This is a genomic window from Turicibacter sp. T129 (assembly GCF_025594975.1).
Lineage (GTDB): Bacteria > Bacillota_I > Bacilli_A > MOL361 > Turicibacteraceae > Turicibacter > Turicibacter bilis.
Map to the genome: position 1 here is coordinate 1 of NZ_JAMQUU010000018.1, position 115343 is coordinate 115343.

A 115343-nucleotide genomic window follows, 5' to 3' on the forward strand; every position below is an offset into this window, starting at 1 on the left:
AAAAGAAGAGGTCTAGTATCACTACTAGACCACTATCAAACCGTTCATATTTAGAGATAAAATAGAACCGCCGTATACGGAACCGTACGTACGGTGGTGTGAGAGGACGATGATTAAATTAATTAATTATCTCCTACTCGATTATGTTATTGAGATAGTATTTCAGTTCTTAACTTTTGTACGGTTTCCAGTGGTAGTTCAATTTTAGAAGCGATTGTTTCATCATCTAGGATATCCAGAAGAGCTTTAGCATTCTCTATTTTATTTTTTTCAATGCCTTGTTCTAATCCTTCTTGTAGTCCTTGTTCATGCCCCTCTTTAAATTTTTCTTTATCACGTTCGTAAAGTGTCATATATTCCACCTCCAAAGATTTATCTGATTTTAAATAACTTACTTTTTGGTTAATTTCTTTTACAAGTTGACTCTTAGCCTGATTTGCATAATCATCTGTTGAATTTTCAATATAGTTTAGAAATTCAATCATTTCTTCATTAACGTCATTAAGTTCCCCTTTTGTATTTAAGAAGACTTTTGTTGTTTCATCTCCAAGGGTTAGCGTGGAATCTTCATAGCACCTATTTTGGAATGTATAAATATGCCTTCCTTTGTTAAAAGGATCGAAGGTACAAATGAAAATAACGAAACTTTTACGAAGCTTTTCATAGTCTTCTCCTTTTTGAATCATATCTAAATCAATATTACCTTGATAGTATCTACTTCGTTTAGCTAAGTTTTTGTGACTACTCTTTTGCATTTCAACATTGTAAATTGTATTATGTTCATCATTGACATAAATATCTAGTCTTACAGATTTGCTATCGAGCACAAGATCAATTACTTTTTGTTGTTCTGGCATCTTTATTTCTTGGATTTTAATATTTAATATCTCCTCTAAAACTTTCTTGCAGATTACTTTATCACTCATGACTTTAGCAAATAAGAAGTCATCAGCTAAATTGAGATTTTGAATTAGTTTATTCACTTTTATCTCCTTTATTATAGCTTATAAAATAAATTTTTAAAACAGATGGATTTATTGTAAAACGAGGATAGTTTAGGGCCCGGTATATTCCTCGTAGTAATATACGAACAATAGAGCTTTGTTCTTTGTTTTAGTATTTATATTTTTTATTCACTAATTGATCGCTATAATAGCTGTGGATAAGGAGTGGTAATTGTGATTGTTAAAGATGATTATTTATGGATAAAAGCAATTCAGGAAGAGTTAAAGGATACACCAAAGATTCCGTTATCCGAGTGTAGCTCATTGTTACAGGAGTTTGTAACTTGTTGTTTACAGAGTGAGAGTGGGATGTATTTCTTTGAAGTGGACGATTTTTATGAGCGAGTTGAAAGTAAAAAGTTGACGCGTGATATGTGGTTGGACTTTGAGCATGATATGGCTAAGTATGGAGTGTTGATTTTTGGAGCCATTGAGATTCATGCTGATTTTTATGAAGTGGATGATTCGCTAGATTGTGTTGTGACTTGTTATCAATCCTTACCGTATTATTTTGAGTAGAAGTTTGTATAATCACGGTGTTTTTTGCTACAATGAAGGTACTTATATTTAGAGGTGATGTTGTGAAGGCTTATCAAATAAAAATTCAGTTGGAAGGTTTGGATGTTTGGCGTCGTGTCGTGATGCCAGCAGAAGTATCGTTTAATGCGTTGCATCGTGTGATTCAATATAGTATGGGTTGGTATAATTGTCATTTGTATCAGTTTGAGTTAGCGGAAGAGTTGGTATTGGTTGAAACAAGCGAAGAGGTGGAGGAGTATTCGTGGATGAATGAGATGCCAACATATGATGGTCGTCCGCGCCTGCGTAAAACGTACCGTTTAAGTAAAAATGCGAAAGTAGATAAGTACATTGAAGTAGGCCAATCGATTCCTTATGTATACGATATGGGGGATTATTGGGAGCATGTGATTACGTTTGAAAAAGAACTTGAAGATTATCCGAATGTTTATCCTGTTTGTTTAGACGGTGAAGGGGCTTGTCCGCCAGAGGATTGTGGTGGTGTTCCAGGTTATTTAGAATTGTTAGAGATTATTAAAGATTTAAGTCATCCTGAATACGAGAGTGTAATGGAATGGTTAGGAGTTGATGAGTTTAATCCAACCTTCGATCTGGAAGATACAAATTATTGGATGAAGGAAGATTTAAAGTTAAAACGTCCTAAGAAAGTCTAAGAGTGTGTATGAATAAAGAACGCTAGAGACATACTATTTATAATTCTTTTTTATTAAATTTAATTTAAGGTGAGGGAAATGAAGAAGTTATGCCTTTTCGTAATAGGATGTATCTTAGTTATTCTAGTTGGCTGTCATTCGAAGAAAGAAGAAACGGAACAGATAGAGCCATTTCCTATATTGAGTCATTTTCTTAATATGGTAGATGAAATTCAATCATATAACACTAATGAGCGCGAGCAATTTATAAAAGATGCATTATCAATAAAGGAGACAACAACATCTAATCCGTTATTTGAGAATTTAAAAAGTGAGATGGAAAGCGTTCGTTTCAGTGAGACAGGCCCATTTTTAGAGGATACGTCTAATCAACCCTTAAATACTCTGACTATACAGTATGAATTAGTGATACCATCTGAATTAGGAATGCAGTCACTGTCAATTGGTTATCGATTTAGTCCGAAAATCATGTCAGATAATTTTCAAGTCTCGTTAAAAACGCCTCATATCGAGGATAGTATTGAGTTATCCTTAATATTTAGGTTACCTAGTAGCCCTATTGAAAATGTTTTTGAAGAGCAACTTCCTACTTTTGTTACTCAAACACCCATTGAAATGACGAATTTAACAGACCATTTAAAGCAAGAATCCATGTCATTTGAAGAACATGAAGGAGAACAAGGTATCATCTATTCTATTCATGATGATGAAACAGTTTTAAATATTTCCTATGATTCACAGACTCAGTTAATTAATTTACTAACTTATTATGTGAGTGATTTTGAAAAAAGTGCTTATCTTATAGAGGAGCAAGCAACTCTATCTATAACAAATAGTCGTTTAAATCAGTATGTGTTTGAAAGTGATATTTATCAGAAATTAGTTGATTATTTTAAACAGAAATTGTGATAGAAAAAGTTAATCTCGAGTCAGGATTTTTGGCTGCTTTTATTGATGATTAATAAGAGGTAACATTTTAATAGAAAAAGTGACCTAGTTTTAAGTAATTAGGTCACTTTTTTATATAAATCAAAATTATCTACTATGCCAGTGTAAAAGGTTTTGGTACCTCATAGACTATAGTCTGTCTTGTACTAGTTGGGGAAACCTATGATCCCAATCATAGATTGAACCATGTAGCATAGAGAACCTATTATTAAAGAGAATTGCCAACTAAGTCTGCTATAAAATTAGGGTCTGTTAGACGAAAATGTTGTTATTGGTTATTTATTTACTTGAAGTGGATACAATCTTTAAAAACTGGACTTAATGATCGTTGGTATCAAGCGATTCGTTACCAACAAAATTGTCTAACAGAGCTTAAAATTATGAAATACATTTCTGTTTCTATCTATATATAAACAGATAAATATTCTACATCTCAAGTAGCAAATAAAAAAATACTGATATGTTTTACCTATCAAGGCAGCCTATAGTCCAGTTAAAAATTTTCTCTGAAGAAAATTTATCTGGACTTATATAGTAAAAAAAGTAGATAAGAAAAAATATTCATGAAAACTCCCATAAACGTTAGCTTATATTGGGTTATTATGTATTAATATGTTAAAATAGAAAAGATTGTATTAATTTTGTATTACAAGATGTACTTTACCTTAAGCAAAGATAATCAACATATCTTTATTTAATGAAAGTTTAAGTGCAGAAAGGATATTAATTATGCCAAAAAAGGTTTTAATTACCCTATCGCTTATGGGGGCTGCTCTTTGCAATCAAGATTATATGAAGACGGTTTTTGCGGAAGAAAGTCGACCTAGTGCCCTTTTAGAGCGTTCAAGTGTAAAAATAGCAATAACTATGGAAAATCTGAATTTACGAGATAAAGCAAGCACAAGCGGGAGGATTTTAACGACAATTCCGAAAGGAAAGACAGTGACGATTCTTTCAGAAAAAGATGAAAATGGCTGGTATAAAGTAAGCTACGATGGAAAAACGGGATATGTGAGTAGATCTTATTTAACGACAAGTAATTCAACGCCAGCAGTGTCTAAAACAGGAACAGCAACAGAAAACTTAAACTTACGAGATCAACCGGGTACAAGTGGAAAGATTTTAACGACAATTCCGAAAGGAAAGACAGTGACGATTCTTTCAGAAAAAGATGAAAATGGCTGGTATAAAGTAAGCTACGGTGGAAAAACGGGATATGTGAGTGGATCTTATTTAACCACAAGCCCAAGTGGTTCAACGACCATAACGACTAAAACAGGAACGGCAACAGAAAACTTAAACTTGCGAAATCAAGCTAGTTTAAGTGGAAAGATTTTAACGACGATTCCGAAAGGGAAGACAGTGACAATTCTTTCAGAAAAAGATGAAAATGGTTGGTATAAAGTCAGTTATGATGGAAAAACGGGATATGCTATCAGCAATTATATTAAAGAAGATGATAGTAATTCCGAGGCAACAGAGAGTGCACCATCAAAGCCAACAGTATCTAAAACGGGAACAACAACAGAAAACTTAAACTTGCGAAATCAAGCTAGTTTAAGTGGAAAGGTTTTAATGACAATTCCGAAAGGAAAGACAGTAACAATTCTTTCAGAAAAAGATGAAAATGGTTGGTATAAAGTCAGTTATGATGGAAAAACGGGATATGCTATCAGCAATTATATTAAAGAAGGTGATAGTAATTCCGAGTCAACAGAGAGTACACCATCAACACCAGTTCCGATTGAAGGACAGCCAACAGAAAATTTAAACTTAAGAGATCAACCAAGTACAAGTGGAAAGATTTTAACGACGATTCCGAAAGGAAAGACAGTGACGATTCTTTCAGAAAAAAATGCGAATGGTTGGTATAAAGTAAGTTATAATGGCAAAACAGGATATGTGAGCGGTTCATATTTTAAGGTGACTAAATACGAAGAACTAGAAGAAACTGTTATTTGGACTGGAACTGTTAATACCAATGAAAGTATTGTTTACAAAACAGCTGATACTAGTGCAACTACTTTAACAACTTATCATGCTGGACAAAAGGTTGAAGTCGTTAAAGTACAAGGCGATTGGGTTAGAATTAAGTATAATGATACTTATGCATGGATGTTAAAAAAAGTTGTCACTCAAGGTAATTTACCAAATTCAACAATATTATGGGATGGAGAAATTGGTAAAGATACAAAGCTATATGCAACAAAAAGTACAACTAGTACAGTATTAAATTCATTAACTAAAGGAACAGTGGTCTATGTTATTGAAGAAGATGGAGATTGGTTGAAAATTAAGCATCACGATGGATATGGTTATGTTCAACGAGTAACTGTTATAAATCTTAGTATACCAACAATTCCGGAAAATATTCTTTGGACAGGAAAAACAACAGAGAATTTAAATGTTCGTAATTATCCCGATGTAAGTGGAATCCTTCTTGGAACATTAACTAAAGGAACCATTATTGAGGTTGTAAGTGAGGATTCAAAGGGATGGTTAAAGATTAAGTATGAACATGGATATGGATATGTAAATGGAAGTTATGTTCAAAAAGATGATTCCCAAACACCTGAAACACCAGAAACTACAAAGCAAATAGCTTATGTTTATAACTTAGATGGTGGAACACTAAATGTTCGACCACAACCGAATACTAGTCAGTCAGCTATTGGAAAATTATCTGAAGGAGAGGCTGTCACAATCGTAGGTGAATCTGGAAACTGGTATGAAATCGAATATAATAATTCAATAGCATACGTATCAAAAGATTATATTACGTTTACGCCGATAACACCTGAAACGCCAGAAATTACAAAGCAAATAGCTTATGTTTATAACTTAGATGGTGGGACACTAAATGTTCGACCACAACCGAATACTAATCAAGCAGCTATTGGAAAGTTAGCTGAAGGAGAGGCTGTCACAATCGTAGGTGAATCTGGAAATTGGTATGAAATCGAATATAATAATTCAACGGGATATGTATCAAAAGATTATATTACGTTTACGCCGATAACACCTGAAACGCCAGAAATTACAAAGCAAATAGCTTATGTTTATAACTTAGATGGTGGGACACTAAATGTTCGACCACAACCGAATACTAGTCAGTCAGCTATTGGAAAATTAACTGAAGGAGAGGCTGTCACAATTGTAGGTGAATCTGGAAACTGGTACGAAATCGAATATAATAATTCAACGGGATATGTATCAAAAGATTATATTACGTTTAATAAACCAAATCAACATCCAGATGCTAATATTGATTTTGAAACTACACCACGTATAGGTGTGGTTATCGATAGTGTTACAAGTTTAAACATTCGACAAGAAGCTACAACTAACTCAGTTATTTTAGGAACATTAACAGCAAAAGATGAAGTAAGTATTATTGGTCGTTTCAATGATTTCTATAAAATTAGTTATGATGATAGCTATGCCTATGTTCATAAAGATTATGTCGGGGTTAAGGCAACAAGTAATTTAAATGGTCGTGTTAGTTATTTAACAACGGAATATAGCTATTCGTTAACTAAGTTTGCACAAATCCAACAAAGTTACACGTCCGGTACAATACAGTCAATTACAAGTTATTTGAATCCAAACAACCCGGCTAATGTTAACTATCTACTTCAATATTTACGCATTGATCAATTCCGAAGTTTTGATGTTGCTGGATTGAACAAAGAACTTCAAAATAAAGGAGTCCTTCATAATCAAGGTCAGATTTTCTATAATGCATCGAGATACTATAATATTGATCCTATTTTCTTTGTGTCTCAGTCTATTCATGAAACGAATTGGGGAACTAGTAATTTGGCTAAAGGAATTACAATTACAGAAATTGCAGATGAGAATAAACCAATTAAAGATTCTAGTGGAAAGATTATTGACTATGAGCGCATTCAATTAGATAAACCAGTGACGGTTTATAACTTATTTGGAATTGGGGCTAGGGATCATGCTCCCCGTTTATTAGGAACGACTTACGCTTATAAAAAAGGGTGGACAACTCCTGAAAAAGCAATCTTTGGTGCAGCTGAATTTATTTCTTTGAATTATATTAATTCACCAAAATATCAGCAAAATACTCCATTTAAAATTAAATATAATCAATTAAGTGCTAACCAATGGCATCAATATGCGACAACACCATGGTACGCTTATGAAATAGGAAATTATATGCATCGATTTGCTTATTTATATGATGACGATCAAGAGTTTTTATTAGATATTCCGGTTTATAAATAATAAAAATCCCCTAAAGTGTAGGATGTTTACATAACCTACTCTCTAGGGGATTTTTTATATTTTTAAAAATATTTTTTTAGTTTTGGAACAAGATATCTTGCTCTCCTTGATAAGGGAAACTTGTAATTTCTTTTGAGTCTAAATTAGCATTTGATAATTTAACGGCATTGATACGTCGATTGTAATAATCGGTATAATAGTAAGTTCCACTTTCTTGACACATCGCTGATTTATACACGGTATAATTCATTGAGCCATCGGGATCAACTTCAGACCCTTTAATAACTGTTACCCCTGTTAACACGTTGAGGAAAGCAGTAACCCCACTGATTTCATCATTGGCTTCAACAATTGAATCTCTAAAGAAGACGGTTCTAACAAAACGTGCGGCAGGTGAACCATCTCCTGGAATTCCACACATTCCTAAACCATGACCATATGGATGAAGCAGTAAATCTCCCATTTGTTTTGGAGCCGGTGTTGCTTTTTCAAGGGTAACATACTGTCTTAAATTAGTTAAGTGCCAATCAAAAGTTGGGTCATTCGTTAAAACACCAACTGGATTTTCATGAATATGCATACCGTCGGCCATATTTTCAATCACGATACTACGCCCAGATAAATCAGTGAACATCCAGTGAAGACCTGCAACTGGAAGCTGATGCTCAAATGGAATATTAGTCAGTACTAAATTTTCTAACGCTTGACGTAACTCATTTAAATCCGCAAAGTTACTAAGTGCCCAGTATACAAAGTCAGATGCGGAGATATTTATTTTTCCATCGATGGCATTTTCATTAAATTTAGCAAAGTGCGTAAAGTTTAATCCACCACCAGCTAATCCTTTTTCATTGACTGCATCAAAAAGAAGTGGGTGATTATCTACAACGATTCCCATTCCAATACACGCATATTTAGAAGCTAATGTTTCACCATTTACGACATTTAGCCAATTGAAATTTCTTGGAATGATATGAACAGATTGTCCGTATGAAGCGGGAACATCTAAATTTCTACCAAAGAAGTGTTTTCCATCTTTAGTAGTTAAACTTAACCCTGTACACATTTTCGAGTCCTCCTAACTAAGCCACTAGAGTGCTAATTAATTACTGTTTTAAGATTTGCTAAATCTCATTTAATTATTCAAGTTGATGTTAATTTATCAAAAAGACATCAAGGCACATTTAGTACTTGATGTCTTTTCACGAAATAGGGGGATTCTTATAACTCAACAAATTTATTTTTCTTCATTCTCAGGCCATTATGTTAAGATTAAGAAAAAAAGTTTTTAATTTTTGAAGATTTTTTGAGGAGAAGTTCAGATAGATAGATGATACGTGTCCAGGGAGGTTTTGAGATGGAATTGGAGAAGGTGATTCAGGTCGTGTTAACGACCAATAAACAGGCGTATGAACAAATTATAAAGCGTTATTATTCATCCATTTATTATTATGTTTATCAGCAGGTGGGAGATGTTGAGGTGAGTAAGGAGTTATGCCAGGATATTTTCTTTGAGGCATATCGTTCGCTTAAGCGTTATAATTCGAAAAAGGCGTCTTTCCAGACGTGGCTTTATAAGATTGCGAATTATCGTTGTATTGATTATTTGCGAAGCAAGGCGTATCAACAGCGCACGTTTGATGGGGAAGATGAATTAGAGACTTTATCTGAAAGCTCAGATGATGCCTTAACGAGATTAATTAAAGAAGAGAAAGCACAAAAGATTAATCAGCTGATGCGAACTTGTTTAAAACCAAAGCATGAACGGATTATGAGGTATTATTTTTACGCAGATTTAAGTCCACAGGAAATTGCAATATTAGAAAAAACATCAGTTAAAACAATTTACACGATTATTAAGCGGAGTTTAGAGAAATTAAAGATTGCTTTAGGAGGGGATTGTCATGAATAAAGAGATTGAACACATTGATGTGAGTCAAGAAGCTAAGTTGATTATGGATCGAATTGATAGGTATGAAAAGCAAAAAAGGTCAACAGTTCATATGATCAAACCACTGACCGCTATTGCAGCAGTTGCTGTCTTATTTTTACTTCCATTTTTTTTGAATGATGATGGTTCATATGGAGTAACAAGAATTAGCGCCAATGAATACCGTTTAAATGTCTTTGGAGAGGAAATTTATTTTAATATTCATGGCTATGTTGAAAATCCAAATCTTATTCAGCTTACGGATGATATCTATACGTATGAAAATCAAGTAAAGTATTTAGATGTTACATCGCAGATAGAGGTGGATATGATTGAGGTTGAGGATTATTTATTTTTAACTTTATCACAGAATGATAAGATTTTAGACTATTTACTAGTGAATAATATTAGCAAAAAAGGCTTTGTTAGTGAAACAACAATCGGATTAGCCCGTGTTAATCGAGAATTTACCAATTTTAATGAAGAGATGAAAGAGATTATTGAATTAACAAAAAATTATCCATTTGAAGTTAATAAAGACAAAGTATGTACAGAGTTGACGGCCAATGAAAAAGTAAATGAATTAAGTCAAGAAGACTTAGAGGATTATAAATGGTTCTTATCACTTCGAAATGAAGGAGCTTGTATGACTAGTTTAGTTAAGTCTATTGATTATATAGTTTACTTAGATGGAACTGTTAATAATATTGGAGACATTATTCCTCAAGAAAGTGAGATTTATGTGAATTCTAATCCGAAAATAGAGAGTTCGTTCCCCATTAAAATTGAAGATAAAGGAATGATATTTAGTTGGCCTACTATACATAAAAGACAGGGGATTTCTATTAAGTTCTTCGATGATTATTCTTTTGACGATGATATTTCCTTTGAAGGAAATAGTTTGATTGCGGTATTATTAGGTCTAGAGATTGATTTTAATGATTTGAATCCTGATGAATATGAAATCGATGTTTTAGTTGATGGGGCCCCGCTAGATTTTATGCTTGAAAAAGTTAATCAGTCAACGATGTATTTAATATCTGAAGTTTTTACAGAGGAAGCAGAGGGTGATGATGAAATAAAAACTATCAATAAATCAATCGAGATTATTATTACTGATAAGAAGTCTACTAACGAAGTCGTTAGAGTCAAAGATAATCTTAACTGGTCAATTAGTAGATATCATGAACATTAGGATGAAATTTAATATATTCGAAATATTCAATTAAAAAAACCTCTCGTTCGAGAGGTTTTTTAGGTACAAGAAATAATGCATTGATTAAAGGTTTCACAGGTTAGAACAATGGTATCTCCTTGTTGGATAAGTGTATCCCCTTTTGGAGTGATGCTTGTTCCATCCTTACGTTTGATTAAGATAATTAAAGTTTGAGGTGGGAGATCAAGGTCTTTGATTTCTTTACTAAGCCAAGGATGATTTTTATCAATATTAATTTCATTAAGGGTGAGATCGGTTTGTTCGTGAAAACCTGTGCCACTGACAACGAGTTGATCACCAGGTAAAATCATCGTTTGTCCATTCGGGATAATTGTCTGTTCATCGCGTTTAATCATTAAAATTAAGGTGTCGCTGAGGTTTAGTTCACTAATGAGACGATTTGCCCAGTTATGGGTTGGGATGATAAAGATTTGGAGCAAGGGAAGGTGTTCTTCTTCCTGGTAGTCAGTGAACGTTTTGAGGACGTTGTCGTTATCATCAATCATCGCGAGTTTATGGGCAACAGTTGGAAGCAATGTTCCTTGTAAGGCCACTGAGATGAGACAGATGCAAAAACTAATATGGAAAATATCATACGTGGTATCCGATCCTTTTAAAACAACTAAGATAGCAAAGACGATGGAAGAGGCTCCACGAAGACCAGACCAAGATAAGAGGAGTTTTTGGGAAACGGTACTTTTAAAGGGCTTCATTAATAAGAAGGTTGTTAATGGACGAGCGACAAAGGTTAGCCATAAAAAGATAAGGATAGCAGGTAGTAAAATGGTGGGCATTTGGGATGGGAAGGATAGAAGTCCAAGTAGGAAGAAGATTAGAATTTGAGCTAATCCGGTGAGACCATCAAAGAAGTTTACTAAAGTTACTTTATCTGGGATGGCTCCATTTCCAATAATGATTCCGGCTAGATAAGTTGCTAAATATCCATTTCCACCGATAGCTGTTGGAAGAGCATACGTTAAAAGCGCAATGGCCAAGACGAAGATTGTTTCTAAGCCATCCATCATAAAGTTAACTCTTCTTAAGATAATAACGGTAATCATCCCAATGCAAACACCAAATAGTGTCCCAAATCCCAGTTGATTCAGTAAGAGAAGCGGGATTTCACTTAGGTTAGCAGTTTGCTTCATTAAATCAATGAGAAGAATGGTCAGCATGTAAGCCATTGGGTCATTACTTCCGCTTTCAAGCTCTAAAATAGAGGCAGTTCCATCTTTAAGGTTTAATTTTTTCGAACGTAAGATTGAGAAGACGGATGCTGCATCGGTTGAACTGATGATAGCCCCAATGAGTAAACTTTCAATGAGTTCAAGATGAAGAAAGAAGTAACAAAAAAGTCCTGTTATAGCTGCTGTTAAAAGGACACCTAGTGTAGATAAGACTAAAGCCGGTTTCATGACCGGTCTAGCTGTTTTCCAATTGGTTCCGAACCCCCCATAGAAAATAATGAAGATTAAGGCGATGGTACATAATTGTTCGGTAAGATGATAGTCATTGAAGGCCACTTTAAAAAAGCCATCTGATCCAAAGATCATCCCAAGAAGAATGAAAAATAGTAAAGAAGGAAGACCCAATCGGTGAGTCAGCCTGCTAAGTAGAATACAAACCATTAAAATAATGGCACAAACCATTAAAGAAAACTCCATATAAAACCTCCTTTGCGTATATGTCATTTTATGAAATAAGTAGAATTAAATATGAATGATAAAAGAGATGACAGCTTAGTATCATCTCTTTAGAAAATAGGTTTATATTTCGTCTGATTATTCATTAAACTTCTGTTACCTGTTAATCAAAGATTTCTACGTCTCCCTTTTAATAAAGATGATCGATAATTTGCTTATATTAATAAATCATGACAAGTAGATGCCTGATGATAAACTTCCCTGTTTTAATCACTTATACACTAACATGATTTAACGAGCTGATTAATATAATGATAATAAAATAGGGAGGGATAGCGACGTGGGAAAAGCAAAGATTATATCAATTATTAATTATAAGGGCGGCGTCGGAAAAACGGTCAGTGCCTTTAATATCGCAGCGGGACTAAACTTTTTAAATCAAAACTCGGTTTTATTAATTGATTTAGATCCACAGTGTTCACTAAGTACGATTTGTATGAGAGCCTATTCTAAGACTAAAGGGGAACATATTCGCTTTAGTAGTTTAAAAGAAGAAGAAACAATTAATCATATATTTAATAGTTATCTTAATCGTGAGATATTAGATTTTGATGTTCCATTCAATTTAGATAAGTTAATCAAACACAACTTTTATACTGGTGGAAAATATAAATTGCAAAAATTTGATTTTATTCCATCAAGTATGTATAGTAACTCACATCAAGGGATGATGAGAGGATTAGAAGGAATAGAATCTGAGATTAAGCGTAGATTTGGGGATGATGGAAATAGTAGCATTAAACGGTTAAGTATTTTAGCTAAATTTTTAAAAGAAGTCGAGCTAGATCAAAAGTATGATTTTATTATTTTTGATTGTCCACCAAGCAATAACTTTATTGTTCAAAATGCACTGTTTGTATCTGACTATTATGTGGTTCCAACTATTATGGATGAGATGGGAGTACAAGGGATCAATCATTTGAAAAATATAGTGGAGAATGATTCGGTTCAAATCATTTGTAAACAATACAGGTCATTAATTGATTTAGCACCTAGTAATTCATATCTATCTTACCTTAAAAGTGGAAGTCCTAAGATGATTGGAATTATTGAGACTTTACGTAAGGCATCAAGTTCTAAAGGTGGAACTGAGGCAGAGCAATGGCGTAGATTTGTTGAAACTAAGTTACCAGGAATGTTATTTACACCAGTTGTTTATCATCAGGTAGAGGTTCAGAAACTAATTAATGCAGGAGAATGTTGTTTTATTAATTGGAAACGAAATGGGACTCTGCCAGCAAATGAAAGTTATGGACAGATAGTTTTTGATTTGTTAGATCGTATAAATGTTCCAAAGAGTCAGTTTTCAAGGGAAATCACAGATATTTTATAAGTGAGGGATAATAAATGACAAAGGTAAAAGATATCTTAGGGGATTTAAATACGTATCAAAAAATTGTTCAGTTAACGGCCGGTATTATCGATCCCGAAATTGACCGATTTTTGGAGATTTTAAAACCTTACCGTTCGTTAAGTTTAGATGAGTTTGAAAAGAAAATAAGTGGGGATAAAAAGAAAAAATCTAGGTCTTCTCTTCGTGATGATGCGTTACGAATTGGAGAACTATATTATCAAAGGAAAACAATTGGAGGAGTGGCTGAGGAAGAACAGAGTATTATTACGAGTTACTTAAATTCAGCTGACAATAAAATTGTTTTATCAGTATTAGAAATTCCATTTGATGATTCATATGAGAAGATTAATCAATTAACTGATAGCCAATTAACGTCTAATCAACTCTATTTCTTAGGAATGGCCTTATTAAATATTAAATTAAAAGGTAGTTCAAAAGCTATACAGAAGAAAAATTTATTAGATATGCTTTGGAGTGCTATTGAAAATCAAAAAATGAATGAGATTTATGAGAGTGAGTTGTAGGGAAGAGTTTTAGTTAGGTTTAGGGGGATGTTAGGTGAGGGTGGTTTGGAGTATTTTAGTTTGTTTGTGTTTAGTGGGATGTATGAATCCTAAAAATAAGGCGATTGGCGTTTATGATACAAGTCAGTTACCTAGTGATTTTGGTGGTGGAGAAGCTTACGAAATTGGTATGAATCAAGATGGAAAGCCGGTATTTGTTAATCCAGATGCAGCTTTTAAACAAATCGTAACTGATTATAAAGATGGCTTTAAAGCCATCCAAAAAGAGTACTATTTATTTCCTATCACAAAGTTAACGTGGCGACGGTATGGTTATTATGGCTGGCAGTTAACCCATGAGGATGAAGAAATTATTGATCAAGGCTATGAAATATCCCGCTTCTTTGAAATATATAAAAATAGTTTTTAAGGTTCCTATCGTTAGGGACTTTTTTTATTATTTTATCCATCAAACAAAGAGTGTGATTTAAGTTTAGTTCTTCAAATACTCTGATATTAAGATTTTCTATAGAAAATTTCTCATGACTTATCTCATAAAAGGCCATGAAATAAGAGAACTGGTGGCGATAAAAAGGACAATTATTCATTTGAAATAAAGAGCAAGAGTTTTTAAGTAAAGGATTAAATTTTATCAATAGCCGAAGCTACTCCTAATTCTTTATTAAGTAAGTTAATGCCTCAGGGGGAAACAAACCTCTGCAAGGATTAATAAAGTAAAGTGTTCATGATTTCATCGCCATATTGTGAAAAAATAACTAACATTAATAGAAATGTAAAGATAATGATAACATTTAAGAATTGATAAGTCATTGATTTAATGAAACTAGGTTTTTCATCTAAATGAATGGATTTGATAGTTAAATAGATATTATTAAAAAAAGCAAATAGTAGACTTGTCATAATAATGCTTAATACGAGTAACTTTATGTACATGTTATATCTCCCTTTCATCTTTTCTGATAACGATAGTATAGCCTTTATTGTTGGTGAAAGTGAGTGATAGTCGTATAATTTTATTGAATTTAAATTATTACTCTATTATTGAAAAAAACTTAGCTACCTACCATTGAATTTTTTTGGATGGATGTATTATCAGCTATTGATTGGAAATAACAGATGTTAAAAAGGAGTATGGTGAGATGAAGGCAGTTCTATTTGATGTGGATGATACGTTATATGATCAGGTGATTCCTTTTCAAAAGGCGTATGAAGAATTATTTAAAGGGAGTTTTGAACTTTCAATTGAAGAGTTATATAAACGAAGTCGTTATTATAGTGATGAAGTGTTTGAAGCTACTCAGCGTGGAGAAATGTCGATGGAGGCCATGTATATTTATCGTGTACAAAAAGCCTTTGAGAGTTTTGGTATAAGTGTCACAGATGATGAAGCATTAGAGTTTCAACGACTTTATGCAGGTAATCAAAAGAAATTAGAAATTTCTGAAACGATGCGAACAATCATTGAACTCTGTCAAAAACATGAGATTATGATGGGGGTTATTACAAATGGACCTTCACAGCATCAATGGAATAAAGTGAAGGCATTGAAGGTAATGGAGTTTATTCGAGAGGAATATATTTTCGTCTCAGGAGATATTGGAGTTGCTAAACCGCAGATTGGAATCTTTCAGCATGTAGAAAAAATAATGAACCTTAATCCAGAGGAGACATTATTTATTGGAGATACGTTTCAGAGTGATATTATAGGTGCCAAGGGAGCTGGTTGGAAAGCTATTTGGTTAAACCGCCACCATGCAGAGCATCCAGAAGGGAATATTCAAGCGGATTATTGTATCAATAATGAAGCAGAGCTTTATAAATTAGTGTTAAACTTTATAACTAATGAAGCTATCTAATATAGATAGCTTTTTTTGTCGAGTGACTTCTATTCTTTCATTTACTTTCTATAATTGAAAAGAGGATGAGAGGAGGAACGAGATGAAACTTAAAGAGAAGATGGTAGCTGTCCCTATTATTAAACATCCAATGGTTTATTTGTTGCTTGTCTTAGTTTTTCTGGCGATGTTAAGGACGCCAATTTTATCTGTTTTTTCAAGACCAGAAATGATTTTAATGATATACTTAGGGATATTTTTAATTTTTTCAGTGACAGTTGGATTCAAAGAAATTGGACCTTTCTATAATAAGGGAGGCGGAATCATCAATTTAATTGGAATAACAGGGGCTGTTTATGTCTGTGGGATTTTAGCGGAAAGTTTTACAGGATATTTCTTATCAGCAAATGACCCTCAATTATTGAATCAATATACCTTTCATTTATCTGGGCCATATGTCTTGAATCAGTTAGCACGATATTCACTTGTCGGAATTGGAGAGGAAATTTTTAAATTATGTGTGTTTTTTATCCTGTATTGGCTTGGGGTTAAAGTTAGTAAACATAAGCTTGGTTCATGTATCATTTCCGTGATTGTGACGAGTTTTTTCTTTGGGCTTTTACATAGTAATTATAATTATGATCAGTGGTTGAATATTACATTGATTATTGGAGTGGGGGCACTTGTTTATTTTTATTTTCTATTTAAGTATCAGACGATTGTGCCATTAATGATTGCTCATGGATTACAAGATTTTTTGGTCTCACTGGAGCATACGGAAGAGTTAACAGGAATTTATTCATTGTTTTTAGTGGGACTCATTTTAATTTGGTTTATTGCTCGATTTGGATTTGGGATTAAAGTAAAGACGGAAAGATGACTTGGTCATCTTTTTTTGATGGAATTTTTTATACATTTTCATTGTTGTGATTTAAGTTTGATTTAAGGTTGGGAGTTTATAGTAATAACGAAGAGATGAGAAGTTAATACACAAGGAGGAAATAAGAATGTATGTATTGAAAAATGCATTGAAGAGTGTTTCACGCTCCATGGGAAGAAATATTTTAATTGGAATTATTGTTTTAGTCATTTCAATTTCATGTTGTATCGGGCTATCTATTCGCCAAGCTGCGGAAAGTGCAAGAACACAGACGTTAGATTCAATGAGTGTTACTGCTCAAATTTCAGTCGATCGTCAAGCGATGATGCAGCAAATGATGAATAATGGTAATGGTGAAGGTAGATTTGATAAATCAGCATTTACTCAGGTTTCAAGTTTATCAATTGATGAGATGCAAATTTATGCCGAAGCGGATTCGGTTAAATCGTTCTATTATACATCAACGATTTCATTAAATGGAACAGATGAATTTGAAGCTATCTCAACGACAAGTTCAAGTTCTGAATCATCGATAGATTCGATGATGGGGAAAGCTGGTATGGAAATGCCAGGAATGGATAGTGGAAAAGGTGGCGGATTCCAAAAAGGTGGAATGGGTGTACAAGGTGATTTCACGATTATTGGATATAGTTCAGATGAAGCGATGACAGACTTTGTAGCAGGAACTTCAACGTTAATAGATGGAAAAATGTTTGAAGAAGGAACAGAGTTATTAGATTGTGTGATTTCAGATGAATTAGCTATTTATAATGATTTAGCTGTAGGAGATACGATTACAGTAGTCAATCCAAATCATGAAGAGGAAACTTATACGTTAAACGTTGTTGGAATTTATAATAACAGTCAATCAACCACTTCAAGTAGTGAAGTGATGCAAGGATTCTCAGCAGCTAGTGATCCAGCGAATCGTATTTATATGAGTTACAACGCTGTTCAGGCGATTGCTAAAGCTTCAGAAGAAGGGGCAGTTGTTTCAACTGATGAAACAACGGGTATGGAAACAACAACGGCTATTCCATCTCAAGTTTCAGGAACATATGTCTTTGCAAATGTTGATGAATATTATACGTTTGAATCAGAAGTACGCGATTTAGGATTAGATGAAACCTATACCGTTTCATCAACTGATTTAGCAGCTTATGAACAAAGTTTATTACCATTAGAAAACTTAAGTCAAATGGCGGGTTATTTCTTAGCCGTTGTGTTTGGAATTGGCGCAATCATTTTAGTGGTTTTAAATATTTTTAATGTTCGTGAACGTAAGTATGAAATTGGAGTTTTAACTGCCATTGGAATGAAAAAAGGGAAAGTTGCGATGCAATTTTTAGTGGAAAGTTTTGTAGTCACATTAGTAGCGTTAGTGATTGGAGCAGGAATTGGGGCGATGTCATCCGTTCCAGTAACAAATACATTATTAGCTTCTCAAATTGAAGCTCAAAGTAATAATATGATGCAAACTGAGGCTTCATTTGGTCGTCCAACATCAGGAGCGATGGGAGGGATGACTGGAATCATTGGTGGTAAAGGGCAGGCGATGGCAGCTGTTGATTATATTTCAAACGTTACGTCAGCCACTGATTTCACGGTATTAATGCAGTTACTAGGAATCGGTATTGTCTTAACGTTAGTTGCAAGTGTTGTTTCGATTATTTTCATTACACGTTATGAACCGTTAAGAATTTTATCAAATCGTGACTAAGGAGTGAGAAGGATGTCAGTTTTAAAGCTTGAGAATATTAGTTTCACTTATGATAAAAAACCAATTTTTAAAAATCTAAACTTGCAGTTTGAAAAAGGAAAAGTTTATGCCATTGTTGGAAAGTCGGGAACTGGGAAAACAACGCTATTATCAGTGCTTTCAGGTTTAGCCGCTCCCACATCAGGAAACGTTTATTATAAAGGCCAAGATGTGGAGAAAATGAATAAGTATGACTTTCGTAGTAAATATGTTGGTGTTGTTTTTCAAAGCTTCAATCTATTAACAAAATTTACAGCTTTTGAGAATGTCAGTTTATCAATGGATATTGCAAACTTTAATGTGAATGATAAGAAACAATATGTGTATGATTTATTAGAAAGTGTTGGATTAGATAGAGAACAGGCTAATAGTCGTATTTTAAAACTATCTGGAGGGCAGCAACAACGTGTCGCCATTGCACGTGCTTTATCTTATCAACCAGAAGTCATTTTAGCAGATGAACCGACTGGAAACTTAGATGGAGAAACAGAGGCTGAAATTATTAAAATTCTAAGGGATTTAGCAAACCAAGGAAAATGTGTCATCATTGTTACTCATACTCCAGCAGTTGCTAAAGCGGCTGATCATATTTATGACTTGTCAAAATTAAAAAATGCAAAATAATAAAAAGAGACGTCTATCATTGAATGGACGTCTCTTTTTGAGTTTAATTGCCGTTAAAGATAAATGAATGGTGTCGATAAAAAATCAATGAGGGTCAAGTTGTTTGATATGTGAAAAGCTCTTGCTTTTTGAGAACATAAAAAGAGAAGTCATATCTAATTTGTTAGATGACTTCTCTTTAAAAAGTTTTTATTTAGGAAGGGTTATCCCCATACTTCTTCTGCAATTTCTCTTACTAAGTTAATTTTTTTCCATTGTTCTTCTTCAGTTAAAATATTACCTTCTTCCGTTGAAGCAAATCCACATTGAGTACTTAAGCATAATCTTTCTAATGGAACGTATTGTGATGCTTCTTTGATTCGGGCAATAATTGTTGATTTATCTTCAAGTGTTGGATATTTAGAGGTAATCAGACCAAGAACAACGAGTTTTTCTTCTGATACTTCTTTTAATGGTCCGAAATCTCCAGAACGATCATTATCAAATTCTAGGTAATATCCATGTACGTTTTCTTTTCCGAATAATGTTTTAGATACTGGTCCGTATCCTCCGCTACTTGCCCATGTTGAGTGATAGTTTCCTCGACAGACATGCGTTGTTACTACAAGGTCAGCTGGTAAATTGGCAATCGCCTCATTATTTAGTTTTACGTAAAGCTGTTGTAATTGTTCTAAACCACCTGCAGCATCTGCAAAATATTTTGCGAAATTACTATCACAAAGCATTCCCCATGTACAGTCATCTAATTGTAGATGACGGCAGCCTTCATTATATAATGCAAGAATAAAGTCATGGTAAGCTTGTGTTAAATCAGTGTAAAGTTCCTCGCGATTTGGATAAATACGGTTAAGGTGTTCTTCATTATCTGCTCGAACTAATTCGGCAAAAATTTGTGAAGGTGCAGGAATGGTTTGTTTAACAAGTGCGCGGTCACCAACCACTTCTTTTAAAAATTTAAAGTGATCGATGAATGGATGGTGTGTAAATTTAATTTTACCACAAACTCTTGCAGAGTCTGGACGTGTTTCTTCTCCGTGGAAAATATATCCTTGATCCATTACGTTATGCTCAATTCCATCAAATCCCCACATGAAATCAAGGTGCCAATAGCTACGTCGGAACTCTCCGTCTGTTACTGATTTTAATCCCGCTTCAAGTTGTTTTTCCACTAAGTTACGAATACAAGCATCTTCAACTTCTGTAAGTTGTGCTGCACTAATCTCATTTTTTGCAAAAGCTTCACGCGCTGATTTTAACGTTTCTGGACGAAGAAAGCTCCCTACAATATCATATCGAAATGGTGCATGTTTTCTTTGTGTTAATGTATTCCCCATATTTTATCCCCCTTGTGATTTGTTATGAGATTAATTTATCACAAAAGGTTGGTTATGTGTTAATACTAATAAATAATGGTGACATATAGATAAAAACTATACCAAAGATTGATAATGTACAATGTAAAGGCGTAAATGTTCTAAATATCGTTCACTCATTTCACTTAATGGATGATCCGTTGGATGGATATATCCAATCTCCATCATTTCATCGCTTTGAAGTGGAATGGATACAATTTCTGTTCCATTTAAGTCACTACTTAAAATACCCGAAGAAATCGTATAACCATTTAACCCGATTAACAGATTAAATAAAGTGGCTCGATCGGAGACGATGATATTTTTAGGACTTTCTATCGTACTGTGTAGCTCCTCAGAAAAATAGAAGGAGTTATTGATTCCCTGTTCATACGTAAGTCGTGGGAATTCTTTTAAGTCTTCTAACATCACTTTTTTACGCGTTGCAAGAGGGTTGTTTCGACTGACAAATACATGTGGTTTTGCTGTGAAAAGAGGGACAAATTGCATCTCATCGTTTTGTAAAATTCGTTGAATCACTTCACGGTTAAAATGGCTTAAAAAAATAATTCCTAGCTCACTTCTTTTCGTACGGACATCTTCGATAATATCAAAGGTTCGCGATTCACGTAGTGAAAACTCGTATTTATTTTCCCCATATTCTTTGACTAACGCAACGAAAGCATTCACGACAAAGGCGTAGTGTTGTGATGAGATAGCAAATACTCGTCTAGCAGGTGTTTTGAACTTATATTTCTGTTCTAACAATTCCGCCTGCTCAACGACTTGCCTTGCGTAAGATAGAAATTTAATGCCATCTTCTGATAAATATACTCCCCGATTATTTCGATAGAAAATGGTAATTCCCATTTCTTTTTCAAGATCGGCAATTGCTTTTGAAAGGCTAGGTTGTGTAATATATAGCTTTTGTGCGGCCGAGCTAATTGAACCGGATTGCACCACTTGAATAATATATTTTAGCTGTTGTAAAGTCATATCTTTTCTCCCAATTCAAATTATTATTCTATATTTTACCATAAAGCGATTGTGCCGCCAATTCACTGTCAAATGATGAAGTATTCTATAGATGAAAAGACAATACCATATCATAAATGATTTGAGTGGGCTCTTATATAAAAGTTTTTACTGTTAACTAATAGTTGATTTTATCAATGAAAGTCTACGTTTACTCTATTGAGAATATAAGGTAATAGGTTTACAATAAACTTATGAGGTGATCCGATGAAAGAAATTAATATTGCTAAGATGATTACAACGAAGCGAAAAGAAAAGAAGATAACGCAAGATGAATTAGCAAAATATTTAGGTGTTTCTAAAGCGGCAATCTCTAAATGGGAAACCGGTCAGAGTTATCCCGATATTACATTTTTACCGATTTTAGCCTCATATTTTAATGTCAGTATTGATGAGTTAATAGGTTATGATCCTCAAATGATGAAGGAGGAGATTAAATCTTTGTATCAACGACTTTGTCATGATTTTACGACTCGACCATTTAATGACGTCATTGAGGAATGTCAGGATATCATTCGAAAGTATTATTCGTGTTTTCCTTTATTATTTCAAATGGGCGTTTTAATCATTAATCATAGTATGTTAGATGCTAATCAAACACAAAAATTAAATGAGCAAGCTAAATCGTTATTTGAACGGGTGAAGTTAAATAGTGAGGATGTTGATTTGGCGAAGCAGGCGCAAATGGTTGAGGCGTATTGTTGCTTGCTGTTAAATGAACCACAAGAAGCTTTAGTGTTATTAGAAGGAAGCCAAAAACCTCAACTATCAGGGGAAGTGTTACAGGCAACTGCCTATCAAATGCTTGGACAACTAGACGAGGCTAAAGCGGCTTTACAAATTTCTCTGTTTAAAAGTTTAATTTCGATTGTCGAAGCTTTTCCGATGTTATTGTCATTAGGTGGAGCGGATCAATTTGAAGAGACGGTTTCAAGATTTATGAAGTTAGAAGAGACTTTTGAATTGCGGAAGTTAAATCCTTATGTTGTTATACCCATTTTATTAGTGGTGGCACAAGGGTATGTCCAACTTGGAAAAGTGGAAAAGGCACTTGATTACTTAGATGATTATTCAAAGTTATGTACCTATGATTTTTATCCTCTTAAATTTAGAGGCACGCCATTTTTTGATATGATTGAAGATTGGTATGAAACATTTGATCTTGGAAATATCGTGCCACGTGATGAAGTGTTACTCAAAAAAAGCATGAAAGATGCGTTATTACAAAATCCAGTTTTCACGGTATTGCATGAAAATGAACGCTTTATCCATTTAGTAAATCGATTAGGAGAGTGAAGTAGATGTTAATTGTGACAACAGAAAATATCGTAGGAAAAGAAATTTTAGAAGTGAAGGGATTAGTACGTGGAAGTACGGTTCGTTCGAAACATTTAGGAAATGATATTGCAGCAGCTTTTAAAAACTTAGCGGGTGGGGAATTAAATAGCTATAACGATATGCTGACAGAAGCGCGTCAAATTGCGATTGGACGAATGGTTGAAGATGCTGAGGCAAAAGGAGCAAATGCGATTGTTGGGATGCGATTAATGTCATCGTCGGTGATGAGTGGAGCAGCTGAGATGGTCGCTTACGGAACAGCTGTGGTCATTAATGATTAAATTGATTATTGGGTGGTATGTCATTAATCTCATTTTCTTTATTATTTTTTTAAGTATTAAGGTTATCGAACGTAAAAAAGAGAAACGAGAAGAACAGAAGAAAGATTATCGAGAATATTAAAAAGCTGAGTTAAACCCTCAGCTTTTTAATATTGGTTGTATTCAAGAATGTATTTCATGTATTATTCTCCGACATTTTATCAAAGGCTAGGTTATAGGGGACGTAACTGGTGGCGTTTAAATCGAAAGTGGATTGAGTTATTAGCCAGTATAATTGTTGGAATTAGTCTTTATTATTTAGCGATCATTGAATAAAGTCTTTTTATTTTCCCAAAATAAAGTCACTGGAAAGGATGTGATTTTATGAAGGATTTGAATGAGGGGAAAGTTCAACAATGGATGGGCTATATTATGATAGGGTGTTTTTGTTGGATTACTTATTTTAATTTTCAAGTTTTTTTCTTAAAAATTGTAGATATGTTTGCAGCATTGCCTTTTTGGTGGTTTTTAATCGTTCTTCCTTTATTTGCGATGTCGGTTGTTTGGTCGATTAGTTTAGGTGAACAGGAGATTAAAGCGTTAGAAGAACAGGTACAAAAGAATCAACAAATGATGGCACAACGAGAGCGTTGTTTACGTTTAATTCATTATGATGTGCAACAAATTCCACCGCTTCAGTTTGAATATTATTGTGCTGATTTATTACGGTTACTCGGTTATCAGGAAGTAAAGGTGACGAAGTCCAAAAGAATTAGTGCCCTGACATCTGAGGGGAATCGTGTGTATATTGGGTGTAAGCAAAAAAAGTCAGATGATCTAATTGAACAACATATGCTTGAAAACTTTCATTCAGTGATGATTCGTGATGAAGTGAGTGAAGGGATATTTATAACCACTTCTTCTTTCTCACAACAGGCCATAGAATGGGTAAAAGAATGTAAGATTACGTGTATTGATGGGAATACATTGAGTGAACTAATTTTATTTGCAACCCGTGAAAGCCGAGAACAGTTAAAGAAATATAGCTTAAGAGAGTAGTTTGTATCGATTTCGGTAAACCTTTGGTGTGACTCCTGTTACTTTTTTAAAAGTTTTCGTAAAGTAGCTTTGATCAGTAAAGTGAAGAAGACTGGAAATTTCAAGGATTGTATGGTTTGAAAGAATCAGAAGGCGTTTAGCTTCTTCTATTTTTTCCTGCATAATAAACTCACTGATCGTCATATTCATTTCCTTTTTAAATAATCGTGAAAGGTAACTTGGATTGAAATGTAATGCTTCACAAATATCGGTCAAGGAAATATTCTCATAGAGATTTTTAGCAATATAAAAAATAGCATCCGAAACTGGGCGAGAGGTTTCAGTTATATTAATTTGGTTTATTCGCGAAGTTAAGTCAATTAAACAGGTCATTTTTAATTGATTGAGTTGATGGATATCAGTTGTTTTTTGTATTTTGTCTAAATAGTAAGTATTAATTTTATAAGCTAAGGCAGTAGGTAAACCTCCCGTCATCGCAGCACGAGAAGCAAGAATAAGTAAGGTGATTACCATCGTTTTCATGGCTTGAATTGGGTCTTCGTTAAGATGATTGATTGCTGCTTCGGTCGGTGTAAGTTTATCAATAATTTTTATTAACTCCGCTGTATTTCCATGCTTTACGTAAGAAAGTAGTTCGCGTTCGTAATGTAGCGGGACGAAAGGTTCATGAATTTGGTCATCGATTCGAATATGAGTAAAGTCACTTTGAAGTTTATTTTCCATTTGCTCAATTAGCTGTTCATCATAAAAGTTTTCTTTAAGAACTTCTTCAAACGTTAGCGGTTCATGATAAATTAAATTATGAATGAGCATCGCTTGATGAATCAATTGATTGAGTGATATTTTTTTATAGCTAATAGGCCCAACGATGAATGTTCCAATCAGTTCACTTTCCTTTATATAGCTTATAAACATGTAAATTTCATCTAATGAATAAAGTTTAATTTGTGGAGTGGTATATATCTTAGTTAAATCAAGCTGATTAAGAACATAATCATCGATTATAAGATCTGAAAAAAGATTTTCTTGTTTACAATTTAGAATGGAAATTGGTAAGTTAGAGGTTTGTTCAATGAGATTTTTAATGTAAGCGATTCGGTTTAATTCTGTGTCAAAATGAGTCATACTTTAACCTCCTGATGTCAAAATTTTTATAAAAAAGTCATTATAATACTAAAAATGTTTAAGGATACATGATAATATTATTCAGGTTCAAATGCAAGTCATTTGGCTTTTTTTATGACAATTAATCATACTGCTTATTTTTATGAGGAGTATTAAGATAGGGAGGTTATATAGATGATGCAAGATAATGTCTTAGGAACTGAAAAGATTTCTAAGTTATTTATTAAATTCTCGATTCCAGCGATTTTATCATTAACGATTGCTGGGGTTCAAACAATGGTTGATGGGATTTTCTTAGGAAACTTTGTTGGAACGAATGCGATGGCTAGTGTTAATATTGCAGCGCCATTTATGCAGTTAATGATTGGGATGAACTTAATCATTGGAATTGGTGGGGCAAGTTATATTGGGCGTAGTTTAGGTGAAGGTCAAGTTAAGCGCGCGCAAGATATTTTTAAATCTGCCTGCCTGTTCATGATTGGTTTATCAATTGTGATTTTAGTTTTAGGATTTACATTTAGTCATCAATTAGCATCATTTTTAGGTGCAAATGATGTGTTGCTTGCTGATTCATCAACGTATATTAAGATTTTAGCGTTATTTGCTCCATTTATCGGACTTTCGTTTATTTTAGGGGTATTTGTTCGTTGTATTGGAAAGCCGAATGTTTATTTAATCAGTTCAGTTGCAAGTCTATTTGCAAATATTATCTTAAATTATGTGTTGATTAAGCAGTTAAAGTTAGGGATTGTTGGGGCACCGATTGCAACAGGATTATCGTTCACAACATCATTCTTAATTGCGGCTATTCCATTTATTAAGAAGAGTGCTGTGTTAAATTTCTTTACAGGGAAATTCAACTGGAAGTTAACAGGACAGTTATTATATAATGGATCATCAGAAGGTGTATCATCATTAGCAACGGCTATTTCAACCTTTGTGTTTAATATGGCGTTTATGAGAATTGCTGGAGAAGTTGGAGTTTCGGCGTTTACAGCGATTGGTTACATTTCATTATTCGCGTCATTAATTGTGTGTGGAGTTTCAGCAGGAATTGGTCCAGTTATTTCTTATAACTACGGTGCGCAGCTACATGATCGTGTGAAGCAAATGATGAATATTTCTTGTAAGATGGCTATGATCATGGGGACATCTTTAGTCGTATTAATCTTCTTATTCGGGAAGTATTTAATTATGATGTTCGTGAGTGATAATGAAGCTGTATTAGATTTAGCATTACACGGTTCGAAAATTTATGCCTTTACGTTCTTCTTTAATGGATTGAACATTTTATTCTCAGGGTATTTTACGTCAATTGGTGATGCGTTATCGTCTATTATTGTGGCTGTTTGTCGCGGTATGATTTTCATTTTATTAGGAATTAGCATCTTACCACAATTCATAGGAATTAGTGGGGTATGGATGACGGTTCCAGTTGCAGAAGTCTTAACATTATTAGTCGTTATCTTCTTATTTAAAAAAGGAAATCTAAAAAAAGCTCCTGAGTTAGTAGAAGCTTAGTAATCAAAAACCTCGTAGATTTTAGTCTACGAGGTTTTTTTGTTGTTCATTTCGATATTGTGAAGGACTCATCCCTTTATGTTTGCGAAAAATCTTTGAAAAGGCAAAGGGATCATTATAGCCCACTCCTTTAGCAACATTAGTAATTGATAAGTTTTTTCTTTTAAATTTATGTAGTCAAAATGACAAGTTTAATTGTATGTCTTTTTTAAAAGTGAGAAAGGATTTAAATTTTCGATAAAGTTTAAGCTCATGTTATTAATATTCAGATGATTAAGATTAGTTTTTATTGCTTATTGTGGTTAAGATTTTAATTATTGAAGTAAAATGGGATTTCTTGTCTTTATATGAGATGTTCTCTCAAGCTCCTACTATCACTAAAAATTTACTAAAAAATGATTGAATAAAGAAGAGGGCTATATTATAATCAATTTAGAAAACGTTATCTAAAAGAGGGAGTAACGTTGAGAGGAGAAAAAGTATGGGATTTTTAATTGATGAAAAACGATTAGTTTTTGGTGTAGAAACTGCTAAAACAACATATGCATTCGCAGTAGATAACTTAGGTTTATTACGCCATTTATACTGGGGGCCAAAGTTAAATGGTTTAGAAGATTTTGAAGTGCCTGAATTATCAGAATTATCAAGTAATGATCCAATTCTTGATTTAACAGATGAGGAGTATCCAGTTTTCGGTGGAATGCGTTATAAAGAAAACTGTTTAAAAGTAATTTTTGCTGATGGAACTCGTGATATTGAATATAAGTATGTAGGCTACACACAAACTGAAGAGGAGTTAATCATCCATTTAAAGGATGTGTACTATGACTTTGAATTCAATTTACATTATAAAACGTATGAGGAACAAGATTTAATTGAGCGTACTGTGTCTGTTAAAAATAATACACAAGCCGTTGTAGAGATTGAAAAAATTCATAGTGCTCAAATTCATATTCCTTATCAAGATTTAACACTAACATCTTCTCATGGACGTTGGTTAGCGGAGTTTCAAGAGTTTAAGCAACCATTAGGACAAGGGAAAATTATTTTAGAAAACCGTCGTGGTATTTCAACGCATAATCATAATCCGTTCTTCATTTTAGATCGTCACGCGACTGAAACTGAAGGTGAAGTGTACTTTGGGATTTTAAAATTAAGTGGGAATTTCTCAACTATTATTGAGCCACGTCCTTATGGGGGAACCTTAGTTCAAATGGGAATTAATCCTCATGATTGCTTAGTTACGTTACAACCAGGTGAAGAGTTTGTTGCGCCAGCGATGTTGTTTGGTTATACAAATGAAGGGTTTGAGGCGATGAGTCATCACATGCATGATTATGCTAAACAAAATGTGCTTCGTGAAGGTGTTCGTCCGGTTCTTTATAACTCATGGGAAGCAACTGAGTTTGACGTGCATTGTGATGAGCAAATTGCCTTAGCTAAAAAGGCGAAAGAAATGGGTGTTGAGTTATTTGTTATCGATGATGGTTGGTTTGGTGAGCGCCATAGTGATGCAGATGGTTTAGGTGACTGGTATGTGAACGAAGATAAATTCCCAGAAGGATTAAATCCGTTAATTCATGCGGTTAAGGACATGGGAATGATGTTTGGTATTTGGATTGAGCCAGAGATGGTGAACCCGCCAACACAATTATTAAAAGATCATCCAGATTGGATTTATCATTTCAAAAATCGTGTGAACGATACATCACGTAATCAGATGGTTTTAAATGTGACATTACCAGAAGTACAAGAGTTCATTTTCAATATGATTGATGACTTATTATCTAAATATGAGATTGATTATATTAAATGGGATGCTAACCGTCCGATTTCACAAACAGGGGTTTCACGTGATATGTGGATTCGTCATATTGAGGCTGTATATGACATTGCACGCCGTGTCAAAGCAAAATATCCTCATTTATTATTAGAAGCCTGTGCCTCAGGTGGTGGCCGTGTCGACTATGGAATGTTAGAGTCATCATTTGATGATTTTTGGACAAGTGATAACACGGATGCCTATGATCGCTTAACAATTCAAAATACATATTCATATGTTTATCCAATTAAAGCGATGCGTGCATGGGTAACAGACGCTAATAATCGTTCAACGATCCCATTAACATTCAAATTCCATAGTGCCATGATGGGGACATTAGGAATGGGGTGTAATATTTTAAAGTTCACTGATGAAGATATGAAGTTATCAGCAGAGTTAATTGAACAATATAAACAAATTCGTGAAGTCGTGCAAAACGGGGACTTCTATCGTTTACAACATACGTCTAGCAACAACTATTATTGCTATGAGTATGCGAATGAAACAGAAGCTGCATTATTCGTATTCTTACCACAAACACAAATCTCTCGTACTGGAGTGCGCGTGAAATTACGTGGATTAGATGCTAATGCACAATATACCTTTACATTAGCTGGAACTGAAATGAAAAAATCAGGATCATATTTAATGAACCATGGAATTGATGTGAAATTAAGCGGGGACTACGCAAGTATTATCATTAAATTTAAAAAAGCTTAATAAAATTCAAAAGAGTGTTGTTTGATGCAACACTCTTTTTTCATTAAATGAGACGGAGATGTTAATAGAATCTCGGAATAATCTGCTTAAGCAAAAGATCATTCGAATACTAGACTAAATACAATTTGAACGATTATTTTAGTATAATACTTTTTATTTATATCAATGTAAAAGGATAAAATAAGATAAAACATGGCGTAGATTGTTTTTGAATATGACCTGTTAACGTTTTAAAAATACTTTACGTAAATTAAAGTAAAGTTAATCTATTTTTTTATTAGTAAAAAAAATACTTTTTTTAGTACAATAGGTGTTGTAAAACGATTTCAAATATAGTATATTATTAGCATGAGAGGTTTGGAAACGATTGCAACTCAAGAGAGGGACGGGTTGTAAAAGTTAAAAAAGGAGAGGTTAAAATGCAACTAACTGCAAAGGCAAAGTACTCTTATGGAATAGGGGCACTAGGTAAAGACTTAGTTTACGGTATTGTTGGTACTTACTTAATGATTTATTTTACTGATACGATTGGTCTAGCACCTGCATTCGTCGGGACACTTTTCTTAATCGCACGTATTTGGGATACGGTCAATGACCCGATGATGGGGATGGTCGTTGATAATACGAGAACAAAATGGGGGAAATTTAGACCATGGATTTTAATAGGTACGATTATTAATGCTATCGTATTATTCTTCTTATTCAAAAAACCAGATTTAGATGGATTACCATTATATGCATATTTCTCAGTGATGTATATTTTATGGGGAATGACTTACACAATTATGGATATTCCTTATTGGTCAATGATTCCATCTTTAACACAAGATAAAGCTGAACGTGAAAAAGTGGCGGTAATTCCTCGTATTTTCGCTAGTATTGGTGGATTAACAATCGGGACATTCGGTTTAACTTTCGTTGCTAAATTAGGGCAAGGGAATGATGTAAAAGGATATGAATCATTAGCATTTATTATCGCTGTTATCTTCATCGTTTCTTCTTTAATAACATGTATTAATGTCAAAGAGCCTTCAACAAAAACAGCAGATAAAACAACAAAAAAAGCTGAGCGTGTGACATTAAAACAAACATTTAAAATTATTGGTCAAAATGATCAATTAAAAGTGTTCATCGGTGTTGTTTTATGTATGAACTTAATGTTACAGCTTTTAGGTGGGATGGCGCTTTACTACTTCAAGTATGCAACAGGTAATGAAGGAATGTTTAAAATTTACAACGGATTTGCCGGGTTTGCAGAAATTGGTGGATTATTATTATTCCCAATCTTAGCTCAAAAAATTGGACGTCAAAAGTTATTCAAAGTAGGATGTTTCGTTCCTGTGATTGGATTAATTGGATTATTAGTTTCTGGAATTTGGGCTCCCGATAATGCATTATTAGTTATCTTATCTGCATTATTAGTACGTGGTGGAGGCGGATTCGTCTTAGCTTCTACAACAGTTATGTTAGCTGATGTTGTTGACTATGGTGAATATAAACTTGGAACACGTAATGAAAGTATTATTTTCTCTTGTCAAACATTATTAGTAAAATCAGCATCTGCTTTCAGTGGATGGGCAATTGGTGTTGGATTACAAATGATGGGATATGTAGCGAACCAAGAGCAATCTGCTGGAACTATTATGGGAATGCGCAGTTTAATGACGATTGCACCAATTATCTTTATTGTTTTATGCTTCGCTATTTATAAAAAATACTATAAATTAAATGGTGACTTCCATGAAGAAGTTCTTAATGAATTAGAAGCTCGTAATAACTTAAAAGAATTAGAAGCTCGTCATCATTCAGGTGTTGAATTAAAGGGAGCTGCAGTGCAAGCATAGTAAATGAAATCAGCGGATTCTTATCCGCTGATTTTTTTGATTCAAGTTGTATTTCCTTATTGTATATAAGCCCCGATAAGTTTTTCATATGACAAAAAACTTTTATCTGGACTATAGGGAGCTTTCGTCTTAAATCGGTTAAGCAACTAAGAATAATTCAAAATTATAAAATACATTTCGGGCTCTATATAGATTGAGGATAGCAGCGGTGAAATTATAAAAATTACCACTGCGTATATAGTTGTTAAAGAAAAATGTGAAAATGATGGAATCGGCTCAGTTTTATTAGCAGGAAGGCTACTTCTCTCTTTGATGGGGCAACATATTGTTCCTTGGCTTTAGTTAAAAGTATTTGAGCTTTGGAATTGATAGGGAGTGTCGAAGTAATCAATGAATTCCAAATTAATAAAGTAAAATTTTATGCAAGATTCCTAGAAATTATGTATGGATTCACAACTGTTTTTCCGACATTTGAAGGAGAATTTGAGGTGAAGTGTGTCAAAAAGTTGTGATATCGATGTTGTAAACGGTTAACTATTGCGTCATTTGAATGGTTTTACAAGAAGTTAGATTTTCAAACAAGAGTGTAAATGCTAAAATGTTGTTATATGTTAAATCTTGTTTAACAGGGGGGATATACGATGAGAGTATACGAATTTGCTAGAAATTATGGGATGACAAGCAAGGAGCTTGTAGCCATTTGTCATGAAATCGGAATTGAAGTTAAAGCTCAGTCTAAATTAGATGAAACACAGTTAGCAACATTAAGCCGTCATATTTGTCGTGGAAAAGATACGAATGAAACTATTGAAACAACACCTAAAGTAGTGAAGAAGTCAAGGGAGGCTAAGACTATTGCTTATGTCGTGACTGAATGTGAACCATTTACTTCGTTAGGAGAATTGGGAAAAACAGCTGCCGCTTTTGCAACTCAAACAATTAAAGACGGTCGCTCATTAATCATTGCTTTACCTAAGTATAAAGAAATTACGGAAGTTTACGGAACGACTATGGAATGGTTAATGGACTTACCAATTAAAGTAGGATCGACAGAAGCTCGAGCTTCTCTTTTTAAATTAGTTCAAGACTCAGTGACTTATTTATTTATCGGAAATGATGGATATTTTACGCGTGAAGAAATTTATGGGTATGAAGATGATGCTGAGCGCTTCGCCTTTTTCAATCGTGCAGTGCTTGAAGCTCTTCCATATCTAGGAACAAAAATTTCAGAAATTTATGTGAATGATTGGCATACAAGTATGATTCCGCTAATTTTAAATGTCGATTATAAATATCATTCATTCTATCAAAAGGTAAAAACGACGTTAAACATTCATAACTTAGAATATCAAGGATGGTATAGCGCCGATATTTTACCAAATGTACTTGGAATTAGTCGTCAATATTATGACAATGGATTAACGCGCATGGGAGATTCAGTGAACTTACTAAAGAGTGGAATTGAAACAGCAACTCGAATTCAATTAAATGAGATAAGTACAGAACAACTAAAACTACCTCAAATGCATGAGAGTGGAATTGCTGCTGTTATTGAAGGGAAATTAAATCATAAAGCATCTTAATGTTGAATCGTTAGACTGGGGGGATGGATGAATTGTCATTCATGAACCACAGTCTTTTTGTTTTAAAAGTAACTATATTCATACAGAAATATTCTCTATATTTATTATGGTAAACTAGATGTTTAACATTTATGAGGTTCAAGGCATACTATAGACCAGACGTTACCTAGTGATTTCTGTAAGAAATCTAATCTACAATTACTAGGGCTTAACAAGTTTTTAGCGTTCAAAAACTTATCTGGACTTATATATCTTTAGAACATCGTGCTTAAAGATAGGATTTTTTCCATAATAGTAGTATAGTAATAAATGAAAGTTATTTTATAAGCGAAAAGGTGATACTTATGAAAATAGGACGTAATGATAAATGTTGGTGTGGAAGTGGAAAGAAATTTAAACAATGCCATTTGCCAATTGAAGAGAAAATCGCTAAACATTATCATCAAGGTGATGAAGTTCCAACACGTGAGCTTTTAAAAACAAAAGAGCAAATTGAAGGAATTCGTCATGCGGGTAAAATCAATACGATGGTACTCGATAAAATTGCAGAAGTTATTAAAGAAGGTATGAGTACGGAAGAATTAAATAAAATTGCTCACGAGTATACAATCCAATTAGGCGGAACGCCAGCCCCATTAAATTATCATGGATTTCCAAAAAGTATTTGTACTTCAATTAATGAAGTTGTTTGTCACGGAATTCCAAGTGATGATGAAGTCTTAAAATCAGGAGATATCGTAAATGTTGATGTGACAACGATTGTTAATGGATATTATGCGGATGCGTCACGTATGTTCATGATTGGTGAAGTTGATGAAGAAAAACAAAAATTAGTCCGTATTGCTAAAGAATGTTTAGATCTTGGACTTGCTGAAGCGAAGCCTTGGGGATATATCGGTGATATTGGAGCAGCTATTTCTGAGTATGCTGCTAAAAATGGCTATACAGTTGTTCAAAACATTGGTGGACATGGGGTTGGTGTTGAATTCCATGAAGAGCCATACGTTAGTCATGTTGGAGTTCGTGGAACAGATTGCTTAATTGTCCCTGGGATGACATTTACGATTGAACCAATGATTAATATGGGCGTAGCTGAAATTGAAGAACATGAATCAGATGGATGGACGATCTATACAGCTGACCGTAAACCATCAGCACAATGGGAGTATACGATTTTAATTACAGAAGATGGAGCTGAAATTTTAGCTTATTAATAAAAATAAAACACCTCAAAGCAGAAGAACCTGTGATGAGGTGTTTTTTTGATGTTAAAGATGTCACCCTCTACTGATAAGAAGTATTAGTATTTTTTAGGTGAAAAAATACAAAAACATTAGAAATCGTTTACACCAAGTTGGATGTGTGATAATATCTATTTGTAAAAGTGATAAAATTTTACTAAAAAAGGGGAAGTAAGAATGAAAACACCGCAAGATATTCAAGCACTATTAACGAATCCTGAAATTTTTGAAATTAATCGTTTAAAAGCTCATAGTGACCATCGTTATTATCAAACGTTAGAAGAGGCGATGAATAAATCAGAGATGTCATGGCGTCAATATTTAAATGGGGAATGGTTATTTAAGTATAGTGAAAATGTTACGACACGTCCAGAGGGGTTTGAGGCGTTAGAAGCAGATTGTTCAGATTTTGAAAAAATTTTAGTACCGGGGCATATTCAATTACAAGGATATGATAAACCACACTACGTCAATACACAGTACGCATGGGATGGGCATGAAGAATTAAAGCCGCCTTATATCCCTGTTAAATATAATCCAACAGCTTCATATGTGACTTATTTTGAAGTACCGGATGAGTGGAATGGACAAAGAGTTTGTATCTCATTCCAAGGAGTGGAGACGGCGTTCAATGTTTGGTGTAATGGGGAATACGTTGGATATAGTGAGGATAGTTTCACACCGAGTGAGTTTGATTTAACAGAGTATATTAACCGTGAAGGTCAAAATAAATTAGCCGTACAAGTTTATAAATGGTCAACTGGAAGTTGGTTAGAAGATCAAGATTTCTGGCGTTTATCAGGAATCTTCCGTGACGTTTATTTGTTTACTACTCCAACAACTCATATTGAAGATTTATTTGTAAAAACTCATTTAAAAAATAATTATCAAGACGCAACTGTTGAAGTGGAGTTTAATGTAACGGGAGAAGAATCAACCATCGTTGCTAATTTAGTCGATGCACAAGGGCGTAGAGTATCTGCTGGAACGTGTGATGTCATCGATGGAACGGCCACTTTATCGTTAGAAGTTGAACATGCGAATTTATGGAGTGCCGAATATCCTTATTTATATGAGTTACAATTAGAACTAAAAGTGAATGGAGAAGTCGTAGAGGCTGTTTGCCAACGTGTCGGAATTCGTGAGTTTAAAATGATTGATAAAGTGATGTGCATCAATGGAAAACGCATTGTTTTCCGTGGGGTCAATCGTCATGAATTTAGTGCAACATATGGGCGTTCTGTTACAAAGGAAGAGATGGAGTGGGATGTTAAATTCTTAAAAGAGCATAACTTCAACTCCGTTCGTACGTCACATTATCCAAATGCATCGTATTTCTATGAATTATGTGATGAATATGGATTATACATGATTGATGAAACAAATTTAGAAACACACGGAACATGGCAACGTATGGGGGCAGTTGAAGAGAAGGATGTCACTATTCCAAATGGCCGTCCAGAGTTTTTAGAAATCATTTTAGACCGTGCCAAGTCAATGCTTGAGCGAGATAAAAATCATCCAAGTATCGTGATTTGGTCATGTGGGAATGAAAGTTATGGTGGAGAGAACTTATACAAAATGTCACAGTACTTTAGAGACCGAGATAACACACGTTTAGTCCACTATGAAGGAGTGTTCTGGGATCGTCGTTTTAATGATACATCAGATATGGAAAGCCGTATGTATGCAAAAGTGCCAGAAATCCGTGAATTCTTAGATAATAATCCAGAAAAACCATTCATTTTATGTGAGTATACACATGCTATGGGGAACTCAAATGGTGGAATGGATCGTTATATTGAATTAGAAGATGAATATGAAATGTATCAAGGTGGTTTCATTTGGGATTACATCGATCAAGCCTTATGGTCGAAAGATCGTTATGGCAACCCATACTTAGCATTCGGTGGAGATTTTGGTGATCAACCAACGGATTATAACTTCTGTGTGAATGGAATCATTTATGCAAATCGTGAGGTTTCACCAAAAATCCAAGCGATTAAGGGAGCTTATCAACCATTTGCAATTGAAGTAAAAGATACAGGAGCAGACATCTATAATAAACATTGCTTCACTGATTTAAGTGAGTATGTCATTAAGTGGCAAGTTGAAGAAGGTGACCAAGTGATTGCTAGTGGAGAAACAGTTGAAAAATTAGCTCCATTAAGCAAAGCATTTATTGATTTAGGAATTAATCTAACTTCATCTTCACTTGAACAAGTGGTTACTGTATCAGTTTGTTTAAAAGAAGCGACAGCTTATGCTGAGGCTGGACATGAAATCGCATTTGGACAACGTGTGATTGAAGCGGTGAAAGAAGAAGTAAAACGTGAAGTTAAAGAGTTTAACATCGCTGAGGGGGATGTTAATGTTGGAATTAATGGAGATGGGTTTGAAGTTATCTTTGCAAAAAACTTAGGCCGTATCGTTTCATTAAAATACGATGGAGTTGAATATATTCATCAACCAAACTTATCGTTAATGCCAAGTTTCTGGCGTGCATCAACGGATAACGATCGCGGAAATCAAGCACCAGTTCGTATGGCACAATGGAAATTAGCAAGCTTATATGCCTTTCATGAAAACATGGAAATTAACCGTCGTGTTGATGGATTAGAAGTTATCTTTACTTACAATTTAAATACAATGCCTGTTTCACACGTAGTTGTTAAATACTTCATTAACTCTTATGGACAAATTCATGTCACAATGAGTTACAATGGGGTTGAAGGATTACCCAACATGTTCAAGTTTGGGATGGATTTAGCAATCCCAGCTGATTTTGATACGTTAACTTGGCGTGGATTTGGACCAGATGAAACATATGCAGACCGTGAATTTGGAGCACGCCTTGGAACATTCACTAATAAAGTGGTTGATAATGTAGCGGGATATGTTATTCCACAAGCATGTGGTAATCATACAGGAGTACGCTTTGCTACTGTAACAAATGAAGAAGGAAAAGGATTACGCATCAGTGGAGAAACACCATTAAGCTTCAGTGCGCTTCCGTATTCAGCCCATGAATTAGAAGCTGCTTACCATCACTATGAATTACCACCAGTACACAAAACAGTATTATCTATCAACTTAAAAGAAATGGGAGTTGGAGGCGATGATTCTTGGGGGGCTCGTCCAGAAGAATGCTTCGAAATTCCAGCAAACCAAAACTATGAATTTAGCTTTGTCATTGAAGCGGCAAAATAATTTTAAATATCACATACTTAAAACATACAAAAAATGTGCGATCTCATTTTTAGATTGCACATTTTTTCTTTATACAGTTATTCACACACTCAATTGATTTGTACATGAAAATATGATTGAGGATTGTTATATATCAAGAATTGGGATGGTCGCAGAAGTTTGCGATACGTTTTCTTTGAACGAGTCGTTATTATAAGGAATATGATTTTATTAGAAGATGGCAGTTATGTGTCAGAAAGGATTGTGATTTTGATGAGAATGTATCAGGTTCAATTTCATTCGATTGAAGATGTTAAAGCGTTTGTTAATATTGCGAACCACTATGGCTATGAAATTCAATTGCAACGAGATGCATATCAAGTAGATGCTAAATCGATTTTAGGGGTATTAAGTTTAGGTATTGGAGTACCTATGACTGTTCGTGCACATACGTTGAATGCTTCGGTATTAAAGGGTGAGTTAACACCTTACTTAATTTAAGATGTTACTGTTAATAGACATTTTTAGACAAATGAAGTGCTCATTAAAAGGGACATGTGTAAAACATGTCTTTTTTATTTTAGTAAGATGGGATTTTGTAAGATTGTTTTAAATGAAAGGATAAAAGAGTCTATATTATTATTTTTTTTCGTAAATATCAAACACAACGTTGGTAAAATGCGTTAAAATGTAATCGTTACCAAGAAGTGTGAGAGAAATGATCACGGAAGGTAAAATGATAGGATAGATAGCAATTGATTAAGCACTATTTTCTGATAAGTGTAAAAAATCAATGCCATTGTCTATCATGAGAAAAAGTTAAACATTAGTAGTAAAGTTAACTATGCAGTGAAGATTATCTAAATCGTGAGGGGGAATTATTAAATGAAAAAGGTAATGTCAATCTTATTAGCAACGGGTTTATCTGTAGCGGGATTAGTAGGGTGCAGTAATGATGCACCAAAAGATGAAAATAAGGTACAGTCAACAGATGATGGAAAAACAGTCGTTAAATTATGGTTAGATTATGATGAATATGCAGAGGCTTTAGAAGAGGCAGTTGAAGCAAAATACCCACAGTATGATATTCAGTGGGAGCATGTGGAGTCGACAGATACTCGTACAAAATTAGAGTTAGATGGTCCAGCGGGGGTAGGGCCAGATATCTTCATTCAGCCACACGATGGAATGGCTCAATCAATTCAATCACAAATCTTATTACCCTTAGGTGAGAAGTTAACAAGCCAAGTTCAGGAGCGTTTCATCGAGGGATCAGTACAAACAGTTGAGTTTGACGGAACGTATTATGGGGTTCCACTATCAACTGAATCAGTTGCATTTTTCTATAATAAAACATTATTAGATAAATATGGATTTGAAGTAGCGGAAACTTGGGATGAGATTAAAGCTCAAGGGGACGAATTTAATAATACAGCAGAAAATAAATTTATCATTCGAATGGAAACAGGAAATTCATATACGATGCACTTTTTCTTAACTGCATTTGGATATCAATTATTTGGACCAGATCATAATGATCCAGAAAAAATTAACTTTAATACTCAAGAAGTAATTGATGGGTTAACTTATTATCAATTGATGAGAAAATATTTAGATGTCCCTTACGCTGACTTAACAACAGATACTGTTGAAGTTGAATTTGCTAAAGGAACAGTTCCTTATATTATTGTTGGACCATGGGCGATTTCTGAAATTCAAAAAAATGCTGATTTTGAATGGGGAATTACAACTATTCCAACAATTAATGGTAATCAGCCTGTTACATTCTCAGGAAATATTATTGCGTGTATGAGCTCTTATACAAAAAATGCTGAAGCAGCTCGTGAAGTGTTAGAATTTATGGTTTCTGATGAAGGATTAGAAATTCTTTATAAAGTTCGTGGATCTATTCCGGCTTTAAAAGATCCAAGTGTTATCGATGGCCTTTCTGATGATCAGTATGTAATGGGGATCTTAGAACAAGCTCAGTTCTCTGAGGCAATGCCAAGTATTCCTGAAATGGCAAGCTTTTGGACACCAGCGGAAACATTATATCGTTCAGTTTGGGAAGGTTTAGCAACTCCTGAAGAAGCAGCAGCTAAAGCGTTAGAAGATTTTAATGCAGCATTAGAATTAACAAAATAATGAATAAGAGGGCAACCGTCCTCTTTTTTCATGACTAAAAAACTGAGACTCTTACCATCGAGTCTCAGTTTTTCTCTATTTTAAAATTTTTATCCAATGATAGGGATCTTCAACTCGCCCCCATTGAATGCCAGTTAATGTATCATATAATTTTTTAGTTAATTTTCCAGTTTTGAAATTATTGATTATTACTGTTTCATCTTTGTAATGAATCTCTCCGATAGGTGAAATAACGGCTGCTGTTCCCGTTCCAAAAGCTTCTTTTAAAGCGCCAGTTCGTCCTGCTTCCATGAGTTCATCAATACTTAAATGACGTTCTTCAACAGTTACTCCCAAATCTTTTAAAAGAGTAATGATTGAATCACGAGTGATACCAGGTAAAATAGAACCTTCTAGTGGGGTCGTTACAACGGTGTCATTAATTAAAAACATAACATTCATTGTTCCAACTTCTTCAACGTATTTTCGATGAACACCATCTAACCAAAGCACTTGGGTATAACCATTTTGTTCAGCTTTGACTTGAGCTGCGATACTTGCTGCATAGTTACCTCCGCATTTAGCAAAACCAGTTCCTCCTTTGACAGCTCGTACATATTCATCTTCAACCCAAATTTTTACTGGATTGACTCCTTCAGGATAGTAGTCACCGACAGGTGAAAGGATAACGACAAATTTATATTTTTTCGAAGGATGTAATCCAACTCCTGATTCTGTTGCAAAGCAGAATGGGCGAATATAAAGTGATGTTCTTGGTTCTTTTGGTACCCAGTCTTGTTCGTATTTGACGAGTTCTTCAATTCCCTTTAAAAATAAATCAACTGGAACAGGAGGCATACAAAGACGCTCATTTGATTTAATTAAGCGTTGTGCATTAATTTCTGGACGGAATAGGGCAATGCTCCCATCAGTATGTCGATAAGCCTTTAACCCTTCGAATGTTTCTTGGGCATAGTGTAAGACCATGCAAGCAGGATCCATTTCAATCGGTCCGTACGGTATGATTCGTCCATCGTGCCAACCGATTCCTTCCGTATAATCAATGACTAACATATGGTCAGAAAAATGACGACCAAATCCTAATTTTGTCTCAACTGGTTTTTCTTTTAATTGTTTTGCGCGTTCGATTTTAAATTCCATGCACATTTCTCCCTTCTATTAGTTAGGGTGTTATACCTTTTTTAGAGGAGGATGACAAGATTAAAATTCATTTAGTCTGCAATATTTTCAACACCCTTGTACATAAAATAGATTTCATGATCATGGAATTTATTTTTATGATAGAAATCAGCGACAATCAGATTATTTGTCATTAAAGTTAACCCAGCCAATTTTTGTTCTTTTGAATATTTAGTCATATATTTGAGTAACTTTGAACCGTATCCCCGTTGTTGTGAGTCTGGATCAATAAAGAATTCATCAATAAAGAGCTCATCTTTATACCACCATGTTCGTTCATGGCAAAGTGCAGCCCCAATTAGTTCTTCCTCATCATTTAAAAGAAGAAATCCAACAAAGCGTGGAATCTGACTTAATTCTGCAATATATTTTTTTGATTTTATTTCTGACCAATGACATCCCCATTGCTCATTGTTATAAACCTTTTGTAAAAGTTCTGCGCATTCCTCTAAATACTCGGCCTCATAATAAGCAATTCGCATTTATAGTCCCTCCCTTCTTCTGTCTATTGCTAACATATGAGATAAAGAGATGAATTATTAACTATATAGAAGTAGAAATGTACTTTACAATTCTATATCAGTCTTAGTTGGTTATTCCCTTTGATACGTAGGCATTCTGTAGTCCAGAGGCTCCTGGCATTTTCGAAGAAAATGTTTCTTCAACTGGTAGGGCTTGGGTCACCTAGTGATTTCTGAAAGAAATCTAATCCTCAACTGCTAGGGCTTTAGTTTTTAAGATGTAAAAAACTTATCTGGACTTATATATTTCCTAGATGAAACAGTCAACATGTAAGATTAAGTGGACTTTGATGAATGGAGTAAAAAGTGCATAGTAAAAGGGCTGTCTCATGTTGAGACAGCCCTTTTGGGTTATTTTGTGAAGGTGAATGTTGTGCTTTGTGAGTAAGCTTCACCTGGTTTTAAGAGTTGTGATTCAAAATCAAATGGAACTAAGTGTGTTTCAAAACAAGCGCCTAAATGGGGTTCTCCGCGACGGCCGTTTTCAAAGACTAAATCTTCAGTTAAGAAGTTACCAGCGTAAAATTGCATAGAAGGCGATGTTGTTGAAATTTTTAACGTACGATTTGATGTTAAATCTTTAAATGTTACGACTTCTTTCGTATCCGATAAAATGTATAGGTGATCGTATCCCGATGCTTTTTCGAATACTGGTAATACTTCTTTTGTTTCCGGATTGATGATAGTCGGTGTATTGAAATCGAATAGTGTATTAGAAACAGGGATTAACTTTTTAGTAAATGATAAGTTATCATCAATTTCAGCGATATAATCTGCTTTAATTTGAAGTTCGTGATTATAAATGTTCGTGCTTAGATTACCAGATAGGTTAAAGTAAGCATGCTGCGTTAAGTTTACAATGGTGTCTTGATCCGTTGTTGCCTGGTAAGACACAATGAAATTGTTCTGTTCTAATGTATAGCGAACTTTGACATTTAAGTTTCCGGGGAAGCCTTCTGTTTGATGTGGAAGAACCGTTGTTAACTCGTATCCTGAATCAACTTCAGTAACTTCAAAATCAGCATAAGTTAAGCACTGTGCCCCACCGTGTAAGTTATTTGGTCCATTGTTTAAATCTAATTGATAAGTTTGCCCATTAATCGTAAATTGCCCATTTTTAATTCGATTTGAAGTGCGTCCAATAATGGCATTTAAGTAGCATCCATTATTAAAGTAGCTTTCGATATGATCGTAGTTTAAGACTAAGTTTTGTTCATATTGGTCCTCAGCCATTGCAATTTTAGTGAGCACTCCACCGATGTTTAAAAATCGAACTTCTAATGCTTCATTTTTCATGCTGTATTCAATGACATTAACACCATTGAATGTCCCTTTTTCTAATTTTTTGTAAGTAACCATTTAAAATTTCCCCCTCATCTGATGGTTATAAACTACTTGCTCGCTTAATTAATCGTGTTGGAATGGTAACCTTTTTAGCAATTTCACGATCGTTATTAATACGTTCTACAAGTAAATCTAGTGCAGTTTCACCCATGTGTTTTGTATTCATATCAATTGTTGTTAATGATGGAATGGTATATTGTGATAATGAGATATTATCGTAACTAATGATTGAAACAACATCAGGCACTTTAATATTATTTTCGTTTAATGCTTTTAAGCAGCCAATAGCCATGGCATCTGAAGCGACGATATAAGCATCTAATAATTTTCCTTGTTTAATAATCTCCGACATAATTTCATATCCTGAATCTGCCGTGAAAGCCCCCAAATAAACATTGTTCTGATTGAATGATTTAAGCTTAGACATTTGATTAATGTAAGTTGTTAAACGAATATCTAATAATTCTTGTCCATCTAATGTTTTTTCAATTCCACAGATGAAACCAATTTTTTTCAGTTCTAAATCAAGTAAATAAGAAATGATATCTTTCGTGGCCTCTTTTAAATCGGCCATTACGACATCAATGTTGTAATGTTTAGAGTAACAATCCACTAAAACAAGGTGTTGGTTTAGTGTGTGAAGCGTTTGAATTTCCTCTTCACTGTACTTTCCTAATGCGATTAATCCATCTAAATTCATCGCTGAGATATCATCAAATGATTTCATAGGTAAGTAGATTTTTTGTAAGTTGATATTATGTAATTGGCAATGATTTTCGATAGCTAAACGAATGGACATGTAGTAAGGGTCAGTAATTTCCTCAGCCACTGAGTACCAATAAACAAGTCCAATTGTTAAGGTTATATTTTTTTTGCTTGATTTATTACGTTTGCTTAATGGAACGTAATTTAATTTCTCAGCTGTTGCCATAATTTTTAATCTTGTTTCATCCGATACGTTGAAATTTTTATCTTGGTTTAATACACGTGAAACTGTTGTAATTGAAAAACCAGTTAAATCGGCAATATCTTTAATTTTAGCCATTTGTGATAGCCTCCCTTCGTAAAAAAATGAATGCGTTCATCATTGTTTCGTTTATTATTTTATCATTAAGTTTCATAAAATAAAACAGCATCAACTCAACAAATTCTGAAAAATGTAAGGGTTTTAAGAAAGTTCTATTGATTTTTTTACTAAAAAAGTATAGAATTTTAGTATAGCGATCAGATGAGAGTCAATCAGAGAATGAATAAACATAGAGAGGAAGATTAAAGAATGAATATTGAAAATTTAAAATCAGCATTTGAAAAGGTATTTGGGGAAAATGAAAATACAAAATTATTTTTCTCACCGGGACGTGTTAACTTAATTGGGGAACATATTGATTATAACGGGGGATGTGTTTTCCCATCTGCGATTACTTACGGAACATATGCCGTTGTTGCACCTCGTGAAGATCAAAAAGTACGCTTATACTCAGGGAACTTTGAGGACCGAGGAATCATCGAGTTCGATTTAACTGATTTATCACATGCAGATGATGAGCACTGGAGTGTTTATGTCAAAGGTGTGATGGTGCAATTTAAAGAAGTAGGATTTGAAATTCCAACTGGATTTGATGCATATGTTTACGGAACCATTCCAAACGGTTCAGGACTATCATCATCAGCTTCGCTCGAATTACTAGTTTCTCAAATTTTAAAAGAATTACATGGATATGACATTTCAATGATCGATATGGTGAAATTATCTCAAAAAGCTGAGAACGTTTATGTTGGGGTGAACTGTGGAATCATGGATCAGTTTGCTATCGGAATGGGGAAAAAAGATTACGCGATTAAGTTAAATACCAATGATTTAAGCTATGAGTATGCGAAAGCAAACCTAGGAGATAATTCCATTTTAATTATGAATACTAATAAAAAACGTGAATTAGCAGATTCAAAATACAATGAACGTCGTCAAGAATGTGACGCCGCATTAGAGTTATTAAAAACAGTAGTAGATATTAACTTCTTATGTGATTTAACAGTTGCTGAATTTGATCGTGTATCAAATGTGATAAATAAAGATGTTTTATATCGCCGTGCTAAACATGCTGTTACTGAAAATGAACGTGTAAAATTAGCGATTGAAGTATTAGCAAGTGGAGATTTACATCGATTTGGAAAATTATTAAATGAATCACATAAATCATTACGTGATGATTATGAGGTTACAGGTAAAGAGTTAGATACAATTGTTGAATTAGCGTGGGCGCAAGAGGGTGTATTAGGAGCACGTATGACGGGTGCTGGATTTGGTGGATGTGCCATTGCGTTAGTTCGAAATGATGCAGTAGAAGCGGTTAAAGAAGCAATCGCTAAAGGATATAAAGAAGCAATCGGTTATGATGCTGAGTTATATGTAGCAACGATTGGAGACGGAACAAAAACATTAGCTTAGTTGACATAAGGGGAGAGTAGAGCATGAATATCAATTATGAAATTAATCGTTTAATCAGTTTTGGATTACAGCATCACATGATTGAAGAGGCAGATTTATTATACGCTGCCAATAAAATCATTGATATTTTAAGAGTTCCATCGTTTGAATATGAAGCGGTGGAACTACCATCAATGGAAAACCCAAGTGAAATTTTAGGGGCTATCTTAGATTATGCAGCATCAAATGGAGTGCTTGAGTGTGACAGCGTGGATCATCGTGATTTATTAGATACTAAAATCATGGATTGTTTAATGCCACGTCCATCTGAAGTGATTAAAACATTTAACAATCTTCATGCTCAAAATCCAGAAGAAGCAACAAAGTATTATTATGATTTAAGCAAAGCTTCAAACTATATTCGCGTCAGCCGTGTAGCTAAAAACTTAAGCTGGAAAACAACAACCCTATACGGGGATTTAGATATTACGATTAACTTGTCAAAGCCTGAAAAAGATCCAAAAGCCATCGCTTTGGCAAAAAGCTTACCAAGTTCAAACTATCCAAACTGTTTATTGTGTAAAGAAAACGTTGGTTATGCTGGAACATTAAATCATCCAGCTCGCCAAAACCATCGTATTATTCCATTAGAATTAACGAATGAAGAATGGTTCTTACAATACTCACCATATGTTTACTACAATGAACATTGCATCGTTTTAAAAGGTGCTCATGAACCAATGAAAATTTCTCGTTTAACATTTGAGCGTTTATTACAATTTGTTGATCAATTTAAACACTACTTCCTAGGTTCAAATGCGGATTTACCGATTGTTGGAGGATCGATTTTAACACATGATCACTTCCAAGGGGGAGCTTATCAGTTCGCAATGGAAACAGCACCGATTTTAAAAACATTAAATGTTTTAAACTTTAAAGATGTTGAAGTTGGATTTGTTAATTGGCCATTAAGTGTCTTACGTTTAAAAGGTGAAAATCGTGAGCGGCTTGTTGAACTAGGAGAAATCATTCTAAACACATGGCGTCAGTACAGTGATGAGGCATTAGGTATTTTTGCCCACACAGATGGGGTGCCTCATAATACGATTACACCAATCGCACGTTTTAAAAACGGAAAATACGAGTTAGATTTAGTGTTACGAAATAACCGTACATCAGACGAGCATCCAGATGGAATTTATCATCCACATGCTCACTTACATCATTTAAAGAAAGAGAACATTGGTTTAATTGAGGTCATGGGATTAGCCGTCTTACCAGGTCGTCTTAAAGATGAGTTAGAAGTAGTGAAACAAGCGCTAGTTGCTCGTGATGCGAATATGTTAGAGGAAGCAGGACTTGAAAAACATCTTCCTTGGTTAAATGAAATGCTAACACGCTACGAATCAGTGGCAGCTGATGAAGCTATGTCTGTTATTGAAACTGAAGTTGGAAAAAAATTTGTTGAAATTTTAGAGTGTTGTGGTGTATATAAATTAACAGATGAAGGATTAGAAGGTATTCAACGTTTTATTAATACTATCAATCGTTCATTATAAGGAGGAAGAGAAATGAAAGTTTTAGTAACAGGTGGAGCAGGGTATATTGGATCTCATGCTGTATATGCGTTAATTGAACAAGGACATGAAGTTGTTGTCGTTGATAATTTAGTCACAGGACATCGTCAAGATGTTCATAAAGATGCAACTTTCTATCATGGAAGTATTGCAGATTATCGTTTTATGACAGAAGTGTTACGTAAAGAAAAGGTAGATGGAGTCATTCATTTTGCGGCTTATTCATTAGTTGGGGAAAGTATGACAAATCCGTATAAATATTATGATAATAATATGAGCGGAACTAATGTTTTATTAAAAGCGATGGTTGACTGTGGCGTTAATAACATCGTCTTCTCATCAACAGCGGCAACATATGGAGAGGCACAAAATATTCCAATTTTAGAAACGGATCCAACAAATCCAACAAACGTTTATGGAGAAACAAAATTAGCGATGGAGCGTATGATTAACTGGTATCATAAAGCTCACGGGGCAAACTATGTGTCATTACGTTATTTTAACGTAGCGGGAGCTCATCCATCGGGGGTAATCGGTGAGAAACATGATCCAGAAACTCACTTAATTCCAATCATTTTACAAGTTGCATCAGGACGACGCGAAGCAATTAATGTCTTCGGAGATGATTATGACACAGCAGATGGAACTTGTATTCGTGACTACATCCACGTTTGTGATTTAGCAGAGGCACATATTTTAGCGATGCAATATTTAGTCAACGGTGGAGATAGTACCATTTGTAACTTAGGAAATGGAGAAGGATTCAGTGTTCTTGAAATGATTGAAGCGGCACGTGAAGTAACGAATCATCCAATTCCGGCAATTATCTCACCACGTCGTGCAGGTGACCCAGCTAAATTAATCGCATCTAGTGTAAAAGCACAAGAAATTTTAGGATGGACACCAAAACATCCAGCCGTTAAAGATATGATTGCCAGTGCTTGGGCAGTCGAAAAACAAAAAATGAATCAATAGAAAAGTCATTCGATAGCATCCATTATTGGGTGCTATTTTTATTTAGGTAAAATTTTAGTTTCATCAAGCGGTTATGAATAATGTCATTAAAAAATAGAATCAGCAGTTAAAGGTTTGAGAGGTAATAATCAGTACTATTTATTTTGAAATAATAAATTTAAAAGTGAACTAGCATTAAGTTGAGCTGCTTAGCTTGTGTTTAGTTTACTTTTTTTATTGTTTTCTATTAAAGATAACCATCTAATATAAATACCTAAATTCTGTGTAATTTTGTATATTTTATACAAAAAATGTGATAAATGTCATATAATTTATATAAATGGACAATGTATGTCCAGGTAAAATGATATAATGTTGAGGAAATGGTATAATAATGTATAAAGAGAAAGATCACAGAGTTCATCGGATTTTATCTATTTATGAGCGTTTAGTAAAGGGAAAGGTATTAAATAAAGAACAATTAGCTTTTGAGTTTGGTGTAAATAATAAGTCAATCCAACGAGATATTGAGCAAATCAAATTCTATTTAGCAAATCAGCCTGAATATGCAAGTTTAGAGTTAAAATATAGCCGTAAATATCGTGGTTATCAGCTACTAGGAAGCGAGAATCAAAACTTGAAACGAGAAGGTTTGTTAGCGATGGTAAAGATTTTATTAGCGAGTCGAGCTTTTAACGAGAAAGAAATGAATTATTTAATTAATACATTACTGAATCAGCTAGAGTTATCGGATCGTAAATTGATTAAAGAGCTCATTGGAAACGAATTATTTAATTATGTTCCATTAAAACATAATCGCGATGTATTAGATAAAGTTTGGGAGTTAAGTGAGATTATTCATAATCGACAGATTATAGAAGTCTCATATATTCGAGGAGACCATAAACGATTACGTCGGCACTTAAAACCAGTAAGTATCATGTTTTCAGATTTTTACTTTTATTTAATTGGCTATATGGAAGAAACGAAATATGATTCATATAGTAGTGAAACACTAAATAATAATTATTTGCGAGTCTTTCGAGTTGATCGATTTGAAAATTATCGTGTAATAAATCGTCAATTTTACTTGCCTTATTCTAACCGATTTGAAGAAGGAGAGTTTAGAAAAAGAATACAGTTTATGTTTCTTGGCGAGTTAATTAAATTAAAGTTTGAATTTTATGGTCCAAAAATTGAACCTGTACTTGATCGTTTACCAACGGCTACCATTTTAGAACAAGACTTTGATAAATATGTAATTGAGGCTGAAGTATATGGTAAAGGGATTGTCATGTGGTTATTCAGTCAATCAAGCAGTATCAAAGTATTATCTCCACCTAGCTTAGTGGAAGAAATGAAAGATGAACTTAGACGTTTATCAAACATGTATAACCTTTAGGGGATCATGTTATTTGGGGTTTTATATCGGCGTGGGAACCGATATAAAATAAATTATGGGTAATGTTTTGATTCAATTGTTTCGTTTTTTAGTGTTGATGGGTTATAAATTTGGGAGATTTATAATCAATGTCAATACAAAATGGGTATTTATTTAGGGTAAATTATTAAGATTAGAGTGATGCGAGAGAGTTTAATTAGCGGGGAAAGTATAAAGTAATAAGGGGTTATTACTTTAATAATGGAAAAATAATTTTTAAATTTTTATTATTTACTTTATGATAGTTTATAAGTTTGAAATGAAGTTTTATATCGGGAAAGCTTCATTAAGCGATTGCTTCTAATTGGGAGGAAGTAGTCGCTTTTTTATTTAGGTATTGTGTTAGCATTATTTGATGAAATTGAATGATATTCTTTTTACTTGGAGAGGATTTCAATCGAATACCATCAAAAAGACACATCTTTTATGTTGAAACCGCATTCAGCATATGGTAAATTAATCTTTGTGACTCACAAGCTCTAATGATAGAGTTATCGTTTCATTCTGAGGGGGATGAAGCAATTGTGATTACACGAAAGGAATGTATTAACTTTTTTTGAAAAATAGGTGATTAATCACTACTTTGTCACCATCACTTGCTTTTGGCGGCAACTTTATTATTAAAAACTTCAATGTGTTGGAGATCTAAAATGTAAAACCACCCATGAAAAAATGGGTGGTTTTATTTATGTGAGAAGATAATCTTTTTTTGATTCAGTGATGACTTCTGAATCTGAAAAGCTATAACCTTGCAACAAATTCATGTGAGAAAATAATTGGAATAGATAAAGGTCACTCATGAGTTCTGTTTTGGAATGTTTTCCATTCATTTCGATGAGTTGAATAGTAGCTGTTGGGTCTTCATCATAATTGGTCTCAACATGAGCAATAAGTTCAATGGAAGGAGCTGGGTGTTTGCTCATGTATCGAATCATACGTTCAATTTCTGCAATGGTTTGATGAAGGTTTAATTGTTTCAAGGTTACTAAAACATTTGGGTCTAGAATATCTTCATACTCAAGTTCATAGATCAGACGCCCTAATTCATGAATGACAAAGAAGAGGTAATAAATGTCGACTCCATTTCCACTAAAGTCAATAGAGCCTTCATGACGCTTATAAGTAATATAATACTCTTTAGTCATAGAAAAATCCCCCTTTTATTTCTTGTCTTACCTATAGTTTATTCAACAAGAAGGGAGAATTTGACGAAATTGTATCATTATTGACTAAAAGATTCGAAGAAATAAGAAGAGATATTTTCATGATTTTTATTATAAAATGAACAATAAATGGTATCTGGAAATTCTCCATTTAAAGGATAAACCTTTATAAAATAAAGCTCTTGTGATAAATCTTCAATAAAGGTTTCATTGTTTAATGATATTTTTAACGTACTTGCTCGTAAGTCTTCATTGATTCCCCAAACGAGGAAATAATCTGATGTTTGATAGGTCTGACATCGGTTCACATAGGCTCCACTTGAAGTGGTGTGCCCCCCAGAAAAGTTATATCGCCAAAATAAAAGAGCATTGGGTTCATACCAGGCGATATCTAATTGATCTGTTGCTAAGTCATGATAGAGGATAAATTCCATTTCATTCACACGAATTTGATCCACTATCTCAATCTTGTGAGTTAAGCGGGATTGTAAATGTTTTGGAATCGATGAAGGATGAGTTGTCGTCAGATAAATCGCCAATAAATCGGCGATAAGAAAAAGCACTAAGGCAAGCATGAGCTGACGCTTCAGTTTTTTAAACATAAATCCTCCAATAAATTACGTCGTCTATAAACTGTATGCACATAGCAGAGGCTTTATCATTTATATGATTGGTAAAATTAAAACGTGGTATAATAAGTAAAACGGTTTCTTTTATTAAAGGAGAGGGTGAAATGGACTTAATACTAGCAATTGATCAAGGGACGACAAGTACAAGGGCGATTGTCTTTAATAAACAAGGTCAGGTTATTGAACAGTCACAACGTGAGATTACTTGTTTATATCCAACATCGGGATGGGTGGAGCAAGATGCGAATGAGATTTGGATTTCTACATTATCTGTTTTAAATAGCGTCTTATTATCCCCTAAAATTGATGTTCAGGATATTAAAGGAATTGGGATTACAAATCAACGTGAAACAACAATTTTATGGGATAAAAAAACAGGGCGCCCACTTTATCATGCAATTGTCTGGCAATCGAGACAGACAGAATCCATTTGTGAAAACTGGAAAGCTCAAGGGCTAGAAGCTATCGTTAAAGAAAAGACAGGGCTTTTAATTGATCCTTACTTTTCTGCGTCAAAAATTCGCTTTTTACTAGATCATGTTCCAGGAATTCAAGAGAAAGTGGCGAAAGGTGAGGTGTTATTTGGGACGGTGGATAGTTACTTAGTTTGGAAGCTATCAGGGGGAAAAACACATATTACAGATGTGACGAATGCTTCACGTACATTACTATTTAATATTCATACAGGAACATGGGATGAGGAATTACTAGAGCTATTCAGTATTCCAAAGAGTATCTTACCTGAAGTGAGACAAACTTCAGAAGTCTATACGTATACGATGGATTATATGACAGGGATTCCGCTACCCATTGCTGCAGTTTGTGGTGACCAACAGGCAGCTTTATTTGGTCAGAATTGCTTTTATAAAGGTGATGTTAAAAACACATATGGAACGGGATGTTTCGTCTTAATGAATACAGGAACTGAGCCAGTCCTTTCAAGCCACGGTTTACTAACAACGATTGCTTGGAAAATTAATAATGAAATACATTATGCCTTAGAAGGGAGCGTGTTTATTGGTGGGAGCGCCATTCAATGGTTGCGCGATGGACTTCGCATAATTAAACATGCTAAAGATTCGGAAGACTATGCAAATCGTGTGACAGATTGCGGTGGTGTATATGTTGTCCCAGCCTTTGTTGGGCTAGGAACGCCCTATTGGGATAGTGATGTTCGTGGTGGTGTGTTTGGTTTAAGCCGAGGAACGAGCAAAGAACATTTTATTCGTGCGACGCTTGAAGCGATTGCATATCAAAGTAAAGATGTAATCACCGCGATGGAAGAAGATTTAGGGCATTCGATGAATGTTTTAAAAGTAGACGGTGGTGCTGCTAAAAATAGCTTTTTAATGCAATTTCAAAGTGATATTTTAGGAGTTGATGTATCTGTTCCGATGACAACAGAAACAACCGCCTTAGGTGTCGCCTATTTAGCAGGGCTTGCAACGGGTGTTTATAAGAGTATGGATGAGATTGCTTCTTATTGGCAATCGAATCAACAATATAAGGCCAGAATTACAGAAGAACAACGAGAAACACTGTATGGAGGATGGAAAAAAGCCATTGCAGCGGTACGTCTTTTCAAATCATAAGAGAACTGAATTAATACGTTGAATGATTAAAAAGGATTGCTTCTTATATCGTCATATAAAAGTAAAAGAGTAGTTATTAGTTATAGTAAAATTTATTTAGCTTTATCGTACGGAATAAGAAGGGAGCGAAAGTGATGATTGGTCAAAAAGTTACTGTGATGATGGATCGTCCACTCGGATCAAAACATCCGAAACATGGGTTCATTTATCCGTTGAATTATGGCTATATTCCAGATACTGTAGCGGGTGATGGCGAAGAAGTAGATGCTTATGTTATCGGAGAGTTTGAACCATTAGATAGATTTGAAGGTTATGTCGTGGCGATTATTCATCGACAAGATGATGTGGAAGATAAGTTAGTTGTTTGTCGCGATCGGTATCGATATAATGAATCACAGATTAAGGCTTTAGTTGAATTTCAAGAAAGATTTTTTCAATCGACAATTGAAATGAGTGATTAGATGGAAGTGACAATTAGACGAGTTGAATTTTATGAAATTAACCAAGTTGTTAGCTTTTTAATTGAGCAGTTTAAGGATATATTTTTAACTTTAAAAATAGAGGAAGAGGTATTAATTCAGTTATTTAGTACTGCGATGAGGTGTGAACAATGCTTTATTGCATTGTATAAAGAACAACTGGTAGGTGTATTGACTTATTCAACGAGGAAACATGCTTCATTTGAAGTGAGTCTAAAAGATGTTAGAAAGATGACAGGGTGGTCTAAATTTCTACGATTTTATTACAAGGTTATGAGAGACGCAGTTGTTGTGAATGATAATCAAATATATTTAAATTCATTAGTTATACATCCAAGCTTTCGTCGCCAAGGCATTGCGACACAATTAATAGAATATATTTTGGATGAAATAAAAGTAAGTGAATATCTTCTTGATGTGATGAAGACAAATCAGGAAGCATTAGCTTTATATAAGAAGTTAGGGTTTAAAGTTATTAAAAAACGATTTAACACACTAATCTTGAAATTAATGTAGAAATTTGAAGGGGATATTTTACAATAAATGACAAATGAAGCTTAATAAGTGTATTATAATAAAAGAGCAATAGGGGTGTGATTAGCAGTGAAAAAACTAGATTGATTGTGGTTGAGGTGATTCAGTGGCAATTGATTTAGTTTTTTTCTTTTTCTTAGAGTGTAGTTATTGGGTACATAGCTGTGAATCTTTTTTTAATTTCTTTACTGTTATTTTTTGAAAGATTTATGTATAATTTCTTCATGACAAAAGAAAGGGGGCGTCATAGTGTTAGGGACAGTTGTGAATGCAGGGGCGATTATTTTAGGGGGGAGTATCGGACTTGTATTAAAAAAAGGATTGCCTAAGCGATTTGGAAATCAAGTCATGAATGGGTTAGCACTATGTGTACTATATATTGGTATCAGTGGAACGCTACAAGCAAAAAATGTATTAATGCTTATTTTATCAATGGTAATTGGAACGTTAATTGGTGAGTTATTAGATTTAGATGAACGTGTGACTCAATTAGGAAATTGGCTAGAGAATAAGTTTAAAAGTAAGGATGAATATGTTTCAATTTCTGAAGGATTTGTGAGTGCAAGTTTATTGTTTTGTGTTGGAGCCATGGCGATTGTTGGCGCTTTACAAGATGGACTAAAAGGTGATACCTCGATGCTTTATACGAAAGCAATGTTAGATGGAATATCAGCGTTAATTTTTTCAACGAGTTTAGGAGTGGGAGTTATCTTATCAAGTGTTTTGGTTTTGATCTATCAAGGTGGAATCACCTTTCTTGCGAGTTTGATGGCTCCTTTTTTAACTGATATGGTGATTGCTGAAATGACGGGGGTTGGATCATTATTAATTATTGGACTTGCCTTGAATATGCTTCGAATGACGAATTTAAAATTAATGAACTTTGTTCCTGCAATTTTTATTCCCATTCTTTTATCTTTAATCATGTAGGGGTTAGTGACTTTTTGCACTTATCAATCAAAATGGTCAAAAAGTGACAAATGTTGTATATTGAACTCGTTATAATCGAAAGTGAAAATAAGTGGATGTTTCGTGATTAGGGATATTACCGAATGTATTTTTGTTGATCACGAGTTAGAGACAGAGCATATTATCTTTATTCTACGGTCTTGTTTTCAAGCAGCTAAATGATGATCGAAAGAAGATGCTAACGATCTTCTTGCGGGGAAATATAGTGTACTTGCAGATGACCTTAGTCTACCTGATGAGGTGATCAAATAATATCCTCATCCATATGAGACAGAGTAGGTGTTTATGTGAGATGTTTTAATTCAAAAAGGTATATAAATGCCATCAAGTGACGGATTAACTAGGAGTTGAGGTAGAAAAAGCCATTTTTTGTATACAAGTATTTCATACAAGACGTTGCTTGATGTATTTTCAATGGGCATATCCGAAAGCTAAAATTATGATTTGTCTGATTGAAATCCAACGAATTAATAAAGAGAGTTGGTTTAAAAATTCGACTGATATTAAACGTGTAATGGGGAATTGATGCAATTCCTGGTTATTATTTAAAAATAAGCGGTGAGATTTAATTAAAGATTGGAAGTGTACGAAATGGTTGATGATGTTTTTGGTGAAAAGCTATCTGGTCAAACGTATGTTGATCGAGAAGGGGTTTATGCCATTATTTTAAATGATAAAAATGAAGTGGCTACTATTCGTCTACCTCATGGTTATTTTTTACCAGGTGGTGGACTAGAAGGCACTGAAAGTAAAGAAGCTTGTTTACGTCGTGAATGCTTAGAAGAGCTTGGCTGGGAGATTGAAATTAATCAATTTGTTTGTAAGGCATCTAATTACTACTATTCGATGTATCGTGATCTTTATTTACATGCAATAGGACACTTTTATTTAGCGACGTATCTTGAACAAGTGGCACAGCCGATTGAACATGACCATGAATTAGTCTGGATGAGTTTAGAGGATTGTTTAAGTCAATTACATCTTGATCATCAAGCATGGGCAATTAAGCAAGTGACTCACTTATTGTAGGATGAGGTGACAAGTGTCTCGTCATAGAAGAAGACATTCTGTAACTCAGGATGTCTTTTTCTATGATTAAATTCGACTTTTTCGTCTAAAATAGGAGATGAATAAAATTCTTACAAAAAAACAATAATTGAATGAATTAATATATGCTATAATAGTAGCAATATTTTGAAAAGGAGTGAGCTTTTATGTTAGACACTTTAAAATTTAGACGTCAAAAATTAGGGGCCAATATTAAAGATAACTCGTTATTAATTTTGTTTTCAGGAGATGCACCCGTGCGTTCAGGTGATCAATTTTATGAATATACACCACATCGTAACTTCTATTACTTAACGAACTTAGATCGTCCAAAAATGGCGTATGTCTTACGTAAATTTAATGGAGTTATGGAAGATTATTTATTCATTGAGACAGTTTCAGAAGTAGAAGAAAAATGGACTGGAAAACGAATGAGTAAAGAAGAAGCAACAGAAATTTCAGGAATTAAAAATGTCTTCCCTGAAAGTGAGTTACGCAACATGTTAGGTCGTTGGTTATTAAACGAAGGATTTGAAAATGCGTACTTTGACTTTGAACGTGGATCATATCATCATTCAGATACGATTCAAACTTTATTTGCCAAAGAATTAAAACGTCAATATCCATTTTTGCACGTACAAAATATTTATCACGATATTACCGCTTTACGTTTAATTAAATCAGAAGATGAGATTGCAAATATGCGTACAGCAATTGAAAAAACACGTTTAGGAATTGAGAGTTTAATGAGAAACTCAAAACCAGGAATGTATGAGTATCAATTAGAAGCATATTATAATTTCACGATTAAAACAGAAGGGGTTAAAAAGACATCGTTCCATACGATTGCAGCTTCTGGAGCTAATGCCACAGTTTTACATTATGATAAAAATGATTCAATCTGTCGCGATGGAGATTTAATTTTATTTGACTTAGGATGTGAGTGGAACTATTATTGTTCTGATATTTCACGTACATTCCCAATTAACGGGAAGTTTACAGATCGTCAGCGTGATGTTTATCAGGCTGTTTTAGATGCGCAGTTAGCAACTATTGAAATCATTAAGCCTGGAGTTCCTCTACAAGATGTTAATGAATTTGCTCGTAGAAAGTTAGCTGAAGGATGTAAGAAACTTGGGTTAATTGAAAAAGATGAAGAATTATCAAAATACTATTACCATGGAATCGGACACTATTTAGGATTAGATACACATGATGTTGGTGGACGTGGTGGTGTCTTACAACCAGGTATGGTTATTACAATTGAACCAGGATTATATATTGCTGAAGAAGGAATCGGAATCCGTATCGAAGATGATATATTAGTGACAAAAGATGGACACGAAAACTTATCAAAAGACATCATCAAATCGGTAGAAGACATTGAGAACTTCATGGGTTCTCAGCGCTAAGGGGTTCCCTGGCATTTTCGAAGAAAATGTATCCTCAATTGCTAGGGATTGAAACAATCTTCGATTGTCAGCTTAGCTATGGAGTCCTTGTCTTTTTCGAAAGAAAAGTATCCTCCACTAATGAGGTATCTCTGCTGGTAGGGTGATAGCTTATTACTAAAAAAGACATTAAAAGTAAACAAAAGGGAGACTCTTAAATGAGTGCTCCCTTTTTCTATCGAAAATGTCGGTAGGTGGATTGTTTTTTCTCATGAAAGACCATTTCAGCAAATTTAACGAATAGTTTGCTAAATGGTAGGAATAAGAATACAGTCGATAAATTGAAGAAAAGTTGTGCATTCGCAATTTGTCGTTCAGGTGTTGGACTAAAGGTTGCAGTGAAATCTATTAGATTGTCGATGAATGGTAAGAAGAGTAGTGTTCCCAGAAAATTAAAGGTAAAGTGAATGAGTGCTGCCTGCTTTCCGGCTGTATTACCACTTAAGCTAGATAGTATAGCTGTCATACATGTTCCAATTTCATGGCCAAAAAGAATAGGAATGGCTGTATAAAGAGTGATTGCTCTGGTAGAAGCGAGTGAGATGAGAATGGCTGTTGAAGCTGAGGAACTTTGAATTAAGAAGGTAATGGACATTCCCAGAAGAATACACAGAAGAGGTTTACCTTGAACATTAAAAATGAGTCGTTGGAAAAGGCCAGAAGAGACGATAGGGCTCATTGATGATTTAACGATTCCAAGCCCGAGAAATAACATCCCAAAACTAAATAAAAAATGCCCGATATGATGAATGTTTTTCTTGGTAGAAAAGAGCATTAGGGTAGCTCCTAAAAAAATAAAGTAAGGAATAAAATCCGTTAAATTAAGTGTAATCAATTGCGTAGTTACCGTTGTTCCAATGTTAGCTCCCATAATGACTCCGGTTGCTTGTAATAAAGTCATTAATCCTGTATCCACTAGCCCAACGACTAACACAGTAATTGCTGAACTGCTTTGAACGAGTGCGGTAAAGATGCAACCAATAAATGCTCCTATATAAGGAGAAGTAATGGTGGTAGAAACTGTTTCTTTTAATTTATTGCCAGCTAATGATTTCAAGGCATTGCTCATTTGTCGCATTCCATATAAAAAGAGAGCAAGACCGCAAAATAAGCTAAGGATGATCGGTAGTACAGTCATTATTTTCACTCCTATTGATGTTAGTATCTCTAGATTGTACGTTCCCTCTTTAAAATTTAGTCCATAAATTCTTCGATGGAAATGAATAAACTGTCCATTTTAAAGCCATAATAAGTCAGTTTATTTGATAGAAAGGGATGTGGCGAAGATGAATCATATTTTATTCAAAGTTGTAGAGATAGAGGAAAGATTAAGAACGACTCTAGAAATAGGAGGCCCAATTGATCGAATAGTTAGTGAGGCTCAACTAAAAACGTTAGACTTTTTTAAATACCATCCTATTCGTAATCAAGAAGAGGCAAATGAATTATTACGATTAATGGACTTAGTATTTGGTCTTAAATAAAAATAAAAAAACAAGTTAGGACATTCATCCTAACTTGTTTTTTTGTGGATAATATAAATTATTTTTTCATATTATTATCTAAACTTAAAACATATTCAGCGATATTGATTGAATGATCACCAATACGTTCAAAGTTTGAAATAGCATCTAAGAATACAGCACCACTATGAGCATTACATTTGTTTTGGCTTAAGCGTTGGATGTGTTTATCACGTAATAACTCTTCTAAGCGATCGATATTTTCTTCAAAAATCATTGTGTCATTTGCTTTTTGACGATTATTATTTTTGTAGCTTGCATAAGATGAATTAATCGATTCGATTGTATAGTTATACATTAATCTTAACTCTTCTAATGCATCACTTGTAAATGTTAATTTACTTGTTGAAACTTCTTCGGCTAATTCAGCGATATTTTTACTATGATCTCCAATACGCTCAATATCACTTATGATTTTAATCATTGATGCGATACGATTAGTATCAACTTCTGTAATATCATGAGAAGAAATTGACACTAAGAATGTAGATAATTCACGTTCTAAGCGATTAATCTCTGATTCATTTTTAAAGATTTTTTTGAGATTTGTTACTTTACCATCAATTAAAGCATTTGTTGAAAGTGTTAAGTTTTCTTTTGCTAAATCATACATTGTTAAACTTTCTTGGAATGCTTGCTCGAATGCAATCGCAGGTGTTTCAAGGAAACGACGATCTAAACGATTAATCGTTGGTTTTTCACCTTCTTTATCTTTAAGAGCTAAGTTAGCTAATTTAACAAACACACCAGCAAATGGTAATAAAATAATTGCATTGACAATATTAAAGATTGTATGTGCATTGGCAATTTGTTTGTCAATATCTCCACCCATATACATCACAACTTGCGATAGGATATTAATCAATGGTAAGAAGATTAATGTTCCGATTAAGTTAAATGATAAATGGATGAATGCAGCTTTCTTAGCCACTTTATTGGCATTTAAACTTGATAATAGGGCAGTTACACATGTTCCGATATTATTACCGAATAGGATAGGAATCGCTACTTGTAAGCTAATTGCACCTGTTGCAGCTAGGGATAAAAGAATTGCTGTTGATGCAGAAGAACTTTGTACGACTGCAGTCATAGCTGCCCCGACTAAAATTCCTAAGAACATGTTTCCTTCAAGAGTTAAGATTAAGTCTTGGAAGAATGTTGTTTGGGCAATTGGGCTCATTGCATCTTTCATTTGAGATAATCCCATGAATAAAAGACCGAACCCAAAGACGATTTTACCGATTTCTTTACGCTTTTCTTGTTTCATGAATAAGATAAGCGCCGCCCCGATAATGATGAATAATGGAATGTAATCATCAATTTTGAATGTGATTAATTGACCAGTAATCGTTGTCCCGATGTTAGCCCCCATGATGACTCCTACTGCTTGGTATAAGCTCATAAGACCTGCGTTAACGAAACCAACGACCATTACGGTTGTAGCACTACTACTTTGTATAATTGCTGTGACAATTGTTCCTACTAAAGCCCCTTTAAGTGGATTTGTAATGGCTTTATCGAAGAATGATTTTAATCGTGAACCGGCTGCGTTTTCAAGTCCATCTCCCATAAATTCCATACCGAATAAAAATAGGGCAAGTCCACTAAATAGACCTAGTAAGATATTAATGTATTCCATACAGTTACCTCCAAATTTTATCCTGTTCCATAATACTACAAAATCCTCTAAATGAAAATAATATGTTAATAGATTAACCTATATTTAAGATAAAAAACGATAGTATTTTAAAAAAATAAAAAGTAATCGTTATTTACGGTGGCATTTTATAATTTTAGTGTAACTACATTTTTTTATGAAATTCTGTTATTTTTTATTTCTTTTACACTTTCTATATATTTATTCTGCAACAGGCATAAAGATTTAAAGAAATCTATAAAAAAATATGTATGTAATAAACTTGCGTATCTAAAAATAACAAAGATTGGATGCTTTACTACAATAAAAATATCGATTTGTAAAGAAGATTACTATATTATTTGGTTTTAAGATGTGAATTTAGTATAATAAAATTACTTTGAAAAAATGTAAATCACTTGAATGGAGGAAATAAAACATGCAAAAACCTGTTTTAACGATATCAGAATTACGTGCAAACGTTGAAGATAAAGAAATTTTAAAAGGCGTAAACTTAGAAATTAAAGGCGGAGAAGTTCATGCGATCATGGGACCTAACGGAACTGGAAAATCGACATTATCTTCTACAATTATGGGACACCCTAAATATCATGTAACAAGTGGAAATGTGACATTAAATAATGAAGATGTATTAGCTATGTCAGTTGATGAGCGTGCTCGTGCTGGATTATTCTTAGCAATGCAATATCCTGCAGAAGTACCAGGTGTTACAAACTCAGACTTTTTACGTACAGCTATGCAAACACGTATGGAAGAAGGAAAAGATGTTCCTTTATTTAAGTTTATTCGTGAATTAGATAAGAGTGTGGCAAAATTAGAAATGCGTGAAGATTTACCACATCGTTACTTAAATGAAGGATTCTCAGGTGGAGAGAAAAAACGTAATGAAATTTTACAAATGTTAATGTTAAAACCAAATATTGCAATTTTAGATGAAATTGACTCAGGATTAGATGTTGATGCATTACGTATTGTTGGAGAAGCAGTAAACTCAATGCGTGGTGAAAACTTTGGATGCTTATTAATTACTCACTACCAACGTTTATTAGACCATATCAAACCAGACTTCGTTCATATCATGATGAAAGGGCGTATCGTTAAATCTGGTGGACCAGAATTAATTGAACGTATTGATCGTGAAGGATACGATTGGATTAAACAAGAATTAGGAATCGAAGATGAACGAGTAATCGTTGAAGATGAAAAACGTAAAGTCGTATCAATCGGAACATGTGCTACAAAAGAAATGTTAGACCTATAATCTAAACACTGTTTATATAATAAATGTACTGATAAGATTTAAAAGTTATAGATGAAAGGGGTCAGATTGATGACGCAATTACCAACTTGGGTTAATGAAATGCAATCGAAAGCTTTAGCTGCGATGCCTTCATTAAAATTACCAAAAGCAGATCGTACAAATATTAAAAACTGGGCCTTCGATGTCATTGAAGCACAAGCTCCAGTTTCATATAAAGAGAATGAAATCCCAGCAGCAGTTTCGCACTTAGTGAATGCTGATGAACAAAATGTTGTCATCGTATGTGACGGCGTTGTTGTTTACAAGAAATTAAGTGATGCCTTTAATGGAGTTGTATTAGCCAACTTAACAGAGGCTTTAACGGTTCATGAAGATTTATTTAAGTCTCATTTCATGACAGTAACACCAGTAGAAATGAATAAATTAGTGGCAATGCATGTTGCTCATTTAAATAGTGGTTTATTTATCTATGTTCCAAAAAATAAAGTGATTAATGATGTCTTAAATGTTGTATATGTACAAGAAAATGGATCATTAATGAATCACACATTAATCGTGGCAGAACAAAGTTCACAATTCAAATATATCGAAAACTATCATAATACTTCAAAAGCAAACATCAATGCGATTTCAGAAGTTGTTGTTGGTGAAAATGCACATGTTGAATATGCAGCGATGGATCGTTTACACCAAGATTCAACAGTTTACCAATGTCGTAAAGCAAATGTTCAAGCAAATGGAAGTTTCTTATTATCATTAGGAGCTTTAAATGACGGAAATACAGTTTCTGAGAACTTAGTTGCTTTAGTCGGGCAAGGTGCAACTGCTGAAGTGAAAACAGTGGCGATTGCTGAAGGCAAACAAAAACAAAATATCACAGTCAATATTGAACACTTGGCTCCTTATACAGAAGGACATATTGTCAGCCATGGGGTTTCAAAAGATAGTGCTCAATTAACATTCAATGGAATCGGAAAAATTAATAAAGGAATGAATGGATCGAATGCACAACAAGAAAGCCGTGCCATGATTTTATCTGAAACAGCACGTGCCGATGCTAATCCAATTCTTTTAATTGACGAGTATGATGTTAAAGCTGGACATGCGGCTGGTGTTGGTAAAATTGACGAAGAGCAATTATACTATTTAATGAGTCGTGGATTAACGCGTCGTGCAGCTGAAATTTTAATTATTTACGGATTCTTAATGCCATTCATTGATGATATTCGTAGCGAGGTAATCAAATCAGAATTCGTGAAGGTTATTGAACGTAAAATTAATGCTTAAAGAGGTGGAGACAATGTCAATCGATGTCAATCGTATCCGTGAAGATTTCCCTATTTTAAAGGAAACGATGAACGGACATCCATTAGTATATTTAGATAGTGGTGCTACAACGTTAAAGCCTCAAGTGGTTATTGACGCCGTAAATCATTACAATACGAAGAAAACATCTAATGTTCATCGCGGTGTATACCAATTAAGTAACGATGCAACGGAATTATATGAAGGAGCACGTGAAAAGGTTAAACAATTAATTAATGCTAAAAAGGTAGAAGAAATTGTTTTTACTAAAGGGGCAACGCACGCCCTAAACTTAGTTGCTCAAAGTTATGGTTTATATAATTTAAAAGCCGGGGATGAAATCATTGTTTCTGAGCTAGAACATCATAGTAGCTTCTTACCATGGCAACATGTGGCTCGTGTGACAGGTGCTGTCTTAAAATTCATCCCACTTGATGAAACAGGTCATATTACAGTAGAAAATTTTAAAAAAGTTTTAAGTGATAAGACAAAAGTTGTTGCGATTAACTATGTTTCTAACGTGATGGGATATGTGTCCCCAATTAAAGAAATCACAGCTTTAGCTCATGAAGTAGGAGCAATCATTTCAGTTGATGCAGCTCAAGCAGCTCCACATATGAAAATTGATGTTCAAGATTTAGATTGTGATTTCTTATCTTTCAGTGGACATAAAATGTGTGGACCAACAGGTGTTGGTGTTTTATATGGTAAATATGAATTATTAAACGCATTAGAGCCAATGGAATTTGGTGGTGAAATGATTGATATCGTTGGTGAAGTAACATCAACATGGAAAGATGCTCCTTATCGTTTTGAAGCAGGGACACCAGTTATTGCTGGAGCAATTGGACTTGGAGCAGCTATCGATTATTTAGAGGCAATTGGATTTGATAATATTGCAGCACATGAATTAGAGTTACGAAACTATGCGGTTGAAAAACTTGAAGAATTAGGTGGGGTAACGATTTTTAATCGTGATGCTGAAACTGGAATCATTTCATTTAATATTGATGGGGTTCATCCACACGATGCAGCCACTATTTATGATGCCGAAGGGGTCTGTGTACGTGCTGGACATCATTGTGCACAGCCATTAATGGGATGGTTATGTCAACCAGCCACTTTACGTGCAAGTTTCTATTTATATAATACAAAAGAAGAAGTGGATGCATTTATTGAAGCCACTCGTAAAGGAAAGGAGTTTTTCGACGGTGTCTTTTTCTAATTTAGAGCAATTATATCGCCAAGTTATTATGGATCATTATAAAAATCCTCGTAATAAAGGATTATTACAAGAAGATGGGTATCATGAAGTTCACTTAAAAAACCCAACATGTGGAGATGATATTACGGTTCAAGTTAAAGTAGAGGACGGTAAAATCATTGACTTACGTCATGAAGGAACTGGATGTTCAATTTGTTGTTCATCAGCTTCGGTTATGTCTCAAACATTAAAAGAAAAAACATTAGACGAAGCTCAGCATATTACAAACAATTTTTATGAGTTAGTTAAAGGTAATGAATTCGATGAAGATTTAGATATGGGAGATGCACCAGTTTATCAAGGTGTGTCTAAATTCCCAGCACGTGTTAAATGTGCAACTATTTCATGGAAAGCTGCTGAGCAAGCAATTAACGAAATAAAAAAATAACATAAAAAAATCATACCAAACCGAAATGGAGGGTTACTGGGTGAGTACTGAAGTACAAGAGAAAAAACACGAACTTGAAGGCATTGTAACGGATTATAAATATGGCTTCAAAACAGAATATAAAAATTTAAAAGATACAGGAAAAGGAATTTCAGAAGACGTTGTTCGAGAAATCTCAGCCATCAAAGGTGAACCTGAATGGATGTTAGAGTATCGCTTAAAAGCTTATGCGCATTTTGCGAAAACGCCAATGCCAGAATGGGGACCAGATTTATCAGAAATTAATTTCGATGATTATACGTATTATATTAAACCGTCTGAAAAGACAGAAAATAGTTGGGAAGACGTTCCAGATGAAATTAAAGATACGTTTGATAAATTAGGGATTCCAGAAGCAGAAGCTAAGTTCTTATCTGGGGTTTCAACACAATATGAATCAGAGGTTGTTTACCATAATAACCAAAAAGAACTTGAAGAAGCAGGAGTTATCTTCATGGATACAGATTCAGCATTACGTGAATATCCAGATTTATTTAAAGAATACTTTGGAAAAGTTATTCCTTATGCAGATAATAAATTTGCCGCATTAAATAGTGCCGTTTGGTCAGGTGGATCATTCATTTATGTTCCAAAAGGCGTAAAAATTGAGAAACCATTACAATCTTATTTCCGTATTAATACTGAAAGTATGGGACAATTTGAACGTACATTAATCATTGTTGATGAAGGGGCAGATATTCATTACGTTGAAGGATGTACGGCACCAACTTACTCAGCTGATTCATTACACTCTGCAGTTGTTGAAATTTATATTCGTAAGGGTGGACGTTGTCGTTACTCAACGATTCAAAACTGGTCAAATAATATCTTAAACTTAGTAACGAAACGTGCAGTATGTGAAGATTATGCTCATATGGAATGGATTGATGGAAATATCGGTTCAAAAATTACGATGAAGTATCCTGCGTGTGTCTTAAAAGGTGAAGGTGCAAAAGGAACAACAATTTCAATTGCATTTGCTGGAGAAGGACAAATTCAAGATGCGGGTGCCAAAATGATTCACTTAGCACCAAATACATCTTCAACAATTATTTCAAAATCATTATCACGTGGTGGAGGAAATGTAACATATCGTGGAATTGTAGAACATGGCAAAAAGGCTAAAGGTGCCAAGTCTCATGTTGAATGCGATACAATTATCTTAGATGATATTTCAAAATCAGATACAATTCCATATAACATTGTTAAAAATGATGATGTAACGATTCAACATGAAGCAACAGTTTCAAAAGTTTCAGAAGAGCAATTATTCTATTTAATGAGCCGTGGATTAACTGAAGAACAAGCAACAGAAATGATTGTTATGGGATTCATTGAACCGTTCGCAAAAGAGTTACCAATGGAATATGCGGTTGAGTTAAACCAATTATTAAAACTTGAAATGAATGGATCAATCGGCTAATCAACGATTAGCTGTTTAAATTTTAATTAAATTATTATGTAAAAAGACTAAGTCTTAATATGGACTTAGTCTTTTTACTTTATTTGTTAGTTGAATAAAATGAATTAAAATGTCGAAAAATGAGACACTATTAACGAAAGGAGTGATTCACATGTGTGTAAAAAACGTTGGACGCATGGACGCTTATGTTCGAATTAGTGCCGGATTAATGATGGTTAGTTTAGGAATTATGAAGCATAAAGGATGGATGGCTGCACTTGGTAGTATGAAAGTTGCAGAGGGAATCACCCGTTATTGCCCCGTTTTAGATGCGCTTAATCTATCAACACTAAGTGATGAGGAATTATTAGACGAAGCACTTGGTAGTTGTGTAATTGACATCGAAGAAGATGATGACGATGAATTTGAAGAACTAGAACATCAATGCGGTTGTAATCATGAAGATTAAAATAAATAATGGGTGCATATATTAATTATATTTAAATACTAAAAGTCACTATAAAATTTTATAGTGACTTTTTTAATTAACTTATAACAAGTGATTAGTTTTTTATTTCATTCAAGAGAGGGGCTGTTTAAGTATTCATCTTATATTAATGGTTTGAAGAAATAATAAAATGTTAATTGTATTGAAGGACGATTAAAAACGTGAAATATTTAATCATTGAAGGTGGCGTCAAAAATCCATCAGCCATGAATGAAATTATTTTTGAAGAATATATTTAATATGTTCAAAAGGGAATGAGTCTAGACTTAATCTTAATGTCTACATTAAAAGCAGATATGAATGGCTAATTATTCATTATGATTGAAATGGTAGAAAAATATTTAACTACCGAATCATTTAAAGTTGCGGGGATACAAGCGTATAGAGGAATTGAGTTTGCATCCCCACATTATTTTAATCAATCATTGATGGAATGATTTAATTATTAATTTTGAAGAAAGTTTCTATTATTGAGTTAAAGATATTAATAAAAAACTGAGAAAGGAGAACTGCTTTGTCGTCGCTTACTCAGTTTTTTAGTTTGATTAGAATAGCTTCTATTATCGGTACACGTTTTATAATGGAAAATCATCAACTTCTAAGTCGCGATTTGGGTTAGTATTCGGTTCAGAGATTTCTTTTAAAGCAATTTCAGCGCGTCCATCAGTTAGTTGATGAACTGCTAAATCACCAAGTGAAATCATTCCAACTAATTTATGATTATTGTCGACAACTGGTAGGCGACGAACTTGTTTATTGGCCATTAAAGAGATTGCTTCCCCAACTTCAGCTGTTTCTATAATTGTATGAACAGGATGGGTCATTATATCTTCCACTTTTGTATTCATAGGGAGAATGTCTGCAAATACACGAACAACAATGTCACGATCAGTTACAATCCCAATAACTTGTGATGATTCATCAATGACCGGAAGTGATCCAATATCATATTTTTTCATTAACCTTGAAGCATTTAAAACCGTTTCATTAGGTGCTAGTGCTTCGATGCCATCTGTCATAAATTGTTTTACTTTCATAAACAGCACTCCTTGTATACAAATTTCATTTCTAGTTTGTACAATCGATAGATCCTTATGCTTGAAATTGTTTAAAATATCAAAGAACGCTATTTATTAACATTTTTTATCACTTACTCTAGGCTTTTTGCATAGGTTATAGAGAGGTGATAAGTTGTGTTACATGTAAATAAAATTAATATTGAAGGTTACGATTTCTTAACTTATGAGGTAGAATTACCTAAAACGACATTATTTATTGTGTCTTATGAAAAAGTAGGATACATTATGTGTGCAGCACTAGATATTGATTTCTTTAATAACTCTGAAAAATTACGAGCTCGAAAAATTATTGCAGGACGTGCAGAGGGAGTTCGTAGTATTGAACAGCTTTTAGAAGCTCCATTAGCTAAAGTAACAGTGGCATGTGATAGGCTAGGAATTAAACCAGGTATGATAGGAAAAGATGCCTTAGTATTGATGGCAAAAAGTTTAGAAAAGTAAGGATATTAAAAGATTATCTCTTTTAGGAGATAATCTTTTTTTATGAAATTAATAAAAGTAAGAAAAAGTATAGATATGTCTGTTATCTTTCAAAATTAGACAAATGAATCATCCATTCTTCGTTATAATAACAATAAAGTGATTGGGCTATGAGTTGAAAAAGTGTAATGCTTTACAGTAACAACAGTTCTTTTCAATCAGATAATGTAGATTATAATTAAAAGGACTAGGTCTAGACTATCACTGTTGTTTACTAAGGGGGAAATGTGAATGTTTGAATTTGAATTAGCACAAGAGAATCGCCAATTATTTAAGAATGAGATTAAAAAGAATTTAGTAAAAAAAGTGAAGCCGTATTGTCAATTTACTGAGATTGATCGATATCTTTTTAGTGAAGGAACACATAAACAACTTTATAAGAAATTTGGTGCTCATGTCGTTCAGAATGAGAATGGAGATTTAGGAACTTATTTTTGTGTGTATGCACCACATGCAAAAGCTGTATCCGTTGTTGGTGATTTTAATAATTGGAATGGAACTCATCATGAAATGATTGGAGATCATGGAATCTGGTCGCTATATATTCCAAAATTAAAATCTGGTGAAACATATAAATATGAAATTACAACTTCATGGGGGGCAAAAATCCTTAAAGCTGATCCATATGCTTTCTATGCTGAGCATCGTCCACATACTGCATCAGTCGTTTATGATATTGAAGATTTTGAATGGACAGATGAGGTTTGGGTGGAATCACGTAAACAATCTAATATCTTTGAACAGCCACTTAACATTTATGAATTACATTTAGGATCATGGCGCCGAGGTGAAGATTTAGTTGAGGCGGAAAACTTCCATAGTTATGCAGAAATTGTTGACGATTTAATTGAGTATGTACTTGAACATAGTTATACGCATATTGAGGTAATGCCACTTTATGAGCATCCATTCGATGGATCATGGGGATATCAAGCAACTGGTTATTATGCAGCAAGTAGCCGTTATGGTGAACCGAAAGATTTAATGATGTTTATTAACCGTTGTCATGAAGCAGGAATTGGTGTAATTATGGATTGGGTTCCAGGTCATTTTTGTCGTGATGCACATGGATTATATCAATTTGACGGTGAACCTGTTTATGAATATCCATTTGCAGATGCCGCAATTTCTGAATGGGGAACAGCAAATTTTGATTTAGCAAAAGGTGAAGTCCGAAGCTTTTTAATTTCAAATGCATTATTTTGGATGAAATATTATCATGTCGATGGTTTTCGTGTCGATGCTGTTGCTAACATGATTTATTGGGGCGGAAATAAAGATCGAGGTGAGAATCATGGAGCCATCGAGTTTTTAAAACGATTAAATACAGCACTCTTTGCTGAAGATGATAAATTATTAATGATTGCTGAAGATTCAACAAGTTATCCATTAGTAACAGCTCCGGTATCAGTGGGAGGATTAGGATTTAGTTATAAATGGAACATGGGATGGATGAATGACACACTAGATTACATTGAGTTAGATAATATATATCGTCCATATCATCATAATTACATCACCTTTGCGATGGCCTATGCTTATAGTGAGAACTTCATTTTACCATTTTCACATGATGAAGTTGTACACGGTAAAAAGTCATTAGTAGATAAAGCACCAGGAGACTATTGGCAAAAGATGGCTCAGTTTAGATTATTGTGCACGTATCAAATGACCTTACCTGGGAAAAAACTTAATTTTATGGCCAATGAGATTGCGCAGTTCCATGAGTGGAAAGATAAAGAACAAGTTGATTGGCATTTATTAAAATATCCTGCGCATGATGCATCGAATCGTTACATTAAAGATTTAAATAAAACATATTTAAATGATGCAGCATTCTGGGAATTAGATCACTCATTTGAAGGATTTGAGTGGATTGATGTTAATAATAATGAGCAAAGTATGTTCTCATATATTCGTAAAGCAAAAAATCCAGATGATTTTGTAGTCGTTGTATTAAACTTTAAACCTGTGGCATATCATCAATATCGAGTAGGTGTTCCAATGGAAGGGGAATATGTAGAGATTTTAAATAGTGATCGTGATTATTATCATGGATCAAATCAATATAATGGTTTACCTTTAAGCTCACAAGAAGGAGTCACTCATGGAAAGCCTTATTTTGTTGAAATGACTATTCCACCTTTTGGAGCGGTTATCTTAAAATATCAAGCCAAACCTTTAAAAGAAGACGTTTTATTAGATGAAAAAGAAGACGTTTTATTAGATGAAAAAGAGGATGTTGAAATTGTATTAGAGGAAGATGTTATAAACATTAACATCGATTAGTTTGAAGAATTAGAGGGGGATGAAGGGATGGCCGTTAACGTTGTTGCTATGATATTAGCGGGAGGAAAAGGAACTCGCTTAAAAGAATTAACCATTCATCGTCCCAAACCTGCTGTTTCATTTGCAGGAAAGTATCGCTTAATTGATTTTGTATTAAGTAATTGTACGAATTCAGGGATTGATCAAGTAGGGGTTTTAACACAGTATGAACCATTAGAGTTAAATAGTTATATTGGAGAAGGTAGTTCATGGGACTTAGATGTACATGGGGCCTCTGTCACAGTGATGGGGCCTTATACCTCTCGTGATTACGGCTTTTTATGGCAAGGTGGAACAGCAGAAGCTGTGATTTTAAATATGCCATTTGTTGAGCAGCATAATCCAGACTATTTATTAGTTTTATCTGCTGATCATATTTATAAGATGGATTATCAAAAATTAATCGATTATCATATTGAGAAAAAATCTGAATTAACGATTTCAACCATTCGTGTGCTAGAAGAAGATACGAATCGATTTGGAATGTTAAAGGTTGATGATCAAAACCGTGTGGTTGAGTTTGAAGAAAAGCCAAAGCAAACGGATAGTCGCTTAGCTTCTATGGGGGTGTATGTGTTCAGTTGGCAAAAGTTTAAGGAGGATATTGCTCATAAATACTATAAGCATCTTTATGATGGGGTTGATTTTGCTCAAGATGTGATTCCTCATTTTATTGATGTTGATTGTGCGGTATATGCCTATGAGTACGAGGGTTATTGGCGCGATGTCGGGACAGTTGAGGGCTACTGGAAAGCACATATGGATTTATTAGATCCTGAAAATGATTTGAATTTACACGATTATAGTTGGCCAATCTTCTCAAAAACTCCTAACTTACCTCCACATCATATTCTAAAAGGTGCAAAAGTTCATAATGCTTGGCTAAATGAAGGAAGTATGATTTTTGGTGAGGTACATAACTCGATTATCGGGCATCGTTGCGTCGTTCAGGAACGTTCGATTGTAGAAAAGAGTGTCATTTTAACGAACGCTTATATTGAACATGATTGTCATATTAGTTATGCCATTATTGGCGATGAAGTTATTATTCCAGCTCATACTGATATTCAAGGGGATGAAAATCATATTATACTAGTGACTAATGATAATTTGGAAGAAATTCTTGAGAATCAAGGTAGGGGGGATGAATAATGAAGAATAAGGCTTTATGTGTGATTGATGGAACGAATACGTCACAATCACTACAAAACTTATTAAATCAACGCTGTGTCGCAGCTTTACCCTTCGCCGGTCGTTATCGTTTAGTTGATTTTGCACTATCGAATGCTGTGCATTCTGGAATTACAAATGTCTCTATTTTCCCAGATGGTGATTATCACTCATTAAGTGATCATATTCGTTCGGGCAAGTTTTGGGGGCTTGATCGTAAGGTCGATGGTCTTTTCTTGTTACCGCCTAAAAAAGAGGTGAGTGCGATTGCGAATACATTGACTTTTGCGAGGATGAGAGAATATATTGAATATTTTCTACGTTCAAGGCAGACGTATGTTGTTATGTATCATGCTAATATTATTACGACCATTCGATTTGAAGAGCTTGTTAAATCTCATATTGAATCGGGAGCCGATGTGACGCAAGTATACTATCGTAATAAGCCTGTGAGTATCTTTGTTTTATCACGTGAGTATTTGATTGAGTTAATTTTAAGGTATGAAATTTCACCATATCAAACAGTAATGGATTTAGTTGAGATGAATGATGGAATTAAAATCAATCGATATGAACATACGTTATATACGCGTACAATAGATTCCATTTTATCTTACTATCGTGCGAATTTAGATATGTTACACTATGAGTACGGCTTTCAAATCTTCTTACTGGAACGTCCTGTTTTAACGAAAACGAAGGATGAATCCCCAACGTTTTATACGAAACAGGCTGATGTCAGTAATTCAATGATCGCAAATGGCTGTCATATTGAGGGGAAGGTTGAAAACTGTATTCTATTTCGTGATGTAACGATTAAGCGCGGGGCAATTGTAAGGAATTCGGTTATTTTACCGAGAACGGTGATTGGTGAAAACAGTATTGTTGAACAAGTTATTACAGATAAGCATGTTTATATTAGTGATGGCGCAAGGTTAAGCGGACAAGAGTATACACCTGTTGTGATTGGAAAAGGACAGCGTGTTATCGGAAATAAAGGGATTAATGTCGTTCAAATTTCAACGGAATGCGTTCCTTTCTATAAAACAGGAGGCTTGGCTGACGTAACATCCGAATTAACGCAGGAGTTAATTAATCAAGGATTAAATGTTGATGTGATTCTCCCGCTGCTTAATTCCTTAGCTGAACGTTATCAAGAAAATTTAAGTCATGAATTCCGTTCTGTTGCGGTGATTAATCAGTTAGAAGTGCCATATGATGTGTACCGCTATTCAAAGGATGGGATTAATTATTACTTCATCTCCTGTGGAGAGTTAACGCGTGAGAAGCTATATGGCTATAGTGATGATTGTCGACGCTATGAATTATATTGTTATTTAACCCTCGATTTTATTGAAAAATGTGGATTGAAATATGACGTGGTTCATTGTCATGATTGGTTGACGGGATTAGTTCCTTATTTTATGAAGTATGTGTTTATGAAGCGAAGCAATTATTTTATGTTTACGAAAACCGTCTTTACGATTCATAACATTCATTATCAAGGAATTTGTGATGTATCAGATTTAGCAATTATCTCGCAGTTTGATTCAATTCCAAATGAAGTGATGTTGTTTGAAAAGGTTAACTTCATGAAGACAGCAATTGTCATCAGTGATGAAGTTACAACAGTTTCTAAAACATACTGTAATGAAATCTGTTATCCATACTTTGCTGAAGGTTTGGATCGCTTTATTGTCGCACGTAAAGATCATCTTCATGGCATTTTAAATGGAGTTAATTATAATTATAATAATCCAGCAACGGATTTGAGTATTTATAAACGTTACTCGGCCAAAAATGTAGAGGTCAAAAAAGAAAATAAATGTCAAATGCAACGCGAGCTTGGACTCCAAGTCGATCCGAATGTACCAGTCATTGGAATGGTTTCGCGTTTAGTTGAACAAAAAGGGTTTGATTTAATTTTAAAAGTTTTTGAAGAGCTCATGTGTGAAAATGTTCAATTTGTATTGTTAGGTGATGGTGATTATAAGTACACTAGCTTCTTTAAAGCAATGGCACAAAAATATCCGACTAAAGTTTCTGTGAATATTGGTTTTTATTCTTATAATTCACAGATGATTTATGCAGGAAGTGATCTGTTTTTAATGCCATCGAGATTTGAACCATGTGGAATTAGTCAGATGATTGCCTTGAAGTATGGAACGATACCAGTTGTTCGTGAAACAGGTGGCTTAAAAGACACGATTATCCCATATAATGAATTTATTCAGTATGGAAATGGATTTGGATTTGCTCATTATAATGCGCATGATATGTTATTTACACTAAAGCGCGCGATTAATTTCTATCATATGCCAGAACATTGGAATAAGCTTGTTCAAAGCGCTATGGCACAAGATTTAAGTTGGAAAAGTTCAACAGAACAGTATATTAACCTCTATCGAAATTTAATAAACGAAGAATAAAGAACCAAAATTTCATTGGTTCTTTTTTTATAGTCTTTAATCATAAATGAGATAAAAAGTTTGGCTCTGTTTTAGATAAATGTTGATGCTTAAAAACATTGATATTAACTACTGTATCTTGAAGTTATCGAACGACGATTTAAGTAAATTAGTATGTTTTAAATAAATATCAACACTCTTTTAAAACAGAGCCAAAAGTTTATTAAACAATAAGAGATTATAGGAAGGAATCATCTCATGGATCTTATTTACTCAATCTATACTTTTTTGAATAGGGCGCAATCTGTATTTGCTTATTGAAAGAGTTAACAGAGGCTCAATAGGGATAACGTTAGATGCTATTTCTATACATAAATCGATCAACTATTTACATGAATTCCGCGTAAGTTGAATTTTTAAAATTTTAGCGATTATTATATAGAAGTAATAGAATTTTTTGCAATTTAAAAAAGTTATAAATTTTTATAGCTCTCTAATTTTCACAACACGAATTCCATCACAAGAAAAAAATACAAGATGGAATGTGAATCTTGTATTTTTTAGTGCTTTATAAAGTTTAATTCAACTGAGTTTAAATTGGGTTAATTTAATTGTTGAAATTTCTTCACCGAACTCTGATTCAACTAATTTTAGGCAGGCGATTAAACAGAGTTCTTTTGACATAAACCTATTTTTTTAGCAAGTGTTCTGTTAAAGATGATGATATTTTATATTTCTAAAGAAGTTATATTAAATTATCGGTTCACTATTTCATAGAGCAAGTCTTTTTAAATCCTTGTGAAGGTGACAAAAAAACAGAAGATTGAGAAGCTAGTGGTTAAATCCAGAGAAAAAAAATGTAAAAAATCCATTGTTTTTATCTACAAAAGGAACGCGTTACATGGGAAACAATGGTTTAATATCGATGATTATCTGCTATAATAAGTTTATGAAATGGAAAAATGTGTAACGTCAGAGGGGTGTTACATATATGGAAGGGAGATATCTTCTTATGGCTAATGTATTTGCTAATAAAGATGTATTCAAAGAAGCGTTTCAAACACGTGTGGAACAAATTTATGGGGTTAAATTCGAAGAAAGTACACCACATCAACGTTATTTCACGCTTGGGACACTTGTTCGTGAGTATATTTCATCAAATTGGATTGAGACAAATGAGGCAATTGCAGAGGGGAAACACAAACAAGTCTATTATTTCTCAATGGAATTTTTGATGGGACGTTTATTAACTAATAATATTATGAACTTAGGCATTCGCTCAGTGATTGAAGCTGGGATGAATGAATTAAATATTGAATTAAATGAATTAGAACGTATTGAGGCTGATGCGGGTCTTGGTAATGGAGGACTTGGACGTTTAGCAGCGTGCTTTATGGATTCGATTGCTTCATTAGGATATCCTGGGCATGGAAATGGGCTTCGCTATCGATATGGTTTCTTTGAACAAAAAATTATTGATGGTTATCAAGTAGAGGTTCCAGATAAATGGTTACAACGTGGCTATGTTTGGGAAGTTCGTAAATCAAATGAATCAGTTGAAGTTCCATTCTATGGACAGGTGACAGTTGAGCACGTTGATGGAAAAGACGTATATAAACATGTTCCAACTGAGTATGTTCGTGCCGTACCTTACGATGTTCCTCTTGTAGGTGACATTTCAAATGGAAATAAGACGGTGAATACGTTACGTTTATGGTCATCAGAACCAACAGAAAATCAATATCCAGATCATCTTTCAGCCGTTGAATACGAAAAAGGTGTTCGTAATATCTCAGAGTTCTTATATCCAGATGATTCAACAACGGAAGGAAAAATTTTGCGTTTAAAACAACAATATTTCTTTGTTGCTGCAGGGGTACGTTGGGCAGTTCGTCAACACAAAGAAACTTATGGGACGCTTGATAATTTCCATGAAAAAAACGTGTTACATATCAACGATACACACCCAGCGTTAATCGTTCCTGAATTAATGCGTATTTTAATTGATGAAGAAGGTTATGGTTGGGATGAAGCATGGGAGATTACGCAACATTCATGTGCTTACACGAACCACACAATTTTAGCTGAAGCGCTTGAAAAATGGCCAGTTCGTTTATTCCAACCGTTATTACCACGCATCTATATGATTACAGAAGAAATTAATCGTCGCTACTGTTTACAATTATTAGAGCTTTATCCAAATCAACCACAAAAGGTTGCAGAGTTAGCGATTATCGGTTATGATCAAGTTCGTATGGCTCACTTAGCAATTGTTGGGTCATTTAGTATCAATGGAGTAGCACAATTACATACAGATATCTTGACACATATTGAAATGAAAGATTTCTATGATATGTATCCAGACCGATTCAATAATAAAACAAACGGAATTACACATCGTCGCTGGTTATTACATTGTAATCCGGAATTAACAACTATTTTAGATCAGGAAATTGGAACAGGATATCATACAAATACATTTGAACTAGCGAAGTTAGAGGAAAAAGTTAAAGATAAAGCAGTTCAAGAAGCTATTACGAAAATGAAATATGCACGTAAAAAAGCATTAGCAGAACGTATTGAACGTGAACAAGGAGTTAAATTAGATCCAAATTCTATTTTTGACATTCAAGTAAAGCGTCTTCATGCGTATAAGCGTCAGCTATTAAATGCGATGCATATCATGTATTTATATAATCGTTTAAAAGAAGATGAAGTATTTAAAGCGAACTTCCATCCTCAATCATTTATTTTTGGTGCAAAAGCAGCTTCAGGGTATTATTTTGCAAAGAAAGTTATTAAGTTAATTAATTCAATTGCCGAAAAAGTAAATAATGATCCAGATACATGTGACTTATTAAAAGTAGTCTTTGTAGAAAACTATAATGTGACATATGCAGAGTTAATTATGCCAGCTGCCGATTTATCGGAACAAATCTCAACGGCTTCAAAAGAGGCTTCTGGAACAGGAAATATGAAATTTATGATGAATGGAGCTCTTACAATCGGAACAATGGATGGAGCGAACGTCGAAATTCATGAATTAGTTGGAGATGACAATAGCTTTATCTTTGGTTTAACTGCAGATGAAGTAAATGACTATTATCAAAATGGTGGCTATAATCCATGGGATCTTTATAACTCAGACTCACGCATTCGTCGTGTGCTAGATCAATTAGTAAATGGATTCTTAACACCAGATACAGAAGAGTTCCGTGATATCTTTAATGCAGTCACACATAACGGAGATGAATACTTCGTATTAAAAGATTTCGATGCTTATGTTCGTGCTCAAGAAGCTGCAAATCAAACATATAAAAATCGTAAAAAATGGATTGAAATGTCAATGATTAATATTGCACGTTCTGGTAAATTCTCATCAGATCGTACAATTGAAGAATATGCAGACCAAATTTGGCATTTAGAAAAATTAAAGTTTTAATAAATATCAATAGAAGCAACTCTTTTTAGGGTTGCTTTTTTGATGTGCTAGTATCTTTTTAAGGAACTAAAAAAGATACCCTCAAACGAGAGTATCTCTAAATAGATTTAGCCAATAATTGATTCGTATAAGTTTGATTTGGCTGCAAAGTATTTTGTTGAGGCATCAGCATAAGCTTTGTATGTTTCCTCAAGTGTTGAGAAGTCATTGTTTAATCCGTTGAAGTATTGTATAGCCTCACTCGGTTTTTTTGTGTAAAACATCTCTTCTGTTTTAGATAGCTTTGAGTTTAATGCTTCAATTTGTTTATGTAAAAGTGATAATTCATTTAGACGAGTTGTTTCTAATTCAATAGCTTCATCTGCTAATTTTTTTTGCTCAGCTGATAATTTGGAAGTAGTATTTTCTAACTTATTAGTTAAATCCATATTTATTAAGTCTGTTAGCTGTGACTGTAATAGTTGAGTATTTTGATAAGCTATATTGAATTGTTCAAAGGTAGTTGTTACATCTGTTTCTTCTGTGTAAGTTTCTCCAATTGTAATTAAGTTCTGCACAGATGATTGTAATTCATTTAAATTTTGTGCCATTGATTGAGTATTTACTTCAATATTTTGTTCAATTTTTGTATCAATATTACTTAAGGCTGTATAGGTTCTTGTTTCAGGAACCTGATATGAAAAGGCAGCCATTAATCCAATCACTAAAATAGCAAGTAAAATAACGATTGATAATGCTTTTTTCATGATGGGTACCTCCTAAATTTCATCACTATGGAAGAAGTTTCGAGTAAAGTGTTGCTCTGGATTATAAGGTAAGAATTCATACCCTAAACTTTGATAATATTCAATAACACGTGGTAAAACTTCTAATGTTGAATTTTTTTCATGGAATAAGACAACTAAGTTGGTTGCATCTTTTCTTAGCTCTGTATAGTGTTGAACATTTTCAAAGACTTGGTTGGCATCAGTATATTTCCAATCAAGAGAATCAACGTCCCAATCCCAACATTTAAATCCTGCTTCATTTAAATCTTTAATATGTTCAGGTTTGAAAGTGCCTCCTCCAGTTCCATAAGGTGCACGACATAATTCACTTTTGAATCCACCAGTTATTTCTTCAATTAAAGCTTGCTCTTCTTTTAATTCAGCAACAAAGTTAGCAGGTCCATTCTCACCATATAAGTGATTGTAGTTATGAGTCATTGTATGCATTCCAATGTAATGACCTGAGTCCTTCATACGTTGTAATAATTCTTTTGAGTTAGCGTTATTACTTATAGAGGTTCCTAACACAAAGAATGTTCCTTTAACATTATACTGGTCTAAAAGATCCATTATTTTTGAAGCGTTATTAGATGGCCCATCATCAAATGTTAAATAGACAAATTTAGCTTCTTGATTGTGCCAGCGTTTAATTGGTGTTGTTTTTTCAAATGTTAATTGTTCAACAGGCTGTTCATTGTAAGTTAAATGTCTGCGTTGTTGCGAGAGGTTGGCAAAAAGTCCTCCTACAATGATCGCAACGATTACCAAACTAAATACGATATAAAATAATGGTGATGGTTGCTTTTTAGTTGAGTAGTAGCTTCGATTATAGTTTCCCATAAATAATCTCCTTTTCATTTAATGTATGTCTAATTGTTCATTATTTTCTAATATAATTAGATCTTCCTTCACTGGAAGGCATTTTTTAAGATAATGAATAAGCTCTTGTTTGGTTTTAAATTTAATTAATTGATATGGATAAATTGGGGCATATTTTTCTAAATAGTATAAATCAGTAGCTGTATAAAATAAAAGTCCTGATTGTTCAATATAAACTTGGTTATGACTTTTATCATATATGAAAAGATTGATTAACGATAATTGTTCAGGTGGATGAAAAGATAGTGTTCGGCTTTTCCAAGTCTTTTTAATTTCATTAATCATTTGTTGTTGATCACTGTCAGAGACTTCAATAGGAGCATAAAGGGCTGTAAAGAGTTTGAATTGATCTGAAGATAAAGTAGCATATGGATTAGTTTCTATCAGATCTAAATCAAAACTAGAGATGTTAAATATTGAATCTGATTGAAGTTTTAAATAATGATTAAATAGGCGAAAGGACAAAAGTTTAGAATCCAAATCATAATAAGGTAAGTTGTTTTCATACCAGGTATCCATCAACTCTTTAGCTGGATACTCAATTTTAGAAGTACTCATCTTTGTTTTAATGAGTTGATCTTTCTTCATCATATTATTGTAATCAGAAATAGTATTCCAAAATAGTGTTAAATCCTTTTGAGGAATCGTTTTGGGAATGAGAGTTTCTAATAGTTGTTTTGATTGTTGATCGTCAAGATTAGAGTAGGTATAGGTGTCTTTTTTTACAAGGTAACCCCCTATGAGAATAAGAGTTAATAGCCAAAAGATTATTAGTTTACGTTTCATTTAAGTTCATCTCCATCGGTAGATTGATGATGAATTCAGGATAGCCCATATATCCTGGGGCGATTTCATAACGATCAAAAGAAATAACAACTTGTCCTTGTTCATTAATATAAAATTTTTCTTCATTTTCAAGAACTTCAAAAATATTAATCTCATCAAAGAAGAGCATATTTCCATCTTCTTTCTTTTTAGATTCAATTTGTTTATAGATTTCAGTTCCTACTTTTGTTAAATAATCAGGACCAAATAATGTCCGAAGTGTGATGTGACCTCCAGTTTGTAAATCAACGTTGTAGTAGTATTGTTCTTTATCAACTGTAGAGTAAGGAATATTCTCATACTTTTTAATGATAAATGATAGATATCGATCATTATAGAACGTTGTTTGATAGTCAACCTCAACTAATAATGGTTCGATTTGAGACGGCTTGTATCCTGCTTGAATGTAAGTATCATAAAGTTCTTTAGCTAACTGTTCTGATTTAGAGACGCTGAAATCAATTTGTTTTTTTATTTCATAATTGATTCGATCTTCGAGTTCATTATTTCCTGTATTTTCAAGAACAGGGATCCTAACATAAATATTTTTCATCTCATCCATTGTTTGATAGTTTCTAAAGGTTAAGACTTTAACGATCTGAGTTAAGAGTGGAATATCTGATAAGTTGCTAGCTAACACAGGGGAGGTGTTTAAAAGAATCACAAAGACAGTAGTCATTGCAAGGGTTAGAGGAACAAGAAGTTTAAAGAAATGTCTTGTTGATCGAGGTGGAGAAGTTTCATTAACGGTTTGTTGGATGATTTCACTTAAGTTATCAGGAACTTCAATCTGGTCATATATTTTTTTCGTATTTTTAAGCTTATTCATAAGGGTCAATCTCCTTATAATTGAGTTTTAATAGTTTTAATGCTTGGTAAAGTCTTGATTTAACCGTACTTAAGTTAGTATTTGTAATAGTTGAGATTTCTTCAAGAGTCATTTCTTCATAAAACCTTAAAATGATAATTGTTTTTAGTTTATCGGGTAATTTATTGACTTCTTGGTATAAATTTAATTCATCCAAGTTGTATAAATCAGAGTGTGGAATCTGTTCAATTTCTGATGAAAAAGTGAGTAGTTGCTTATTCGTTCGAAGATAAGTCAGACTTTCATTAACGAGAATGCGATAAAACCATGTTTTAAGAAATTGAATATCTCTTAAAGATTGATATTTAGTTAAAGCTTTATAGATAGCATTTTGAACAGCATCAAGCGCTGCTTGTTCTTCACGCGTATAACTATATGCAAATCGATAAAAGTGCTCTTGATTTGTTGTTACAAACGTAACAAGCTGTTCATAAATATCTTCCTTGTTATTTATTTTGAACACAACTGTGAATCTCCTTCCAACCTCATCCTGTTAATTTAGTTATCTTTAACAGTCCTCCATTTATTAGACGTATATTTGTCTAAAAAAGTTTAAATAAAATAAAAAAAATGTTCTTTTTTAGCTTATTTTATGTAATTAAAGCAAAAATAATAGTTAAAGGAGCGGTATTAATGGAAAAACGCTGTGAATTATGCGAACGTAGTGATATCAAATTAACCAAACATCATTTAATTCCAAGAGAAGAAGGTGGAACAGAAAAAGATATTGTCATGATTTGTTCAGATTGTCATCGGCAAATCCATGCTTCGTACTCAAATCAAGAGTTAGCACTTCGATTATTTTCTATTGAAGCGTTAAAAAGCGACGAAAAATTAAAAAAGTTTATTCGATTTATAAAGAAGCAACCTGCATCAAAACGGATATCTATTGCCAAGTCTAGAGATAGAAAGTGTAAATAATTGATAATTGATTTATTAAGGGCATAAGATAGTATTTATAAGCCATTAAAAGAGGGAAGATTAAAAAGTTGAATTTCATATTTCAGTTTGTAGTTTGATGGTGTTGTAAAAAGAAGAGTTTGTTTCAAGGTTAGTATTGCAAAGTATGAACTATATGTTAGGGGGATGTATCGTGGAAGTATAAATCTCATTCATTTTTTTCTAGAGTGCGGTCATTCAGTTTATAAAAGTTCTAATAGGTGAAGCAATGAAGGAGGTAGCAGTTTAGGAGCCAAGTGAGTATGGAATGTTAAGGATAAAATCTTAATTTAGATAGTTTCATTTTAAATTGTGCTCCTAGACGAGTACATACTGGTGAGGAATAGATAGATTTGAACGAGTGTATAATCACTTAACAGAGGTGTTAACAGCATCAGCTATATAAAAAAAGACTGCGAGTCTTTGCAGTCTTTAGTATGATAGTTGATAAATTAAGAAGCGTTCTCGGTGATCACGTTTGTAGTTAGGTAAAGTGATTTCTTGTTTCAGTGTAAATGCGGTACGATGTTCAAGGAAGTATTGATATTCATCTGAAGCATAATAAAGAATTAGTTCAACTTCTCGAGGCGTATTTTCTAGTGAGATTAAAATATTTTCCACGATCTTTCTAAAAATTTGAATGGAGAATGGATTAAAGAAATAGAATTTGTTATCTGTTGGTTGAATGAGGTAGTCTTCAGCTAAACAGCAATAAAAATCAATGCAATCTTTTGGGCGACGATGTTTTTTTAGATAGTTATCTTTATTTCGCATTGCATCCTCATAAAAGGTTTCGTTTAATTCTATTCCTATGACATGCGCATGAAAATAATGTTGGATATAGAAGTTTAAACGTCCTTTTCCACACCCGTAATCAACGACATGGTCGGTTGATTTGAGCTGATATTGTTCAAATAAATAATTTAGCATCTCATAAGGGGTTGGTTCATATCTGTGATAAAGATGAGAGGTATGATATTTATCAACACCACTTGTTTCAATATTTAATAATGTTTCATAATCTTTTTCATTCATTTCATTTATCCTCATTTATTGTGATGATTTAATTGTATGAGTTTATCCAAAAAGTTTCAAGAGAATATGTGTGGATAACTCATAAAAAGGAGAGATTTAATTGAATAAGTCTAATAATAGAGTTCAGATTAAAAGCTCTAGCTTTGAGGAGTTAGGCTATGTCAAAAAGCTTTGAGCAGACGAAGAGACGATGCGTGATGTTGGTGGAATCATTGAATTTGTACCCGAGCGTCATCAAAGTTGGTATGAACGTATGGTGAAAACTAGGTGATGGCTGTAATGTCTATTGTTTGGTTTATAACGAAAATCAGAGGCCCGTTGGTGAGATTAGTTTTCATTGTTATGATGAAAATGAAAAAAGTGCCTCGTTTAATATTAAGATACAAGCTCGTTATCGAGGGAAAGGATATGCTAAAGCCACAATGGATTTAATGCTTGGTTATTATTTTAATGAGTTTGGTGGCGAAGTCATGATCGATGAGGTCATAAATGAACGTGGGATTCGCGTCCTTATGAGTTATGGTTTTGAGAAGGTAGATAAAACTGAAGTTGGAATATTGTTAAGATTAACAAAAGACAAGTTTAATCAAATTCAAAAGAGTGACTAAATGTTACTCTTTTTTATGATGACATTGACGTTTGATGAATATCTTTTATATAATAGAAAGCTGTATGTAATTTTTATAAAAGTGAGGTTATCGATGAAAAATTTAAGGCAAGAGTGGTTAGGGAATACAAAAGGTGATATTTTAGCAGGAATTGTTGTGTTTATGGCGTTAATCCCAGAAGTGATGGGCTTTATGATTGTAGCAGGTGTTGACCCGATGGTTGGGGTCTATGCAACGTTTTGCATGACGATGATTACGGCTATTTTTGGAGGTCGTCCAGGGTTAATCTCAGCTGCAGCGGGAGCTATGGCATTAGTTTTAGCAAATTTAGTTCGTGATTATGGGATTGAATATATGTTTGCAGCAACTATTTTAACGGGGATTTTACAAGTTATTTTTGGATATTTAAAAATCGGGAATTTACTAAAGTTTATTCCTAAACCAGTGATGCATGGATTTGTGAATTCACTTGGAATTATGATGTTTATTTCGCAGTTAGAACATTTCCAAGGAAATTCTATCTTATTGCTACTAGGTGCAATTGGAATTGCGATTATTTATCTGTTCCCTAAAGTAACAAAGAAAATTCCATCTCCAATTGTGGCGATTACAGTTGTTACAACAATTGTGCTTACATTTAAAATAGATATTAAAACGTTAGGAGATATGGGGCGATTAACACGTGAATTACCAAAGTTCATGATTCCTAATGTTCCATTTAATTTAGAGACGTTATCAATTATTTTTCCCTATGCGATTTCGTTATCCATTGTAGGGATTGTAGAGTCATTATTAACAGCGCAGTTAATTGATGAAATCACTGAAACGTCAAGTCATAAAAATAAAGAAACAGTGGCACAAGGACTTGCTAATGTAGTGTCAGGATTCTTTGGTGGGATTGCTGGTTGTGGTATGATTGGTCAATCAATGGTGAACTTGAATTATGGTGGACGCGGGCGTTTAGCGAGTGCAGTCGCAGGATCATTAATGTTAGGCTCAATGATCTTATTTAGTCGATTTGTGATTAAAGTTCCTGTTGTTTCATTAGCGGCAGTGATGGTGGTTGTTTCATTGACCACGATTAATTGGCAATCGTTCAAGCGAATGCATAAAGTTCCATTAACCGACAATGTAGTGATGTTAACAACAGTAGGGATTGTGGTAATAACACATAACTTAGCTTATGGAGTTGTGGCAGGAACGTTATTAAGTGCTATTTTCTTAGGAATCAAAAGTTCAAAAGTACAAGTAATTAAAGTGGATCATACTTATATGGTTAGTGGACAATTATCATTTGCCTCTGCTTCCGACTTTATCGCTGCTTTTGATTATCAAGATGAAGACAAGACAATAACGATTGATTTTACAAATGCTCGTCTTTGGGATGAGTCAGCAGTTGATGCTATTGATAAGGTTATGCTTCGCTTAGACAAAAATGGTATTGAAGCAACATTAAGCGGATTAAGTCCAAGTTGTAAAACATTAGTGGATAAATGTGCACTTCATAATAAAACAGATGAATTAAAAACAGTCTCAGGCCATTAAAAAGAGCGGTAAAACGCTCTTTTAATTTGTCAAAAAACATGATAATTCGATATAATAAAGCTAAGTTTAGATGAAGGATGAGGCAATATGATAGGTGCAGGAGAAATTCGGGTGAAACTAAAGCGTAACCCAAAACAGTTATATGAACATCAAGTAGAGGCATTAGAGGTATTAAAACAGATAGATCAGCACGAGTCATTTAAATCAGTCTTAGTGATTCCAACAGGTGGAGGAAAAACATTAACTGCTTGTTGGTGGTTATTAAATGGTGCACTGAATAATAAGAAGAAAGTTTTATGGTTAGCACATCGACAACTTTTATTAGAACAGGCGGCTAAGACTTTTGAGCTAAATGCTTATGCAGATGTGATGACTAATCGATGGGGATTTAACTATCGAATTATTTCTGGTACTCATCAGTCAACTCAAATGATTGAACGTACCGATAATTTATTAATTGTCAGTAAGGATAGCTTAGCTAAGCGTGTGAAGAGTTTAGATTGTTGGTTAAAAGGTGAAAAAGAATTATATATCATTGTAGATGAAGCTCATCATGCGAGTGCGCCAACTTATGAGAAGATTTTAAATCATCTTCAGACTAAAGTTCCAAATATAAAATTACTTGGGTTAACGGCAACCCCTTTCCGAAGTGATGCTCGTCATCTAAGTGAAGTGTTTCCAGATGATATTGCCTATAAAATTGATTTAACAGATTTAATTAAACGAGGGATTTTATCGCTTCCTCATTTTGAAGAATGTCAAACAGATTTAGTTTTAGAATTAACGAAAGAAGAACAAAAAAAGTTAGAGCTTGAAGATTGGATTCCATCTGATATTGCTATTAAAATGGCGAAGCATAAACTGAGAAATGCTATGATTGTGAGGAAATACGATTATAAAAAATATGGACAAACCATTGTTTTTGCTATTAATCGAGTCCATGCCTTAGTTTTAAAGTCATTATTTGAAAAATCAGGTGTGAAATGTGGGGTTATTATTTCCCGGGAAACTGATGATATTTTGGAAATGAAACAATTTGGTGCAGAAAATGAGGCTGTTATTACGGCTTACCAATGTGGGGAAATCAATATATTAATTAATGTCAATATTTTAACGGAAGGGGTAGACCTTCCTCAAACTCGTTCTGTTTTTTTAACCCGCCCAACGACTTCAGCAACATTAATGACCCAAATGATTGGTCGGGCTTTACGCGGAAGTAAAGCAGGTGGAACTAATGAAGCCTATATTGTCAGCTTTATTGATGATTGGCAAGATAAGATTACTTGGGTGAATGCAAAGACATTGATGAATGAACAGAAAGAGTTACGAGAAGGAGAGTTGAGTGATCGGGTCGAAAAGATTTATGAGCAGATCTCATTTGCTAAATTAGAGGAATATATTCATTTATTAGATGCAAGTATTGATACAACTCAATTCGAGTCGATTCCGTTCATTAAACGAATCCCATTAGGAATGTATGCTTTTACGTTTGTTGATCGAGGGATTGAACGGAGTCATCAAATTTTAATATACGATAGTACGAAGCGTCGCTACGATCATTTGATTGAACAGTTACCACAGTTTTTTAATTATCATCAAATTAAAGGTGAGATTACTTCACCTCATTTATTACAAAAGTTAAGTGATATTTGTGCACGACGTTGCTTTTTAGGTGAGTTCATTCCCGCCTATGATGAACGTGATGTTAAAGCCTTGCTTCAATATTTTAGTGTTCATCAAGAAGCGCCACCATTTATTCCATTTGAACAATTAGATCGTGAGCGTGTGGATTTATCGAAGGTGGCTCAAACTATTATTGACGAGCATTTGACGCGTTCAGAGCAACGTGCTTATATCGATCAGTTGTGGAATAGCCCAGAGTCTTTATTCTCTATTTATTTTCATAAAAAAGTATTTTTTATGCGACAACTAAATATTGAATTGAGAAAATTAGTGGAGGGAGAGACACGTGGAGTTAGTTAATGTCTATGATATTGCAACATTTTTATCTGTTATTGACGTTTCATATATAAGAGAACGACAAATCATTAGTGAATTATATCGGGATTTACAATATGAAGGATCTTTGAATGAGTTTATGTTAAACGTTGATGAGCAATTAGAACAATTAGACGTTCAAGTGATGAAAGAGATTGATGAATTACAATCACAAATGAAAAAAAATCTAATTAGTTGTCACTTTGAAAAAGATATGGCGCACTATTTGAAAGTTATGAAACTTAGGATGCAATATACTGAGGCTGACTATGTGAAAATCAAGCTACGCACTCTTTTAAAGCAATTAGGTTATAAGCGCCGTAGTGATAAATTAGTAGCGGAACTAAATAAGATGTTTCAACAATTAGGTTTAATGGTTTATAAAAAAGGGGGGATTTTAGGTGATTTATCTGAATTAGCATTAGATGAATTTATGACTATTCGATTAAGGAGTGAATAAGATGATTAAAAAGCAGATTCAATCATATGTTCCGATGAATGAGCAAGAAGTACAGGATCAAAAAGTGATATTAAATTATATCAAATTATTTGAGCATAATATTTTAACAAGAGAAAATGAATTTGCACATCTGACAAGTTCAGGATTTATTTTAAATGAGGCAAGAGATAAAGTTTTAATGATTTATCATAATTTATATAATAGTTGGGCTTGGACAGGTGGGCATGCTGATGGTGAGGCAGATTTATTAGCAGTGGCAATAAAAGAAGCTAAAGAGGAAACAGGGGTTACAAATATTCGTCCATTAAGTACAGAAATCATGTCATTAGATATTTTACCGGTTTGGGGTCATATGAAGAAAGGGAAGTATGTAAGTTCTCATCAACATTTAAATGTTTCTTATTTATTAGTTGGAAGTGAGGAAGATGTATTACGTATTAAAGAAGATGAGAATAGTAATGTCGGTTGGATTCCAGTTAATGAAATTGAAACATACTGTCAGGAACCACAAATGATCCCTATTTATCAAAAGTTACTACAACGTGCAACAGTTCTATAAAAAGTTGATAAAAGAAAAGTCTTAGAAAGTATTTTTTCTGAGACTTTTTTATTTATGTAAAGGGGCAGTTTTATTTTCAAAAATGTTCTTTTTGTGTTCTATGTAAAAATAGTGGTGAAAATGTTGATTTTTGTATAGAATTTGGATATAATGCTTTCGTAAGTAAAAAGTACTAAAATTATCCAAATTTAAGGATGAGATTTTAGCGAAAAAATTCAATGGCCATATTGAATAGGAGGGCATGAAAGTGAAAAAATTAGCAGCATCATGTGCAGTATTATTTGGACTATCATCAATGGTAGCTTGTTCAAATCCAAATGAAAATCAAAACGAACAAGAAAACAAAGATTTATTGACTTCAATTGAAAATCCAGTTGAAATCGAATTCTGGCATGCTATGTCAGGACCAAACGAAGCAGCAGTTAATCAATTAGTTGAAGATTTTAATGCGACAGTTGGTCAAGAAAAAGGAATCACAGTTAAGCCTATCTATCAAGGGGCTTATAATGACTTAAAATCAAAGGTAACAGCGGCAATTAAAGCAAAAACAGCACCAGCTATTTCTCAAGCATATCCTGACTGGGTAGCAGAGTATTTACAATCTGGAGCGGTTGTTGAATTAGATAATTATATTTTCCATGAAGAAGTAGGGATTGAAAACTTTGATGATATCGCTGAAGCATATCGTAAAGAAAATAGCCAATACGAAGGGAACAAATTTTACTCTTTACCATTTAATAAATCAACAGAAGTTTTATACTACAATAAAACATTCTTCGAAGAGCACAATTTAACAGTGCCAACAACTTGGGCAGAAATGGAAGAAGTTTCTAAACAAATCACAGAAATTACTGGAAAGCCTTCATTCGGATTCGATTCAGCAGAAAATGCCTTCATTACATTAGTTAAACAGTTTGGTGGAGAATATACAACATCTAAAGGTGAAGTATTATTCGGTGAATCTGATGCAGCTGTTGAAATGTTAGAAATGATTAAACGTAATACTGATGCTGGATACTGGCGTTTACCAGGTGAAGATAAATACATGTCTGGGCCATTCACAAGTGGTTTAGTTCAAATGTTTGTTGGATCAACTTCAGGGGCTTCACATGTAATCAACGGATTATCAGGGGCTGAGAATGCATTTGAGTGGTCAGCTGCTCCAATTCCACAACAAAGTGAAGATACTAAAGCAGTTATCCAACAAGGAACAAACGTTGTTGTTATGAAACAAGGGAATACAACAGATGAGCAAGTATATGCTGCTTATGAATTTGCAAAATTCTTAGGAACATACGATGCTAACCTTTACTGGACAATGAATACAGGATATTTACCGATTCGTCAAACAGTTGTTGACTCAGAAGAATATCAAAACTACATTGTTGAGTCAGGAGATATGACAAAAGAAGCTGGACCTGCACAATCAGACTACTACTTCTATGATGTTGTTTTCACAAATGATGACTTCACATCATACAATGTGCGTACAGCTGCTGGGGTTGCAGTTGAAAATGTTGTATTAAATGGTATGGAACCAGCAAAAGCAGTAGAAGAGGCTTTAAGATCATTAAATTTAAAATAATCTTTTAATTGGGATAGTCTTGATGACTATCTCTTTTTTATTTTGATTAATACCATTTTGTTTTTTGTCGAACTTTGTTATAATATTAAAAAGTAAATAGATGAGGAGTTAGATGTTATGTTAGTGGATTTACATATGCATTCTTATTATTCAGATGGATCATTTTCTCCATGTGAAGTGGTTGAATTAGCGAAGCAAAAAGGATTGGGATTTATTTCGATTACAGATCACAATACGATTGAAGCACACGAAGAGTTTGAGTTAGCTTGTCAACAACTTGGCATGAAATATGTACTTGGTGTTGAGTTAGATTGTGTATTTGGGGAACGATCAGTACATTTATTAGCCTATGATTTTAAAGTAAATGAAGAATTTGCTGCTATTATTAAAAAATCACGTCATCAATTAGATCAAATGGGTGTTGATTTGATTAAGATTATGGAAAAAGAATATGATCATATTTCATTAGCTGATTATGAAGGTTATACATATGATCGCCGTTTAGGGGGATTTAAAGGTATTCATTATTTACATGATCGTGGATTTACTGAAAATGTGATGGATGGATTAAAAATTTATCGTGATTATGAAGTTTTTTATAGTAACTATGACTTCCCAACGGTAGAAGAAGCGATTAAACACATTCATATATGTGGAGGAAAAGCAGTTCTAGCACATCCAGGTAAGTATTATCGTAATAGTACGATGGAAGAGGTTATTACTGATTTTGAGAAGTTATTAGCAAGTGAGATTGATGGGATTGAATGTTACTATCCGATTCATAGTGAGGAATTAACGGCTTGTTGTGTGAATTTCTGTGAAGAGCATGATTTGATGATTACGGTTGGGTGTGACTGTCATGGAGAGATGAGTAAAAAAGAAAACGAGTATATCATGGGATGCATTAAAAAAGATGAAACAGAATTAAAACTTAAATTTTAATTCTAAAAAAGCGAAGTTGAACTTCGCTTTTTTAGAATGTAACCGGTATCTCAACATGTGTAACCGTTAACAGTGTATATTACATGTATTGAATGTATGCGCTTTAGGTGGTATATTACCTAATGTGAACAGCTAATAAAATATGGGGGGCATAGAAATGAAAAAATTATTATCAATCGGATTAGTTGCGTCATTATCATTAACAGGTCTTGTAGCATGTGGAAATGATGGGAATACAAATACACCATCGTCAACATCTGATGCTGGAGAACAGGGTGGACAAACAGGAAGCTCAGAATCAACAGCAAATGGAGACAAAGTTGAAATTAAATTATGGTTAGATGATGATGATTTTGCAGCAGCTATTGAGCCAGCAATCGAAGAAGCACTGCCTAACATTGATATTATTTATGAAAAAGTTGGGTCTGTAGATGCTCGTAAAAAGCTTGCGTTAGATGGTCCAGCTGGATTTGGGGCAGATCTATTTATTCAGCCACATGATGGAATGAGTGATTCTATTCAATCACAAATTTTATTACCATTAGGATCTGAGATTGGAGCAAATATTGAAGAGCGCTTTTTAGAAGGATCAGTTGGAACAGTTAAATCAGGAGATAATTATTATGGTATTCCACTAGCAACTGAATCAATTGCATTATTCTATAATAAAACATTATTAGAGGAAAACGGATTTGAAGTCGCTACGACATTTGAAGAGTTAATTGAACAAGCTAAACAATATAATGATGCCGCAGCAAATAAATTCTTATTCCGTTTTGATGCTGGTAACTCATATACAATGCATCCATTTTTAACGTCTGCAGGATTTGAACTATATGGACCAAATCATGACGATGCTTCACAAGTAAACTTAAACACACCAGAAGTAGTGAAAGGATTAACATTCTATCAATCATTAAAAGAAATTTTACCTGTCCCATATGCCGATTTAAATTGGGATTCAATTGAAGTTGAATTTGCTAAAGGTAATGTTCCTTATATTATTACTGGACCTTGGTCAATTGCTGAAGTTCGTAACCAAAATACAGGATTTGAATGGGGAGTTACAACAATTCCAACTATCAATGGTGTACAACCTGAAACATTCTCTGGAAACATCATTGCTTGTATTAGTGCCTATACACAACACGTAGCTGAATCTAAACAAGTTCTTGAATTCTTAGCATCAGAAGAAGGATTAAAAATTCTTTATGATGTAAAAGGAAGTATTCCAGCATTAAAAGATAATTCAGTTATTGAAGGTGTTTTAGAAGATCCATATGTTTCAGGAATTTTAGCACAAGCAGAATTCTCTCAACCAATGCCAATCTTACCAGAAATGTCAAGTTACTGGGGACCAGTTGAAACAATGTATCGTTCAGTATGGGAAGGATTAGCAACTCCAGAACAAGCAGCAGAAAAAGCATTAGCAGATTATAATGCTGCATTAGAATTAGCACAATAACACACACATTAAAAGGGTTATCTCATTATAAATTGAGATAGCCTTTTTTTATAAGTTTACGTCATCTTCTGTGAGTTCGTATGTTTTTTCATTGATTGGTGGTAATGCTTCAATGAGACTTTCTTTCTCAAAGCGAGACAAAAGTTTGTAAAGTATTTCTGCACCAACTATCAGTTAACTCTTAAATATCCCCCATAATTGTGTAACCATGACGAGTCGAAAATATAGTATATTCATTCAGTTAGTATCCTTAAAGATGGTCTAGCTACCTATTTTCTCTTTATATCGAATATTTATATATCTAATATCAACACAAAATGATTGGTTATAATGGCAAATAAAAAGTGTCGATATTAGGAAGAAATCATATGATTATAAAGAGTATAGATTTTATGAAAAGAGGTTTTAAGATGGATGGATTTATTTCTGAAGAAACCAAAGCAAAGCTAAAAGGGAGTAAGACAGAACAAAATTTAAAAGATGCTTTTGCTGGACAATCGATGGCACAGACTAAATATCGAATGTTTTCAGATGTGGCTAAAGAAGAAGGGTATGAACAAATCTCTGAAATCTTTATGAAGACAGCAGGAAATGAAAAGGAACATGCAGAAGTATGGTATAAAATTTTGCATGATGGCTTAGGTGATACATTAGCTAATTTAAAAGATGCTGTCAGTGGAGAAACTCATGAACATACGAGTATGTACCCTGATTATGCAAAGATTGCTAAAGAAGAAGGATTTGATGACATAGCAAAATTATTCGAACAAGCTGCTAAAATTGAGAGAAGTCATCAAATGAGATATGGAGAATTAGAAAAAAACATAGAGGAAGACAGAGTATTTAAAAAAGATCAGCCAGTCGTTTGGGAGTGTCGTAATTGTGGGAATCGAGTATATGTGAAAGAAGCGCCTGAACGTTGTCCATTCTGTGGCTATCCGCAAGGATTTTTCGAGTTGCCTTGTCATAATTATTAAGAAGCAGATAAGATACCTTATCTGTTTTTTTATCAAATATTTGGATTTATTTCCAATAAACAGGAATATTTTGGTATAATGTTTGATGGATGAAAGAGGTGGAGAGAGTGAAGAAAATTGGATATGTAATTGATGAGGCAATTGGCTATTTCACACCAGATATTTCCCGAATTAATCATCTTTTTAAGGTATATAGTTATGCCAAAACGATTGGGGAAATGGAAAATCTAGATGAAAAAATGCAAGAGATATTAGAAGTAACAGCTGTTCTTCATGATATTGGAATCAAGGTAAGTGAAGAGAAGTATCAATCTAGCGCAGGCTGTTATCAGGAAATTGAAGGGCCAGGGATTGCAAGAAAAATACTAGAACAATTAGGATATGATGAAGTTTTTATTGAACGTGTTTGCTACATAATTGCACATCATCATACATATCATGAGATTGATGGATTAGATTTTCAAATCTTAGTTGAAGCGGATTTTTTAGTTAATATTGATGAAGATCAAATGAGTAAGGAAGCAATTCAATCAATTAAAGAGAAAATTTTTAAAACCCGCACAGGAATTAATTATATAAATTATTTATATTTATGAAGTAGTAAAAGTATAATTTTAGGATTATCTCAGACTGACAGCTTTATAATAGAGACATTTAGGGTGAATAATCCTTATAATAAATAACTAAATAATTTCACAAAAATTTGGTATGTAAATATTTATGCTTTAGCCACTCAACTTAAGAACAAGCATGCTCACTTATAGATGAAAACTTCTTGATATGTGAGCACCAGGAATGATAGAGGAAATTAGGTGCTTCATATGTAGAGGATGATATTTATTTAATCGTGTACTTTAAATAAAAAGCGTAGAACAATATAGTTTTACGCTTTTTTAGATGAGATGAAAAAAGACGCCCATCAAATAATGGTGTCTAATGATTTCTTATTTTATTTCTTGAAAGTATGCTTCTTCATTTAAACAGTTTTCTGATTTAGCAACCACAACAGCTGTTGCAGAGTCTCCAACCACGTTTAATGCTGTTACTAACATTTCTACTGGGCGGTTGATCGCTAAAATTAACGAGTAAGCTAATAGTGCTGCATCATTTTGATATCCCATTCCAGATAAGACTGTAAATAAGATAACAGCTCCGGCACCTGGTGCAGCTGGTGTTCCGATTGAAGCGATTAATGCTAAGATAGCAATTAATGAAATACTTCCGAATGTTACGTCATAGCCTGCACTTGAAGCGATGAAGATGGCAGCAATGACTTGCATGATTGCTGTTCCGTTCATGTTGATTGTCATTCCTAGTGGTAAGATAAATGAGGCAACTTCTTCATTTACTCCTAATTCTTCAGTTGTTGTTTTTGTGTTTAACGGTAATGTAGCAGCTGAAGATGAAGTTGAGAACCCAAACATTGCAACTTTTCCAATCTTTTTAACGAATGGCATTGGATTTAAACGAGTTGTAATTAAGATGAATAAGGCATAACCAACTGTTAAGAATACTAATAAAGTAACAATGACTGTGATGACATAGGCTAAGGCAGGTTTTAAATGTTCAACACCATAAATGGCAAAGGTGCGAGTTAATAATACAAAGATAGCGAATGGTCCGAATTTTGTAATTAAGAATGTTAAGAAGACGGTGATAATTTTATTGACATCTTCTAATAATTTTTTAAGAACTGAGATTTGATCGCCTAAATGATTGATTGATAAACCTGTGATGACTGCTAAGAAGACGATGGATAAAATGCTTCCGTTTGTTGCAAAAACTGAAGTGATGTTGTTAGGGATAGCTTTAACAAGGATTAATAATGGATTTGATCCGGTTGTTCCAGTTTGAGTTGTAATATTATCAATGCTAACGTTAAATACTCCAAGTTTATTTGCGAATAATCCAACGACACCTGCTAAAATTAGAGCGAAAAATGAAGTAGTTAAAAATCCAGTGATTGTTTTGTATGATAAGCGTCCTAATGTTTTTGTATCAGAGATACGGCACATTGCTAATGCAATTGATGTAAATACCATAGGTACAATAACTAATTGCATTGAATTTAAGAATAATTGACCTAGGATATAGAAGATTCCAACAGCATCTGTTGCACCTTCAACACTAATATCTTGGAATAAGATTTTATTGATAGTGGCCCAAAGATCAGCATTTCCTCCCGCTAATAAGTTTTCACGTAACATTAAGAATAATGATCCTGTTACTAAACCACAGACAAGGGCAATGGCCATATGAATGGCTAAACGATTTTTATTTTGTTTTTTAGTCATTGAATAAGTCTCTCCTCTATTATAGATGTTAGGACCCAATCATCTTATTAGATTAAACAGGGTTATTGTCTATAAGATGAATAAAAAAAGCCTTAAGTTCCATTAGATATCACGAACTTAAGGCATAAATGAATACAGCAATATAACTAAAAGATAGACCAATACTATCATTTAGTATAAAATAACGACTATATTTTTCCTTAATTACTTCTCGTGAGTAATCTTAAAGGGTTCCTACTTGAAAATAAATATACTGATTTCTAGTCGTAGAGTCAAGCTTTTTTTGAAATAATAGTATAAAAAAGTCGTAACTCGTCGATTTAATTCATATTTTTTCTTAGTTATCTTATTTTGGTAGACCTGTATACAAATGTTAGAGCATACTATCATTTGATAAAATAGACAATAAGTCACTAGATACTCTGAGATAAGATTGTGTTACAATAAAGGTGAACGCAGGAGTTACCGTAAGACATACTCAACAAATAGGAGAGATACTTATGAATAAGAAACTTGTTGCGATTATGACTTTTGTTCTTGTTGCTTTAGGAGCAACAATGACGATTACAAGTCACAAAATAGAAGCAGAAAATCCGAATGAAATAGCGATGGTATCTTCATTACGACTGCCACAGTTTAAAGAAAAAGGTACGATATCATCTATGGAAATAAAACAACCTGTAAAGCAAGAAGAACAGCCTTTCTTACTATCAAATGAAACTAAAACAGATGATGTATTTATGGCAAAAGAAGAGAAGTTTGAAGAAAAATCTTTATTACAGCCATTAACAACAGAGCCAACAGGTGGAACAGTAGCAGAATCCGTTGATGGATTTATGCCGTATGTTGAGCAGCTGATTTTTGAAAAGGTCAATCAAGAACGTGAAAAAGTTGGATTATCACCTCTTGAGAACAATCAGATCATGGGTCAATATGCTCGAACAAAATCACAAGATATGGGTGATCGAAATTATTTTGCTCATGAAAATCCTGAAGGCGATTTAATGAGTGCCTTCATGCAACAGGATGGAGTTATTTATCAAGCATGGGGTGAAAATATTGCCTATATTGGTCGCGATATGAATGAAAGTCTAGAGGCGTTAGCACAACAATTTATGTCTAATTGGATGAATTCGAGTGGACATCGAGCTAATATTTTATCTACTAATTTTTCTAGTATTGGAATTGGTGTTTATCGATGTGGAGATAAAGTTTATGCCACTCAAGAGTTTTATCGTTAATTATATTTTTAGGCTATGTTAGACAATTATGTGATAAATAAATTAATATTATTCCTCATAATTTATGACTTTTTCTAAATTCGAGGGATGGCGATTTTCTCGGTAATATAAGCACTTTTTGAGAATTGTTCCATTTTGAATCCCAAACAGAAATAACCTCAGGGTGTTTTGAGCTTATTTTCAGGCACGAAAAAAGCAGGACCAAAGTCCTACTCTGTTCGGCATATTGGAATTTATTCCATCTTCCATGCTCCGCCTTTGCTCTCGTAATAGTCTTGCAATGCATGGACTACCTCTGGAATAGTTTTTAAGGAATGAATATCTATTTCCTCATAAACTGTTTCATCACCCTCAATTTCTAATATTTTACCGTCATCCCTCATTTTTATGTAAAACACCTCAGTTTCACCGCCTAATTCGCAAGTGATAGTAGATTCCATTGTAATACTCTGAGAAGTCGTTGGGAACAGTATGAAGCCGATTAACGCAACAACGATTAAGACAAACACAAATATCCCTTTCTTATCTACTTTCTTAAATAGCACCACGAACATAATGAGAAGAAATATAATACCCAAAATGCTGTTTGCTAAATTTGTATGCGAATAGTAGAACTTCATGCAGTTGTTAATCGTATCAACTAACATACCCGCAACAGGAAGTGCATACAACACACTACCCCAAACTGTCTTTTTGTTCCAATAGAACAAGACATAAGCTACAAGTCCGCAAAGAACAGCTATACCAATCCAGTGGAATAGATGATTCCATTGGAGAAACTTATCAACTGTTACATTTGGGGTAAAAAAATCAATGATACTTTGTAACAAATAATAACTGATACACATACTCGATAAATATGAGAAGGTATTTATCATTGCATTTTTATTAGAAGAACTAAAGTAAATCACAAACGTTGTTGAGAATATCCAAAATCCAAAAGAGCCTGCAATAGAACTCCAACCCCACAAATCATCATTAGGATAAAAATTCAATAACTCAGTAATCAGACCAATAATTGCACCAAAACATATTACCTGTATATATGATTTTTTCTCATATTTAGATTTCATGCCTTCCTCCCTTTCAAATTTATATAACAATTGCGAACTATCTTATATTACTTGTATTATATAACTTGTTAAATAATATTTCAATCAATAAACCGTCTTATTAAGGGTTTCTTAGCTTTAAGCTAATTCAATATATCTATTCCTAATAGTATTTATAGTTATACAAGTTTCTTTAGTTGCTACATTAACCAACATATCCTTGATTCTATCATTCTTTTTGTTCTTCTTGCTTAATTGTAAGAATTTAAACCAAGCCAAGTAATTAGAAATATATTTAGTAGAAACGCCATTAAAGGGCATTAACCATCTCTTAAAGCTACTATGAAGAGAATTTACATGTTGTAGATGGTAAACACTATCTAGCATAGATTTACCTCTAGGAACTCGTTTTAATTCAACATTTAGGTCTTTATTTATACTAAAATAAGATTTGTGGCTATCAACTACGAAAGTAACATCTTCTCCTATTTTTCCATCAAAAAATCTAACGATATCATTAGTTGTAATTCTACCATTACAAACTGCTCCCATTACTATATTTCCTTTACGGTCAATACCAGTTTCAATGCAAATTTGGTCATTAGAAATACCTCTTTTTTTCTTATCTTTTTTTCCTTTACCTCTTTTTCTAGGTTCTCTAGGCATCTTAAAAGTAGTACTCTTTGAATGATTACCTTTATATGATTCTCGAATAAAAACTTCGTCTACTTCTACAATACCTTCAACCATATCATTTTTTAATGATAGATTAATAACATCTAAAATCCTATGTCTCATATAAAAAGATGTTTTAACTCCAACTCCAATTTCAGTTGCACATTGTCTTATAGAAAGTCCTAATATCATTAATTCGCAGTATTTAAGCCATTTATCTAATCCTAAGTTAGTGCTAGAGAAAGGAGACATAGTAAACTCATCAAAAGAACAACGACATCTTTTACAAATATATCTTTGTCTACCTCTAGTCTTTCCATTTTTATTAACATCCTTACATTGACATTTAGGACATTCATATCCCTTAGAAAATCTACTTTCCTTAATATTATCCTTGATTTCATCAGAGCTAAATAAAGCACTTAAAACTCCTTGTGCTACAGAAATTAAATCTCTAAGTTCTTCTTTATTCAAATTTTTAACTATGGCTTTTATATCTACTTTTTGCATAATATAAGTAATCCTTTCTATATAATATGGTGAAGTATAGTTAATACCTATATTATAACCTATTTTCTGTATATTAATCACACAATTGTATAACATAGCCTATTTTTAAAGAAATTACATGTCTTTCGGTTTTGGAGTGGAATTTTCAAAATGACATGACTAATTACATAAAAAAACTGCGACTATTTTATAGTCGCAGTTTTTTTGTTGTATCAATGATTATTAGGATTATCTTTGAAAATATATTAAGTTTTACAATAGCTTTTGAAAGAGTCGAAACTCCGTTATAAATTTATGATTGTTTATTTTATTCAGTGAAAATAATGACATTTTTTATAGAAAAAAGTGATGTAAATTTACTTTTTCAACCCTAAAACTGAACCTGTTGGTATTGATTAGGATTACCTTTTTATTAGTAAAGCTATCAATTATTAAAATTATTTATTTCTTTAACATTTTTTTCTATAATAAAAGAGTAGTTAGTGAAGAAATATGAACGTTAATAATAGTACAAAAAGGAGGATGGCCATGGAGTCACGTATTAGTGGAACAACTCAATTAATAGGGATAATTGCAACACCTATTCGTCATAGTATTTCACCTAAAATGCATAATGCAGCTTTTTCTAAGTTAGGACTGGATTATACTTATTTAGCATTTGATATTGAACAGTCTCAATTAGAGGATAGTGTGAAAGGTTTAAAGGCAATGGGAGCTAGAGGGTTTAATGTATCCATGCCATATAAAACAGCAATCATTGAGTATTTAGATGAATTATCGCCTGCGGCAAAATTATGTCAAGCAGTCAATACAGTTGTGAATGAAAATGGTAAATTGGTTGGACATATGACGGATGGAAGTGGATTAATTCGTTCACTACAAGATGAAGGTTATGATATTCGAGGGAAAAAAGTAACGGTGATTGGTTGTGGTGGAGCTGGAAAAGCGATTCAAATTCAAGCAGCGCTAGATGGAGTATCGGAACTCTCTATTTTTAACCGTTCAGCTGAGCGAGGACAACAAGTCGTTGACTTAATTAACAAACATACAAATTGTAAAGCAACCTTTTATCACTTAAATGATGAATTAGCATTAAAAGAACAGTTAGCAGATAGCTATCTTCTTATTAATGCGACGAGTATTGGGATGGCTGAATTAGAAGGCCAGTCTTTTATTAGCGATTCTAGTGTTTTACATCCTGGCTTAATCGTCTGTGACATTATTTATAATCCAAGAAAGACGAAGTTGCTACAACAGGCGGAAGAAGCGGGATGCAAGGTTATGAATGGAGTTGGGATGATTATTTATCAAGGAGCAGAAGCCTTTAAGTTATGGACAGGTGAGGAGATGCCGATTGATTATATTAAAGATGTTTTAGATCTTAAATAAGATAGGAGAGGTATTGATGAAAATCTTAGTCTTAAATGGTCCAAATTTAAACATGGTTGGAATTCGTGAGCAAGGTATCTATGGAAATCGTAGCTATGGAGATATCGTAGCCTATATCAAGGAAGAAGGAACAAAACGTGGACATGAAATTGAGGTTCTTCAAAGTAACTATGAAGGACAAATGATTGATTGGTTCCAAAAAGCATACTTTGAAAACTATGATGGGATTATTATTAATCCAGGAGCATATACTCATTACAGCTATGCCATTCATGATGCAATTAAATCAGTCGTCACGATTCCAACGGTTGAAGTCCATCTTTCAAATGTTCATGCCCGTGAGGGATTCCGTCATAAATCAGTGACAGCTCCAGCTTGTATTGGACAATTATGCGGATTTGGTGAGTTTGGATATATTCTAGCCATTCAAGCGTTAGAAGATTATAAAGCAAAACAAAAGGCTTAATTGAAGTTAATTTGAATCACAAAAAGACTTTCTAACTTTTCTTAGGAAGTTTTTTTTCATGGTAACAAAACAGTCAGTTATTTTTTAGTTGAAGATGAGATAATAAAAATAAGTTCTTTTATAATAGTTTGAGGGGAAATGGCATATAATTTAGTAGATTGTTAAATTTTAATGAATATTCTTTATAAAGGAAGTGCACGGGATGAAAAGACGATGGATGTTAATCATGACGATGGTGGTTTTATGTGGATACCTTTTTTCATGTTCAGCAAAAGAGGATCAAACGGGAAGTCAACCACCACAATCGCAAGAATCTCATCAACGTGAGCCGTGGAGTTTGATTTATTGAGTAGTATTTTTTAAAAGATTAACCATAAGATTGAGTTGAATGAAAAGAAATAGCCTTATCGGGAAAATGATAAGGCCTTTTTATTTGGTTAATATAGGATTTTTAGTTTATAATATTAAATAAAAGGGGTGATTTCGTTGTATCAAACACGAGGGCGTATTCGATTTAGTGAAATAGGTGAAGATGGACGGTTAACACTGCATCATTTAATTAATTACTTTCAAGATTGTAGTACTTTTCAATTAGAGGATATTGGGCTTGGCACAGATTATTTTATGCAACAAGACTTAGCTTTTTATATATTATCGTGGCAAATCGAAATCAATCGGTTACCTAGACTTGGTGAAGAGATTAAAGTTGGAACGTTAATCTATGATTGTAGAGGGATGTTTGGCTATCGTAATTATGTTCTGTTTGGTGCAAATGATGAAGTTTTAGCGTATGCTAATGTGTGTGGGTGCTTCTTAAGTGTAAAAACCGGATCTTTTGTTAAATTAACGATAGATGAAATTGAAAAATATCCAATTGAACCGAAGTGGGAGATGACCTATTTACCACGAAAAATCAAAGCACCTAAGGCTGAGAAATATATGGATGCGATTCGTGTTAGTCAATTTCAAATCGATACAAATGGCCATATGAATAATAGTCAATATGTGGCAATTGCTTCGGAATACTTACCTGCACAAATTCAGGTTAAGCAAGTTCGAGTCGAGTATAAAAAGGCAGCAAAGTTAGGAGATTGTTTAGTCCCAACTATTGCAAGGCAAGAGGATATTTATTATGTCACCTTATGTGATCAAGAATTGAATCCTTATGCCATTGTTGCGTTTCAGGTTGAATAAAAATTTTACTCCTTTTATCACTGATTTGTGTTTAGGAGGTTTTAAGCCTGTCACTTTGATGAATTTTATGTAAGTTATATATCTGTTTTGTTAAAGAACCGTGAATGAATGGTTCTTTTTTTGTTATAATGTGTCATTTTTTTAATTTAGGCTCATACATTATATTAATAAGATCTATTTGTAGATTTTTATGTTCAGTGAGAAGTGAAGGAGAACAATGGAATAGGTGTGGGGGGGATGAGAGGATGACAGTCGTAGAAGATGGATTCATGAGCGATGAACGAGCAACCTCAATCATTCAGGCAGCCAATGATATGCTTGATTATTGTGAGCTTTGCGAAAGTAAAGTGAATGATTTTATAAAAATCGCCAATTGTATTTTAACTCGTCAAGAATATTATGATTTCTTAGCATTATATAAACGATTTGATAATAATTTCGGAATTTTAGAAAGTTTAGTCTCACAATTAACTTATCCAACAACTATTTTGCAAGCCGTATCTATTTCAGCTGTCATTAAAGAAATCCAACGAAATATGGATGAGTTAGTTGACATGATGGAAACCTCAAATGTACGAATTGAAGCTCAACAAATTAATGTCAATATGGCTAAGCTTATTGAAGAATTAATTAACTTCATGGATTTTGATGCGATTGATTATGATGATTTAGATGAGGCGATGACACGCACGTTTATTATTTTAAAAGTAGTAGATGTATTTGATAAAGAGTATAAGCAAGCCTATTACCCAATGAATGTTTTACATATTATTTCATTTGATACGAAAGTCGAAGCCTATACGTATGCACTTGAACATGGAATTAGTAAAGATTTTATTTTAAATAGATATGGGCACCTCTTATGAAATCATAAGTGGTGCTTTTTTTAAAAATATGTCTACTGAGTGCTTAATCTGGATCAAGAGTCAATAAGAAAAGGATTGAAGTGAGATGACATCAATCCTTTAGTTTTTTTATTTTATTGATTTGAGTAGCCGCATCCTGATAACCAAGTTCATATAATTCTTTTAATTTATTAATGTCTTTTTCAAAACGACTGATTTTTATCGGATGAGAAGGTGCAATGACGGTTGCTTTTCCTTCTTGTTCAAGTTGTTTAATGAATTCAAGGGTTTCGTTATACATGAGGTGGCGGTTATCAAGTGTCTTAATCATATTAGGATATTTTTTTAAAGCTCTTGAATAGATAAATCGGAAGCTTTCTGGTTCTTTAATAAAACTACGATCTCGAGTTAGCACAACAATGACATGATCACACCCGTCTTTTAACGCCTGTTTGACAGGAATAGAGTCTGATGTTCCCCCATCTAAATATTCTCCCTCTTGGTAAGGTACAATAGGTGAAAAGACGGGAATAGAAGAAGACGCTTTAATAATCGTTGAATCATAATTTAAATGAGTTTTATCGAAATAAACGGGTTGACCAGTTAAGGCATCCGTGACCCCTACCTTGAATTCACACGAAGAAGCCAAAAAGGTATCATAATCAAATAAATCAAGTTGATGAGGAATCTGATTAAAAATAAAATCCATTCCAAATAAAGATTTTGTTTTAATAAAATTATTTAAGCTTAGATAACGTTTATCATTTAAATAACCTGTATTGACACGAAAGTTACGTCCTCTCTGTTTGGAAACATAGGAAACCCCATTACAAGCTCCCGCAGAAACACCGATCACGTAATCAGCCATAATATCTTGATCTAATAAATAATCTAAGACACCACTCGTATACAATCCGCGCATACCGCCACCTTCTAAAACGATTCCTACTTTCATGTGAACACTCCTTTAATGATTATGTTAGTATTTGTATTCTAACGAACTTAATTTTAAAAAAATGACGAATTTTGTCGATGGTTTTTCACTTTCTAGACACTTCGCTTTGTCGTTAAACGAACATTTATGCTAAAATAATTTTTAGGTGAAAAATTACCTGTGTTTACAATGTATTATTGGATAAAGTGGGAGGTTTTAGACATGCCTCGATTTAAGAAGATTTATATTGAAATTACAAATCGTTGCAATTTAAAGTGTGACTTCTGTCCGAGTGCGACACTTGGTCGAAAGGGGCGTGTGATGACAGAGTCAGATTTTATACATATATTAAATGAAGTGAAGCCGTATACGAATTATTTATATTTTCACTTATTAGGAGAGCCGTTTTTAAATCCACGTATTGGACGCTTTTTAGAACTGAGTCATGAAGCAGGAATGCAGGTTAATTTAACAACGAATGGGACATTGATTAAGAAGGTTGAAGATATTTTAATTCAAGCACCCGCCCTCAGACAAATTAATTTCTCAATTCATTCATTTGAAGCGAATGAACAAAATGGAACACTCGAAGATTATTTATTAAGTATTGCTGATTTTATTGACCGGATTCAAGCGGTGAAGCCTATATATTGTAATCTTCGTTTATGGAATATGGATGCAGAAGAATTAAAGGCGAAAAATTCATTGAATCAAGAGATTTTAACGTTAATTGAAAAGTCTTTTAAATTAGATGTTAATTTAAGTGAGAAATTACAAGAAACGCATAATATTAAGATTAAAGATCGCGTGTTTATTAATATGGCCGAAAAGTTTGAATGGCCAACACTTGAGCGTGACGTGATTAGTGAGAAAATGTTCTGTTATGGGCTGCGTGATCATATTGCGATTCAAGCCGATGGAACAGTCGTACCTTGCTGTTTAGACAGTGAAGGAAAAATTCCACTAGGAAATGTTCATGAAACACCATTAAATGAAATTTTAGAAAGTGAGCGTGCTAAAAATATGTATGACGGATTCTCACGCCGTTGTGCTGTTGAAGAGCTTTGTAAACGTTGTGGCTATGCCAAAAGATATTAAAGGAGTGTTGGAATAAAGATGATTAGACCCATTATGAAGGATGAAGTCTTTTTAGCGCAAAAATCAGTACCAGCTACAAAAGCAGATTTACCAGTCGTTGAAGATTTAATCGATACATTAAGAGCCAATCTTGATGGTTGCGTAGGAATGGCAGCTAACATGATTGGAGTGAAAAAACGCATTATCGTCTTTGCGATAGGAGAAATAATTGTTCCGATGATTAATCCAATAATCGTGAAAAAAGAAAAAAGTTATGTGACTGAGGAAAGCTGTTTATCTTTAACAGGTGTTAGACAAACAACACGATATGAAAGTATCGTTGTCGAATACTTAGATAAAGACTTCAAAAAACAAAAAGGAACATTTACAGGATTTGTCGCTCAAATTATTCAACATGAAATTGATCACTGTAATGGGATTATTATTTAGGAAAGAATATAGTGTATGATGTGAGTTAATGATAAAAGAAGTGTGGTAGGATAGAATAGTTTAAAGCTAATTAGAGTAAAATTTGATTAGCTCTTTTTTAATAGCTAGGTATAGATTATTATGATGGGGACTAAAATGAGAAAGAATATGTGTTTATTCAGTCAATAAGTCGTAGTACCATTAAATAAAAAGCTCTCTAAAAAGTGAGAGCTTAGTGATTATGACTAGTATTTGAAATTAAAAAGCCGATGGTTGTTGAAATTAAATGATCAACTTGAGTAATGCCATCACTATAATTATTCTGCTTGGTTAAAGCAATAACCATTAATGTGATGAGACAGATAAGGCAAACGCCTGCCGCAAATAGTACTCGAATACTCGTTCCTTTCAAAAGTGGAACTTCAGTTTGTAAGACAGGGTCTTTTTCCGTTTCTAAATCAGGTTCGGTCACTCCCCTTGTAAGAAGACTGTCATTGTCTATCTCTTGATTTTTTATTTGAGGTTCCATGTCTTGATTGAATATTTCACGAGTTATATTTTGGACTGATGTTTCAGGATTTGATTCAGGTGTTTCAGTATTTGAATCTTTTTTTTGTCCGTTAGAGTTATTGTTTTGGTGTGGAATATTCATTCCTAAAATATACCCGAATATACTTGAAAGGCTCGTTTGAAAAATCGCATTAATAGTAGGTTGCGAATGGAAAGCTGGCACAAATATCGCGCAAATTAATTGAACTAAGAGAAAAACACCAATAATTAAGACCGTCTTACAAGCGATATCAAGTTCTTTCCATTCGTGTTTTAGTAGTTTGTTTAATGGAACGTTGTTTTTATTCATAGGTATCACCGTTGAGTAAGGATTAAATTTAAATCATGATATCTTATGTTTTTTATAAAATATTGAAAAGGATATCTATCCAAGTTCTATAGGTATGATAAAATAAAACATCATAGTGTTAAGCAGTAGTTATTTTTTACATCGAATGATTAGAGATGACCTTTGTTTAGCATAAGTCAATCTGTTAACTTATATATATAGAAATGGAAGTGAATTAATGAAGGAAACAATGAAAAAAATTTTAGAGTTTCGAGATGAACGTGGTTGGAAACCATACCATACACCTGAAAATTTAGCGAAGTCAATTTCGATTGAAGCGGCAGAATTACTTGAATGTTTTCAATGGAACCATGAGTTTGATCCGATTCATGTTAATGAAGAATTGGCTGATGTTTTAATTTATTGTTTACAAATGGTAGATGTGTTAGGTGTCGATGCAAAGCAGATTATTTTTGAAAAATTAGAAAAGAATGCAGTTAAATATCCCGTTCAAAAATAAAAAGCCGTTTCAAATGAACGGCTTTTATCACGGATGAAAGGCATAAACCATCACAGTATAAGTCTCATATACAAAATAAAGGACCATACTGACTAAAAGGGCGGAATTAACAAATCGTTCGCCTTTAGCTCCTGTTTTAAAGTTCGCTAGTTTAATTTTTATTTTACACGGATAAAAAAGACACACGCCTTGATGCGTAAATAAATCGAGAACAATATGAGAAATATGACCGACCATTAATCCACACGTTAGAATGATATAAAAATCTTGTCCTACATTAAGTAGTGGTGCAAACGACATGAGAATAAAGAAAAAAGCAATGGACAAAAGACTGTGAGTTAGTGTTCGATGTTTAAAATGAGTTGAGATAAACTTTGAAATAAAGGGAAGAAGTTTTCCCATTTGTGAACTTTTCATATCAATATCAGGCAGTAAAGAACCGACAGTTGTAGCTACACAATAGAGGGTAATAATGAAAAGTTTAGAAAAGGTATTAGCTTCGGCATAAATCGGTGCGATAAATAATTGATGAGTGATTAGTCCACAAAGTAAGCCTCCGCGTTGGTGAGTAGCGGCTGTCATGATTAAAGTCCTCCTATGATTCTATAGATGTCGAAAAGTGTCTTATATTCCAATATTATACCCTAAACTATCGAATATTTGTTTGGATTTTATCAGTAAAATTATGGAAAGGAGTGGGTCTGAAATGGGGTTAAAGGAAGAGTTACAGAAATTGAATGAGGCTCAACGAGCGGTAGTAGAAAATTTAAATCAGCCTCTTTTAGTTATGGCACCTGCTGGAACTGGAAAAACCAATGTCATCTCCTTACGAACAGCTCATTTTATTCAGTCAGGCATGAGTCCGAATCAAATATTGTGTTTAACTTTTACGAATAAGGCCTGTCATGAACTTAAAAATCGCGTCATGAAAACAATTGGAGCGGATGGGAAAGCAGTCTGCGTCAAGACGTTTCATAGTCTTTGTTATCAATTAATTAAAGAAGAATCAAAATCGCTTGGAAAATTATCTAATGATTTTATGATTATTGATGAAGAAGATGCGAAGTTTGTGATTAAGCAGTTGATTGGAAATGTAGGAATTTTAAGTGATAAAGCCTACGAATACATCCAAGCCCTCAAACTTTATCAAATTGGACGTGGTGAGGTGGACCAAGACTTAATTCATACATTTCACCAGTCTGAGTCAGCCTTGCGACTTTATTACACCTTGAAAAACTCTAATCAGGGGAGTGAAACATTAGCTTATTTATCGAATTATGGTTGGTGGCTTTATGAAGAGTATCAACGCCATTTGAAAGAGCATCACCTGCTAGACTTTAATGATTTATTACTCTATGCTACGGATTGTTTAGCTCAAGAGGAAATTTTGAAGAGGTGGCAATCTAAGTTTCAAGTCATCGTGGTTGATGAGGTGCAAGATACAAGTATCGTAGAGTATGAGTTAATTCAAAAGTTAGCTTTACATTCAAACTTCAGTGCCTTTGGTGATTTTAATCAGACGATTTATGAATGGAGAGATTCAAATCCTGTTTTAATTCGTGCCAAAATTATGGAAGATTTTAATCCAATCTGTTTAGAATTATCATTAAATTATCGAGCGACAAAACGTCTCGTTCAAATGAGTGCGAATTATTTAGAGAATGGAAAGCGTGCACGCTTAATTAATCCTAGTTTATCACCAAAGTTAATTGAAGCAGCCAGTGACGTACTGGGGACTCGTCCTGTCTTTTATGAAGCGGGAACAAAACAAGAAGAAATGAATTTTATTATTGATCACTTAAAACATCATCGACAGGAAGATCTTGCGAAAACAGTTATCTTAACACGAAGTAATCGTCAAAATAGTGAAGTTGCTAACTTTTTAAAAGCAGATGGAATTCCGTGTTATCTAGTTGATCAATTATCTTTATTTAAACGCAAAAGTATTAAAGATTTACTTGCTATCGTTCGATTTTATTTGAATCCATCGGACGAAGTTTCTCTTCAACGATTTATTCCTTTGTTATTTAAGTCGGTTGATTTAATACAAATGATTCAGCCTCAATATTTAAAACGTTATAAACAATACGAGATGCGCCTTGTCGACTTATTTTCAAAACAAGCTTATGATTATGAGGAACCTTACGGCTTATTGAAGCAACATTATGAAAAAGGACGAATTATCATTTTTGATGTGGAATCAACTGGGCTTGATGTCACTAAAGATGAAGTCATTCAAATCGCTGCTATTGAGTTAAAAGAAGGAATAGTTGTTCAATCTTTTGAACGTTTTATTAAGCCGTCGAATTTGGTTGGAGATTCTGCGTTAGTTCATGGATTTAGTGATGAGTTTTTAGAAACGCATGGACAATCAGCTTCTGATGTTTTTCAAGAGTTTTTACAGTTTATTGATGGTGCTCTTTTAATTGGTCATAATGTTCAGTATGACTTGAAGATTGTTCGTTCACATATGAATCGAGTTGGTTTATCATGTGACACAATCGTAGGTTATTGTGATACGCTAGATATTGTGAGGCGATTATATCCTAATCTCAAAAACCATAAGCTAGATACGGTGAGTGATTTTATTGGTGTGGAACACGAACCAACGCATAATGCGATGGATGATATTTTGGCCACAAAAGATGTGTTAGTTAAAAGTATGGAACGCTTAATGCAATGTCATGAACAGCGTAAGAAGGTCATGAGTTATTATCAGGCATCATTAATTCCTATCGTTAATCAGTTGGAACAAATAAATGCTTGGATTAATCAAGAACTTCCTTCACAGTTTTTATTAAAATTAATTGATGAGTTTAAAATCTGGGAGACAGCCCCATGGGTTGAAGATGAAGTGGAACAAATGAAGCATCATGAACTATTAGCTTGCTTAAGAGAAATTGAGGAGCAACATTTAACCGATTGTCCTCATCTTCCAATGTGGGAGTTATGGACACGAATTTTAGCCCAAACTTCGTTATCGGCTAGTGAACTGGATCGAGTTATGAAAGACCAAAATAAATTAGCGGTGATTACAGTACATCAATCGAAGGGATTGGAATTTGATCATGTGATTATTCCATTTTTAAATCAAGGGATGTTCCCGCTTGATTTTAATGGTACAAACCAAGAAGAGGAATGTCGTCTTTTTTATGTTGCCATGACCCGTGCGAAACAAACCCTTTTATTAACGCGTCATCTTAAGGATTATAGTTATTCTAAAAAAGAAAAGGAAAGAAGTCGGTTTATTGATTTCTTATACACACAAATAGGTGATTAAATGAATAAAATTTTTGAAGTAGAATATAATGCACAGCTCCCACAGTTAACAAAACAAGGCTTAACTTTAGTGGATTTTTATGCCACATGGTGTGGGCCATGTAAAATGTTAGCGCCTATCTTTGAAGAATTATCAGAGACTTATCAAAATGACGTTCAATTTGTTAAAGTGAATGTGGATGAAGTTCCTGTTTTAGCGCATGAATATCAAGTCATGACGGTGCCAACATTAATGTTGTTTAAGGATGGAAAACCGATTGAATCAGCAAAAGGATTTCATCCATTAAACGAACTAAAAGGATGGTTAGATTATCATCTTAAATAATAAAAAGGCTATGTTCATCTTTTTTGAACATAGCCTTTTTATTATTTAAGAAAACTAGTCTATTTATGGGGATAGGTAATCCCCCCCCCGTACCCCACCAAAGGACAATGTAAGTCGTGTAGGGGTCCCGTTTAAGATGTTTTCATAGACTAAATAGTCCTTGAGTGATTCCGATATTTATTTTTATCTCTTGATCGCAAATTTTAACTATTTTGAGATAGCTTCTTTATAATTATAATTTTTTATCAATGATAATGTATGGTTGTAGTTGGTATGGTTTAGGAGCCACTTTGCGATCTTGCCACATGTAGAAGAATTTTTCTAATGGGAAGATTGAATACCCGTCTTGCCAATGATCAGAAGTATCGTATGGGTCAGCAAAAATTAAAGTGTCATCTCCAATTGAAGGTGTCCCATTGTTATCATAACCAATAATAGCGACCCAATGTCCATCCCAATCGCCCCATTCAACCATAATTGGACGTCCAGCTTCTAAGTGACTAGTCAACCATTTTACAAAGTATGAATCTTTAGCATCATCTACCCAGGCAGAAGTTTCATCACTATTTTCAGAAGCGTATAGTGAGGATGATGAGAATGTTGGATATAAGTTTCCGATATTAGATGGTGTAACCCCATCCTCTTCTTTTACTAAATCTTCTTCTGTGTAGTTGGTTTTATAGCTAGTTTCAATTACTTCAAATCCTTCTAAGTTTGAGAAGAAGTTATACATTTCTTCAACATTTGTCCCGTATTCATAGAAATTATTAGCTGTTCCAGGTAACGCATTTTCCTCATCCTCATCAACTGATGATCCCATTGCCACGGCGATATCCCATTCTGATAAATCAGTTTTTCCCATATGTGTGAGTGTCATTAATGCAACAGCATTTCCACAAGACCATTCTGTTGTTTGTTGCATTGTTTTAAAAGATGGGATAATTGTTAAGATTTCATCAGAAGTTAAGTGATAAAAATCAGGATTTACATAAAATCGTGACGTAGGATTATCACCAGCGAAAGCATAAGCATCTGCTCCACCATATTCATCAAAATCTTCACCTTAAATGAAATCAGGTTTTGTTTTTTCTATTGTTACAGCATGATTTGAACCATCAGTGGTTGGATTATTTTGACAAGCTGTTACAACTCCTAATGCCATTAGAAGTGAGGTGAATATTAGTTTTTTCATTTCGTTGCATCTCTCCAATCTATTTTTTTGCTATAAGTTTAGTAATTATAAACTTTGTGTAAAAAAACTAAAAAAAATTACTCTCATAAAAAAAATAGTTAAATCTATTTTTTAAGTTTTATTTACGTCATGAAATGTATCATATACCATTTTAAAGCATAAATCAATAAAAAGTTCCGAAAAAAGTTTAAAAATATTAAACTGAAAGATAAGTAAAAATAAGAAAAGAAGAGGTATCATTAAACTTTACTCTCAATAGCTAGATTTCATGTGTGTGTTAGTGTATGATAAGTGAAGTATAGTTTTATCGTTAATATTGAAACAGTAAGGAAGATGAGGTATGAATGAGAATTTTCAAACGTTTTATTGGAGTAAATTAGATAATGTAGCGAAGTTATATGCCCTTGTTTCTAGTTCGAAGGCAACGAATGTATTTCGTTTATCTGTCAAGATGAAAGATATGATTCAAGTTGACCTTTTATCAGAAGCGGTGAGGGCAGCGTTAATTGAGATGCCTTCCTTTAGTGTACGTTTACGTAATGGATTTTTTTGGTATTACTTTGATATGAACTTACAAAAGCCTCGTATCCGAAAAGAATATACATATCCTTGTTCTAAAATGACGAAATTTACAAATAATAATTATTTATTTAGCATTACTTATTATGAGAAAATGATTCATTTAGAAGTCTTTCATGCGCTGGCAGATGGTGCAGGAGCCACTCAGTTTTTAAAGGTTATCATTTATCATTATCTCAAACGTTTATATCCAGAATTAGCGACGGAATCCATTGTGATAGGTGGAGATCATTCATCTTTACCTGCGATGGATGAAGACAGTTTTTTAAAGGTAAAAAGTGAAGCTCAATCAAAAGTCATACCGAAAACAACTGTAGCATATAAAATAACAGGTATTAAAAAACGTCCTCAAGAATTAAAGGTCATTCATGGGATTATGTCTGCTAAACAGGTCGTTCGTATCGCAAAGCAATATGAAGTGACCGTATCCAGCTTGCTATGTTCAATTTTGATTTATGCGATCTATGAACAAAATTATAAATTTAATCAGGATCTTCATCCTATTATTGTCACGGTTCCTATTGATTTAAGAGGGAGATTTGGTTCACATACGTTAAGAAATTTCTTTTCAAATGTTAATGTGACGATTACACCAGGTCCTGACTTAAGCTTTGATGACTTATTAAAAGACGTTTCAAACCAATTGAATGAGGGAAAAAAGCCAGAAGTTGTTAATCGAAAAATTAATGATAATGTCAGTGCTCAAAAAAACATGATGATTCGTTTCGTGCCACTAGGAATTAAGAACATGGTGATGCGTCATATTTATCATGAAGCGGACAAAGGAGTTACAACAACGTTATCAAATTTAGGGCGTGTCGTCTTACCTGAATCATTAGCTCCATATGTTGAGGAAATGCGAATGATGATTCCTGTGACACCTCATCAACCGATTCGTTGTGGTGTTATTTCTTGTAATGATCAATTCGTTTTAACATTTACTTCTTCTTTAGAGGAAACAGATATTCAAAGATACTTTTTCAGATTTTTAAAAAAATACGGGATTGATATAACAATCTCTTGTAATGAGGAATTTAATCATGAAATATTGTTCTAAATGTCAGATGAAAGTACAAAATCAATTGAATAACTGTCCACTTTGTGGGCAATCACTGGAGTCGGTTGAATTTGAAATTGAACGAGATTATCCAGAGCAATTTGCAAAAAAACGCCGTTTTTCTATTCGAAAATCCATTATTTTTTTAGCGATGATGATTATCTCCTTCTCATTTATCAGTGGGATTTTTCAAGATTTTCAATGGAATTGGGTATTCATTATTACAGCTGCAACACTTTACTTAACTATTAGTGCTATTTTAGGATCACGTGTGAAAAGAAATATTGGTCCAAATATTTTAACACAGGTTATTGGAATATCGGCTTTATCAATCATTATTGATTATTTTTTGGGATATAGTGGGTGGTCTTTAGAGATTATTTTCCCGCTGGGGTTAATGGCTGGAACAACTATAATTACTGTCATGATTCTTCTTAATTCAAAGCGATTTACGGATTTAGTTATTTATCAATTGATGTTTGGATTGATGGGAATTGTGATTTTGGCGATGATTTATTTCCAAGTCATTCTGTTTCGTCAAATTGCTATTATTGGAAGTTATTATACGATCATTACTTGTGTCGGTTTATTCTTCTTTGCAGATCGTCAGATGATTCATGAGTTGAAGAAAAAATTTCATTATTAATTAATATTTTTGATAAAAAATACAAATTATGTAAGAAATGATTTACAAATAGAAAAATAGATGTTATAGTATCCATAAGTTAAATAATTCCAATTGAATCGTGATTCCTTATAAAGAGAAGTGGAGGGACAGGCCCGATGAAGCTTCAGCAACCAGTACAGATGTACAGTGGTGCTAAATCCGACAGAACTATTCTGAGAGATGAGGAGAACAGGTTAGTATGCTGATTTTAAACTAAGGTGTTCTTCTGATTTCTCAGAAGGAATCCTTAGTTTTTTTAATTAAATAATAATCCTTATCGAGAGAAGTGGAGGGACAGGCCCGATGAAGCTTCAGCAACCAGTACAATGTACAAAGGTGCTAAATCCGACAGAGCTATTCTGAAAGATGAGGGAGTGAGTGAGAATTTATTTAGATTTGAACGGACTTCTTTCATCAGCATAAGGAGTCCGTTTTTATTTTGGAAACAGCAAGAAAGGAGAGTCAATATGATTGAACTGAAGAATGTGAGTAAAACTTTTTCGCTAAAGGGGAAGATTGTTGAAGCGGTTAAAGAGGTTAATTTGACAGTAGAAGCTGGTGAAATTTTTGGGATTATTGGATATAGTGGTGCAGGCAAGAGTACTTTAATTCGATGTTTAAATTTTTTAGAAGTTCCAACTGAAGGTGAAGTGATTGTTAATCGTCAAGTGCTAAATCAATTATCGCCCAAAGAATTAAGATTAGCTCGTCACAAAATTGGGATGATTTTTCAGCACTTCAATTTATTAAAGACACGAACTGTTTTTGATAACGTTGCTTATCCGTTAAAAGGTCAAAAAATTAGTAAAGAAGAAAAGAAGGAAAAAGTACTACGTCTTTTGAATTTAGTGGGTCTAGAGGATAAAGCAGATGTGTATCCTTCCCAATTAAGTGGGGGACAAAAGCAACGTGTGGCCATTGCACGAGCATTGGCTAATGATCCTCAAGTTCTATTATGCGACGAGGCAACATCTGCACTTGATCCACAGACGACAAAGTCGATTTTAAAACTTCTTAAAGAAATTAATAAAGAGTTAGGATTAACGATTGTGTTAATTACGCATCAAATGGAAGTGGTTAAAGAGATTTGTCATAAAGTTGCGGTCATGGAGAAGGGCCGTATTATTGAACAAGGAAATATTGTTAGTGTCTTTTCAAATCCACAATCAGAGATTACAAAAGATTTTGTGTCCTCATTATTCCAAGATGAGAAAATCTTTGAGTTATTAGCAGAAAGAGCACCACTAGAAGAACTGAGTCACTTAGAGAAGCTAGTTAAAATCTCATTTGTTGGTCAGCAAACAGGACATGCCTTTATTTCGAAGTTATCAAAGCAATTTAATGTAGAGGCAAGTATTTTATTTGGAAGCATTGAGATTATTCAAAAGACCCCGATTGGTCATTTGATTGTTAGCTTCCATGGTAACAAAGAAGAAATCTTTAGTGCGATTAACTATTTAGAAAACTCAGATATTCAGGTGGAGGTGTTAAAGAATGAATCAGTTGCTTAATCAAATTTGTCCGAATGTCGTAGCGTATTTTCCAGAGTTAATTCAAGCGCTATGGGATACATTATTGATGGTGGTCATCTCGGGATTGTTTGCTGTGTTAATTGGTTTACCCATTGGAGTTGTTTTAGTCGTGACAAGACCGGGACATTTGTTAGAACAAAAAGCAGTTAATCTGATAGTGGGGAAGTTCATTAATGTTTTTCGCTCGATTCCATTTATTATTTTATTAGCATTTATTATGCCATTAACTCGAGCAATTGTCGGAACATCGATTGGATTAAAAGGGGCAATCGTTCCTTTAGTGGTAGGAACTGCGCCATTTGTTGCTAGACAAGTAGAATCAGCCTTATTAAATGTGGATCCTGGTGTGATTGAAGCTGCAAAGGCAATGGGATCAACGCCATTTGAAATTATTTATCGTGTCCTACTTCGAGAAGGGCTAGGTGGAATTATTTATGGACTAACGATTACGACGGTTAGCTTAATTGGATTTTCGGCCATTGCTGGAAATGTCGGTGGTGGAGGTTTAGGAGACTTCGCTATTCGTTATGGGTATCAGTACTATAAGGGAGATATTATGGTAGTAACGGTCATTATTATTATCATTTTAGTTTCAATCGTTCAAAGTGTTGGGGAAGCACTTGAACGAAAGTTCAGTCATTAATGAACAAAGAAAAAAATCAAAGGGAGAGATAGAAATGAAAAAGAAATTATTAAGTATTGTAACAACGATTTGTTTAGGAATTTTATTAGTAGCATGTGGTGGGCAACCTGAAGATGCTGACAATGTCATTAAATTA

At 33.7% G+C, this 115343-nt stretch carries 105 protein-coding genes, 1 pseudogene and 2 riboswitches (1 of these 108 running past the window's edge); of the genes and pseudogenes, 75 read left to right on the top strand and 31 right to left on the bottom strand.

Annotation, left to right across the window (positions count from 1 at the left end):
- Positions 1–146 precede the first annotated feature (146 nt).
- Positions 147–983, bottom strand: coding sequence for an Rpn family recombination-promoting nuclease/putative transposase (locus NEH75_RS03340; RefSeq protein WP_055277545.1), 837 nt, complete (start codon positions 981–983; stop codon positions 147–149).
- A gap of 195 nt (positions 984–1178) precedes the next feature.
- Here NEH75_RS03340 and NEH75_RS03345 point away from each other — a divergent pair, with 195 nt between their 5' ends.
- From NEH75_RS03345 to NEH75_RS03360, 4 genes are all read left to right on the top strand, one after another.
- Positions 1179–1523 (top strand): hypothetical protein, encoded by a 345-nt coding sequence (locus NEH75_RS03345; protein ID WP_055304967.1) that lies wholly within the window; start codon positions 1179–1181, stop codon positions 1521–1523.
- Positions 1524–1585: 62 nt separating this feature from the next.
- Positions 1586–2197 (top strand): plasmid pRiA4b ORF-3 family protein, encoded by a 612-nt coding sequence (locus NEH75_RS03350; RefSeq protein ID WP_055304965.1) that lies wholly within the window; start codon positions 1586–1588, stop codon positions 2195–2197.
- Positions 2198–2275: 78 nt separating this feature from the next.
- Positions 2276–3106, top strand: a complete 831-nt coding sequence (locus NEH75_RS03355; protein ID WP_055304963.1) for a hypothetical protein — start codon at positions 2276–2278, stop codon at positions 3104–3106.
- Positions 3107–3874: 768 nt separating this feature from the next.
- Positions 3875–7399, top strand: a complete 3525-nt coding sequence (locus tag NEH75_RS03360) for an SH3 domain-containing protein (protein ID WP_055304961.1) — start codon at positions 3875–3877, stop codon at positions 7397–7399.
- A 76-nt stretch (positions 7400–7475) separates the two neighbouring features.
- On the opposite strand, the gene bsh is transcribed toward NEH75_RS03360, so the two are convergent.
- On the bottom strand, positions 7476–8465 hold the full coding sequence (gene bsh, locus NEH75_RS03365) for a choloylglycine hydrolase (RefSeq protein WP_055244290.1): 990 nt from the start codon (positions 8463–8465) through the stop codon (positions 7476–7478).
- A gap of 291 nt (positions 8466–8756) precedes the next feature.
- Here bsh and NEH75_RS03370 point away from each other — a divergent pair, with 291 nt between their 5' ends.
- Together NEH75_RS03370 and NEH75_RS03375 are read left to right on the top strand one after the other, a co-directional pair.
- The gene (locus tag NEH75_RS03370; RefSeq protein WP_055304959.1) at positions 8757–9311 is read left to right on the top strand and encodes an RNA polymerase sigma factor; all 555 of its coding nucleotides are present in this window, start codon (positions 8757–8759) and stop codon (positions 9309–9311) included.
- Entirely contained in the window at positions 9304–10524 is a 1221-nt protein-coding gene (locus NEH75_RS03375; RefSeq protein WP_055304957.1) for a hypothetical protein, read from the top strand. The genes NEH75_RS03370 and NEH75_RS03375 overlap by 8 nt, the downstream gene beginning before the upstream one ends.
- A gap of 59 nt (positions 10525–10583) precedes the next feature.
- On the opposite strand, the gene NEH75_RS03380 is transcribed toward NEH75_RS03375, so the two are convergent.
- Positions 10584–12209, bottom strand: a complete 1626-nt coding sequence (locus tag NEH75_RS03380) for a potassium/proton antiporter (RefSeq protein WP_055304955.1) — start codon at positions 12207–12209, stop codon at positions 10584–10586.
- A 319-nt stretch (positions 12210–12528) separates the two neighbouring features.
- Between NEH75_RS03380 and NEH75_RS03385 the strand changes: the two genes are divergently transcribed.
- Genes NEH75_RS03385 through NEH75_RS03395 form a run of 3 tightly spaced genes read left to right on the top strand, consistent with a single transcriptional unit; the run spans position 12529 to position 14535 of the window.
- Complete coding sequence (locus NEH75_RS03385) at positions 12529–13581, top strand: ParA family protein (RefSeq protein ID WP_055304953.1); 1053 nt, start codon at positions 12529–12531, stop codon at positions 13579–13581.
- Between the two features lie 14 nt (positions 13582–13595).
- Positions 13596–14126, top strand: coding sequence for a hypothetical protein (locus NEH75_RS03390; protein ID WP_055304951.1), 531 nt, complete (start codon positions 13596–13598; stop codon positions 14124–14126).
- Between the two features lie 34 nt (positions 14127–14160).
- On the top strand, positions 14161–14535 hold the full coding sequence (locus NEH75_RS03395) for a hypothetical protein (RefSeq protein ID WP_055244276.1): 375 nt from the start codon (positions 14161–14163) through the stop codon (positions 14533–14535).
- Positions 14536–14831: 296 nt separating this feature from the next.
- On the opposite strand, the gene NEH75_RS03400 is transcribed toward NEH75_RS03395, so the two are convergent.
- Positions 14832–15059 (bottom strand): hypothetical protein, encoded by a 228-nt coding sequence (locus NEH75_RS03400; RefSeq protein WP_055304949.1) that lies wholly within the window; start codon positions 15057–15059, stop codon positions 14832–14834.
- Positions 15060–15265: 206 nt separating this feature from the next.
- Between NEH75_RS03400 and NEH75_RS03405 the strand changes: the two genes are divergently transcribed.
- The 4 genes from NEH75_RS03405 to NEH75_RS03420 all read left to right on the top strand — a co-directional run bounded on the left by NEH75_RS03405 (position 15266) and on the right by NEH75_RS03420 (position 19224).
- On the top strand, positions 15266–15982 hold the full coding sequence (locus NEH75_RS03405; protein WP_055276920.1) for an HAD family hydrolase: 717 nt from the start codon (positions 15266–15268) through the stop codon (positions 15980–15982).
- An 82-nt stretch (positions 15983–16064) separates the two neighbouring features.
- Positions 16065–16841 (top strand): CPBP family intramembrane glutamic endopeptidase, encoded by a 777-nt coding sequence (locus NEH75_RS03410; protein WP_055276922.1) that lies wholly within the window; start codon positions 16065–16067, stop codon positions 16839–16841.
- 127 nt (positions 16842–16968) lie between these two features.
- Positions 16969–18561, top strand: coding sequence for an ABC transporter permease (locus NEH75_RS03415; RefSeq protein WP_070099777.1), 1593 nt, complete (start codon positions 16969–16971; stop codon positions 18559–18561).
- A gap of 12 nt (positions 18562–18573) precedes the next feature.
- Positions 18574–19224, top strand: a complete 651-nt coding sequence (locus NEH75_RS03420) for an ABC transporter ATP-binding protein (protein WP_055244269.1) — start codon at positions 18574–18576, stop codon at positions 19222–19224.
- 203 nt (positions 19225–19427) lie between these two features.
- Here NEH75_RS03420 and NEH75_RS03425 read toward each other — a convergent pair whose 3' ends face one another.
- Complete coding sequence (locus NEH75_RS03425) at positions 19428–20558, bottom strand: 5-methyltetrahydropteroyltriglutamate--homocysteine S-methyltransferase (protein ID WP_055304948.1); 1131 nt, start codon at positions 20556–20558, stop codon at positions 19428–19430.
- Positions 20559–20654: 96 nt separating this feature from the next.
- Complete coding sequence (locus NEH75_RS03430; protein ID WP_055304945.1) at positions 20655–21572, bottom strand: LysR family transcriptional regulator; 918 nt, start codon at positions 21570–21572, stop codon at positions 20655–20657.
- A 246-nt stretch (positions 21573–21818) separates the two neighbouring features.
- On the opposite strand from NEH75_RS03430, the gene NEH75_RS03435 reads away from it, so the two are divergent.
- The 4 genes from NEH75_RS03435 to NEH75_RS03450 all read left to right on the top strand — a co-directional run bounded on the left by NEH75_RS03435 (position 21819) and on the right by NEH75_RS03450 (position 24268).
- Positions 21819–22907, top strand: a complete 1089-nt coding sequence (locus tag NEH75_RS03435) for a helix-turn-helix domain-containing protein (protein ID WP_055304943.1) — start codon at positions 21819–21821, stop codon at positions 22905–22907.
- Between the two features lie 5 nt (positions 22908–22912).
- Positions 22913–23230: a heavy metal-binding domain-containing protein gene (locus NEH75_RS03440; RefSeq protein ID WP_055276929.1), complete on the top strand. Its 318-nt coding sequence runs from the start codon at positions 22913–22915 to the stop codon at positions 23228–23230.
- Complete coding sequence (locus NEH75_RS03445; RefSeq protein WP_262941245.1) at positions 23223–23351, top strand: hypothetical protein; 129 nt, start codon at positions 23223–23225, stop codon at positions 23349–23351. Before NEH75_RS03440 ends, NEH75_RS03445 begins: the two co-directional genes overlap by 8 nt.
- Positions 23352–23593: 242 nt before the next feature.
- The gene (locus NEH75_RS03450) at positions 23594–24268 is read left to right on the top strand and encodes a restriction endonuclease (RefSeq protein ID WP_262948542.1); all 675 of its coding nucleotides are present in this window, start codon (positions 23594–23596) and stop codon (positions 24266–24268) included.
- On the opposite strand, the gene NEH75_RS03455 is transcribed toward NEH75_RS03450, so the two are convergent.
- A complete protein-coding gene (locus NEH75_RS03455) occupies positions 24257–25393 on the bottom strand; it encodes an AraC family transcriptional regulator (protein WP_262948543.1) in 1137 nt (378 codons plus the stop codon). The genes NEH75_RS03450 and NEH75_RS03455 overlap by 12 nt on opposite strands.
- Before the next feature lie 174 nt (positions 25394–25567).
- Between NEH75_RS03455 and NEH75_RS03460 the strand changes: the two genes are divergently transcribed.
- Positions 25568–26914 (top strand): MATE family efflux transporter, encoded by a 1347-nt coding sequence (locus NEH75_RS03460; RefSeq protein WP_262948545.1) that lies wholly within the window; start codon positions 25568–25570, stop codon positions 26912–26914.
- A 21-nt stretch (positions 26915–26935) separates the two neighbouring features.
- On the opposite strand, the pseudogene NEH75_RS03465 reads toward NEH75_RS03460, so the two are convergent.
- Positions 26936–27064 (bottom strand): annotated as a pseudogene (locus NEH75_RS03465) (helix-turn-helix domain-containing protein); the annotation flags it as partial.
- A gap of 331 nt (positions 27065–27395) precedes the next feature.
- Here NEH75_RS03465 and NEH75_RS03470 point away from each other — a divergent pair.
- The 7 genes from NEH75_RS03470 to NEH75_RS03500 all read left to right on the top strand — a co-directional run bounded on the left by NEH75_RS03470 (position 27396) and on the right by NEH75_RS03500 (position 39458).
- Positions 27396–29456 (top strand): alpha-galactosidase, encoded by a 2061-nt coding sequence (locus tag NEH75_RS03470; RefSeq protein ID WP_262948546.1) that lies wholly within the window; start codon positions 27396–27398, stop codon positions 29454–29456.
- Between the two features lie 419 nt (positions 29457–29875).
- On the top strand, positions 29876–31300 hold the full coding sequence (melB, locus tag NEH75_RS03475) for a melibiose:sodium transporter MelB (RefSeq protein ID WP_055304933.1): 1425 nt from the start codon (positions 29876–29878) through the stop codon (positions 31298–31300).
- Between the two features lie 641 nt (positions 31301–31941).
- On the top strand, positions 31942–32883 hold the full coding sequence (locus NEH75_RS03480) for a translation initiation factor IF-2 N-terminal domain-containing protein (protein WP_262948547.1): 942 nt from the start codon (positions 31942–31944) through the stop codon (positions 32881–32883).
- A 344-nt stretch (positions 32884–33227) separates the two neighbouring features.
- The gene (locus NEH75_RS03485) at positions 33228–34097 is read left to right on the top strand and encodes a methionyl aminopeptidase (RefSeq protein ID WP_262948548.1); all 870 of its coding nucleotides are present in this window, start codon (positions 33228–33230) and stop codon (positions 34095–34097) included.
- A gap of 204 nt (positions 34098–34301) precedes the next feature.
- Positions 34302–37334, top strand: a complete 3033-nt coding sequence (locus NEH75_RS03490; protein WP_262948549.1) for a glycoside hydrolase family 2 TIM barrel-domain containing protein — start codon at positions 34302–34304, stop codon at positions 37332–37334.
- 252 nt (positions 37335–37586) lie between these two features.
- Complete coding sequence (locus tag NEH75_RS03495) at positions 37587–37814, top strand: HPr family phosphocarrier protein (RefSeq protein WP_055244983.1); 228 nt, start codon at positions 37587–37589, stop codon at positions 37812–37814.
- Between the two features lie 384 nt (positions 37815–38198).
- On the top strand, positions 38199–39458 hold the full coding sequence (locus NEH75_RS03500; protein ID WP_055304925.1) for a maltose ABC transporter substrate-binding protein: 1260 nt from the start codon (positions 38199–38201) through the stop codon (positions 39456–39458).
- A gap of 75 nt (positions 39459–39533) precedes the next feature.
- On the opposite strand, the gene NEH75_RS03505 is transcribed toward NEH75_RS03500, so the two are convergent.
- The 4 genes from NEH75_RS03505 to NEH75_RS03520 all read right to left on the bottom strand — a co-directional run bounded on the left by NEH75_RS03505 (position 39534) and on the right by NEH75_RS03520 (position 43547).
- Positions 39534–40598 (bottom strand): branched-chain amino acid aminotransferase, encoded by a 1065-nt coding sequence (locus NEH75_RS03505; protein WP_055304924.1) that lies wholly within the window; start codon positions 40596–40598, stop codon positions 39534–39536.
- A gap of 71 nt (positions 40599–40669) precedes the next feature.
- Positions 40670–41119 (bottom strand): GNAT family N-acetyltransferase, encoded by a 450-nt coding sequence (locus NEH75_RS03510; RefSeq protein WP_055304922.1) that lies wholly within the window; start codon positions 41117–41119, stop codon positions 40670–40672.
- A gap of 390 nt (positions 41120–41509) precedes the next feature.
- Positions 41510–42517: an aldose epimerase family protein gene (locus NEH75_RS03515; RefSeq protein WP_055243344.1), complete on the bottom strand. Its 1008-nt coding sequence runs from the start codon at positions 42515–42517 to the stop codon at positions 41510–41512.
- Between the two features lie 25 nt (positions 42518–42542).
- Complete coding sequence (locus tag NEH75_RS03520; protein ID WP_055243343.1) at positions 42543–43547, bottom strand: LacI family DNA-binding transcriptional regulator; 1005 nt, start codon at positions 43545–43547, stop codon at positions 42543–42545.
- A 231-nt stretch (positions 43548–43778) separates the two neighbouring features.
- Between NEH75_RS03520 and NEH75_RS03525 the strand changes: the two genes are divergently transcribed.
- From NEH75_RS03525 to NEH75_RS03540, 4 genes are all read left to right on the top strand, one after another.
- Positions 43779–44948, top strand: coding sequence for a galactokinase (locus NEH75_RS03525; protein ID WP_055304921.1), 1170 nt, complete (start codon positions 43779–43781; stop codon positions 44946–44948).
- 23 nt (positions 44949–44971) lie between these two features.
- A complete protein-coding gene (gene galT / locus NEH75_RS03530) occupies positions 44972–46486 on the top strand; it encodes a UDP-glucose--hexose-1-phosphate uridylyltransferase (RefSeq protein WP_055243341.1) in 1515 nt (504 codons plus the stop codon).
- Between the two features lie 12 nt (positions 46487–46498).
- The gene (gene galE / locus NEH75_RS03535; RefSeq protein WP_055304919.1) at positions 46499–47479 is read left to right on the top strand and encodes a UDP-glucose 4-epimerase GalE; all 981 of its coding nucleotides are present in this window, start codon (positions 46499–46501) and stop codon (positions 47477–47479) included.
- A 373-nt stretch (positions 47480–47852) separates the two neighbouring features.
- The gene (locus tag NEH75_RS03540) at positions 47853–48860 is read left to right on the top strand and encodes a helix-turn-helix transcriptional regulator (protein WP_055304917.1); all 1008 of its coding nucleotides are present in this window, start codon (positions 47853–47855) and stop codon (positions 48858–48860) included.
- A 725-nt stretch (positions 48861–49585) separates the two neighbouring features.
- Here the strand turns inward: NEH75_RS03540 and NEH75_RS03545 are convergent.
- Together NEH75_RS03545 and NEH75_RS03550 are read right to left on the bottom strand one after the other, a co-directional pair.
- Positions 49586–50044 carry a hypothetical protein gene (locus NEH75_RS03545; RefSeq protein WP_055243339.1) on the bottom strand — a complete coding sequence of 153 codons (459 nt, stop codon included), beginning with the start codon at positions 50042–50044 and terminating at the stop codon, positions 49586–49588.
- A 77-nt stretch (positions 50045–50121) separates the two neighbouring features.
- Entirely contained in the window at positions 50122–50664 is a 543-nt protein-coding gene (locus NEH75_RS03550; protein ID WP_055304915.1) for a hypothetical protein, read from the bottom strand.
- 131 nt (positions 50665–50795) lie between these two features.
- Between NEH75_RS03550 and glpK the strand changes: the two genes are divergently transcribed.
- The 7 genes from glpK (at position 50796) to NEH75_RS03585 (ending at position 56724) form a co-directional block, all read left to right on the top strand.
- On the top strand, positions 50796–52283 hold the full coding sequence (gene glpK, locus NEH75_RS03555; RefSeq protein WP_055304913.1) for a glycerol kinase GlpK: 1488 nt from the start codon (positions 50796–50798) through the stop codon (positions 52281–52283).
- Positions 52284–52417: 134 nt separating this feature from the next.
- Positions 52418–52744: an inorganic diphosphatase gene (locus NEH75_RS03560; protein ID WP_055243337.1), complete on the top strand. Its 327-nt coding sequence runs from the start codon at positions 52418–52420 to the stop codon at positions 52742–52744.
- Positions 52745–53278, top strand: a complete 534-nt coding sequence (locus NEH75_RS03565) for a GNAT family N-acetyltransferase (RefSeq protein WP_055304911.1) — start codon at positions 52745–52747, stop codon at positions 53276–53278.
- 267 nt (positions 53279–53545) lie between these two features.
- The gene (locus tag NEH75_RS03570; RefSeq protein WP_055276975.1) at positions 53546–54226 is read left to right on the top strand and encodes a DUF554 domain-containing protein; all 681 of its coding nucleotides are present in this window, start codon (positions 53546–53548) and stop codon (positions 54224–54226) included.
- Between the two features lie 442 nt (positions 54227–54668).
- A complete protein-coding gene (locus NEH75_RS03575; RefSeq protein ID WP_257720679.1) occupies positions 54669–54791 on the top strand; it encodes a hypothetical protein in 123 nt (40 codons plus the stop codon).
- Positions 54792–54856: 65 nt separating this feature from the next.
- Positions 54857–55294, top strand: a complete 438-nt coding sequence (locus NEH75_RS03580; protein ID WP_055304908.1) for an NUDIX hydrolase — start codon at positions 54857–54859, stop codon at positions 55292–55294.
- A gap of 185 nt (positions 55295–55479) precedes the next feature.
- Entirely contained in the window at positions 55480–56724 is a 1245-nt protein-coding gene (locus NEH75_RS03585; RefSeq protein ID WP_055304906.1) for an aminopeptidase P family protein, read from the top strand.
- A 214-nt stretch (positions 56725–56938) separates the two neighbouring features.
- Here the strand turns inward: NEH75_RS03585 and NEH75_RS03590 are convergent, their stop codons facing one another.
- Complete coding sequence (locus NEH75_RS03590; protein WP_055304904.1) at positions 56939–57901, bottom strand: Na/Pi cotransporter family protein; 963 nt, start codon at positions 57899–57901, stop codon at positions 56939–56941.
- A gap of 148 nt (positions 57902–58049) precedes the next feature.
- Between NEH75_RS03590 and NEH75_RS03595 the strand changes: the two genes are divergently transcribed.
- Positions 58050–58247 carry a hypothetical protein gene (locus tag NEH75_RS03595; RefSeq protein WP_055243331.1) on the top strand — a complete coding sequence of 66 codons (198 nt, stop codon included), beginning with the start codon at positions 58050–58052 and terminating at the stop codon, positions 58245–58247.
- A gap of 58 nt (positions 58248–58305) precedes the next feature.
- On the opposite strand, the gene NEH75_RS03600 is transcribed toward NEH75_RS03595, so the two are convergent.
- Positions 58306–59925, bottom strand: a complete 1620-nt coding sequence (locus NEH75_RS03600; RefSeq protein ID WP_055304902.1) for a Na/Pi cotransporter family protein — start codon at positions 59923–59925, stop codon at positions 58306–58308.
- Positions 59926–60361: 436 nt separating this feature from the next.
- On the opposite strand from NEH75_RS03600, the gene sufC reads away from it, so the two are divergent.
- The 6 genes from sufC (at position 60362) to NEH75_RS03630 (ending at position 66071) form a co-directional block, all read left to right on the top strand.
- A complete protein-coding gene (sufC, locus tag NEH75_RS03605) occupies positions 60362–61204 on the top strand; it encodes a Fe-S cluster assembly ATPase SufC (RefSeq protein ID WP_055243329.1) in 843 nt (280 codons plus the stop codon).
- 69 nt (positions 61205–61273) lie between these two features.
- Positions 61274–62491 carry a Fe-S cluster assembly protein SufD gene (gene sufD / locus NEH75_RS03610; protein WP_055304900.1) on the top strand — a complete coding sequence of 406 codons (1218 nt, stop codon included), beginning with the start codon at positions 61274–61276 and terminating at the stop codon, positions 62489–62491.
- Between the two features lie 4 nt (positions 62492–62495).
- Entirely contained in the window at positions 62496–63734 is a 1239-nt protein-coding gene (locus NEH75_RS03615) for a cysteine desulfurase (RefSeq protein WP_202966245.1), read from the top strand.
- On the top strand, positions 63721–64161 hold the full coding sequence (gene sufU, locus NEH75_RS03620) for a Fe-S cluster assembly sulfur transfer protein SufU (RefSeq protein ID WP_055275595.1): 441 nt from the start codon (positions 63721–63723) through the stop codon (positions 64159–64161). The genes NEH75_RS03615 and sufU overlap by 14 nt, the downstream gene beginning before the upstream one ends.
- A 25-nt stretch (positions 64162–64186) precedes the next feature.
- Positions 64187–65623, top strand: a complete 1437-nt coding sequence (sufB, locus tag NEH75_RS03625; protein ID WP_055275597.1) for a Fe-S cluster assembly protein SufB — start codon at positions 64187–64189, stop codon at positions 65621–65623.
- Positions 65624–65774: 151 nt separating this feature from the next.
- Complete coding sequence (locus NEH75_RS03630) at positions 65775–66071, top strand: DUF2892 domain-containing protein (protein WP_055304898.1); 297 nt, start codon at positions 65775–65777, stop codon at positions 66069–66071.
- A 614-nt stretch (positions 66072–66685) separates the two neighbouring features.
- Here NEH75_RS03630 and NEH75_RS03635 read toward each other — a convergent pair.
- Positions 66686–67147 carry a CBS domain-containing protein gene (locus NEH75_RS03635; RefSeq protein WP_055243324.1) on the bottom strand — a complete coding sequence of 154 codons (462 nt, stop codon included), beginning with the start codon at positions 67145–67147 and terminating at the stop codon, positions 66686–66688.
- A 156-nt stretch (positions 67148–67303) separates the two neighbouring features.
- Here NEH75_RS03635 and NEH75_RS03640 point away from each other — a divergent pair, with 156 nt between their 5' ends.
- The 5 genes from NEH75_RS03640 (at position 67304) to NEH75_RS03660 (ending at position 77017) form a co-directional block, all read left to right on the top strand.
- Positions 67304–67630, top strand: coding sequence for a YunC family protein (locus NEH75_RS03640; RefSeq protein ID WP_055243323.1), 327 nt, complete (start codon positions 67304–67306; stop codon positions 67628–67630).
- A 270-nt stretch (positions 67631–67900) separates the two neighbouring features.
- Positions 67901–69958, top strand: coding sequence for a 1,4-alpha-glucan branching protein GlgB (gene glgB, locus NEH75_RS03645; protein WP_082427796.1), 2058 nt, complete (start codon positions 67901–67903; stop codon positions 69956–69958).
- 27 nt (positions 69959–69985) lie between these two features.
- Complete coding sequence (locus NEH75_RS03650) at positions 69986–71149, top strand: glucose-1-phosphate adenylyltransferase (protein WP_055304897.1); 1164 nt, start codon at positions 69986–69988, stop codon at positions 71147–71149.
- On the top strand, positions 71149–73596 hold the full coding sequence (locus tag NEH75_RS03655; RefSeq protein WP_055304895.1) for a glycogen/starch synthase: 2448 nt from the start codon (positions 71149–71151) through the stop codon (positions 73594–73596). The genes NEH75_RS03650 and NEH75_RS03655 overlap by 1 nt, the downstream gene beginning before the upstream one ends.
- Positions 73597–74587: 991 nt before the next feature.
- Positions 74588–77017, top strand: a complete 2430-nt coding sequence (locus NEH75_RS03660) for a glycogen/starch/alpha-glucan phosphorylase (RefSeq protein ID WP_055304893.1) — start codon at positions 74588–74590, stop codon at positions 77015–77017.
- A gap of 107 nt (positions 77018–77124) precedes the next feature.
- On the opposite strand, the gene NEH75_RS03665 is transcribed toward NEH75_RS03660, so the two are convergent.
- From NEH75_RS03665 to NEH75_RS03685, 5 genes are read right to left on the bottom strand one after another with little or no spacing between them, the layout of a single operon-like run.
- Positions 77125–77763: a hypothetical protein gene (locus NEH75_RS03665; protein WP_055243319.1), complete on the bottom strand. Its 639-nt coding sequence runs from the start codon at positions 77761–77763 to the stop codon at positions 77125–77127.
- A 12-nt stretch (positions 77764–77775) separates the two neighbouring features.
- Positions 77776–78624, bottom strand: coding sequence for a polysaccharide deacetylase family protein (locus tag NEH75_RS03670; RefSeq protein ID WP_147614343.1), 849 nt, complete (start codon positions 78622–78624; stop codon positions 77776–77778).
- A gap of 18 nt (positions 78625–78642) precedes the next feature.
- On the bottom strand, positions 78643–79449 hold the full coding sequence (locus NEH75_RS03675; RefSeq protein ID WP_055304889.1) for a DUF4300 family protein: 807 nt from the start codon (positions 79447–79449) through the stop codon (positions 78643–78645).
- Positions 79439–80317: a DUF3298 and DUF4163 domain-containing protein gene (locus NEH75_RS03680; protein ID WP_262948550.1), complete on the bottom strand. Its 879-nt coding sequence runs from the start codon at positions 80315–80317 to the stop codon at positions 79439–79441. The genes NEH75_RS03675 and NEH75_RS03680 overlap by 11 nt, the downstream gene beginning before the upstream one ends.
- Positions 80310–80819, bottom strand: a complete 510-nt coding sequence (locus NEH75_RS03685) for an RNA polymerase sigma factor (RefSeq protein WP_238581162.1) — start codon at positions 80817–80819, stop codon at positions 80310–80312. Before NEH75_RS03685 ends, NEH75_RS03680 begins: the two co-directional genes overlap by 8 nt.
- Before the next feature lie 170 nt (positions 80820–80989).
- On the opposite strand from NEH75_RS03685, the gene NEH75_RS03690 reads away from it, so the two are divergent.
- On the top strand, positions 80990–81277 hold the full coding sequence (locus NEH75_RS03690) for an HNH endonuclease (RefSeq protein ID WP_055304887.1): 288 nt from the start codon (positions 80990–80992) through the stop codon (positions 81275–81277).
- 450 nt (positions 81278–81727) lie between these two features.
- Here NEH75_RS03690 and NEH75_RS03695 read toward each other — a convergent pair whose 3' ends face one another.
- The gene (locus NEH75_RS03695) at positions 81728–82330 is read right to left on the bottom strand and encodes a class I SAM-dependent methyltransferase (RefSeq protein ID WP_055244737.1); all 603 of its coding nucleotides are present in this window, start codon (positions 82328–82330) and stop codon (positions 81728–81730) included.
- 290 nt (positions 82331–82620) lie between these two features.
- Here NEH75_RS03695 and NEH75_RS03700 point away from each other — a divergent pair, with 290 nt between their 5' ends.
- From NEH75_RS03700 to NEH75_RS03745, 10 genes are all read left to right on the top strand, one after another.
- A complete protein-coding gene (locus NEH75_RS03700; protein WP_055304885.1) occupies positions 82621–82938 on the top strand; it encodes a GNAT family N-acetyltransferase in 318 nt (105 codons plus the stop codon).
- 93 nt (positions 82939–83031) lie between these two features.
- Positions 83032–84483: a SulP family inorganic anion transporter gene (locus tag NEH75_RS03705; RefSeq protein ID WP_055304969.1), complete on the top strand. Its 1452-nt coding sequence runs from the start codon at positions 83032–83034 to the stop codon at positions 84481–84483.
- An 87-nt stretch (positions 84484–84570) separates the two neighbouring features.
- Positions 84571–86466 (top strand): DEAD/DEAH box helicase, encoded by a 1896-nt coding sequence (locus NEH75_RS03710; RefSeq protein WP_055304883.1) that lies wholly within the window; start codon positions 84571–84573, stop codon positions 86464–86466.
- Positions 86453–86941 carry a hypothetical protein gene (locus tag NEH75_RS03715; RefSeq protein WP_055304881.1) on the top strand — a complete coding sequence of 163 codons (489 nt, stop codon included), beginning with the start codon at positions 86453–86455 and terminating at the stop codon, positions 86939–86941. The genes NEH75_RS03710 and NEH75_RS03715 overlap by 14 nt, the downstream gene beginning before the upstream one ends.
- A gap of 1 nt (position 86942) precedes the next feature.
- A complete protein-coding gene (locus NEH75_RS03720) occupies positions 86943–87500 on the top strand; it encodes an NUDIX hydrolase (RefSeq protein WP_055304879.1) in 558 nt (185 codons plus the stop codon).
- A 247-nt stretch (positions 87501–87747) separates the two neighbouring features.
- Entirely contained in the window at positions 87748–89085 is a 1338-nt protein-coding gene (locus tag NEH75_RS03725; protein ID WP_055304877.1) for an ABC transporter substrate-binding protein, read from the top strand.
- 117 nt (positions 89086–89202) lie between these two features.
- A complete protein-coding gene (locus NEH75_RS03730) occupies positions 89203–90027 on the top strand; it encodes a PHP domain-containing protein (RefSeq protein ID WP_055244725.1) in 825 nt (274 codons plus the stop codon).
- Positions 90028–90184: 157 nt separating this feature from the next.
- The gene (locus NEH75_RS03735) at positions 90185–91492 is read left to right on the top strand and encodes a maltose ABC transporter substrate-binding protein (protein WP_055304875.1); all 1308 of its coding nucleotides are present in this window, start codon (positions 90185–90187) and stop codon (positions 91490–91492) included.
- 410 nt (positions 91493–91902) lie between these two features.
- Positions 91903–92469 (top strand): rubrerythrin, encoded by a 567-nt coding sequence (rbr, locus tag NEH75_RS03740; RefSeq protein ID WP_055304873.1) that lies wholly within the window; start codon positions 91903–91905, stop codon positions 92467–92469.
- 107 nt (positions 92470–92576) lie between these two features.
- Positions 92577–93065, top strand: a complete 489-nt coding sequence (locus NEH75_RS03745) for an HD domain-containing protein (RefSeq protein WP_237297070.1) — start codon at positions 92577–92579, stop codon at positions 93063–93065.
- 348 nt (positions 93066–93413) lie between these two features.
- On the opposite strand, the gene NEH75_RS03750 is transcribed toward NEH75_RS03745, so the two are convergent.
- Entirely contained in the window at positions 93414–94763 is a 1350-nt protein-coding gene (locus NEH75_RS03750) for a dicarboxylate/amino acid:cation symporter (RefSeq protein ID WP_055244719.1), read from the bottom strand.
- 500 nt (positions 94764–95263) lie between these two features.
- Here NEH75_RS03750 and NEH75_RS03755 point away from each other — a divergent pair, with 500 nt between their 5' ends.
- Positions 95264–96004: a CAP domain-containing protein gene (locus tag NEH75_RS03755; RefSeq protein WP_055244717.1), complete on the top strand. Its 741-nt coding sequence runs from the start codon at positions 95264–95266 to the stop codon at positions 96002–96004.
- Between the two features lie 233 nt (positions 96005–96237).
- Here NEH75_RS03755 and NEH75_RS03760 read toward each other — a convergent pair whose 3' ends face one another.
- Together NEH75_RS03760 and NEH75_RS03765 are read right to left on the bottom strand one after the other, a co-directional pair.
- The gene (locus NEH75_RS03760) at positions 96238–97077 is read right to left on the bottom strand and encodes a DUF6518 family protein (RefSeq protein WP_055304871.1); all 840 of its coding nucleotides are present in this window, start codon (positions 97075–97077) and stop codon (positions 96238–96240) included.
- 117 nt (positions 97078–97194) lie between these two features.
- Positions 97195–98241, bottom strand: a complete 1047-nt coding sequence (locus NEH75_RS03765; protein WP_055304869.1) for an IS1595 family transposase — start codon at positions 98239–98241, stop codon at positions 97195–97197.
- Between the two features lie 528 nt (positions 98242–98769).
- Between NEH75_RS03765 and NEH75_RS03770 the strand changes: the two genes are divergently transcribed.
- The 5 genes from NEH75_RS03770 to NEH75_RS03790 all read left to right on the top strand — a co-directional run bounded on the left by NEH75_RS03770 (position 98770) and on the right by NEH75_RS03790 (position 102156).
- On the top strand, positions 98770–99630 hold the full coding sequence (locus tag NEH75_RS03770) for a shikimate dehydrogenase (protein WP_055306011.1): 861 nt from the start codon (positions 98770–98772) through the stop codon (positions 99628–99630).
- 16 nt (positions 99631–99646) lie between these two features.
- Positions 99647–100096, top strand: a complete 450-nt coding sequence (aroQ, locus tag NEH75_RS03775; protein ID WP_055306010.1) for a type II 3-dehydroquinate dehydratase — start codon at positions 99647–99649, stop codon at positions 100094–100096.
- Positions 100097–100298: 202 nt separating this feature from the next.
- A complete protein-coding gene (locus NEH75_RS03780; RefSeq protein WP_156343953.1) occupies positions 100299–100445 on the top strand; it encodes a hypothetical protein in 147 nt (48 codons plus the stop codon).
- Positions 100446–100582: 137 nt separating this feature from the next.
- The gene (locus tag NEH75_RS03785; RefSeq protein ID WP_055275631.1) at positions 100583–101290 is read left to right on the top strand and encodes an acyl-[acyl-carrier-protein] thioesterase; all 708 of its coding nucleotides are present in this window, start codon (positions 100583–100585) and stop codon (positions 101288–101290) included.
- A 245-nt stretch (positions 101291–101535) separates the two neighbouring features.
- The gene (locus NEH75_RS03790) at positions 101536–102156 is read left to right on the top strand and encodes a hypothetical protein (RefSeq protein WP_055244443.1); all 621 of its coding nucleotides are present in this window, start codon (positions 101536–101538) and stop codon (positions 102154–102156) included.
- A 91-nt stretch (positions 102157–102247) separates the two neighbouring features.
- Here the strand turns inward: NEH75_RS03790 and NEH75_RS03795 are convergent, their stop codons facing one another.
- Positions 102248–103090 (bottom strand): patatin family protein, encoded by an 843-nt coding sequence (locus tag NEH75_RS03795; RefSeq protein ID WP_055275632.1) that lies wholly within the window; start codon positions 103088–103090, stop codon positions 102248–102250.
- 201 nt (positions 103091–103291) lie between these two features.
- Here NEH75_RS03795 and NEH75_RS03800 point away from each other — a divergent pair, with 201 nt between their 5' ends.
- Positions 103292–104167: a radical SAM/SPASM domain-containing protein gene (locus tag NEH75_RS03800; RefSeq protein WP_055306008.1), complete on the top strand. Its 876-nt coding sequence runs from the start codon at positions 103292–103294 to the stop codon at positions 104165–104167.
- Between the two features lie 18 nt (positions 104168–104185).
- Complete coding sequence (locus NEH75_RS03805) at positions 104186–104596, top strand: peptide deformylase (RefSeq protein ID WP_055244449.1); 411 nt, start codon at positions 104186–104188, stop codon at positions 104594–104596.
- A gap of 211 nt (positions 104597–104807) precedes the next feature.
- Here the strand turns inward: NEH75_RS03805 and NEH75_RS03810 are convergent, their stop codons facing one another.
- Entirely contained in the window at positions 104808–105434 is a 627-nt protein-coding gene (locus NEH75_RS03810) for a hypothetical protein (protein ID WP_055306007.1), read from the bottom strand.
- A 217-nt stretch (positions 105435–105651) separates the two neighbouring features.
- Here NEH75_RS03810 and NEH75_RS03815 point away from each other — a divergent pair, with 217 nt between their 5' ends.
- Positions 105652–105933 carry a nucleotide pyrophosphohydrolase gene (locus NEH75_RS03815; protein ID WP_055275647.1) on the top strand — a complete coding sequence of 94 codons (282 nt, stop codon included), beginning with the start codon at positions 105652–105654 and terminating at the stop codon, positions 105931–105933.
- 27 nt (positions 105934–105960) lie between these two features.
- On the opposite strand, the gene NEH75_RS03820 is transcribed toward NEH75_RS03815, so the two are convergent.
- Positions 105961–106515, bottom strand: coding sequence for a metal-dependent hydrolase (locus NEH75_RS03820; protein WP_055306006.1), 555 nt, complete (start codon positions 106513–106515; stop codon positions 105961–105963).
- A 124-nt stretch (positions 106516–106639) separates the two neighbouring features.
- Between NEH75_RS03820 and NEH75_RS03825 the strand changes: the two genes are divergently transcribed.
- Together NEH75_RS03825 and trxA are read left to right on the top strand one after the other, a co-directional pair.
- Complete coding sequence (locus NEH75_RS03825) at positions 106640–109213, top strand: ATP-dependent helicase (RefSeq protein WP_055306005.1); 2574 nt, start codon at positions 106640–106642, stop codon at positions 109211–109213.
- Positions 109214–109537, top strand: coding sequence for a thioredoxin (gene trxA / locus NEH75_RS03830; RefSeq protein WP_055306004.1), 324 nt, complete (start codon positions 109214–109216; stop codon positions 109535–109537). It abuts the gene before it with no gap.
- A gap of 232 nt (positions 109538–109769) precedes the next feature.
- Here the strand turns inward: trxA and NEH75_RS03835 are convergent, their stop codons facing one another.
- Entirely contained in the window at positions 109770–110459 is a 690-nt protein-coding gene (locus tag NEH75_RS03835; RefSeq protein WP_238581316.1) for a papain-like cysteine protease family protein, read from the bottom strand.
- Positions 110460–110600: 141 nt separating this feature from the next.
- Entirely contained in the window at positions 110601–110729 is a 129-nt protein-coding gene (locus NEH75_RS03840) for a hypothetical protein (RefSeq protein ID WP_262941088.1), read from the bottom strand.
- 340 nt (positions 110730–111069) lie between these two features.
- On the opposite strand from NEH75_RS03840, the gene NEH75_RS03845 reads away from it, so the two are divergent.
- From NEH75_RS03845 to NEH75_RS03865, 5 genes are all read left to right on the top strand, one after another.
- A complete protein-coding gene (locus tag NEH75_RS03845) occupies positions 111070–112365 on the top strand; it encodes a hypothetical protein (RefSeq protein ID WP_262941087.1) in 1296 nt (431 codons plus the stop codon).
- Positions 112349–113011 (top strand): DUF6320 domain-containing protein, encoded by a 663-nt coding sequence (locus tag NEH75_RS03850; RefSeq protein ID WP_055306032.1) that lies wholly within the window; start codon positions 112349–112351, stop codon positions 113009–113011. The genes NEH75_RS03845 and NEH75_RS03850 overlap by 17 nt, the downstream gene beginning before the upstream one ends.
- A 105-nt stretch (positions 113012–113116) precedes the next feature.
- Positions 113117–113219: riboswitch (SAM riboswitch) on the top strand.
- An 84-nt stretch (positions 113220–113303) separates the two neighbouring features.
- A riboswitch (SAM riboswitch) is annotated at positions 113304–113405 on the top strand.
- 94 nt (positions 113406–113499) lie between these two features.
- Positions 113500–114543 (top strand): methionine ABC transporter ATP-binding protein, encoded by a 1044-nt coding sequence (locus NEH75_RS03855; RefSeq protein WP_055306031.1) that lies wholly within the window; start codon positions 113500–113502, stop codon positions 114541–114543.
- Positions 114527–115207: a methionine ABC transporter permease gene (locus tag NEH75_RS03860; RefSeq protein WP_055275658.1), complete on the top strand. Its 681-nt coding sequence runs from the start codon at positions 114527–114529 to the stop codon at positions 115205–115207. Before NEH75_RS03855 ends, NEH75_RS03860 begins: the two co-directional genes overlap by 17 nt.
- A gap of 34 nt (positions 115208–115241) precedes the next feature.
- Positions 115242–115343, top strand: partial view of a MetQ/NlpA family ABC transporter substrate-binding protein gene (locus tag NEH75_RS03865; RefSeq protein WP_055306034.1) — the 5' end (the start) only. Its footprint extends 714 nt past the window's final position; only the first 102 of its 816 coding nucleotides appear in the window; the start codon lies at positions 115242–115244; the stop codon falls past the right edge of the window.

What these genes read in the sequence shown, in the direction of transcription:
- NEH75_RS03355 (WP_055304963.1), top strand. Translation starts at nt 2,276, where the DNA reads ATGAAGAAGTTATGCCTTTTCGTAATAGGATGTATCTTAGTTATTCTA.
- NEH75_RS03360 (WP_055304961.1), top strand. Translation starts at nt 3,875, where the DNA reads ATGCCAAAAAAGGTTTTAATTACCCTATCGCTTATGGGGGCTGCTCTT.
- bsh (WP_055244290.1), bottom strand. Translation starts at nt 8,465, where the DNA reads ATGTGTACAGGGTTAAGTTTAACTACTAAAGATGGAAAACACTTCTTT.
- NEH75_RS03370 (WP_055304959.1), top strand. Translation starts at nt 8,757, where the DNA reads ATGGAATTGGAGAAGGTGATTCAGGTCGTGTTAACGACCAATAAACAG.
- NEH75_RS03375 (WP_055304957.1), top strand. Translation starts at nt 9,304, where the DNA reads ATGAATAAAGAGATTGAACACATTGATGTGAGTCAAGAAGCTAAGTTG.
- NEH75_RS03380 (WP_055304955.1), bottom strand. Translation starts at nt 12,209, where the DNA reads ATGGAGTTTTCTTTAATGGTTTGTGCCATTATTTTAATGGTTTGTATT.
- NEH75_RS03390 (WP_055304951.1), top strand. Translation starts at nt 13,596, where the DNA reads ATGACAAAGGTAAAAGATATCTTAGGGGATTTAAATACGTATCAAAAA.
- NEH75_RS03400 (WP_055304949.1), bottom strand. Translation starts at nt 15,059, where the DNA reads ATGTACATAAAGTTACTCGTATTAAGCATTATTATGACAAGTCTACTA.
- NEH75_RS03405 (WP_055276920.1), top strand. Translation starts at nt 15,266, where the DNA reads ATGAAGGCAGTTCTATTTGATGTGGATGATACGTTATATGATCAGGTG.
- NEH75_RS03410 (WP_055276922.1), top strand. Translation starts at nt 16,065, where the DNA reads ATGAAACTTAAAGAGAAGATGGTAGCTGTCCCTATTATTAAACATCCA.
- NEH75_RS03415 (WP_070099777.1), top strand. Translation starts at nt 16,969, where the DNA reads ATGTATGTATTGAAAAATGCATTGAAGAGTGTTTCACGCTCCATGGGA.
- NEH75_RS03420 (WP_055244269.1), top strand. Translation starts at nt 18,574, where the DNA reads ATGTCAGTTTTAAAGCTTGAGAATATTAGTTTCACTTATGATAAAAAA.
- NEH75_RS03425 (WP_055304948.1), bottom strand. Translation starts at nt 20,558, where the DNA reads ATGGGGAATACATTAACACAAAGAAAACATGCACCATTTCGATATGAT.
- NEH75_RS03430 (WP_055304945.1), bottom strand. Translation starts at nt 21,572, where the DNA reads ATGACTTTACAACAGCTAAAATATATTATTCAAGTGGTGCAATCCGGT.
- NEH75_RS03435 (WP_055304943.1), top strand. Translation starts at nt 21,819, where the DNA reads ATGAAAGAAATTAATATTGCTAAGATGATTACAACGAAGCGAAAAGAA.
- NEH75_RS03440 (WP_055276929.1), top strand. Translation starts at nt 22,913, where the DNA reads ATGTTAATTGTGACAACAGAAAATATCGTAGGAAAAGAAATTTTAGAA.
- NEH75_RS03445 (WP_262941245.1), top strand. Translation starts at nt 23,223, where the DNA reads ATGATTAAATTGATTATTGGGTGGTATGTCATTAATCTCATTTTCTTT.
- NEH75_RS03450 (WP_262948542.1), top strand. Translation starts at nt 23,594, where the DNA reads ATGAAGGATTTGAATGAGGGGAAAGTTCAACAATGGATGGGCTATATT.
- NEH75_RS03455 (WP_262948543.1), bottom strand. Translation starts at nt 25,393, where the DNA reads ATGACTCATTTTGACACAGAATTAAACCGAATCGCTTACATTAAAAAT.
- NEH75_RS03460 (WP_262948545.1), top strand. Translation starts at nt 25,568, where the DNA reads ATGATGCAAGATAATGTCTTAGGAACTGAAAAGATTTCTAAGTTATTT.
- NEH75_RS03470 (WP_262948546.1), top strand. Translation starts at nt 27,396, where the DNA reads ATGGGATTTTTAATTGATGAAAAACGATTAGTTTTTGGTGTAGAAACT.
- melB (WP_055304933.1), top strand. Translation starts at nt 29,876, where the DNA reads ATGCAACTAACTGCAAAGGCAAAGTACTCTTATGGAATAGGGGCACTA.
- NEH75_RS03480 (WP_262948547.1), top strand. Translation starts at nt 31,942, where the DNA reads ATGAGAGTATACGAATTTGCTAGAAATTATGGGATGACAAGCAAGGAG.
- NEH75_RS03485 (WP_262948548.1), top strand. Translation starts at nt 33,228, where the DNA reads ATGAAAATAGGACGTAATGATAAATGTTGGTGTGGAAGTGGAAAGAAA.
- NEH75_RS03490 (WP_262948549.1), top strand. Translation starts at nt 34,302, where the DNA reads ATGAAAACACCGCAAGATATTCAAGCACTATTAACGAATCCTGAAATT.
- NEH75_RS03495 (WP_055244983.1), top strand. Translation starts at nt 37,587, where the DNA reads ATGAGAATGTATCAGGTTCAATTTCATTCGATTGAAGATGTTAAAGCG.
- NEH75_RS03500 (WP_055304925.1), top strand. Translation starts at nt 38,199, where the DNA reads ATGAAAAAGGTAATGTCAATCTTATTAGCAACGGGTTTATCTGTAGCG.
- NEH75_RS03505 (WP_055304924.1), bottom strand. Translation starts at nt 40,598, where the DNA reads ATGGAATTTAAAATCGAACGCGCAAAACAATTAAAAGAAAAACCAGTT.
- NEH75_RS03510 (WP_055304922.1), bottom strand. Translation starts at nt 41,119, where the DNA reads ATGCGAATTGCTTATTATGAGGCCGAGTATTTAGAGGAATGCGCAGAA.
- NEH75_RS03515 (WP_055243344.1), bottom strand. Translation starts at nt 42,517, where the DNA reads ATGGTTACTTACAAAAAATTAGAAAAAGGGACATTCAATGGTGTTAAT.
- NEH75_RS03520 (WP_055243343.1), bottom strand. Translation starts at nt 43,547, where the DNA reads ATGGCTAAAATTAAAGATATTGCCGATTTAACTGGTTTTTCAATTACA.
- NEH75_RS03525 (WP_055304921.1), top strand. Translation starts at nt 43,779, where the DNA reads ATGAATATTGAAAATTTAAAATCAGCATTTGAAAAGGTATTTGGGGAA.
- galT (WP_055243341.1), top strand. Translation starts at nt 44,972, where the DNA reads ATGAATATCAATTATGAAATTAATCGTTTAATCAGTTTTGGATTACAG.
- galE (WP_055304919.1), top strand. Translation starts at nt 46,499, where the DNA reads ATGAAAGTTTTAGTAACAGGTGGAGCAGGGTATATTGGATCTCATGCT.
- NEH75_RS03540 (WP_055304917.1), top strand. Translation starts at nt 47,853, where the DNA reads ATGTATAAAGAGAAAGATCACAGAGTTCATCGGATTTTATCTATTTAT.
- NEH75_RS03545 (WP_055243339.1), bottom strand. Translation starts at nt 50,044, where the DNA reads ATGACTAAAGAGTATTATATTACTTATAAGCGTCATGAAGGCTCTATT.
- NEH75_RS03550 (WP_055304915.1), bottom strand. Translation starts at nt 50,664, where the DNA reads ATGTTTAAAAAACTGAAGCGTCAGCTCATGCTTGCCTTAGTGCTTTTT.
- glpK (WP_055304913.1), top strand. Translation starts at nt 50,796, where the DNA reads ATGGACTTAATACTAGCAATTGATCAAGGGACGACAAGTACAAGGGCG.
- NEH75_RS03560 (WP_055243337.1), top strand. Translation starts at nt 52,418, where the DNA reads ATGATTGGTCAAAAAGTTACTGTGATGATGGATCGTCCACTCGGATCA.
- NEH75_RS03565 (WP_055304911.1), top strand. Translation starts at nt 52,745, where the DNA reads ATGGAAGTGACAATTAGACGAGTTGAATTTTATGAAATTAACCAAGTT.
- NEH75_RS03575 (WP_257720679.1), top strand. Translation starts at nt 54,669, where the DNA reads ATGTATTTTCAATGGGCATATCCGAAAGCTAAAATTATGATTTGTCTG.
- NEH75_RS03580 (WP_055304908.1), top strand. Translation starts at nt 54,857, where the DNA reads ATGGTTGATGATGTTTTTGGTGAAAAGCTATCTGGTCAAACGTATGTT.
- NEH75_RS03585 (WP_055304906.1), top strand. Translation starts at nt 55,480, where the DNA reads ATGTTAGACACTTTAAAATTTAGACGTCAAAAATTAGGGGCCAATATT.
- NEH75_RS03590 (WP_055304904.1), bottom strand. Translation starts at nt 57,901, where the DNA reads ATGACTGTACTACCGATCATCCTTAGCTTATTTTGCGGTCTTGCTCTC.
- NEH75_RS03595 (WP_055243331.1), top strand. Translation starts at nt 58,050, where the DNA reads ATGAATCATATTTTATTCAAAGTTGTAGAGATAGAGGAAAGATTAAGA.
- NEH75_RS03600 (WP_055304902.1), bottom strand. Translation starts at nt 59,925, where the DNA reads ATGGAATACATTAATATCTTACTAGGTCTATTTAGTGGACTTGCCCTA.
- sufC (WP_055243329.1), top strand. Translation starts at nt 60,362, where the DNA reads ATGCAAAAACCTGTTTTAACGATATCAGAATTACGTGCAAACGTTGAA.
- sufD (WP_055304900.1), top strand. Translation starts at nt 61,274, where the DNA reads ATGACGCAATTACCAACTTGGGTTAATGAAATGCAATCGAAAGCTTTA.
- sufB (WP_055275597.1), top strand. Translation starts at nt 64,187, where the DNA reads ATGGAGGGTTACTGGGTGAGTACTGAAGTACAAGAGAAAAAACACGAA.
- NEH75_RS03630 (WP_055304898.1), top strand. Translation starts at nt 65,775, where the DNA reads ATGTGTGTAAAAAACGTTGGACGCATGGACGCTTATGTTCGAATTAGT.
- NEH75_RS03635 (WP_055243324.1), bottom strand. Translation starts at nt 67,147, where the DNA reads ATGAAAGTAAAACAATTTATGACAGATGGCATCGAAGCACTAGCACCT.
- glgB (WP_082427796.1), top strand. Translation starts at nt 67,901, where the DNA reads ATGTTTGAATTTGAATTAGCACAAGAGAATCGCCAATTATTTAAGAAT.
- NEH75_RS03650 (WP_055304897.1), top strand. Translation starts at nt 69,986, where the DNA reads ATGGCCGTTAACGTTGTTGCTATGATATTAGCGGGAGGAAAAGGAACT.
- NEH75_RS03655 (WP_055304895.1), top strand. Translation starts at nt 71,149, where the DNA reads ATGAAGAATAAGGCTTTATGTGTGATTGATGGAACGAATACGTCACAA.
- NEH75_RS03660 (WP_055304893.1), top strand. Translation starts at nt 74,588, where the DNA reads ATGGCTAATGTATTTGCTAATAAAGATGTATTCAAAGAAGCGTTTCAA.
- NEH75_RS03665 (WP_055243319.1), bottom strand. Translation starts at nt 77,763, where the DNA reads ATGAAAAAAGCATTATCAATCGTTATTTTACTTGCTATTTTAGTGATT.
- NEH75_RS03670 (WP_147614343.1), bottom strand. Translation starts at nt 78,624, where the DNA reads ATGGGAAACTATAATCGAAGCTACTACTCAACTAAAAAGCAACCATCA.
- NEH75_RS03675 (WP_055304889.1), bottom strand. Translation starts at nt 79,449, where the DNA reads ATGAAACGTAAACTAATAATCTTTTGGCTATTAACTCTTATTCTCATA.
- NEH75_RS03680 (WP_262948550.1), bottom strand. Translation starts at nt 80,317, where the DNA reads ATGAATAAGCTTAAAAATACGAAAAAAATATATGACCAGATTGAAGTT.
- NEH75_RS03690 (WP_055304887.1), top strand. Translation starts at nt 80,990, where the DNA reads ATGGAAAAACGCTGTGAATTATGCGAACGTAGTGATATCAAATTAACC.
- NEH75_RS03695 (WP_055244737.1), bottom strand. Translation starts at nt 82,330, where the DNA reads ATGAATGAAAAAGATTATGAAACATTATTAAATATTGAAACAAGTGGT.
- NEH75_RS03705 (WP_055304969.1), top strand. Translation starts at nt 83,032, where the DNA reads ATGAAAAATTTAAGGCAAGAGTGGTTAGGGAATACAAAAGGTGATATT.
- NEH75_RS03710 (WP_055304883.1), top strand. Translation starts at nt 84,571, where the DNA reads ATGATAGGTGCAGGAGAAATTCGGGTGAAACTAAAGCGTAACCCAAAA.
- NEH75_RS03720 (WP_055304879.1), top strand. Translation starts at nt 86,943, where the DNA reads ATGATTAAAAAGCAGATTCAATCATATGTTCCGATGAATGAGCAAGAA.
- NEH75_RS03730 (WP_055244725.1), top strand. Translation starts at nt 89,203, where the DNA reads ATGTTAGTGGATTTACATATGCATTCTTATTATTCAGATGGATCATTT.
- NEH75_RS03735 (WP_055304875.1), top strand. Translation starts at nt 90,185, where the DNA reads ATGAAAAAATTATTATCAATCGGATTAGTTGCGTCATTATCATTAACA.
- rbr (WP_055304873.1), top strand. Translation starts at nt 91,903, where the DNA reads ATGGATGGATTTATTTCTGAAGAAACCAAAGCAAAGCTAAAAGGGAGT.
- NEH75_RS03750 (WP_055244719.1), bottom strand. Translation starts at nt 94,763, where the DNA reads ATGACTAAAAAACAAAATAAAAATCGTTTAGCCATTCATATGGCCATT.
- NEH75_RS03755 (WP_055244717.1), top strand. Translation starts at nt 95,264, where the DNA reads ATGAATAAGAAACTTGTTGCGATTATGACTTTTGTTCTTGTTGCTTTA.
- NEH75_RS03760 (WP_055304871.1), bottom strand. Translation starts at nt 97,077, where the DNA reads ATGAAATCTAAATATGAGAAAAAATCATATATACAGGTAATATGTTTT.
- NEH75_RS03765 (WP_055304869.1), bottom strand. Translation starts at nt 98,241, where the DNA reads ATGCAAAAAGTAGATATAAAAGCCATAGTTAAAAATTTGAATAAAGAA.
- NEH75_RS03770 (WP_055306011.1), top strand. Translation starts at nt 98,770, where the DNA reads ATGGAGTCACGTATTAGTGGAACAACTCAATTAATAGGGATAATTGCA.
- aroQ (WP_055306010.1), top strand. Translation starts at nt 99,647, where the DNA reads ATGAAAATCTTAGTCTTAAATGGTCCAAATTTAAACATGGTTGGAATT.
- NEH75_RS03780 (WP_156343953.1), top strand. Translation starts at nt 100,299, where the DNA reads ATGAAAAGACGATGGATGTTAATCATGACGATGGTGGTTTTATGTGGA.
- NEH75_RS03790 (WP_055244443.1), top strand. Translation starts at nt 101,536, where the DNA reads ATGACAGTCGTAGAAGATGGATTCATGAGCGATGAACGAGCAACCTCA.
- NEH75_RS03795 (WP_055275632.1), bottom strand. Translation starts at nt 103,090, where the DNA reads ATGAAAGTAGGAATCGTTTTAGAAGGTGGCGGTATGCGCGGATTGTAT.
- NEH75_RS03800 (WP_055306008.1), top strand. Translation starts at nt 103,292, where the DNA reads ATGCCTCGATTTAAGAAGATTTATATTGAAATTACAAATCGTTGCAAT.
- NEH75_RS03805 (WP_055244449.1), top strand. Translation starts at nt 104,186, where the DNA reads ATGATTAGACCCATTATGAAGGATGAAGTCTTTTTAGCGCAAAAATCA.
- NEH75_RS03810 (WP_055306007.1), bottom strand. Translation starts at nt 105,434, where the DNA reads ATGAATAAAAACAACGTTCCATTAAACAAACTACTAAAACACGAATGG.
- NEH75_RS03815 (WP_055275647.1), top strand. Translation starts at nt 105,652, where the DNA reads ATGAAGGAAACAATGAAAAAAATTTTAGAGTTTCGAGATGAACGTGGT.
- NEH75_RS03820 (WP_055306006.1), bottom strand. Translation starts at nt 106,515, where the DNA reads ATGACAGCCGCTACTCACCAACGCGGAGGCTTACTTTGTGGACTAATC.
- NEH75_RS03825 (WP_055306005.1), top strand. Translation starts at nt 106,640, where the DNA reads ATGGGGTTAAAGGAAGAGTTACAGAAATTGAATGAGGCTCAACGAGCG.
- trxA (WP_055306004.1), top strand. Translation starts at nt 109,214, where the DNA reads ATGAATAAAATTTTTGAAGTAGAATATAATGCACAGCTCCCACAGTTA.
- NEH75_RS03835 (WP_238581316.1), bottom strand. Translation starts at nt 110,459, where the DNA reads ATGCAACAAACAACAGAATGGTCTTGTGGAAATGCTGTTGCATTAATG.
- NEH75_RS03840 (WP_262941088.1), bottom strand. Translation starts at nt 110,729, where the DNA reads ATGAAAAAACTAATATTCACCTCACTTCTAATGGCATTAGGAGTTGTA.
- NEH75_RS03845 (WP_262941087.1), top strand. Translation starts at nt 111,070, where the DNA reads ATGAATGAGAATTTTCAAACGTTTTATTGGAGTAAATTAGATAATGTA.
- NEH75_RS03850 (WP_055306032.1), top strand. Translation starts at nt 112,349, where the DNA reads ATGAAATATTGTTCTAAATGTCAGATGAAAGTACAAAATCAATTGAAT.
- NEH75_RS03855 (WP_055306031.1), top strand. Translation starts at nt 113,500, where the DNA reads ATGATTGAACTGAAGAATGTGAGTAAAACTTTTTCGCTAAAGGGGAAG.
- NEH75_RS03860 (WP_055275658.1), top strand. Translation starts at nt 114,527, where the DNA reads ATGAATCAGTTGCTTAATCAAATTTGTCCGAATGTCGTAGCGTATTTT.